Source organism: Parvibaculum indicum (genome assembly GCF_011762095.1).
GTDB classification, from domain to species: Bacteria; Pseudomonadota; Alphaproteobacteria; order Parvibaculales; family Parvibaculaceae; genus Parvibaculum; species Parvibaculum indicum.
Genome location: NZ_JAASQO010000008.1, coordinates 115344 through 209215, shown reverse-complemented (window position 1 = coordinate 209215; position 93872 = coordinate 115344). Strand labels below are relative to the sequence as shown.

81 protein-coding genes, 1 tRNA gene and 1 pseudogene (1 of these 83 only partly in view) are annotated in these 93872 nt (G+C 61.9%); 32 read left to right on the top strand and 51 right to left on the bottom strand.

Annotated elements, in window-relative coordinates:
• Positions 1-233 precede the first annotated feature (233 nt).
• From FHS78_RS11740 to FHS78_RS11730, 3 genes are all read left to right on the top strand, one after another.
• Positions 234-782, top strand: coding sequence for a Tad domain-containing protein (locus FHS78_RS11740; protein ID WP_167094439.1), 549 nt, complete (start codon positions 234-236; stop codon positions 780-782).
• Between the two features lie 74 nt (positions 783-856).
• On the top strand, positions 857-1291 hold the full coding sequence (locus tag FHS78_RS11735) for a response regulator (protein WP_167094437.1): 435 nt from the start codon (positions 857-859) through the stop codon (positions 1289-1291).
• Positions 1292-1457: 166 nt separating this feature from the next.
• On the top strand, positions 1458-1832 hold the full coding sequence (locus FHS78_RS11730) for a response regulator (protein WP_167094435.1): 375 nt from the start codon (positions 1458-1460) through the stop codon (positions 1830-1832).
• 45 nt (positions 1833-1877) lie between these two features.
• Here the strand turns inward: FHS78_RS11730 and FHS78_RS11725 are convergent, their stop codons facing one another.
• The gene (locus tag FHS78_RS11725) at positions 1878-2384 is read right to left on the bottom strand and encodes a transposase (protein WP_167094433.1); all 507 of its coding nucleotides are present in this window, start codon (positions 2382-2384) and stop codon (positions 1878-1880) included.
• Positions 2385-2867: 483 nt separating this feature from the next.
• On the opposite strand from FHS78_RS11725, the gene FHS78_RS11720 reads away from it, so the two are divergent.
• From FHS78_RS11720 to FHS78_RS11710, 3 genes are all read left to right on the top strand, one after another.
• Positions 2868-3647 (top strand): potassium channel family protein, encoded by a 780-nt coding sequence (locus FHS78_RS11720; protein WP_167094431.1) that lies wholly within the window; start codon positions 2868-2870, stop codon positions 3645-3647.
• Between the two features lie 38 nt (positions 3648-3685).
• Positions 3686-5548, top strand: a complete 1863-nt coding sequence (locus FHS78_RS11715) for a cation:proton antiporter (protein WP_167094429.1) — start codon at positions 3686-3688, stop codon at positions 5546-5548.
• 166 nt (positions 5549-5714) lie between these two features.
• On the top strand, positions 5715-7067 hold the full coding sequence (locus FHS78_RS11710; protein WP_167094427.1) for a DUF6600 domain-containing protein: 1353 nt from the start codon (positions 5715-5717) through the stop codon (positions 7065-7067).
• Between the two features lie 15 nt (positions 7068-7082).
• On the opposite strand, the gene FHS78_RS11705 is transcribed toward FHS78_RS11710, so the two are convergent.
• The 4 genes from FHS78_RS11705 to FHS78_RS11690 form a co-directional block, all read right to left on the bottom strand.
• Complete coding sequence (locus tag FHS78_RS11705; RefSeq protein WP_167094425.1) at positions 7083-8678, bottom strand: MBL fold metallo-hydrolase; 1596 nt, start codon at positions 8676-8678, stop codon at positions 7083-7085.
• An 18-nt stretch (positions 8679-8696) separates the two neighbouring features.
• Positions 8697-9587 (bottom strand): ribose-phosphate diphosphokinase, encoded by an 891-nt coding sequence (locus tag FHS78_RS11700; RefSeq protein WP_167094423.1) that lies wholly within the window; start codon positions 9585-9587, stop codon positions 8697-8699.
• Complete coding sequence (locus FHS78_RS11695; protein ID WP_167094421.1) at positions 9584-11104, bottom strand: thymidine phosphorylase family protein; 1521 nt, start codon at positions 11102-11104, stop codon at positions 9584-9586. The genes FHS78_RS11700 and FHS78_RS11695 overlap by 4 nt, the downstream gene beginning before the upstream one ends.
• A gap of 89 nt (positions 11105-11193) precedes the next feature.
• Positions 11194-12279, bottom strand: coding sequence for an enoyl-CoA hydratase/isomerase family protein (locus FHS78_RS11690; RefSeq protein WP_343041966.1), 1086 nt, complete (start codon positions 12277-12279; stop codon positions 11194-11196).
• A 150-nt stretch (positions 12280-12429) separates the two neighbouring features.
• On the opposite strand from FHS78_RS11690, the gene FHS78_RS11685 reads away from it, so the two are divergent.
• The 3 genes from FHS78_RS11685 to FHS78_RS11675 all read left to right on the top strand — a co-directional run bounded on the left by FHS78_RS11685 (position 12430) and on the right by FHS78_RS11675 (position 16337).
• Positions 12430-13671 (top strand): Glu/Leu/Phe/Val family dehydrogenase, encoded by a 1242-nt coding sequence (locus tag FHS78_RS11685; protein WP_167094419.1) that lies wholly within the window; start codon positions 12430-12432, stop codon positions 13669-13671.
• Between the two features lie 93 nt (positions 13672-13764).
• The gene (locus tag FHS78_RS11680) at positions 13765-14568 is read left to right on the top strand and encodes an undecaprenyl-diphosphate phosphatase (protein WP_167094417.1); all 804 of its coding nucleotides are present in this window, start codon (positions 13765-13767) and stop codon (positions 14566-14568) included.
• 260 nt (positions 14569-14828) lie between these two features.
• Entirely contained in the window at positions 14829-16337 is a 1509-nt protein-coding gene (locus FHS78_RS11675) for a sensor histidine kinase (protein ID WP_167094415.1), read from the top strand.
• Here FHS78_RS11675 and FHS78_RS11670 read toward each other — a convergent pair.
• The 6 genes from FHS78_RS11670 to FHS78_RS11645 all read right to left on the bottom strand — a co-directional run bounded on the left by FHS78_RS11670 (position 16311) and on the right by FHS78_RS11645 (position 25091).
• A complete protein-coding gene (locus tag FHS78_RS11670) occupies positions 16311-17795 on the bottom strand; it encodes a class I SAM-dependent methyltransferase (RefSeq protein ID WP_167094413.1) in 1485 nt (494 codons plus the stop codon). The two genes, FHS78_RS11675 and FHS78_RS11670, sit on opposite strands and share 27 nt — an antisense overlap.
• Before the next feature lie 196 nt (positions 17796-17991).
• Positions 17992-20328, bottom strand: a complete 2337-nt coding sequence (locus tag FHS78_RS11665; protein WP_167094412.1) for an MMPL family transporter — start codon at positions 20326-20328, stop codon at positions 17992-17994.
• A 70-nt stretch (positions 20329-20398) separates the two neighbouring features.
• Positions 20399-21253, bottom strand: a complete 855-nt coding sequence (locus tag FHS78_RS11660; RefSeq protein ID WP_246220459.1) for a CDP-alcohol phosphatidyltransferase family protein — start codon at positions 21251-21253, stop codon at positions 20399-20401.
• A gap of 18 nt (positions 21254-21271) precedes the next feature.
• The gene (locus tag FHS78_RS11655) at positions 21272-21952 is read right to left on the bottom strand and encodes a phosphatidylserine decarboxylase (RefSeq protein ID WP_167094410.1); all 681 of its coding nucleotides are present in this window, start codon (positions 21950-21952) and stop codon (positions 21272-21274) included.
• Positions 21953-22007: 55 nt separating this feature from the next.
• Positions 22008-23948, bottom strand: a complete 1941-nt coding sequence (locus FHS78_RS11650; protein WP_167094408.1) for an ABCB family ABC transporter ATP-binding protein/permease — start codon at positions 23946-23948, stop codon at positions 22008-22010.
• 138 nt (positions 23949-24086) lie between these two features.
• Positions 24087-25091, bottom strand: coding sequence for an Ig-like domain-containing protein (locus tag FHS78_RS11645; RefSeq protein ID WP_167094406.1), 1005 nt, complete (start codon positions 25089-25091; stop codon positions 24087-24089).
• A gap of 230 nt (positions 25092-25321) precedes the next feature.
• Here FHS78_RS11645 and FHS78_RS11640 point away from each other — a divergent pair, with 230 nt between their 5' ends.
• Genes FHS78_RS11640 through FHS78_RS11630 form a run of 3 tightly spaced genes read left to right on the top strand, consistent with a single transcriptional unit; the run spans position 25322 to position 27731 of the window.
• Positions 25322-25870 (top strand): LOG family protein, encoded by a 549-nt coding sequence (locus FHS78_RS11640; protein WP_167094404.1) that lies wholly within the window; start codon positions 25322-25324, stop codon positions 25868-25870.
• The gene (locus tag FHS78_RS11635; RefSeq protein ID WP_167094402.1) at positions 25870-26757 is read left to right on the top strand and encodes an alpha-1,2-fucosyltransferase; all 888 of its coding nucleotides are present in this window, start codon (positions 25870-25872) and stop codon (positions 26755-26757) included. The genes FHS78_RS11640 and FHS78_RS11635 overlap by 1 nt, the downstream gene beginning before the upstream one ends.
• Positions 26721-27731, top strand: a complete 1011-nt coding sequence (locus FHS78_RS11630; protein WP_167094400.1) for a hypothetical protein — start codon at positions 26721-26723, stop codon at positions 27729-27731. The genes FHS78_RS11635 and FHS78_RS11630 overlap by 37 nt, the downstream gene beginning before the upstream one ends.
• Positions 27732-27738: 7 nt before the next feature.
• Here FHS78_RS11630 and cimA read toward each other — a convergent pair whose 3' ends face one another.
• The 3 genes from cimA to FHS78_RS11615 form a co-directional block, all read right to left on the bottom strand.
• Positions 27739-29385 (bottom strand): citramalate synthase, encoded by a 1647-nt coding sequence (gene cimA, locus FHS78_RS11625; protein WP_167094398.1) that lies wholly within the window; start codon positions 29383-29385, stop codon positions 27739-27741.
• Between the two features lie 212 nt (positions 29386-29597).
• The gene (gene gltX, locus FHS78_RS11620) at positions 29598-30956 is read right to left on the bottom strand and encodes a glutamate--tRNA ligase (RefSeq protein WP_167094396.1); all 1359 of its coding nucleotides are present in this window, start codon (positions 30954-30956) and stop codon (positions 29598-29600) included.
• Positions 30946-32607: an NAD+ synthase gene (locus FHS78_RS11615; RefSeq protein ID WP_167094394.1), complete on the bottom strand. Its 1662-nt coding sequence runs from the start codon at positions 32605-32607 to the stop codon at positions 30946-30948. The genes gltX and FHS78_RS11615 overlap by 11 nt, the downstream gene beginning before the upstream one ends.
• 192 nt (positions 32608-32799) lie before the next feature.
• On the opposite strand from FHS78_RS11615, the gene FHS78_RS11610 reads away from it, so the two are divergent.
• From FHS78_RS11610 to FHS78_RS11585, 6 genes are all read left to right on the top strand, one after another.
• Positions 32800-33810 (top strand): NADP-dependent oxidoreductase, encoded by a 1011-nt coding sequence (locus FHS78_RS11610; RefSeq protein ID WP_167094392.1) that lies wholly within the window; start codon positions 32800-32802, stop codon positions 33808-33810.
• A gap of 229 nt (positions 33811-34039) precedes the next feature.
• Entirely contained in the window at positions 34040-35149 is a 1110-nt protein-coding gene (locus tag FHS78_RS11605; protein ID WP_205305292.1) for an efflux RND transporter periplasmic adaptor subunit, read from the top strand.
• A gap of 12 nt (positions 35150-35161) precedes the next feature.
• On the top strand, positions 35162-37111 hold the full coding sequence (locus FHS78_RS11600; RefSeq protein WP_167094388.1) for a MacB family efflux pump subunit: 1950 nt from the start codon (positions 35162-35164) through the stop codon (positions 37109-37111).
• 11 nt (positions 37112-37122) lie between these two features.
• Positions 37123-38487 (top strand): efflux transporter outer membrane subunit, encoded by a 1365-nt coding sequence (locus FHS78_RS11595; RefSeq protein WP_167094386.1) that lies wholly within the window; start codon positions 37123-37125, stop codon positions 38485-38487.
• A gap of 85 nt (positions 38488-38572) precedes the next feature.
• Positions 38573-39598: an NADP-dependent oxidoreductase gene (locus FHS78_RS11590; RefSeq protein ID WP_167094383.1), complete on the top strand. Its 1026-nt coding sequence runs from the start codon at positions 38573-38575 to the stop codon at positions 39596-39598.
• A 63-nt stretch (positions 39599-39661) separates the two neighbouring features.
• Positions 39662-40669 carry an NADP-dependent oxidoreductase gene (locus FHS78_RS11585; RefSeq protein WP_167094381.1) on the top strand — a complete coding sequence of 336 codons (1008 nt, stop codon included), beginning with the start codon at positions 39662-39664 and terminating at the stop codon, positions 40667-40669.
• 51 nt (positions 40670-40720) lie between these two features.
• On the opposite strand, the gene FHS78_RS11580 is transcribed toward FHS78_RS11585, so the two are convergent.
• The 5 genes from FHS78_RS11580 to FHS78_RS11560 all read right to left on the bottom strand — a co-directional run bounded on the left by FHS78_RS11580 (position 40721) and on the right by FHS78_RS11560 (position 46362).
• A complete protein-coding gene (locus FHS78_RS11580; protein ID WP_167094379.1) occupies positions 40721-42112 on the bottom strand; it encodes a class II 3-deoxy-7-phosphoheptulonate synthase in 1392 nt (463 codons plus the stop codon).
• A 150-nt stretch (positions 42113-42262) separates the two neighbouring features.
• Positions 42263-42703, bottom strand: coding sequence for a hypothetical protein (locus FHS78_RS11575; RefSeq protein ID WP_167094377.1), 441 nt, complete (start codon positions 42701-42703; stop codon positions 42263-42265).
• Positions 42704-42720: 17 nt separating this feature from the next.
• Complete coding sequence (gene gor, locus FHS78_RS11570) at positions 42721-44103, bottom strand: glutathione-disulfide reductase (protein ID WP_167094375.1); 1383 nt, start codon at positions 44101-44103, stop codon at positions 42721-42723.
• 87 nt (positions 44104-44190) lie between these two features.
• A complete protein-coding gene (rpiA, locus tag FHS78_RS11565; protein WP_167094373.1) occupies positions 44191-44886 on the bottom strand; it encodes a ribose-5-phosphate isomerase RpiA in 696 nt (231 codons plus the stop codon).
• 3 nt (positions 44887-44889) lie between these two features.
• The gene (locus tag FHS78_RS11560) at positions 44890-46362 is read right to left on the bottom strand and encodes an NAD-dependent succinate-semialdehyde dehydrogenase (protein ID WP_167094371.1); all 1473 of its coding nucleotides are present in this window, start codon (positions 46360-46362) and stop codon (positions 44890-44892) included.
• Positions 46363-46524: 162 nt separating this feature from the next.
• Between FHS78_RS11560 and FHS78_RS11555 the strand changes: the two genes are divergently transcribed.
• Complete coding sequence (locus FHS78_RS11555; RefSeq protein ID WP_167094369.1) at positions 46525-47676, top strand: DUF2817 domain-containing protein; 1152 nt, start codon at positions 46525-46527, stop codon at positions 47674-47676.
• A 6-nt stretch (positions 47677-47682) separates the two neighbouring features.
• On the opposite strand, the gene FHS78_RS11550 is transcribed toward FHS78_RS11555, so the two are convergent.
• Entirely contained in the window at positions 47683-48174 is a 492-nt protein-coding gene (locus tag FHS78_RS11550; RefSeq protein ID WP_167094367.1) for a GNAT family N-acetyltransferase, read from the bottom strand.
• A gap of 120 nt (positions 48175-48294) precedes the next feature.
• Here FHS78_RS11550 and gph point away from each other — a divergent pair, with 120 nt between their 5' ends.
• Entirely contained in the window at positions 48295-48981 is a 687-nt protein-coding gene (gph, locus tag FHS78_RS11545) for a phosphoglycolate phosphatase (protein WP_167094365.1), read from the top strand.
• A gap of 10 nt (positions 48982-48991) precedes the next feature.
• On the opposite strand, the gene FHS78_RS11540 is transcribed toward gph, so the two are convergent.
• Entirely contained in the window at positions 48992-50215 is a 1224-nt protein-coding gene (locus FHS78_RS11540; RefSeq protein ID WP_167094363.1) for a DUF3047 domain-containing protein, read from the bottom strand.
• A 153-nt stretch (positions 50216-50368) separates the two neighbouring features.
• On the opposite strand from FHS78_RS11540, the gene FHS78_RS11535 reads away from it, so the two are divergent.
• A tRNA-Val gene (locus FHS78_RS11535) sits at positions 50369-50444 on the top strand.
• A gap of 8 nt (positions 50445-50452) precedes the next feature.
• Here FHS78_RS11535 and FHS78_RS11530 read toward each other — a convergent pair.
• The 3 genes from FHS78_RS11530 to FHS78_RS11520 all read right to left on the bottom strand — a co-directional run bounded on the left by FHS78_RS11530 (position 50453) and on the right by FHS78_RS11520 (position 54114).
• Positions 50453-51166 (bottom strand): FkbM family methyltransferase, encoded by a 714-nt coding sequence (locus FHS78_RS11530; protein WP_167094360.1) that lies wholly within the window; start codon positions 51164-51166, stop codon positions 50453-50455.
• Positions 51167-51351: 185 nt separating this feature from the next.
• Positions 51352-53169: an arylsulfatase gene (locus FHS78_RS11525; RefSeq protein WP_205305291.1), complete on the bottom strand. Its 1818-nt coding sequence runs from the start codon at positions 53167-53169 to the stop codon at positions 51352-51354.
• 150 nt (positions 53170-53319) lie between these two features.
• Complete coding sequence (locus tag FHS78_RS11520; RefSeq protein WP_167094358.1) at positions 53320-54114, bottom strand: sulfite exporter TauE/SafE family protein; 795 nt, start codon at positions 54112-54114, stop codon at positions 53320-53322.
• A gap of 161 nt (positions 54115-54275) precedes the next feature.
• On the opposite strand from FHS78_RS11520, the gene FHS78_RS11515 reads away from it, so the two are divergent.
• Positions 54276-56765 (top strand): patatin-like protein, encoded by a 2490-nt coding sequence (locus FHS78_RS11515; protein ID WP_167094356.1) that lies wholly within the window; start codon positions 54276-54278, stop codon positions 56763-56765.
• Here the strand turns inward: FHS78_RS11515 and FHS78_RS11510 are convergent, their stop codons facing one another.
• From FHS78_RS11510 to FHS78_RS11470, 9 genes are all read right to left on the bottom strand, one after another.
• Complete coding sequence (locus FHS78_RS11510) at positions 56766-57266, bottom strand: Hsp20/alpha crystallin family protein (RefSeq protein ID WP_167094354.1); 501 nt, start codon at positions 57264-57266, stop codon at positions 56766-56768.
• Positions 57267-57361: 95 nt separating this feature from the next.
• On the bottom strand, positions 57362-58360 hold the full coding sequence (locus tag FHS78_RS11505) for an alpha/beta hydrolase (RefSeq protein ID WP_246220458.1): 999 nt from the start codon (positions 58358-58360) through the stop codon (positions 57362-57364).
• Between the two features lie 39 nt (positions 58361-58399).
• Entirely contained in the window at positions 58400-60511 is a 2112-nt protein-coding gene (locus FHS78_RS11500; protein ID WP_167094352.1) for a TonB-dependent receptor domain-containing protein, read from the bottom strand.
• A gap of 42 nt (positions 60512-60553) precedes the next feature.
• Positions 60554-61003, bottom strand: a complete 450-nt coding sequence (locus FHS78_RS11495) for a hypothetical protein (protein ID WP_167094350.1) — start codon at positions 61001-61003, stop codon at positions 60554-60556.
• 83 nt (positions 61004-61086) lie between these two features.
• Positions 61087-61683: a uracil-DNA glycosylase family protein gene (locus FHS78_RS11490; protein ID WP_167094348.1), complete on the bottom strand. Its 597-nt coding sequence runs from the start codon at positions 61681-61683 to the stop codon at positions 61087-61089.
• A gap of 12 nt (positions 61684-61695) precedes the next feature.
• On the bottom strand, positions 61696-62841 hold the full coding sequence (locus FHS78_RS11485; protein ID WP_167094346.1) for a hypothetical protein: 1146 nt from the start codon (positions 62839-62841) through the stop codon (positions 61696-61698).
• Between the two features lie 7 nt (positions 62842-62848).
• Complete coding sequence (locus FHS78_RS11480) at positions 62849-64000, bottom strand: acyl-CoA dehydrogenase family protein (RefSeq protein WP_167094344.1); 1152 nt, start codon at positions 63998-64000, stop codon at positions 62849-62851.
• A 117-nt stretch (positions 64001-64117) separates the two neighbouring features.
• Positions 64118-64675 carry a PAS domain-containing protein gene (locus FHS78_RS11475; RefSeq protein WP_167094342.1) on the bottom strand — a complete coding sequence of 186 codons (558 nt, stop codon included), beginning with the start codon at positions 64673-64675 and terminating at the stop codon, positions 64118-64120.
• Positions 64676-64779: 104 nt separating this feature from the next.
• Complete coding sequence (locus FHS78_RS11470) at positions 64780-65316, bottom strand: PAS domain-containing protein (RefSeq protein WP_167094340.1); 537 nt, start codon at positions 65314-65316, stop codon at positions 64780-64782.
• Positions 65317-65425: 109 nt separating this feature from the next.
• Here FHS78_RS11470 and FHS78_RS11465 point away from each other — a divergent pair, with 109 nt between their 5' ends.
• Positions 65426-65872: a PaaI family thioesterase gene (locus FHS78_RS11465; RefSeq protein WP_167094338.1), complete on the top strand. Its 447-nt coding sequence runs from the start codon at positions 65426-65428 to the stop codon at positions 65870-65872.
• Positions 65873-65900: 28 nt separating this feature from the next.
• Positions 65901-66941 (top strand): LLM class flavin-dependent oxidoreductase, encoded by a 1041-nt coding sequence (locus tag FHS78_RS11460; RefSeq protein ID WP_167094336.1) that lies wholly within the window; start codon positions 65901-65903, stop codon positions 66939-66941.
• Here FHS78_RS11460 and FHS78_RS11455 read toward each other — a convergent pair.
• The gene (locus FHS78_RS11455; RefSeq protein WP_167094334.1) at positions 66938-68332 is read right to left on the bottom strand and encodes an MFS transporter; all 1395 of its coding nucleotides are present in this window, start codon (positions 68330-68332) and stop codon (positions 66938-66940) included. The genes FHS78_RS11460 and FHS78_RS11455 overlap by 4 nt on opposite strands.
• Positions 68333-68606: 274 nt before the next feature.
• Positions 68607-69866, bottom strand: a complete 1260-nt coding sequence (locus FHS78_RS11450; RefSeq protein ID WP_425500300.1) for a NupC/NupG family nucleoside CNT transporter — start codon at positions 69864-69866, stop codon at positions 68607-68609.
• A 174-nt stretch (positions 69867-70040) separates the two neighbouring features.
• Between FHS78_RS11450 and FHS78_RS11445 the strand changes: the two genes are divergently transcribed.
• On the top strand, positions 70041-70943 hold the full coding sequence (locus FHS78_RS11445; RefSeq protein WP_167094332.1) for an SDR family oxidoreductase: 903 nt from the start codon (positions 70041-70043) through the stop codon (positions 70941-70943).
• A 56-nt stretch (positions 70944-70999) separates the two neighbouring features.
• On the opposite strand, the gene FHS78_RS11440 is transcribed toward FHS78_RS11445, so the two are convergent.
• Complete coding sequence (locus tag FHS78_RS11440; protein ID WP_167094330.1) at positions 71000-72229, bottom strand: MFS transporter; 1230 nt, start codon at positions 72227-72229, stop codon at positions 71000-71002.
• Between the two features lie 139 nt (positions 72230-72368).
• Between FHS78_RS11440 and FHS78_RS19670 the strand changes: the two are divergent.
• Positions 72369-73427 (top strand): annotated as a pseudogene (locus FHS78_RS19670) (ABC transporter substrate-binding protein); the annotation flags it as partial.
• Between the two features lie 144 nt (positions 73428-73571).
• On the top strand, positions 73572-74375 hold the full coding sequence (locus tag FHS78_RS19665; protein WP_205305296.1) for an ABC transporter permease subunit: 804 nt from the start codon (positions 73572-73574) through the stop codon (positions 74373-74375).
• Here the strand turns inward: FHS78_RS19665 and FHS78_RS11430 are convergent, their stop codons facing one another.
• The 4 genes from FHS78_RS11430 to FHS78_RS11415 all read right to left on the bottom strand — a co-directional run bounded on the left by FHS78_RS11430 (position 74376) and on the right by FHS78_RS11415 (position 77389).
• Positions 74376-74852: a GNAT family N-acetyltransferase gene (locus tag FHS78_RS11430; RefSeq protein WP_167094326.1), complete on the bottom strand. Its 477-nt coding sequence runs from the start codon at positions 74850-74852 to the stop codon at positions 74376-74378.
• Between the two features lie 3 nt (positions 74853-74855).
• Positions 74856-76064 carry an acyl-CoA dehydrogenase family protein gene (locus FHS78_RS11425; protein WP_167094324.1) on the bottom strand — a complete coding sequence of 403 codons (1209 nt, stop codon included), beginning with the start codon at positions 76062-76064 and terminating at the stop codon, positions 74856-74858.
• An 82-nt stretch (positions 76065-76146) separates the two neighbouring features.
• Positions 76147-76443 (bottom strand): putative quinol monooxygenase, encoded by a 297-nt coding sequence (locus FHS78_RS11420; protein WP_167094322.1) that lies wholly within the window; start codon positions 76441-76443, stop codon positions 76147-76149.
• Positions 76444-76588: 145 nt separating this feature from the next.
• Positions 76589-77389, bottom strand: a complete 801-nt coding sequence (locus FHS78_RS11415) for a crotonase/enoyl-CoA hydratase family protein (protein ID WP_167094320.1) — start codon at positions 77387-77389, stop codon at positions 76589-76591.
• A 191-nt stretch (positions 77390-77580) separates the two neighbouring features.
• On the opposite strand from FHS78_RS11415, the gene FHS78_RS11410 reads away from it, so the two are divergent.
• Entirely contained in the window at positions 77581-79095 is a 1515-nt protein-coding gene (locus FHS78_RS11410) for a sensor histidine kinase (protein ID WP_167094318.1), read from the top strand.
• Between the two features lie 9 nt (positions 79096-79104).
• Here the strand turns inward: FHS78_RS11410 and FHS78_RS11405 are convergent, their stop codons facing one another.
• The 6 genes from FHS78_RS11405 to FHS78_RS11380 all read right to left on the bottom strand — a co-directional run bounded on the left by FHS78_RS11405 (position 79105) and on the right by FHS78_RS11380 (position 86324).
• A complete protein-coding gene (locus tag FHS78_RS11405) occupies positions 79105-79659 on the bottom strand; it encodes an inner membrane-spanning protein YciB (protein WP_167094316.1) in 555 nt (184 codons plus the stop codon).
• Between the two features lie 206 nt (positions 79660-79865).
• Entirely contained in the window at positions 79866-80993 is a 1128-nt protein-coding gene (locus tag FHS78_RS11400; RefSeq protein ID WP_167094314.1) for an acyl-CoA dehydrogenase family protein, read from the bottom strand.
• Positions 80994-81046: 53 nt separating this feature from the next.
• A complete protein-coding gene (locus FHS78_RS11395; protein ID WP_167094310.1) occupies positions 81047-82234 on the bottom strand; it encodes an acyl-CoA dehydrogenase family protein in 1188 nt (395 codons plus the stop codon).
• 231 nt (positions 82235-82465) lie between these two features.
• On the bottom strand, positions 82466-83899 hold the full coding sequence (locus FHS78_RS11390; protein ID WP_205305290.1) for a di-heme oxidoreductase family protein: 1434 nt from the start codon (positions 83897-83899) through the stop codon (positions 82466-82468).
• 58 nt (positions 83900-83957) lie between these two features.
• Positions 83958-85190, bottom strand: coding sequence for an imelysin family protein (locus tag FHS78_RS11385; RefSeq protein ID WP_167094308.1), 1233 nt, complete (start codon positions 85188-85190; stop codon positions 83958-83960).
• A 123-nt stretch (positions 85191-85313) separates the two neighbouring features.
• Entirely contained in the window at positions 85314-86324 is a 1011-nt protein-coding gene (locus FHS78_RS11380) for a nicotinate-nucleotide--dimethylbenzimidazole phosphoribosyltransferase (protein ID WP_167094305.1), read from the bottom strand.
• A 105-nt stretch (positions 86325-86429) separates the two neighbouring features.
• Between FHS78_RS11380 and FHS78_RS11375 the strand changes: the two genes are divergently transcribed.
• Positions 86430-86672: a DUF1289 domain-containing protein gene (locus tag FHS78_RS11375; RefSeq protein ID WP_167094303.1), complete on the top strand. Its 243-nt coding sequence runs from the start codon at positions 86430-86432 to the stop codon at positions 86670-86672.
• Here the strand turns inward: FHS78_RS11375 and cobA are convergent.
• Positions 86669-87541, bottom strand: a complete 873-nt coding sequence (gene cobA / locus FHS78_RS11370; RefSeq protein ID WP_425500301.1) for a uroporphyrinogen-III C-methyltransferase — start codon at positions 87539-87541, stop codon at positions 86669-86671. The two genes, FHS78_RS11375 and cobA, sit on opposite strands and share 4 nt — an antisense overlap.
• Positions 87542-87736: 195 nt before the next feature.
• Between cobA and FHS78_RS11365 the strand changes: the two genes are divergently transcribed.
• The 3 genes from FHS78_RS11365 (at position 87737) to FHS78_RS11355 (ending at position 90480) form a co-directional block, all read left to right on the top strand.
• Positions 87737-88435 carry a retropepsin-like aspartic protease family protein gene (locus FHS78_RS11365; RefSeq protein ID WP_167094299.1) on the top strand — a complete coding sequence of 233 codons (699 nt, stop codon included), beginning with the start codon at positions 87737-87739 and terminating at the stop codon, positions 88433-88435.
• A gap of 103 nt (positions 88436-88538) precedes the next feature.
• The gene (locus FHS78_RS11360) at positions 88539-90038 is read left to right on the top strand and encodes a phosphomannomutase/phosphoglucomutase (RefSeq protein WP_167094297.1); all 1500 of its coding nucleotides are present in this window, start codon (positions 88539-88541) and stop codon (positions 90036-90038) included.
• A gap of 25 nt (positions 90039-90063) precedes the next feature.
• Positions 90064-90480 (top strand): PaaI family thioesterase, encoded by a 417-nt coding sequence (locus FHS78_RS11355; RefSeq protein WP_167094295.1) that lies wholly within the window; start codon positions 90064-90066, stop codon positions 90478-90480.
• A gap of 8 nt (positions 90481-90488) precedes the next feature.
• Here the strand turns inward: FHS78_RS11355 and FHS78_RS11350 are convergent, their stop codons facing one another.
• The 4 genes from FHS78_RS11350 to FHS78_RS11335 all read right to left on the bottom strand — a co-directional run.
• Complete coding sequence (locus FHS78_RS11350) at positions 90489-91139, bottom strand: hypothetical protein (protein WP_167094293.1); 651 nt, start codon at positions 91137-91139, stop codon at positions 90489-90491.
• Between the two features lie 81 nt (positions 91140-91220).
• Positions 91221-92066, bottom strand: coding sequence for a sulfite exporter TauE/SafE family protein (locus tag FHS78_RS11345; RefSeq protein ID WP_167094291.1), 846 nt, complete (start codon positions 92064-92066; stop codon positions 91221-91223).
• 3 nt (positions 92067-92069) lie between these two features.
• Positions 92070-93080 carry a tRNA dihydrouridine(20/20a) synthase DusA gene (gene dusA / locus FHS78_RS11340; protein WP_167094289.1) on the bottom strand — a complete coding sequence of 337 codons (1011 nt, stop codon included), beginning with the start codon at positions 93078-93080 and terminating at the stop codon, positions 92070-92072.
• 262 nt (positions 93081-93342) lie between these two features.
• Positions 93343-93872 carry the final stretch of a PQQ-dependent sugar dehydrogenase gene (locus tag FHS78_RS11335; protein ID WP_167094287.1) on the bottom strand. Its footprint extends 817 nt past the window's final position, so 530 of the gene's 1347 nt are visible here — the last part of the coding sequence; the start codon falls outside the window, past its right edge — the gene reads right to left on this strand; the stop codon is at positions 93343-93345.

The window sequence follows — 93872 nt, the reverse complement described above, 5'->3', positions numbered from 1 at the left end:
ATCGCATCCGCAATCCAAGCCTTCACCCCCACCGAGTGTAAAAACTATTTCGCTGCCGCAGGATATGATCAGGAATAATTTGAATCCGCTCTAGTAGTCCGCTCGGGCTCCTTATAAATCCGTTGAGCCTTATCGGGTCGCTAGCCACGGTAAATGTCTCTTTGCCAATCTATGTCGATCTCGCAGAAGGAACAGCAACCATAGATGCAATTCCCTGCAATAGGAGTGGCACTATGGTTCGCCTCAACGGGGTTCCAAATACTGCTCTAGTAGGGATCGGACGTTTCAGCGACACGGCGTTGGCGAGTTCCGTTTCAACAACGGACGCCCCAACCCCCGATGAAACGGCGCCTCCGCTTGCGACCATCAGCACATCGGTACTAGGTCCCGTTGCAGAAGTGACAGCCAGTTCCACACCTGTTAGTACCGGCGCAGGCTCTGGTCTCAGGGACTTTACCCAGATCGATATCGATAATGGAACGAAGAAGCGCGTGGTAGCGGGACTTCACACAAGTAGTCTCGTCTCTACCCTTTTGGCGCAAACCTCTCTCAGCACGTCCATTCTGCCGGGGCTACCGCTGATATCGCTCGTGACGAATAGTATCCTGACGCCACTCGTCGACACGGTGGTTGCCGGCACGCTAACCCCTCTCCTCTCCCAAATATTTTCTGCACTAGACCCCGCAATCAACCAGCTCCTCGCAGCACTCGGCATACAAGTCGGCACACTCGATATGGGCGTGAACGGGGTGAGTTGCGGCGTTCCCAAGCTGGTTGGCTGACAGCGTAGTTTCATACTCACTCACACGCGGACATCTGCGACACCAACGATCTCGGATATGGCGGAGCCAGGCCCATGGGCGACAAGACGGAAAAGACGAATATGCAGGACGAAGTCGCCCTGAAACGCATCATGATCTGCGACGACGACCTCGATTTCGCCGAGGAATGCTCCGATGCCCTTCGCGCGCGGGGCTATGACGTCGTTCTTCGGACGCCGAAATCGGATTTCGAGGAGATCGTGAAGGCCTACAGGCCGCAGATCCTGCTTCTGGACCTCTACATGCCCGGGCTCGACGGGTATGAAATCCTCAGGATGATTGCCGACCGCCCCTCTCTTCACGATATGAGCATCATCGTGACATCCGGCGCGGAAGAACCTCTTGTGCGCGGCATCGAAGCGCAATGCCAGGCCTACGGATTGCGGCTTCTCGGCGTCTGTCCCAAACCGGTCGACCTGTCCCTGCTCGACGATATTCTGGCGCGCGACGACGCGCATGTCCGCAGTTAGCGCAGTCGCGCCCGTCGCCGCCATGTCCCATATGTGTCAATTCCGAGCGACCTGATTCAGGCCCTTTTAACGACCCGTATGTCTAAATGGAGAGAAGCAGCTCCAGACAAGTACGATAAACGGTTTCGTACGGCACGGCGCTTCAACCAGAACGGCATGGCGAATAATGCAGTCTCCCATTCTCATCGCGGATGACGATCCTGAACAGCTTCAGGAAATCAGCGAATTCCTCGCCCGGCGCGGTTTCGATATCGTCACCGCGGGCGATGGTCATGAGGCTGTGGAGATGATCGTTCAGAAGCAGCCGCGCGTGCTGATCCTCGATGTAAACATGCCGGGATGGGATGGTGTGCGCGTAGCGCAGGCGGCGCGCGGGCTAGACCACCGGATCATCGTGATCCTGATGACCGGGGACAATGACGCGCATTTCCGTGCGAGCCTGGCGGATTGCGGGGCGGTGGAAGTGTTCCACAAACCCGTGCAGATCCAGCATCTCGTGAAATTCCTGGAAGACTCACTGGGTCAGCGCGCCTGCGCTTAGCCACGCAGACGCGCCCTATTTCTATCGACCGGCAGAAACGACGGTTCAGCTTTCGGCGCCGCGGCGAATAACCGAATAGAGCTGATCGTAAAGACGACGAGCCATATCGGGCTGCTCTCTTTCCATCGCGTCGAGACGCTCCAGCATGCTGCGCGCCGTGAGATAAGCGACGGAGAGCTTGCGGCTGACCTGCGAATTGCTCAGCTGCTGACCGCGAATACGAGTCAGATAGTAGAGCCTGACCCAGGCCGACACCGGCAAACGCGAGCGATGAAGCTGCGTTCCCGACGTCACGCTGTACTGACTGGCCCGGCAAGCCTTGCATGTCCAAAGGCCCGGCCGGGTGGTCAGGCGGGAGGCCGCCTGCTCCGCTCCGCAATTCGGGCAAACCGGCCCGCCAGGCCAACGGGCCGCTTCAAGGATCGCGCGGCAATCCTCTTCCGACTCGAGAATGTCGCCGATCGTGCGTTGGCGTTCCGTGTACCCGTGACCCGTCGTCACTGTGGTGTTCGACTGAGGGGGCACCTGAAAAGGCATGTAGTCACTCTGCATTCGTCATCCGTCCCGGTTTGGCGAATTCAGGTCCCGGGACCGTCATGCAACGGGTGAGAGATCGCTGCAATGACGGGCCCCGGGCACAAGCTGTCTCAAATTCCTTGACCGGGGACCTATCCCGCTTGCCGGATGCATCCGACGAACCGCGCTTGGTGAGTGGGGGGCTCTACTGGTTCGTCTCACCGGCCGGCAGCAGGTTGTCCTGATCCGGCTCTCATGTGACAGCTTGTTCGAATTCCTTTCGACCCAAAGGTTCTCTATCCGAGAATGAGTGTGTTCACGGACCCGGTGGAGGTCATTGGGAATTCCGTCGAGTTATGTGACCCGCATAGAGGCGGCCGACACACACGAATTCATACAGTCTGCCCGAAAATCGCCTTATAGGTTTCCGCCGAAACGGCCGGGAAGCGCCTATCTACGCCCTGCGTGAGTTGTTGTAGGATGCGATTCCGAAGGATCAGGACGAGGTCGCCCTGCGACATGCTCAAAACAAGTCACACACTCAAGGCGCAGCTCAGAACGCTCTATCTCGGGAACAGCCGGCGCGCCGCCGCTTTTCGGTACGCCCTGCTTGCGTTCGACGTGGTGACAATCGGCTTTTTCGTCGTCTCGTCCTTTATGGACGACGGCTCATGGATGATCGCAGCGGACCTCCTGATCGGCGCGGTGCTGGCCGTCGATTTCGCCGCGCGTCTCATTATCGCGCGCAACAAATGGCAGTATCTTGTCGAGCTCGAAACGCTGGCCGACATCATCGTGATCTTCAGCCTTCTCAGCGTCGCCATCGCCGGAAATTTCGCGTTTCTCCGTGTGCTTCGTTCGTTGAGGCTTCTGCGCTCTTATCATGTATTGCGAGAAGTGCGGCAGCGCTATGCCGTGTTCGTCCGGCACGAAGCCGTTATCCAGGCCATCGTCAATCTGCTGGTCTTCATCTTCGTCGTGACGGCTGTGGTTTATGTCATCCAGCAACCCATCAACCCCGGCATCGGCAACTATATCGACGCGCTCTATTTCACCGTGACGACGCTGACCACCACGGGGTTTGGCGATATCACCCTGACGGGAACATCGGGACGCCTTCTCGCCGTTATCATCATGGTTTTCGGCGTGGCGCTTTTCCTGCGACTTGCGCAGACCATCTTCCGGCCCCAGAAAGTGAAATATACCTGCCCGGATTGCGGGCTGAACCGCCACGACCCTGACGCCGTTCATTGCAAACATTGCGGCCGCGTCATAATGATCGAGACCGAAGGCGAGTAATCGCCGCCGCCCCTCTCCGACACTGCCAGAAAGCTTTCATGCCCGACAATCCAGACACCGGTCTTGTCATTGCCCTCATCGTCACCATCGGCATTGCCGCCCAGTGGTTTTCCTGGTGGGTGAAACAACCGGCCATCCTCGTACTCCTTCTGGCCGGTTTGCTGGCAGGGCCGGTCCTCGGCCTTTTCGATCCCGATGCCCTTTTCGGCGACCTCCTTTTCCCCGCCGTCTCGCTGGGCGTTGCCGTCATCCTTTTCGAAGGAAGCCTGACGCTCAAATTCAGCGAAATCCGGGGGCACGGTCAGGTCGTCACGCGACTCGTCACGATAGGCGCCCTTGTTTCCATGCTGCTGATTGCGCTGGCCGCCTGGGCTCTCGACATCTTTTCCTGGGAAGTCGCGCTTCTCTTCGGCGCGCTCGCTTCCGTTACCGGGCCGACCGTCATCGTGCCCATTCTCCGGACCGTTCGGCCCACCCGGTCGCTTGCCAATATTCTGCGTTGGGAAGGCATCCTGATCGACCCGCTCGGCGCGCTTGCCGCCGTGGTCATCTTCCAGCTCGTCGCCATGGGGACAAGGCAGGTGGAGGACCTTTTTCTTGCCGCCGAGATTTTCGGCGCGGGCATCGGGCTGGGCGTCGCCGCCGCCTTCGGCCTTTCCTTCATCATGCGGCGTCATATCCTGCCGGACTATCTGCACAATGTGACGACGCTGGCCATCGTGCTGTTGACCTTCTCGCTCGCCAATGCGCTGGCGCATGAGTCCGGGCTGCTCGCCGTCACCGTGATGGGCGTTATCCTCGCCAACACGAAGGATGTGAATACGGACAATATTCTGGACTTCAAGGAAAGCCTGACCGTCCTGCTTACATCCGTCCTCTTCATCGTACTCGCAGCGCGCGTCCCCGCCTCAGCCTTCGAGATGGACTGGTCTACCACCGGTGCCCTGCTCGGCTTCATCATTTTCGTGGCGCGGCCGGTGGCCGTGATGATTTCGACGATCGGAAGCGAACTGCCCTGGCGGGAACGGATCGTACTGTCATGGATCGCGCCGCGCGGCATCGTGGCTGCCGCGGTTTCCGCCCTCTTTGCCATCGAACTGGAAAGAGCCGGCGTCGAAGGCGCCGACATCCTTGTTCCCGTCACCTTCGCGGTGATCGTCGTCACCGTTTTTGTCCAGGGTTTGACCGCCCGGCCCTTCGCCCGCTTGATGAAAGTGGCGGATCCGGAAGCCCGCGGCGTGCTGATCCTCGGCGGCAATCCCCTCGCCCAGGCTGTCGCTCTCAGTCTGAAGAAGCTCGATATCGACGTCATCCTTGCCGACACCTCCTGGGATCAGATCAGGAAGGCGCGCATGGCCGGCCTTCGCACTTTTTTCGGCACCGTCGTATCCGACGATGCCGACCGGCGTCTCGATCTCGTCGGTATTGGCGAATTGCTCGCTCTGTCCCACCGGGCACCGCTCAACGCTCTTGCCTGCATGCGCTATGCGGGCGAATTCGGCTCCGGCAATGTGTTCAATATCCGTCTCGCCGACCAGGCTGAGAGCGCCACCACGCCCGCGGGGCGAATTCTCTTCAAAGACGAAACGACGCTCGAAAAACTGGAAGGGCTGATCGTTAAGGAGGGCTTCGAGATACGGCATACGAAGCTGACGGAAGAGTTCGGTTTTCAGCAAATGCTTGACTCTCAATCCGAAGACAATGTGCTTCTTTATGGCGTCTCGAATGAGGGGATCGTCTATCCCTTCGCGGAGGATCGGACCTTCCGGGCCACCGCCGGATGGCGCATCGCCTATCTCGGACATCCCGACCATTCAACCCGGGAGGACACGGAAAAGACCGCGGCGGAGCGGGCGCGAGCTCATCTCGGCGAGGATATTCCCAAGCCTCTTCCCGACTGAGCGCGAAAGGCCGGCAACGCCGCACCGCGCTCTTATGGTTAATCGAGGGTTAATTTTTCCATTTTGTCACCCTGCTTTCGGAGGTATAAGGACCGCAGGGGTACGTCATTCGACGCGAAAGCGGCGGTTCGCCGGCTATGACCGGTAGAACGAATCGAGGCGTGAGATGACGAGACTCCCGTTCCTGTTTTTTGCAGCCCTTCTTTCGGGCGTAATCATGGTCGCCACGCCTTCCAAGGCGCGGCCCGCCTATCCGGATTCCTACGCGGACGCCGCATATTTCCATGACGAACTTTCCCCCTATGGCCGCTGGCATGAGCTGGGCGCCTATGGCCGCGTCTGGCAACCCCGCAACATGCGTGGCGGGTGGCGGCCCTATACGCGCGGACGATGGGTCTGGGACGATGACTACGGATGGACCTGGGCGTCGGACTTCAACTGGGGCTGGGCCGCTTTCCACTATGGTCGATGGATATACGATTCCTACTATGGCTGGCTCTGGGTACCGGGCCGGGTATGGTCTCCGGCATGGGTTACCTGGCGGTTCAGCGACGGCTATATCGGCTGGTCGCCCATCGGCATCTTCGTCAACTGGTCGAGCTGGGACCCCGGCTGGAACTATCCCGGCTGGAATTATGTCTATCGGAACGATTTCGTCCGGAACAATGTTTATGTCCATGTGATCGTGCGGAAGAATTATCGCACCTACTATCGCAAAACGCATTGGCACCGGCACAATCTCCGGCGGGACCGCATCGTCAATCGTCCTTTCGACCGCCAATGGTACGCGTCGCGCAGTCGCCGCGATCCGGTTCGCGTCCGTGTTCAGCGCGACGCCAATTTGCGGCACCGCAGCCATCAATTCGACGGCGACCGCCTGCGGATAAGAGACATTCGCGCAGACCGCCGGCCTTCCGCTCAGAGGCCGCAGTGGGACGAACGCAATCGTATAAGCCCGCAGGAGCGAGACCGACAACGCCAGCTTGAACGCCAACGGCAACGGCAACGCGACGAACAATCGCAGAGGCAACGCCGACAACAGCAGCAGCGTGATCGTCAAAGGCAACTGGACCGGCAGCGGCAGCTTCAGGAACAACAGCGCAACAGGCAATTGCAGCAGCAAAGACAACGCAGGCAGGACGCCGACCGCGAGCGGACCCGCCAGCAGCAGCTCGACCGGCAACAACAAATACAGCGGCAGCAGCAAAGAGAGCGTAGACAGGACGCCGACCGGGAACGGATCCGTCAACAACAGCTCGATAGGCAACGCCAATTGCAGCGGCAGCAGCAACAGCGGGATTCAGACCGCATGCGCATGCGCCAGCAGGAGATGGACAGGCAGAGCCGGCAGCGCATCCAGCAACAACGCCAACGGGATGCCGAGCAACGGCGACGGCAAATGGAACGACAGCGACAAATGCGTGAGCAGAGGGAACGTCAGGGCGCGGCACACCAGCGTTCCCGCGACACGCGCGACCATGACAGACGTGACGAACGCCGGCGTCCCACCAACAGGTAAAATCGCGCCTGGAAGCTAGTCGTTCTTCAACGCTCTTCGCAGCCGGCGGATAATTACCTTGCGCGCCCGATTGTCCGCCGCCTGCTCCATCTCTTCGGCGACATCCAGCCAGAGTTCCGACATTTCATTGTGCCAGTCGGGCTTGCCGACATCTTCCGGCTCCAGTCGTCGCGCCACCGGACGCGCCCTTGGGCCAGGCGCCTCCGTCGTCAGGTCGAACATATCGTCGAGCATCGGCTCGACGATACGCTCGCCATCCAGTCCCATTTCGGAGAGGCGCTCATGCAGGCCTTCAATGGATTCTTCCTCGCCATGCGTCAGGAAGAGGCCTCGCTTGATCGGCGCTCTGTCCTCCACCCAACGCGCGAGCGAAGAGCCGTCGGCATGACCGGAATAGACGTCGAGCTGCCGGATACGCGCGCGGACCTTCACCTCTTCGCCCTGGATGCGCACAGCCTTCGCTCCATCGAGCAGAAACTGCCCCAGCGTGCCGCGTGCCTGGTAACCGATGATGAGAACCGTCGAGTTCCGCCGCCATAGATGGTTTTTCAAGTGGTGACGAATGCGTCCCGCGTCACACATACCGCTTGCGGCCACCACAATATGACTGCCCTTGAAGCGTTCGATCCCCATGCTCTCCTGCACCGTCTCTGTCGTGCGCAGGATCTGGGAATTCATGTATTTCCTGAAGGCATGCCCGTCTTCAAGTTCGTCGGCATGGTCGACGAAGACCTTCGTCGCCCGGATGGCGAGCGGCGAGTCGAGAAAGATCGGAACATGAGGCACCTTCCCGCTGCCTATCAGCTCGAACAGGTCGGCCAGGAATTCCTGCGTCCGTTCCACGGCAAAGGCCGGCACCACCAGAACACCGTCATCCGACAATGCCTCATTGACTTCTCTCGCCAGCATTTCGCGCCGGTCGTGCAGCGTGACATCCGGCCGCTCCCGATTGCCGTAGGTCGACTCGCAAATGAGGAAATCGAGATTCTTCGGCGATTCAGGTTCCGTATAGAAACTTTTCACCTCCGGCCCGATATCGCCTGAAAACAGCATGCGCAGCTGGCGCAGTTCTTCATTACCGGTCGCTATTTCCACCTCGATGGAGGCGGAACCCAGAATATGCCCTGCATTCCAGAAGCGGGCACGAATGCCCGCATGCGGACTAACCCAGTCATCGTAGGAAACCGGGCTGAAGCTCTTCATCGCTTCCTCGGCATCGTCCACCGTGTATATCGGCGTGACGGGTGGTCGCCCTCGATGGGCATTGCGCCGGTTGAGCTGCTCGACCTCGAACTCCTGAATATGGCCGGAGTCCGGCAACATGCATGACAGAAGATCGATCGTGCCGCGCGTCGCATAGATGGGGCCGGAAAAGCCGTGCTTGACCAGTTTCGGGATGAGTCCGGAATGATCGATATGCGCATGGGTAAGCAAAACGAAGTCGATGCTTTCCGGATCGAACGGAAATGCTTCGTAGTTCAGTTGTTTGACGGTTTTCGCGCCCTGGAACATGCCGCAATCGACGAGAAAGCGGGCCTCCCCGGTATCGACCAGATAACACGACCCTGTCACGGTATGCGCCGCGCCATGCACACTCATCGTTATGGTCATGTCTGCCTCTCTCCGTTCCTATTCACACTCACTCCACAGACCGGTTGCCAGAAGCGGCGCGAGCGCGATGCAACTCGCTTCGTGCCGCACGCTGTCGGTGGCCCAGATTTCATCGACGCCGGCCTCGCGCAGAGCGCGGCCGATATCCCCTGTGAAGAGCGCATGGGTCACTGCCAGCGTAATATGCCCGGCCCCCTTCGATTTCAGTTTCCGCGCTGCCCTGATGACAGTTCCGCCGCTGGAAACGATATCGTCGACCAGAAGAATCTTCCGCCCCGAAAGGCCTCCCACCGGAAATTCGATTTCCACCCGACGGTCGGAAAAACGTGTCTTCTCGCCGACCAGGCTGTCACAGCCAAGTCGGTCCGCCACACGCGCGACCCATTGACGCGACTCCCTGTCGGGACCGACCGCCAGAGCCTCGCCGCCGAACCCTTTCGTGGCCGCGTAGTCGGCGATGGTTTCGGCTGCGATGAAATTTTCCGCTTCCGCGCCGGGAAACACATCCGATATGTTCGGCGTGCGATGCAAATGCGCATCAACCGTCAGTATACGGTTGAACAAGGCTGAAAGGAATTTTCCAATCGCCTGCTGGCTTATCGCCTGCCCCGGCTCGAACGCCTTATCTTGCCGCATATAGCTCATATAGGGCGAGACAAGAACGATGCGGTCCGCGCCCGCGCGACGCAGCATATCCACGGCAAGCATCAACGCGACCAGCTTCTCGTTCGGCTCGAACAGAGAACAATAGAGAATGACGGTCCGCGCAACCTTTTCCGGACCCCTCACCAGAATTTCGCCATCCGGAAACCGGTGCAGCGCGAAAGTCCGGTGCTCAAGATCCAGTTCGCTCGCCAGCCGTTGTGGCGCATCACCATCCCAGCAAAATGACAGAAGCACAGGTTTCATGATGTCGAGCGCGCTTCCCGGTCGAAAGGATGGGACCCCACAGCGAACCCGTTGTCCTCCTCCGCGGCGGCCACGGCGAGGTCGAAATGGGCGCTACCCGCCGAATAAATCCGGAACAGCGGATCGCCTTTTCGAACTTCATCGCCGACGCGCTTCAGCATTTCGAGCCCCGCCCCCCGGTCGAGCGGCGCACCGGAGATGCGCGCAAGCTGTGCAATTCTCAGACAATCGATCGAAGCGACGAAACCATCCGCTTCCGCGCAAACATCCACCTGCCTCGGCCCGGGTTCCGGCGGATTGTCGTTGGGGCCTTGCGTCGCGATGATTTCCTCCATGACTTTCAATGCGGCGCCGCTCTCCAGCAATTCCCGTGCACGCTCCTCTCCCGTACCACCGCGAAGATCTGGATCGAAATCGAGAATACGGCCCGACAGCATGACCGATTTCTCCCGAAGGTCCGCGGGTGCGTCCGCATCGTTCCGCAATACCTTCATCACGTCGCGCGCCTCCAGAACGGGGCCTACGCCGCGACCGACGGGCTGACTTCCATCGGTAATCACGACATCGATGACCAGACCGACCTGATCGCCGACATATTCGAAGAGCTTGCGCAGCCTCATCGCTTCGTTGGTATCGCGCACCTTGGCGCTGGGACCGATAGGAATATCGATCACGAGATGGGTGGACCCCGCTGCGATCTTCTTGGAGAGGATGGAAGCGACCATCTGTTCGCGCGTATCGAGGTTGAGAGGTCGCTCGACGCTAATGAGAATGTCGTCCGCGGGCGACAGATTCACATGGCCGCCCCAGACGAGGCAGCCCTTTGTTTTCTCGACAACCTTGCGCATCTCCGACATGGACAGATCGACCGCGGCGAGAATCTCCATCGTATCGGCCGTTCCCGCCGGCGAGGTGATGGCGCGGGACGAGGTCTTGGGGATCGTCAGTCCATGGGCCGCCACGATAGGCACGACAATCATCGATGTCCGATTGCCGGGAATGCCACCTATGCAATGCTTGTCCACGACCATGGGGGACGGCCAGTCGAGCGTCGTGCCAGCACCGGCCATGGCGCGTGTCATATCGAGCAATTCCTGCGTGCTCATGAAGCCCGCGCAGCCAACGAGGAACGCCGCGATTTCCATATCGGAGTAGCGGTACCCCACGATGTCGTGGATCACTTCCTCTATCTGATGCTGCGTCAGGGTTCGCCCGTCGATTTTTTCACGCACATAGTTCAGGGAATGCGGGCTCGGCGCCGGCGCAATGTTCACCACCGTGCCTTCCGGCAAGCCAAGACGGCTGAAAGCGGGCTCTGCCAACCCCAGCTCATCGGCCTTGACCATATCGCCGTCATGGCAAACATCCAGCGTCGCGATGATGGACCGGTTTCCGTCGATCACCTGCAGGCGCTTGAACGCCTGAAAGGCCTCGGGGCGAAGCGCCACGCAGTCATGGGCAAGAACAGCCACGTTCTCGCGCAGCGTATCGAGGGGAACCTTGCGGATCTTGAGCATGTCTTTGGTCTTCGTTCTTTTCGCTCCGCAAGAGAGGCTATCAGAAAACCGGGCGCTGCGCGGCGCGCCCTTTTGCCTCCCCGCTACCGCTAGCGGCCGGTAAATCTGGGACTGCGCTTTTCGAGGAAGGCCGACACGGCCTCTCGGTGGTCCTCGCTGGTCGAAGCAAGGGCGAACTGGTCGGCGTCCATGAATGTGGTTGCCGCATTCAGCGCGGTGGCGGCCGCCGTGATGCCACGCTTTGCCATACGTACCGCCACCGGCGGCAGCGCGGCCGCCTTCTCCGCCCATTGCCGCGCGAGGGCAAAGGCATCGCCATCATCGACCAAGTCATCGACCAGGCCCCAGTTCAACGCCTGTTCGGAGGCGACCTTTTCGCCGAATATGGTGAGCTGCTTTGCACGCGAAGGCCCGATCAGATTGACCAGCCGCGGCTGGGTATGCCAGCTCATATTCATCCCGAGCGGTATTTCCGGAAGCCGGAAATGGGCGCCCCGTCCCGCAATACGGAAATCGCAGGCTGCCGCCAGCGCAACACCCCCGCCAATACAGAACCCTTCAATGGCGGCGACCGTCACCTGATCGACCGCTTCCCAGGCGTCGCACATATCGGGGCCGGCGCGCAGCATTTCCCGCCGTTCCAACAGGCTCGCTTCCTGGCGCTCGCGGATCGCCGGATCCGCCAGGTCGGCACCCGCTGTGAAGACCTTCGGTCCATACAGTACCACGGCGCTGGTCACGGTATCTTGCCGGAGTTCCCGGGCCGCCGCCGTAAGTTCATGCAGAAGCTGGACGGAGAGAGCATTGATGCGATCGCCCCTGTCAAAAGTGACAATGGCGATCCTGTCCTCTCGCTCGATAGCGACAAATTCTCCTATCCGCTGCGTTTTGCTCATCCCCTCGCCCTTCTTGCCCGTTCTTCTTGATTCACGAAGGATGATGACGTCTGGGCGCGCATTCGCCAAGGCCTGGCGGCGGGGTGAAGCGACGGAACGGGCGGCGAACCGGACACTCGATCCGCCGCCCGCCCCTTGCTGAATCTCCGGACTCAGCCTGAAGTCAAATTTGTCCGGCATCCGGCAGTCGCAGCAGAGGCGCGGGGGTTTTCCCCTGCCGCCAAGCCAGACTGCCGCTTTACCGCTGAACAGGGGTGGAAAGACATATTCACACTCCATTCAGGCATCGGCGCCTTCGCGCAACGCCCTGCCACGGCTTTTCCGCTGTTGCCCTGCCCGCCAATTTCCATTCCAATCCGCCCGACAGAAAACGAAGAGCGGTACCGGCTCTATTGACTGGACAAGCCGCGCAGTGGGAACGGACCAAAAATGCCCAGCAAGACCAATACCCTAAGCACCTTCACCAATGCTCTGAGTACCGCATGCGAACGGCTTGGCTACAGCGACAGCATCCACAAGCTGCTGGCCCTGTCCGCCAGGGAGATCAAGGTCGAGATTCCCATCGTGCGCGACAATGGCGAGCTAGCGGTTTTTTCGGGCTATCGCGTGCAACACCATAATGCGCGTGGCCCCTACAAGGGTGGGCTGCGGTACCATCCGAAGGTGGACCTTGAAGAGGTGCGCGACCTTGCATCCCTCATGACCCTCAAGACGGCACTGATGGATATTCCGCTGGGCGGCGCCAAGGGCGGCATTGACTGCGACCCGCACAGCCTGACAAGTCGCGAACTCGAAATGCTGACACGTAAATTCGTGAAGCGGATGCACAGGCATATCGGCCCCGAAATGGACATCATGGCCCCCGATGTCGGCACGGATGCCAGCATCATGGGCTGGATCCATTCCGAATACTCCGCCATCTATGGCCATTCCCCCGCCGTGGTGACCGGCAAGCCCATCAATCTCGGCGGCTCGCAAGGAAGGGAAAAGGCGACCGGATACGGCGTTGCCATCGTGATAGACGCCGTCGCGCGTACGCGGGGCGGCCCCCTCTCGGGCGCCACCGCCGTCATTCAGGGATTCGGCAATGTGGGCATGCATGCCGCCTTCTGTCTGCGCGATCTCGGCGTCAAGGTCATCGCGGTTTCGGATTCCCGTACCGCCGTCTATGGGAAAGACGGCCTCGACCTCGATGGATTGGTCAAACACAAGCAGGAGCGCGGCACCCTCGAGGATGTCGACGGGCACCGGAACATTTCGCACGAAGAATTGCTGGCGCTCGAATGCGACTACCTCATTCCCGCCGCCCTTGGCGGTGCGATCACGCGTAAGAATGTCGATACGCTCAATTGCCGCCATCTGGTGGAAGCCGCCAACGCGCCGGTGACGCCGGATGCCGAAGACGCCCTTCTGAAACGGAATGTCGAAATCGTTCCGGATATTCTCGCCAATGCCGGCGGCGTCATCGTCAGCTATTTCGAATGGGTTCAGAATCTCCAGCGCCGGGCCTGGCCGCTTTTCAAGGTGGACAGGGAGCTGAATCGCATCCTTCATGGCGCGGCGCATGACGTCATGTCCCGTTCGCATGACGAAGGGATTACGCTGCGCGCCGCGGCCTATGAAATCGCGGCCATGCGGGTCAAGGATGCGCTGGATGCCACCGGATTCTAACCGAAACGACCGGCTTTCCGTTCCACCCGACACTCCATATTGCTAAGCTCTTTCCACCGCGCTCCGGGCAGCCCTCCATTCGAGTAACCCTTCATGTTCGACCATACTTTCTGGCAAGCCATCATCCTTGGAATCGTGGAAGGGGTGACGGAGTTTTTGCCCATCTCATCGACAGGCCATCTGATCGTCGCCGGCGAACTCCTCGGCTTCGACGGGTCTCTCTCGAAGGTGTTCGAAGTCGTTATCCAGCTCGGCGCGATCCTTGCGATCTGCGTTCTCTATTTTCGTCGGCTGTTGAACGTCCTTCTGGGGCTGACGGGCGATCCTGCCGCCCAGCGTTTCGCCATGGCGGTGATCGTCGCCTTTCTTCCCGCTGCCTTTATCGGACTCGCGCTTCACGACTTCATCAAGCAGGTGCTGTTTTCGCCCTATGTCGTCTGCACATCCCTGATACTGGGTGGCGTCGCGATCATTCTGATCGAACGCTACGACTATGACGGGCACATCAAATCGGTCGAAGAGCTGACCTTCAAAAAATCCCTCCAGATCGGATTTTTCCAGTGCCTGGCCATGATCCCGGGGGTGTCGCGCTCGGGCGCGACCATTCTCGGCGCGCTGCTGATCGGGGTAGACCGCAAGACGGCTGCCGAGTTTTCCTTTTTTCTGGCCATCCCCACCATGCTCGGTGCCGCGACGGTGGACCTTTGGAAGGTACGCGACAGCCTGAGCGCCGATCAGGCATCCATCATTGCGGTCGGTTTCGTCGCGGCCTTCATTTCCGCGATCTTCGTGGTGAAGTGGCTTGTCTCCTTCATCAGCCGTCACGACTTCACCGTGTTCGGTTGGTACCGGATCGTTTTCGGCAGTCTGCTGCTGATCTATTTCCTGACCGTCTGACCCTCTGCCCAGGCTGCCCCTCTCTCCACAACAGTCGAACGCATGAAGTCGGGTCGCTCCGCCATGTGCCCCCACGACGTGTGGCAGGTGACGGCAGCGACACAACGCGCAAGGCACGCCACACCGCATCGTCGACGGAGCCGCAACCGAATTCGCCACATTGAAAAAAGACAAGCAAAAATGGTCACTTAACCAAGTGTTATCAGTTTGAAACTATGGTGGCTGCTTATTCTGTCGGGTGTCGTCTAACGATCGGGAACATGGCAAAAGCTCACCACCAAGCCGATTCAGGGAGCTTTCTTGACGGAGCGGGCGACGCCACTACGCGTTCCGGCTCGGAGGATGAGTCTGGCCTACCCTCTCGCGACCGCGACTTTTCGCTCGACCTTTTGTCGCTTCATTTCCGCGATCCGGAGATGGAGCACAAATACAGCGCCGCGAATTTCGCCGACCAGATCGGTCTCATTCGCCTCTCCATCGTAATGGGCGCGGTGATTTTCGCTCTTTATGCCCTGCTCGACCCCTTTGTCATTCCCGACATCACCTATGAGGCGTGGACCATTCGTTTCGCCATCGCCTGCCCGCTGCTTCTGGGCCTGGTGGCGATCTCCTATATTCCGGGCTTCAACTATCGCCACCAGATCGTCCTGGCGCTGGCGATGGTCATTCCAGGTCTTGCCGTTGTCGGCATGATCGCTCTCGCAGCCCCGCCGGGGTCTTTCTTCTACTACGCGGGTGTGCTGATCATTCTGAGCTACGTCAACTCTCTCTGGCGAATGCACTACTATTATTCAGCGCTCATGACCGGCCTTACCTTTGTCGCCTATGAGTTCGTGGTGCTTTTCATCAACCCGATGCCGACGACGGTCTTCATCAACAACAATGCCTTCCTGATGTTCGGGATCGGCACCAGCATCTTCGTGAACTATGTGCAGGAGCATCACCTTCGGCGCAACTTCGTGGAACACGAACTTCTGCGCATCGAGCAGACGCGCTCGGAAGTCCTGCTGGAACGCTCCGAATCCGCCAACCGAGCGAAGAACGACTTTCTCGCCATCATGAGCCACGAGCTCAGAACGCCGCTTAACGCGATCATCGGCTTTTCGGAGATCATCACGAACCAGATGTTCGGTCCGGTCGGCCAACAGAAATATGCGGATTATGCCGCCGACATCCGCAGCAGCGGTACGCATCTGCTGAGCATCATCAACGACATTCTGGATATCTCGAAAGCAGAGTCCGGCAAGCTGGAACTGGCCGAAGAACCGATCGACCCGGTGGAAACGCTCAACCGGACCATGCGCATGTTCCGCCATCGTGCGAGCGAAATCGGCGTCAATCTCAGCTTCCGGGTGCGCGATGAAATTCCCTGGCTGATCGCCGACCCGCGGCTGTTCAAGCAAGTGGTGATCAACCTCACCTCGAATGCTCTCAAATTCACGCCGGAAAGCGGAACCGTGAAGGTCGAACTCGGGATCGACGCCGTTGGCGATCTCTCCCTGACGGTGGCCGATACGGGGATCGGCATCAGCGCGTCGGATATCCGCCGCGTGTTCGAGCCTTTCGTTCAGGTGGAAGGCGCCATGTCGCGCAGCCATCAGGGCACGGGCCTGGGCCTGCCGCTTGTCCGCAAGATCATGGCGCTGCATGGCGGCAGCGTCGACCTGGTCAGCACGGTCGGGGAAGGCACCGTGGTGACGGCAACCTTCCCCAGAAGCCGGTTCGTCGAACCCGGATCCAGCTCAGAGATGCGCTGGCGCGCCGGCTAGCTCCTTATCGTCCACGGACGCGGCACTGTCGGCGGGCTTGTCCACGACCAGCAGATAGACGCACATGGTTTCGTCGATGGAAATCGACACATCGGCGACATCCAGGCCCTCGATGAGGCCCATCATGTCTTCCTCCGTGCGGTAGATCAGGCTCCAGTCGGTCACGAACTCCAACGGCCATTCGCAGGATTCGCGTCCCTTCCGGACATTGGCCAGGATCAGACGGCCGCCCGGGGCGAGCTGCTCGTAGAGGTCCCGGGTAAGCGCTTTCGCACGGCGCTGGGACAGGTAATCGTACAGGCCGAGGCTATAGATCATGTCCTGCGGCTGGAGCGTCTTGAAGAGCGCGCCGGCTTTCAGAAGCTGCGCGAACGACGCGTTGAGGCACTGAACCTTCGCACGGCCGCGATGGCGCACGACCTCGGGATAGGCATTCTCATAGGCATGGCTCAACGCCTTGTCGTCCTGGTCGATCAGGGTGACATTGACCGGGCGCGGCAGGTGCTCGATCGAGAGATAGTCATACATCTCATAGGCAGATCCGCAGCCCAGATTGGCGATATGCATGGGTTTGTCGCCCGCCGTCTTCGCGGTCTCCGCGACGCGTTCGCCGATAAGTTTCTGCGTCATGCTGAGGCGCGTCCCCACACAGCCGCCCGTCTCCACGCCGATGCGGTGAAGCAGCATTTCGTAAAGCGTATCGCCCGCGCGCTTTCCTTTCCGCTGCCACTCATAAACGTAGTTCATGATGATGAAATCGCCGGGATATCCGAACGGCTTTTCGTAGCACCGCCGCATCACCGGGCCGGGCATGAAGTCCGGCGTGAGAACGCGTTCCGCGAACCGCTTGTGCCGCGCCAGAACGCGGGGGTCCGACCAGACGGGTTCGAGAATATCGCTGCCGCGATACCAAAGCTCTTTCCACTGAGGAACGATCCGCTCTTCGCATTCGGCAAGAGCTTTCAGCATACGCTCTTCACGCTCGCGGCCGGTCGCCGTGAGATGTTCCTCGAACTCCTCGAGAAGCTCCTTGTAGGAACGGAAGAGGTTGACGATCTCCGTCGAAAGTTGCTGAAACTCCGGCAGGATGCCGTCGGCCGTGCCGAAAGCCGGATCCGCCAGTTTTTGCGTGAGAAGCAAATCGTCATGCTCGGTGACGATCTTCTGGATATCGAGATATCCGGTCTTGAATTCCAGGGCGACGGTCGTCCGGCTGCCCTCGGGTTCGACGCGGCGAATGGTGCCGTTGCCCTCATAGAGGCAATCATCGCCCACGCGCAGCTCGAAAGCGGCTTCCGAGCCGATCCGGCCCTGCCAGCTATCCGTCGTCGGAGATTGCACGGCAATCCCCGTCATGCTGAGATTTTTCAGATATGTCTTTTCACGCTCAAGAAAGACCTGGGGGATAACCCCGTGAAAAAGCTGATCGGGACGGAAACGCTCCGCCCGATAAAACATTTTCCGCCCCTCTGCGCCCGTTAGCTGTTCATAGGTCCGCATCACTAAACCGCCCCACTGTCAGAACCAGGAAACTGACCCAATAAGGGAATCATAACCTAGGGGCAATTACAAATATTAACCTATGGTTAACCCTGTTTTTCTTCCATTCCATAATTCTGCAGCCTGCGGAAGAAATTAACCTTTATCGCCTCGTCTATGTCGTTGATTTGTTTCGTCTGTCGTCCAGCAAGCGCATCAGCGGCGGCAGCATTAACCAATCAATGAAAAGGTTGGAGAGGATGACGATGGCGGTCATCCCGCCCAACGGTCGATTGATCTCGAAGCCCGAGAAGACCAGCGTTCCGAATCCAAGCGCGAGCGAAGCGGTGATGACGAGCATCGCCACGCCAACGGTAGCGAACACATCGTTGATCGCCTCCTCCGCATTCAAGCCCCTCTTTCGCGCAGCCTGATACATGAGCAGGAAGTAGATCGTATCGTCCACGACGAGACCGATGGTCATTGCGGTGACTACCGACGCGGCGAGCCCGATCGTCCCGACCAGCAATCCCCAGATACCGAAGCCGACAAGCGACGGCAGGATATTCAGAAAGATGCTCAAAACGCCGTAGCGGGGGCTGCGCAGCGCAAACCCCACGACGAAAGCAATGATCACGATGGAAATGATCGTGCTGCCGATCATCGAACGGATATTGACGCCCGACAGATTGGCAAACAGCACGTTGAGGCTAACGCCTCTAGTGTGCATTTCAGGCGGCGTATTCGTATCCAGCCAGTTTTCCGCCGCTGAATTCAATCCGCGGATTTCGCTGGAGGTCGCCTTTCTCAACAGGACGGTCACCCGGCTCGCATCGCGGCCGATCGGAATGAAATCGTTGAGCGACGTCCCATATGGCAATGACAGCTCGTAGAGCAGGAAATACTGCGCAATCAGATCCGGATTGTCAGGGATCGTCTCAAAATTTCCAGGGCGCCCCGCATTCATCGCCTTGTTGATGCGTGTCGTCAGATCGGAGACGGCGAAGACGCTCACCACTTTGGGTTGCGCGCGCAGCCATTCGGCAAACGCCGCGACATGGCGTTGATAGGCCGGGTCGTAGACGCCGCCCTCTCCCGAGGCCGCTTTCGGCGCGGCCAGATCGAACTCGATGATGTTAAGGCCCGTCAGATGGTCTTCGGCAAAATCGGACGCCCGTCGATAGTCGAAGCGACTGTCGAAATTTCTTACGAAATCGTCGTCGAGGCGGATATCGGCAACCCAGGTACCGCAGGCAACGACGACAATGCCGCAGAAGACGAATAGCGGCTTGTAATGAGCGTTCACGAAATGACCCAGCTTGATCATCATTTTTTCGGAACGCTGCACGGCGGGTTTGAGCGGCAACAGCGAGAGCGTCGCCGGCAACCATGTGAAGGTGAACACATAGGCGATCAAGATGCCGAGCGAGACGAGATTGCCCTCCTGACGCAATGTCGGCGCATCGGCGAAATTCATGGCGAGAAAGCCGACCAGCGTCGTGGAGTTGGTCAGCGAGACCGCCCTGAAGTTGAGCCTCACCGCTTCCCGAATTGCCTCTATCCTGGTATCGCCCTTGCCCAACCGGCCCAAAGCCGTCGTCACGATGCGCACGGCGGCCGCCATGTTGACGGTCATGATAATGATCGGCACGGCAACGGTAGCGGTGTTCACGACATGCCCCGCCCATCCGGCAAGGCCCATCGTCGCCATGCTGCTGAGCCCGAGCAGCGAGAGGATGACCAGGCTCGGCACAATCGCTCTTACGAACAGCATCATGACGACGGCCGTAACGAAAAGGCTGATCGGTATGAGGAACCTGGCATCCGACATCGCCGCTTCGGAGAACGTCCCCATCAGCATGATGTTGCCGGTCAGCTGGACGGTCATCCCCGGATGCGTCTTCTCGAAATCCGCGGCGAGCTTGCGGCTCGCAGCGATGATTTCCCTGACTTCCTTCGACGCCTTTTTCGGCAGGTTGAAACTCACCACAAGGCCGGCCGCCTTGCCCTCGGGCCCGATCAGGCGATTGCGGATCAACGGATCGTCAAGCGCGACCTTCCCTATCTCCCTTGCTTCCTCCGGTGTGACATGGGCGGGATCCGGAACCAGGTCGCGCACGGCGATGCTGTCCTGGTCGGAAACGATCCGGGCGAAATTGGTGAGGGATTCGACACGCGTCGAATGAGGAAGCTGCCAGGCACGATCCGTCAGATCCCCGATACCGGCCAGCACGTCCGGATCGGTAACCTGGCGCCCATCCGCCCATACGACCATCAGAACGGTATTGTTCTGACCGTATTTGGCCTCAAACGCCTCAAGCTTGTGAATAGGTGCGCCGTCGGGGTTGAAGTGCACCCGCGTGTCGGAGGAGACCGACAAGCGCAGGACGCCCGCCCCCGCAAAGATGAAAAACGCTACGCACACAAGCATAACGAGCTTGGGCGCCCTCAACACCACCTTGTCGAGCAGCCACATAACGGTCCCGCCGTCCCATTTCCCCTGGCCCGCCACGACTCACTCTCCACCCGAGCGGCAGGCAGCGACACTCTAATGCGCTATACGCAAAAGAAAAGTCGGTCTTTCACAATATAGGCGTGTCGAATTCGCCATCGCGTATCTGGGCAGTACGGCGCTTGTGATGACGGTAGCGGGCCGCGGCGACCGGGACGGAGGCAAGGTAAATGAAGCAAAGTCCCGCGAAGGAGTACCACGGGTAGCTGAGAATGACCGCCGCCGACAGGCCGATAGCCAGCAGCATTGGCAGCACCATGTCGCGGCGAATGCGCAACCCCATCCGCTTGCCTGAGAATGTCGGGATCGGGCTCACCATGAGAAAGGCAACCCCCAGCACATAGAGGGCGATAAGGGGCGAAAGGCCGGACACACCGGGGATACCGATGAAATGGAGATAGAGCGGCAGCATGGCGAGCCCCGCCCCCGCGGGCGCCGGAACGCCCGTGAAATAATTCCCCGTCCAGACCGGCTTGTCCGGGTCCTCCAGCGCGACATTGAAGCGGGCGAGCCGCAGAGCGCAGCAGACGGCATAGCCGAGCACCGCAATCCAGCCGAGCCCACCAATATCCTGCAGCGACCAGAGGTAAAGCAGAACGACCGGCGCCACGCCGAAATTCACGAAGTCGGTCAGCGAGTCCAGTTCCGCCCCGAATTTGCTGGTGCCCTGCAGCATGCGCGCGATGCGCCCGTCCAGCGCATCGAAGACGGAGGCAATGATGACCGCGGCGACCGCCGCCTCGAACTTGCCCTCAAGGCCGAAGCGGACCGAGGTGAGCCCTGCACAGAGCGCCAGAATGGTGAGCGCATTCGGGATCAGCGTGCGCACGGGCAAAGGGCCGAACCGCCTGAGGCGGCGGCGCTTCTGGCCGGCCCGGGTGCCGGCGCCGGGTTCCGGCTCGAAGGGAGGCATGGAGTTGGGCATTGCCGTCAGGCGCCTTTCCTAAAGATGATGCGGCTCGGCCAGAAGCTGATCGGCCAGGACCGTTTCCCCCGCGATTGCCGTTTGCCCCACGGCGACCAGCGGCGCGGCGCCGTCCGGCAGATATACATCCAGCCGGCTGCCGAAGCGGATGATGCCATAGCGCTCGCCCGCCGCCAGCATATCGCCTTCACGCGTATCGCAGACGATACGCCGCGCGACAAGCCCGGCGATCTGTACCACCACGACCTTCTCCCCGTCCTCGCGTTCGATCACCATGGAGTTTCGTTCATTCGCCTCGCTGGCCTTGTCGAGGCTCGCATCCACGAATTTCCCGGGCCGATAGGCCACACGCTCGACACGACCGGGCACGGGGGCACGGTTCACATGGCAGTTAAAGACGTTCATGAAAATGGACACGCGGGTACGTGTCATGTCGCCCAGCCCCAGTTCCTCGGGCGGCGAGGCTTCCGTGATCATGTTCACCACGCCGTCCGCCGGACTGATGACAAGGCCTTGCCGGGTCGGCGTCACGCGGTCGGGGTCGCGGAAGAAATAGAGGCACCATAACGTCAGGATCACCCCCAGCCAGCCCAGCGGCTCCCAAAGCAGGAACAAAACCACTGTTACCGCAGCGAAGATGATCGTGAATTTATGCCCCTCGCGATGGATCGGGACAAAAACAGAGGTGATGCTGGACATGCTTTCCTTTCGGCCTGCTCTTCAAACACCATACTAGACCGTTAGAGGCAGGGGGTTAAGCGTGGCTATATTCTTCCCGGCCCTCTTCGTCGGCCTCATCCGCCGGGATATCCCCTTCCGGCTGGTCGGCCGCCATTTCCACGAGCTGTTCGCGCGCTACCGCCTCCACCGCCTGCCGGTTCCACATGGCCGCATAAATGCCGCCCTGCGCCAGCAGGTCGTCATGGCTCCCTCTTTCGGCGATTTCGCCGCGTTCCAGCACGATAATCTCGTCGGCATCGACAACGGTGGAAAGCCGATGGGCAATGATGACGCTTGTCCGGTCCTGCGAAACGGCCCTGAGCGCGGACTGAATCTCCCGTTCGGTATGCGTGTCCAGCGCAGAGGTCGCTTCATCGAGGATAAGGATCGGCGGATTTTTCAGGATGGTTCGCGCGATCGCGACACGCTGCTTCTCCCCGCCCGAGAGCTTCAGCCCGCGCTCGCCCACCATAGTGTCGTACCCCTTGGGCAGCGCCGCGATGAAATCCGCGATCTGCGCATGGGCCGCAGCGGCCTCGACCTCTTCCGCTGCCGCGTCGGGGCGCCCATATCTGATGTTGTAGCGAATGGTATCGTTGAACAGCACCGTATCCTGGGGCACCATTCCGATGGCCGCGCGCAGCGAATCCTGACGCACCTCTCTGATATCCTGACCATCGATCAGTACACGGCCTTTCTGAATATCGTAGAAGCGGTAGAGAATGCGCGAAATGGTGGACTTGCCCGCACCGGAGTGACCGACAATGGCCAATGTGCCGCCGGCGGGAACGCGGAAGGAGACGCCACGTAAAATCTCGCGATCGCGATCATAGGCGAAGTGAACGTCGTCGAAGACGATCTCGCCGCCGCCGACATGAAGGTCCGGTGCATTCTCGACGTCGGAGATTTCGGGCGACACATCCATCAGGTCGAACATGGTTTCCATGTCGATCAGGGCCTGTCTGATTTCGCGATAGACCATGCCCATCATGTTGAGCGGCTGGTACAACTGGATGAGATAGGCATTCACCATGACAAAGTCGCCCACCGTCATGGAGCCATTCGCAATGCCCTTCCCGGCCATCAGCATAAGCGCAGTGAGGCCGGTGGAAAAAACGAGCGCTTGCCCCGCATTCAATACCGAGAGCGAGGTCGTGTTCTTTATCGCCGCGCGTTCATAACCGGCCATCGCCTTGTCGAAGCGGCTGGCCTCATGTTCTTCATTGCCGAAATATTTGACGGTCTCGAAATTGAGAAGGCTGTCCACCGCCTTGGTGTTCGCTTCCGTATCGAGATCGTTCATCTGGCGGCGGAAGCGGGTTCGCCATTCGGTCACTGCGAATGTAAAGACGATATACACCGCGACGGTGATGGCGGTCACGATCGCGAACCAGATGTCGAACGCCCAGGCGAGAATGCCGCAAACCAGCGCAAGTTCGACGATGGTCGGCACGATGTTGAAGAGCGTGAAGCGCAGCAGGAAATCGATGCCCTTGGTCCCGCGCTCGATAACACGCGAAAGGCCGCCCGTGCGCCGTTCCAGATGGAAACGCAATGAGAGCGCATGGAGATGGCGGAAAGTCTCCACCGCCAACTCGCGCACGGCATTCTGTCCCACCCGCGCGAAAATACCGTCGCGAAGCTGGGCCAGCGCCACCATCATGATCCGGCCCACGCCATAGGCCACGATCAGCATGACGGGCACCGCCACGGCAACGGCGGCCGTGCCTTCAGGCGAGAGCGTGTCCACGGCCATCTTGTAGAGCACCGGCACATAGACGGTGATGGCCTTGGCGGCGAAGAGGGCCAGCAGGGCTAAAACGATGCGCAGGCGGAAGTCCGGGCGATGTTTCGGCCAGAGACGCGGCAGCAAGGAGAGCAGTGTCTGCAGGGGGCGCCGCTCATGGCCCCCGGGCTTCCCCGTCACCGGGTTCGCTTCGGCGCCATCGGCAACTCTGGAAGGGTTTGGCGACATGGCGTGACAATCCTTGCTTTCCGCCTCGCACGCAAGCCTGAAGCGCGGATTCGCCGAAAGCGCCCGACAAATCTGCCCCGCCCGGCCGCCTGTATAACGGGGCCGTTCGGGGCTTATTCGTTCCCTGGATAAGGGGGATCAGGGCGTAGCCAAGCCTGCGCTGGAAGGCGCTGCGCCCGGCGTATCGAAAATCTGGCCGGGATATATCAGGTTGGGATCCCTGATCTGCCCTTTGTTAGCCTTGTAGATCACCGTGTAGCGGAAGCCCGAGCCATAGAGCTTGCGGGCGATACTCCACAGATTGTTGCCGGGCTGGATGACGACCTGGCCTGCCTTGAGGGCGGCGACCACATCTTCCGGGCGGCTACGCTGGAAAGGCACCTCCACGCGGGCCGATACGTTGCCATCGGCGCCGATCTGGTCCACACGCAAGGCGTATTTGCCCGGAGAGACCTCCACCGAGGGGCGTAATTCCCAGCGTCCATCGTCGCCGGATACCGCCTCCCCCAGCGCGTTTGCCCCCGCATAGATGCGCACGGTGGCACCGGGTTTTGCGCGACCGGAAATGATGAGATTGCCGTTCTCGTCATAGTCCACGGTCTCGAGCACGAGTTCGCCGGAAGCCGATGCCACGCCGGGTCCCTGCAGCACCTTGCTCGCCTTGCCGGGTTCGCTCATGACGACCAGCGCCCGCTCGCCGCCCGCGTCAGGCACCGAAACGGAGACCACCTGAATGGAGTTCTTTTCACTGCCATCCGGATTGCGCGCGGTCAGTGAAATCTCGATATCACCGGGTTTCAGCGGCTGCTCGAGAATGGCGACCCATTCGCCGTTGTCATCCGCCTTGGCCATAGCGACTATTTCACCATTGGCCTTCACCTGTACGTCCGCCCCCGGCAGAGCACGCCCCGCCGCGACCGTTGAGCCGTCCTTATCGACGCGCACGACCGAGAAGGTGGGCACGGAAGGGTCTTGCGCCTCCTCCGCGGATGGGGGCGCCTCCGGCTCGGCCGTGGCCGGTTCCGTCACCGCCGTCGCCTCGCCCGGCTTCTCCGGCGCGCCTTCGTAGACAAAGAAATAGTATCCGCCTGCCAGAAGCAGCACGACGAGGATCACGCCGCCCGCTATTACCCCCAAACGCATGAGACACCCTCTTTTCGATTCGATACCCAGCCGTCCCCCGGCGGGCCTCCATGGAGGCCGGTAGGAACCCTAGCCGATTGGAGGCGCGCCCGCTATTCCGCGCCCACGACGCGGACATATTTCGTTAGCTTGCAATTACGGCACCAATATGAATTCTGCATTGCAGCGCCCTGCTTGAGCGTGCACAGATTCATTTGGTTAACGCCTGCTTTTCTGTCCCGAGGACTGTCATGAGCCTGTCCAATGTCTGCGTCTATTGCGGCTCTTCCATTGGCAATGAGCCGGCCTTTGAAGAAGCCGCAGACCGGTTCGGCCAGATCCTCGCCCGCTCCGGCGTGGGACTGGTATATGGTGGAGGCGGTATCGGGCTTATGGGGGTTATCGCGCGCGCAGTCTTGCGCGAAGGTGGGCATGTCACGGGCATCATCCCCGAATTCCTCCAGCAGCGCGAAATCCGGTTCGACGATGTCAGCGAATTGGTCGTCACTGCGACCATGCATGAACGAAAGCAAAGAATGTTCGAAAAGTCGGACGCTTTTGTCGCTCTGCCGGGAGGCATCGGCACGCTGGAGGAAACGGTGGAAATGATGACCTGGGCACAGCTTGAGCGGCACAGCCATCCGATCGTTCTGGCCAATCTGCAGGGGTTCTGGGATCCGCTGGTGCAACTGTTCGATCACTTCATCGAGCGAAAGTTTACGCACGACCATCTCCGCTCGCTCTATTCGGTCGTGGACAATGTGGAAGATATCCTCCCGCGCATTGAGGCTAAGCTGTGATGCGAGGCGGACGGACCGCATTCTTCACCGGAGACGGCCGGCTCGGGAACCAGATGTTCCAGGCCGCCTTTCTCGATCATGTGCTTTCCGACGGCGATACCGTCATTTGCCGGGGGATGGAGGATTTTCTCGAAGGCTTCGACTGGCCGCGCTTTCGCGTCAGCAACACACCCGACCGCGAAGAAACCCGTCTCGCCAAGCGCTTGCTCAGATCGCTCGGACAGACGCTTGTCTCATTGAGGCTCGTCGACGGCTATGAGCACCGGCGCCAGGTCTTCACCGTCGAAACCGGCTCGTTCCGGCTGAGAGGGCCGGAAATCACGCTCAGCCACGGGTTGCTCGACAAATACATGTATGTCGGCAAGGGCTATTTCCAGTCGGCGCAACTGGCCGCCGATGCGAGCTTTCGGCTCAAGCCGAAACATCGAAAACCCGCGTCCGACTTCCTCGCCCGCCTACCGGAGGGCCCCAAAGCGTTCATCCATGTGCGCCGCGGAGACTATCGGCATTGGAGGATCTTCGACCGGTCGCCGCTGCTGCACCTCGATTATTTCCGGCAAGGGAAACGAAAAATCGAAAGCACCGCCCCCGGCACGCAATTCATCGTGCTAAGCGATGAGCCGGAAGCCGTGACGGATATGCTTTCCGAACCCGATACGCACCTCTTCACCGGACAAAACGTCTATGAAGACTTCGGACTGATGACACTGTGCGATGGAGGCGTGGTCTCCAACAGTACGCTCAGTTGGTGGGGCGGCTTCTTCTCCAACCGCAGCCTTCCGGTGATCGCGCCGCAAGGGTGGCTCGGCTTCACGGTCGGCATTGAATACCCTGTCGGGATCGTGGCCCCGTGGATGACCCCCATCGAAGCGCACGCGCAGCCATGATCGTTCTTTCTCCTTCGGTTCTTCTGGCATGGGCACGTACCCGCATCGGCGGCGCGCCGCAGTCGCTCGCTTTCGCCCGCCTCGTAAAGCATGACGTCGCCACTTCGCCCAGGGGCATCACCTGCCGGGGCAAAGACGATGGCGGCGGGGCGCAGGTTCATGCCGTCATTTCCGCTCTGGCGCTCGCGCATGCCACGGGGCTCACCTATTACCACTCCCCGTTTACTTCCATTGCTCATGCAGAGGGGGACGCAGCCGACTGGACGGAAAAATGGGAGAGCTTTTTCAATCTCGGTCATGGAGAAAAACGGCTAAGGGCGGAGCAAGAAGCGGAATGCGTGCCTATCAAACGCTTGCTGAAATCGCCGTTGCTCTGGCGCGGTCACGAGTTGATCGCGGAAGCGGAACATTTCACGGGCTTCACGGATGCCGATGTGGAGGCCATTGCCGCGGTGCTTCCCGATGTCCGGCGAAAATATGCCCTGTCGGATAAATCGGCGCTCACGCTTTATAACGTCCCCGGCACACTCACCATGAATGTCCATGTCCGACGCGGCGACGTTTCCGCCGATCATCCGTATCACAGCAACCGTTTTACCGGCGACGACGCCATTCTGGAGACCATTCGCAGCGCGCGCGAGGCCGCGCAGGCGCAAGGCCTTGCCGTTTCGGTGAATGTCTGGTCGCAAGGTGACCGCGCCGACTTCCTGGCATATGAGGAAGCCGGATGCCGTCTTTTTCTGGATACGGACATTTTCGAGACCGTCCACAATCTCGCACAATCCGACATCCTTCTGATGGCAAAAAGTTCGCTCAGCTTTGTCGCCGCGCTGCTGAATGACGGGATTTGCCTCTATGAAGATTTCTGGCATCCGCCATTGCCGCACTGGATAAAACTCCAGAACCCGGCAGCCAGCAGCGCAGCATTGCGCGACGCGCTTGCCGTCCGCTCCCGGGGCACACCAGCAGGCTAAGCTAAGCTCAGCTCCGCACTTTCTCCTTGCGGTTGTGCTGGGTCGGCAAAGGCGCACCGTCGCGAAGCAGCTTGTAGGTGATGCTGTCGCTGAGCGCCTGGAACGACGCATCGACGATATTGGGCGAGACGCCGACCGTGAACCAGCGGCGGCCTTCCCCATCCACGCTTTCGATCATGACGCGGGTAACCGCTTCCGTGCCGCTCGTCAGGATACGGACCTTGAAGTCGACCAGCCGGAGATCTTCGATATAGGGCTGGTACTTGCCCAGATCCTTGCGCAGCGCCTGATCGAGCGCATTGACCGGGCCATTCCCCTCACCCGCTGAGAAGAGCACATCACCATCCACATGCATCTTCACCGTGGCTTCCGAGACGGTCACGAGATCGCCCACCGCGTTGTAACGGCGCTCCACCATCACGCGGAAGGACTCCACATTGAAGAACTCCGGTACCTGACCGAGGATGCGACGCGCCAGCAGCTCGAAAGAGGCTTCCGCGCCGTCATAGGAGTAGCCGAGAAACTCGCGTTCCTTCACCTCGTCCAGCAGACGCTGGATCTTGGTGTCCTTGGGATCGACCTCGATGCCCGCCTCTTCCAGACGCGCCAGGATGTTCGACCGGCCGGCCTGATCGGAAACGGCGATCTTGCGCTTGTTGCCAACGGATTCCGGCGGCACATGTTCATAGGTGCGCGGGTCCTTCAGCAGCGCGGACACATGGATGCCGGCCTTGGAGGCGAAGGCACTTTCGCCGACATAGGGCGCATAACGGTCCGGCGCGCGGTTCAGGATTTCGTCCAGCGTGCGGGAGACATGGGTGATCTGTTTCAGCTGGTCGAGCGTTACGCCGATTTCGAAACGGTCGGCGAATTCAGGCTTCAGAAGAAGCGTCGGGATGAGCGACACCATATTCGCATTGCCGCAGCGCTCGCCCAAGCCGTTCAGCGTGCCTTGTATCTGGCGCGCGCCCGCGCGGACGGCGGCCAGCGAATTGGCCACCGCGTTTTCCGTATCGTTATGCGTGTGGATACCGAGGCGATCCCCCGGCACACCAGCCTCGACAAGCGCGGTCACGATGGCTTCGACCTCGGACGGCAGCGTACCGCCATTGGTATCGCACAGCACCGCCCAACGCGCACCGGCATCCAGCGCCGTCTTCACGCAGGCCGTCGCATAGTCGGGATTGGCCTTGTAGCCGTCGAAGAAATGCTCGCAATCGATCATCGGCTCGCGATCGCGGGCGGCGATCGCTTCGACGCTCTCACGGATACTATCGAGGTTTTCCTCATTCGAGATGCCAAGCGCCACTTCCACATGGAAGTCCCAGGTCTTGGCGACGAGGCAGACCGCATCGGCGCTGGAGTCGAGGATGGCGGCAAGTCCGGGATCGTTGGAGGCGCTGCGCCCTGCCCGCTTGGTCATGCCGAACGCGGTGAAGATGGCACGCTTCAACCCCGGCTTCTCGCCGAAAAAGGCCGTATCGGTGGGGTTGGCGCCCGGATAGCCGCCTTCCACATAATCGACCCCAAGTTCGTCCAGCAGGGTCGCAATCAGCCGCTTGTCCTCGACCGAGAAATCCACGCCCGTGGTCTGCGCGCCGTCGCGCAGCGTGGTGTCGAAGAGGTAGAGCCGTTCTTTCGTCGTCGCATTCATCTTTTTCGCTTCCGCTCGCGGCACCTCCCGGAAGGAGGCGCAAAGAAAATACCGATGCCACCGCCGCGGCCGGACCATTTACAGCAAAGGAAGATTAAGACGTGCTTGTACGGCGGCGGCAGAGCTATGTCAGCCGCTAATAATGAGACCCTGAATAATGTGGAACTCGGCCATGGCCGGTCCTCTCATCTGCCGTTACACCCGGCCTGAAATCAGGCCTTTTTGCCGCGCAGCCGGGCCTCGGCCCGCTCGCGCCCGATCAGAGGTAGCAGGTTTTTCAGCTCCGGTCCATGGTCGATGCCGGTAAGTGCCTGACGAAGCGGCATGAACAGCGCCTTGCCCTTGGCTCCGGTTTCCCCTTTCACCACATCCGTCCAGGCCTTCCAGGTGGTTTCGTCCCACTCCCCCTCCGGCAAGAGATCCGCCGCCCGGGAAGCGAAAACGGGATCGTCTATCACGGGCGTCACGGGGCCTTCGGCGATACGGACCCAGTCCTTCACCTCGGCGAAGCGGGTCAGGTTGGGCCGGACGGCGGCCCAGAAATCGGGACCGAGGTCGCAGTCCAGCGCCTGAAGGCGCTCCTTCACCTCGTCATACTCCAGCATGTGGAGCGTTCCGGCATTCACCTTGTCCAGTTCGGTCAGATCGAAACGGATGTCAGAGCGCCCCAGCCGGGCCACGTCGAAGCCGTCGGCCAGACGATCCAGCGAGAGCGTCGCCTCCACAGGGTCGGGCGTACCGAGACGCGCCAGCAGCGCATTGAGCGCCATGGGTTCGACGCCATGCTCGCGCAGGGCCATCAGCGAAAAGTCCGCCGCGTCATCGCGCTTGGACAGCGGTTTGCCTTCCGGGCCCTGAAGCATGGAGTGATGCGCAAAAACCGGCACCCTGCCGCCCAGCACCCGGAAGAGCTGTACCTGAACCCCGGTATTCGTCACATGGTCCGCGCCGCGAATGATGTGGGTGATGCCGAAATCGATGTCGTCCACGATGGACGGCAGCGTGTAGAGATAGCGCCCGTCGCCGCGGATCAGCACCGGATCGGACACCGACGCGCAATCGACCTTCGTCTCGCCGAAAATGAGGTCAGTAAAGGTGGTGATTTCCTGCGCCAGCTTGAAGCGCCAATGCGGCTGCCGGCCCTCGGCTTCCAACTTCGCCCTATCCTCGTCGGTGAGCGAAAGCGCCGCCCGGTCATAGACGGGTGGCAGGCCGCGCCGGGCCTGCGTCTTGCGCTTCATCTCCAGCTCTTCAGGCGTTTCATAACAGGGATAGAGCAACCCTTCCGCCTTCAGTTTTTCCGCCGCCTTGTCATATTCGGCCATGCGGTTCGACTGGCGGTCGAGGATGTCATGGACGAGGCCGAGCCAGCCGAGGTCCTCGACGATGCCATGGGCATATTCCTCGGTGGAGCGCTCGTCGTCGGTATCATCCAAGCGGAGCATGAATTTGCCGCCGGCTTTCCTGGCGAAGAGCCAGTTGAAAAGCGCCGTGCGAGCATTGCCCACATGGAGGCGGCCCGTGGGGCTCGGCGCGAAGCGGACGATAACCTCGGGAGCCTCAGTCGACATCGCGGAACCCGTTGGTGATGGGATAGCGGCGGTCGCGCCCGAAATTGCGCGAGGAGAGTTTTACCCCGGGCGCCGCCTGGCGGCGCTTGTATTCGGAGACGAAGAGCAGGTTTTCCACCCGGTGTACCAGCGCGCGGTCATGGCCTCGGTCGACAATATCCCGCACGGGCATTTCATGCTCGACCAGACATTCGAGAATATCGTCCAGCACCTCATAAGGCGGCAGGCTGTCCTCATCCTTCTGGTCGGGACGGAGTTCGGCGCTTGGCGGCTTGGTGATGATGCGCTCGGGGATCACCTCGCCTTCGGGCCCTAGCACACCTTTGGGCATGTGCGCGTTGCGCCAAGCGGCGAGTTTGAAGACGCGGCTCTTGTAGAGATCCTTGATCGGATTAAAGCCGCCATTCATGTCGCCATAAAGCGTGGCATAGCCCGCGGAGACTTCGGATTTATTGCCGGTGGTCAGCAGCATGGAGCCGAATTTGTTCGAAATCGCCATCAGGATGAGGCCGCGCGAGCGCGACTGGATGTTTTCTTCCGTCGTGTCCGACTGTGTGTTCTCGAACATCTTTTCCAGCGCATTGGTGAACCCGACCACCGGTTCTTCTATGGGCACGATGTCATAGCGTACGCCCAGCGCCTTGGCGCAGGCTTCCGCGTCTTCGAGGCTTTCCGACGAGGTATAGCGATATGGCAGCATCACGCAGTGGACGTTTTCCGCGCCCAGCGCATCGACGGCCAGTGCGGCGACGAGCGCGCTGTCGATACCGCCGGACAGCCCCAGCACCACGCCGGGGAAATGGTTCTTCTTCACATAGTCGCGAAGGCCGCGCACGGTGGCGAGATAAATGGCCTCGTCGCCTTCCGGCACCTCGGCGCACTCGCCCTTTGCACAGACCCAGCCATGCGGCTCCCGCACCCAGTCGGTGACGAGGATTTCCTGCTCCCATGTACGCATCTGGACGGCGAGAGAGAGATCCGCGTTCAGCACGAAAGAACCGCCGTCGAAAACCAGCTCGTCCTGCCCGCCGATCTGGTTCAGATAGGCCAGCGGCAAGCCGCTTTCCTGAATGCGCCGGATGGCAAGCTGCATGCGGGAATCGAATTTGTCGAAGTCGTAAGGCGAGCCGTTCGGCACGAGCAGCAGCTCCGCGCCGGTCTCCTCCAGACACTCCACAACATCGGGGTACCAGATGTCTTCGCAGATCGGCACGCCTATGCGCACACCGCGAATATCGATCGGTCCGGGCAGCGGGCCCTCGTCGAAGACGCGAGGTTCGTCGAAGACGCCGTAATTGGGCAGACGCACCTTGTAGCGATGGGCCTGCACCTCTCCCTTATCCAGATAGAGGACGGCATTGTAGAGCTTGTCCTCTTCTTTCCAGGGCGCACCGATCAGGACGGCCGGGCCTCCATCAGCGGTCTGCTCGGCAAGCTGGACGACCGCCTCCCTCGCCCGACGCTGGAAGGCGGGGCGTAGCACCAAATCCTCGGGCGGATAGCCGGCAATGAAGAGCTCCGGAAAGACGATCAGATCCGCGCCCGCCAGTTCGGCCTCGCGGCGGGCCTCGATTGCCTTTTCCAGATTGCCCTTTATGTCGCCCACCGTGGGGTTGAGCTGGGCCAGCGCAATACGCAACCGGTCGGTCATGGAGTTATTTTCCGGGAGATATGTTCCATTTGAGCATTAGTGCTGTTCTAGCGCCGGACGCGCCTGCGGACAATAGGGCCCTTGCCCCGATTCTGACATTCGAATGTGCAGGCTTTTTCAGCCTCACGCATGGGCCGGGGCCTTCTTCTTGTCTAAGCTCCGGCATCGAAAATCTTCAGGGAGGAAAAGCCCATGCCCAATACACCCCAAGCCAACCGACAGATCCTGCTGGCCGAAACGCCGGAGGGAAAGCTTGCGGAGAGCAATTTCCAGCTTCGCGAAGGCAGCGTGCCCGAACCCGGCGACGGAGAGCTTCTGCTGAAAACGCGGATCGTCTCGCTCGATGCCGCCAACCGGGCCTGGATGCAGGGCGCGACCTACCGCTCGGCGGTCGAGTCCGGCACGGTGATGGCAGGCGGCGCCATCGCGGAAGTCGTGCAGTCGGGCACGGTGGACTTCAAACCCGGCGATCTCGTTTTCGCCGACACCGGCTGGCAGGAATATTCGGCCGTACCTGCCAAGACGGCCCAGAAGCTCGAACCGCGGGATCCCCTTTCCTATCTCCTAAGCGTCTACGGTATTGCAGGGCTCACCGCCTATTTCGGCCTTTTGAAGATCGGCGACCCGAAGCCCGGCGAGACGGTGGCCGTTTCGGCCGCCGCCGGGTCGGTCGGCTCCATCGTCGGTCAGATCGCCAAGATCAAGGGCTGCAAGGTCGTCGGCATCGCCGGCGGCGCGGCGAAGTGCAAGCTGCTGACCGACGAACTCGGCTTCGATGCCGCTGTGGACTACAAGGCCGAGCCCGTTCACAAGGCGCTGAAGGCCGTGGCGCCGGACGGGATCGATGTTTATTTCGACAATGTCGGCGGCGACATTCTGGAAGCGGCCCTTTTCCGCATGAACACCTATGGCCGCATCGCCTGCTGCGGGGCCGTTTCCCAGTATGACGGCACCCCGCCTGCCCACGGGCCGCGTGGCGTGCCCGGTCTCATCGTCACCAAGCGGCTGAAAGTTCAGGGGTTCATCGTCTCCGACTTCTATGCCGAGCGCGAAAAGGCGCTGAAGGACCTGGAAGGCTGGGTCCAGGACGGATCGCTCAAGGTGAAGGAGGACATTCTGGACGGCCTCGAATCCCTGCCAGGAGCCCTGGTCGGCCTGCTGGCGGGCGAAAATGTGGGCAAACGCATGGTCCGTGTCGCCTGAGATTACAAAATCTTTATCCGGCCACAGGTCGCGACGGATAATTGTGAGCTATCCGTACTATATGGACACGGGGTACTCGCGATTTTGGTACGGTTAGGCAGATATGGGCTATGAAAGCGACGGCGGCAGGCCGTCCTCATCCGGGGAAACGAGCGATCGCTCGTTCCCCGGCCGCATTTTCTCAACGCTTCCGTCATGGTTGAAAGCCGGTTGGGTTAAGGTTGCATCCTTGGCGGCCGTCGTCCTTCTGGCCCTCTGGTTCGGCTATCAGAGCCTTTACGGCGGAAGCGACACGGCGAGCTATCAGACCGCCACCGTTACCCGCGGCGACATGGAACAGACCGTCACGGCGCTGGGTTCGATCCAGCCCAAGGACTATGTGGATGTCGGCGCGCAGGTGTCCGGCCAGTTGCAGCATGTTTATGTCGAGATCGGCGACACGGTGAAGAAGGACCAGCTTCTCGCCGAGATCGACCCTTCCGTCTATGAATCCGAAGTGGAGGCGGCGCAGGCCCGGCTCGACAATCTGAAAGCCCAACTTGCCGGCGAGCAGGCGACCTACAAGCTGAAGCAGATCCAGTACCGGCGCTATGTGAACCTCAGAAAACAGGACGCCGTCTCGCAGGATACGCTGGACCAGGCACGCGCCGAAATGGAGCTGAGCGCGGCGCAGATCAAGGCCTATACCGCCCAGATCGCGGAGCAAAGATCGACGCTGAAGGGCGACGAGGCCAATCTCGGTTACACGAAAATCTATGCCCCGATGAGCGGTACGGTGGTCTCCCAGACCACGCTGGAGGGCCAGACCGTCGTGTCGTCGCAATCCGCGACGGAAATCATGCGGGTCGCCAATCTCGATACGATGACCGTCGAAGCGGAGGTCGCCGAGGCGGATGTGAACAAGCTCAGCGTCGACATGCCGGTCTATTTCACCACGCTCGGCATGACCGGCACGAGGTGGCGTTCAACCGTGCGCCAGATCAAGCCGACACCGACCACGGAAAACGATGTGGTGCTCTATACGGTGCTCATCGACATACCGAACCCCGACCGCAAACTGATGATCGACATGACCGCGCAGGTCTTCTTCCTGCTGGGCGAAGCGAAAGACACGCTCATGGTCCCGGTCGCCGCCGTGAAAACCGATGCGGACGGCGCGCCCTATGCGATGGTCATGCGGAACGGAAGGCCGGTAAGGCAGACGGTCGAAACCGGCCTCAAGAACCGCGTCAGCTACCAGATCGAAAGCGGCCTCTCGGAAGGCGACAAGGTCGTGACCGGATCGCTCAACGCGGCATCGAACAATGGTTCGGGCCGGCGTCGGCCGGGCTTCCTATAAGGAGGGCGGCTCATGACCGATCAAGCCCCCAGGCCCCTCATCGAACTGGACGACGTCTCCAAGGTCTATCAGACCGGCGGCGCGGAAGTGCGCGCCCTGGACGGCATCTCGCTCACCATCCATGAAGGCGAATATGTCGCCATCATGGGCCAGTCCGGCTCCGGCAAGTCGACGCTGATGAATATTCTCGGCTGCCTCGACCGGCCGAGCGACGGCGTTTATCGCGTGCGCGGCACGAATATCGCCGAGCTTACATCCGACGAGCTTGCCAATCTTCGCCGGAACGAGTTCGGCTTCGTCTTCCAGCGCTACAATCTGCTCGCCACGATGACCGCGGCGGAGAATGTGGAACTGCCCGCAATCTATGCCGGGCTCTCGCAGGACGACCGCCGCCACCGTTCATTGGAGCTCCTGGACCGACTGGGCATGGGCAATCGCGCAAGGCACCGCCCGACCGAGCTTTCCGGCGGCCAGCAGCAGCGTGTCTCCATCGCACGGGCGCTGATGAACGATGCCAATGTGGTGCTCGCCGACGAACCGACGGGCGCGCTCGACACGAAAAGCGGCGCGGAGGTGCTCGAGGTTCTCGACCAGCTCAATCGCGACGGCCGCACGGTGATCCTCATCACCCATGAAGCGGAAGTCGCCGCGCATGCCCACCGCCAGATTGTCATCAGCGACGGTCGAATTACCTCCGACAGCGGTACCGCGGATCGCACGGGGCCGGAACAGGCCGGGGTCGTCCGCGAACACGGGCACCTGGCCCTCGGGGCGGAAGTCAGCGAAGCGGTCAAGATGGCGATCCGCTCGCTGCGCGCCAATATCTTCCGCACCGCGCTTACGCTTCTCGGCGTGGTGATCGGCGTCGCGGCGGTCGTCACCATGCTTGCCATCGGCGACGGCAGCAAAGCCAATATCCTGCAGAGCATGCAGTCCATGGGCACCAATCTCCTGCTGGTCCGGCCCGGCGCACCGGGGATGCGGCCCTCGGGCGAGATCGCCACGCTGGTGCCCGCGGACGCGGAAGCCATAGAGCAACGCATCTCGAACGTGGTCGCCGTGGCGCCGGAGCGCAGCGGCAGCCAGACCGTTCGCTTCGGCAATGTGGACTATCGCACGCAGATTCTCGGCACCTGGCCCTCCTACACCCAGGTGCGCGACTGGACAGCCGCGCATGGGGCCTATTTCAGCGAAGCCGACCTCAACAGCTATGCGCCCGTCGCCGTTCTCGGGCAGACGGTCGTCGATAGTCTTTTCCCCCATGGCCAGGACCCGGTGGGAGAATATGTGCTGATCGGCAATATCCCCTTCGAGGTGATCGGCGTGATGGAGGCCAAGGGCGCCTCTTCCTTCGGACGCGACCAGGACGACGTCGTTTTCGTGCCGATTACCACGGGCTTCATGCGCCTCTTCGGCCAGCAATACGCAAACTCGATAAATGTGAAAGTGACCGACTCCGCCCTGGTCGATCAGACGGAAGAGAACATCAAGCAGCTTCTTCTGGCGCGCCACCAGACCGAGGATTTCCAGATCCGCAACACCGCTTCCATGCTGGAAACGATGGAGAGCATGACGACAACGCTGACGATCCTTCTGGGATCGGTAGCCGGCATCTCGCTACTCGTGGGCGGCATCGGGGTGATGAACATCATGCTGGTCAACGTGACCGAGCGGACGCGCGAAATCGGCCTGCGCATGGCGACCGGCGCGCGGATGAGCAATATCCTGCTGCAATTCAACACCGAAGCGCTGGTGGTGTGCGGCGTGGGCGGGTTGATCGGCGTGATGCTCGGCATCGGGACAGGGCTCGCGCTGGGCTCCCTCGGCATGAACATCGCGATCAATCCCACGCCCTCCTTCCTCGCCTTCAGCTGTGCCTTCATGACCGGGCTCATCTTCGGCTACCTGCCCGCGCGCAAGGCCGCATTGCTCGACCCCGTCGTCGCGCTTTCGTCGGAATAGGAGCGACAAACATGAAAACCGGAAAACGCATCCTGACGCTCACTGCCGCCGCCGCATTGCTGGCCGGCTGCTCCATGGTGCCGGACTATGAACGACCGGCCACCGCCCTTCCGGCCGGCTGGGATGGCGCGGCGCAGACGAACGCCCGGGCCGTTGCCGAATACGGGCAATGGTGGGCGCGCTTTTCGAGCCCCGAGCTTGACGCGCTGATGGCCGAGGCGCTTGCCAGCAATCAGGACGTGGCCGCGGCGCTCGCCACCATCGAACAGGCGCGCGGCACATTGCGCTCCACCAATTCGACGCTCTATCCGCAGCTCGACGGAAGCGGCAGCGCAAGCCAGACGCAAAGCGACCCCGGCAGCCTGTCGCGCAGCGCCAGCGGCAGGCTTTCCATCAGCTACGCTCTCGACCTGTGGGGCGAATACCGGGCACGGAGCCAGAGCGCGGAGGAAAGTTTCAATGCCACCGTTTTCGACACCGAGGCAACACGGCTTCTCGTCCAGTCGGATGTGGCCACAACCTATTTCACGGTGCTGAGCCTGAAAGACCGCATTGCCTATGCCAGGGAAACGCTGAAGCTCGCGCGCGAAACGCTGAAGCTCGTCGAACTGCGGAACAAGGAAGGGCTCGATTCCGGCATCACGCTTGCGCAGCAGCGCAACAACGTCGCCACGGTGGAAGCAAGCCTGCCCAATCTCGAACAAAGCCTTGTCGCGGCCCGGACCTCGCTCGCCATTCTGCTGGGCCGCGCGCCGGAAGGCTTCGACGTGGCTGCAAAGGGGCTTGAGGACGTGGCCCTGCCGGAAATCGCGCCCGCCCAGCCCTCGACCCTTCTGGAGCGTCGTCCCGACATTCGCAGGGCCGAAGCGAATTTGAAGGCGGCCAATGCCGATATCGGCGCGGCGCGGGCTGCCTTCTTCCCGAGCCTCGATCTGTCCGCCTCACTGAGCCGCACGGCCACCTATGGCCTGACGCCGGTGGATGCGGGATCTATTGCCGGATCGCTGCTGGCGCCGATTTTCTCGGCGGGCGATCTGGAAGGAAGCCTCCAGACCGCCAAAGCCCGGAAAGTCCAGCTCGTCGCCACCTATCGGGGCACGGTGCTGTCCTCGCTGAAGGAGGTTGAAGACGCCCTGTCGCAAACCGACACCAGCGCAAGGCGCGAGACGGCCCTTTCGACGGCGGCGTCGGAGGCCCTGCGGGCCTATGAACTGTCGGAGGCGAGCTACAGGGCGGGCGGTGCCAGCTTTATCGACGTGCTGGATGCGCAGCGTTCCCTGCTTTCCAGCCGGGACAATGTGGTCCAGGCCCAGCTCGACCGCTACACTGCGGCGGTGGACCTGTTCGTTGCCATGGGAGGCGGTTGGCAAAGCTGAACAAGGCAAATCCGGCCCCCTCCTTCCTAAGCCCCCCTTCGGCAGCTAGTCTCCCTTCACCAAGAAACATGAAAGGGAGACAGAAATGTCCAATCACAGCTCCAAGGAAATCCGCCTCAAGGCCCGCCCCGTGGGCATGCCGAAGGACAGCGACTTCGAACTGGCCACCGCCGAGGTGCCCGGGCCGAAAGACGGTGAGGTGCTGGTCCGCAATATCTGGATGTCGGTCGACCCCTATATGCGCGGCCGCATGATGGACCGGGAAAGCTATGTGCCGCCCTTCCAGATCGGCAGCCCGCTCGAAGGCGGCGCCATCGGCCAGGTGGTCGAGTCCAACAGCGACAAGCTGAAAGTCGGCGATTTCGTGAACCATATGCTGGGCTGGCGCGAATTCGCGGTCGGCGACGCCGCGGGTTTCACCAAGGTAGATCCCTCGGTCGGTCCCATCGAAGCCTATCTCGGCGTACTCGGCATGCCGGGCATGACGGCCTATGCCGGGCTGATGCGCATTGGCGAGTTGAAGGATGGCGAGACCGTCTTCGTCTCCGCCGCCTCGGGCGCGGTCGGCTCCGTCGTCTGCCAGCTTGCCAAGGCGCATGGCTGCTATGTGGTCGGCAGCGCGGGCTCCGACGAGAAGTGCAAATGGCTGGAAGACGTCGCCGGCATCGACAAGGCGATCAACTACAAGACCTGCGGCGACCTGACCAAAGCCGTCGGCGAAGCCTTTCCGAAGGGGATCGACGTCTATTTCGAAAATGTCGGCGGCAAGCATCTGGAAGCCGCGATCGAAAACATGCGGCCTTTCGGGCGCCTCGCGCTGTGCGGCATGATCGAGCAGTACAATGCCACCGAGCCGACGCCCGGCCCGTCCAACATCATCATGGCGGTCGGCAAGAGCCTGAAGCTGCAGGGCTTCATCGTTTCCAACCATTTCGACCTGCTGCCGAAATTCATGGAGGAGATGGGCCCGCTCATCAAATCCGGTAAAATGAAATGGGAAGAGACGGTGGAAGAAGGCATCGAGAATGCGCCCAAGGCCTTCCTCAAGCTCTTCAGCGGCGGCAATTTCGGCAAGATGCTGGTGAAGATCGGACCGGACAGCGCGGTCTGACCAATTACGCGACCCTCATGGCCCGGCAGTACCGGGCCATGAGCCCATGAGGGAGGAGAAAACATGCCGACATCCGCGCGGCGGTGGGTGCTTGCATCGCGTCCGGAGGGAAAGCCCGTCCGGGACAATTTCCGGCTGGAGGAGATCGACCTCCCCGATCCCGGCGAAAACGAGATCCTGATCCGGACCGAATATCATTCCGTCGATCCGGGCATGCGCTCTCGCCTTTCGGGCGACAGCTATGCCGCCGCGCTCCCGCTCGGCGCAACCATCGACAGCGCCATGGTCGGCGTGGTGGAGAAATCCAACAATGAGAAGTTCGCGCCCGGCAATCTGGTGACGGGCGGTTTCGGCTGGGTGAGCCATGCGCTTTCCAACGGGCGCGGCGTTCAGAAGCTCGATCCGTCGCTCTTTCACGGGCCTCTGCGCCCGACCGCCGCCATCGGCGCACTCGGCATTCCCGGGCTCACCTCCTATTTCGGCCTGCTGGATCTGGGCAAGCCCAAAGAAGGCCAGACGGTGCTGATTTCCTCGGCCGCCGGACCGGTCGGCGCAACGGCGGGTCAGATCGCGAAGATGAAGGGGTGCCGCGTGGTCGGTATCGCCGGCTCCGAACGCAAATGCGATTATGTACGCGGGCTCGGCTTCGACGGTGCGTTCGACTATCACGACGCAAACCTCGCCGAGGCGATCAAGACGCATTGCCCGGATGGCGTGGACATTTATTTCGACAATGTGGGCGCCGGGATGCTGGATGCCGCCCTTCTCAACATGAAGGAGCATGGCCGCATCGTCGTCTCCGGTCAGGTCGCGGAATACAATGCGGCCCAGCCCATCGGTATCCGCCATGTGACGCGCTTCATCACGCACCGGCTGCGCATGGAAGGGCTCGTCGTCTTCGACTATTTCAAGCAGTTCCCCACAGCGCAGGCCAAAATGGCGCGCTGGATCCATGAAGGCGCGCTTCAATACACCGAGGATATTTCCGAAGGGCTGGAAGGCAGTGCCGACGCCTTCATCGGGCTTTTCGAGGGTGAAAATCTCGGTCGGCGCCTCGTGAAGGTCTCCTAAGAAAAAAGCCCGGCGTTTCCGCCGGGCTTTTCAATTCGTATCGCGCTTCGGTCAGAAGGCGGCGGTCATCGCCACATTGCTCATCGTGCCCGTCGAGCGCTCCTTCTTCAGCCCTTCGGCGATGAGGAAGGCAAGCTCCAGGGCCTGATTTGCGTTCAGGCGCGGATCGCAATGGGTGTGGTAGCGGTCGCCGAGTTCCGTCTCGGTGATCGCCTGCGCCCCGCCCAGGCATTCCGTCACGTTCTGGCCGGTCATCTCGAAATGGACGCCGCCCGCATGGGTGCCCTGATCGCGATGCACGGCCATGAAGGCCTGCACCTCGGCGAGCACACGGTCCACCGGACGCGTCTTGTAGCCGGTCGAGCTCTTGATCGTGTTGCCATGCATGGGATCGCAGGACCACACCACCTTCTTGCCCTCGCGCTTGATCGCCTCGATCAGCGCCGGCAGGTGCTTTTCGACATTCTCCGCGCCGAAACGACAGATGAGCGTCAGGCGGCCCGGTTCGTTGTCCGGGTTCAGAATATCGGTGAGCTTCACCAGCTCTTCCGGGTCGAGCGAAGGACCGCATTTCATGGCGATCGGGTTCTTCACGCCGCTCAGGAATTCCACATGCGCATGGTCCGGCTGGCGGGTGCGGTCGCCGATCCAGAGCATATGGGCCGAGGTGTCGTAGAACTCGCCCGAGGTGCTGTCCACGCGCGTCATCGCTTCCTCATAGCCCAGAAGCAGCGCTTCATGGCTGGTGAAGAAATCGGTCTGGTGGAGCTGCGGCGCGGTTTCGCCATTGATGCCGCAGGCCTTCATGAAGTCCAGCGTCTCGGTGATGCGGTTCGCCAGTTCCTCGTAGCGCGCGCTCTCCGGGCTGTCGGCCACGAAGCCGAGGTTCCAGCGATGCACGAAATCGAGATCGGCGTAACCGCCCGTCGCAAAGGCGCGCAGCAGGTTCAGCGTCGAGGCCGACTGGCTGTAGGCGCGCAGCAGGCGATCGGGGTCGGGGATCCGCGAGGCTTCGTTGAAGTCGATCCCGTTGATGTTGTCGCCCAGATAGCTCGGCAGCGTCACATCGCCCTGCGTCTCTGTGGGCGAGGAACGGGGCTTGGCGAACTGACCCGCGATACGGCCCACCTTCACCACCGGCGAGGCGGCGGCATAGGTCAGCACCACCGCCATCTGCAGCAGCACACGGAAGGTGTCGCGAATATTGTCGGCTGAAAACTCGGCAAAGCTCTCCGCGCAGTCGCCGCCCTGCAGCAGAAAAGCACGTCCCTCGCACACCTCGGCCAGCTCAGCCTTCAGCTTGCGCGCCTCACCTGCAAACACGAGCGGCGGATAGGAGCGCAGACGCTGCTCCACGGCATTGAGTTCCATTTTATCCGGATAGTCCGGAATATGCTTCGCCGGCTTCGCGCGCCAGCTATGCGGTGTCCAATGATCCGCCATCGTTCCAATCTCCAAAACGCGAAAATGCGCGGCTTCCCGCCGTTTTATCCGGAAAGCGCCCCGTTTTCATATGGAAGGCGGATATATAGTCCACAAGGGCTCTAAAAGGAACCCCAAGCCCTTGATCGGCATGATGAACCGGAAAGGCGGTTAATTCCCCTCACTCCCCGGTCCCGCCGCGGTTTCCTCATCTGTGAGCTCGTCAAGGTCCTTATCGGAAATCCAGAATTTCCTGCCAGCTTCGGTGACAGGCATAAACCACCATGAACGGAAACGAGGATTGTCAAAAACAGAGATACTGCACCCGGTTTCAAAGACAAGTTTCAGCTCGGAGCGAGACACGATTTCGACGCCTGAAATTGCAGTCCGCAAAATCGCGGCGACATCCAAGAACTGCCGCTCGCCATAAATTTCATAGGTGTAGCAGGAGCTTCCATCGGCCGAGCGGTACGAAAAGCTGTCGGCAATATTGAGAAGGTCGTGATTGTTGTTGAAGAAAAACATGACGTGGTACTTGTCGATGGTGACCTCAGACAGCTCCCAGCCAATAAGCCGCTGAAAATCCATCTCAGGTTGAAAACCGAGCACCATGTTTCAGCTCCGGCGCTTCAATCCGCAGCCTGGGCCGGCGGGACCCATTTCTGCTTCATGGTCACGAGTTCTTCCGCTGCCGTGGGATGGACCGCGATGGTCGCATCGAACTGGGCCTTGGTCGCGCCCATGGAGACGGCGATGCCGAGCGCCTGGATCATCTCGCCGGAGGCCGGGCCGACGATGTGGACGCCCAGCACCTTGTCGGTTTCCGGGTGGACGATGAGCTTCATGAAGGTCTTTTCCTCGCTGCCCGACAGCGTGCCCTTCATGGGGCGGAAACTCGTCTTGTAGATATCGACCTCGCCATGGGCGGCGCGCGCCTCGGCCTCGGTCAGCCCCACAGTGCCGAGTTCGGGCTGCGAAAAGACCGCGGTCGGGATCAGCGAATGATCCACCGCGGTCGGGGTGTCGTTGTAGACGGTTTCGGCAAAGGCCTGCCCCTCGCGAATGGCGACGGGGGTGAGCGCTGCACGGTCGGTCACGTCGCCCACCGCATAGATGCTCTCGATATTGGTCTGCGAATACTCGTCGACCGGGATCTCGCCATTCTCGCCGAATTTCACGCCCGCCCGCTCAAGGCCGAGGCCGTCGGTCTTCGGCACACGGCCGGTGGCATACATCACCGCGTCGGTGTGGATCGTGTCGCCATTGGAGAGCTTCAGGTGAAGTTCGCCATTGTCCTGCTTCTCGATCGCCGTGATGTCGCAATCCATGCGCAGGTCGACGCCTTTCTTGCGCATTTCCTCGGCCAGCGTGTCGCGTAGGTCGTCGTCGAAGCCCCGCATGAAGAGGCGGCCGCGATAAAGCTGCATCACGTCGACGCCGAGCCCGTTGAAGATGCCGGCGAATTCGACAGCGATATAGCCGCCGCCGACGACGACAATGCGCTCGGGCAGCTCTTCCAGATAGAAGGCTTCGTTGGAGCTGATCGCGAATTCGATACCGGGAATGTCCGGCATGAAGGGTGTCGCGCCCACGGCGACCAGAATGCGCTCCGCCGTCACATCGCGGTCCTCGGCAGCCAGATAAACGGTATGCGCATCCTTCAACACGGCGCGGCTTTCGATGATTTCCACGCCCGCATTGTTCAGATTGCGGATGTAGATGCCGTTCAGCCGGTCGATCTCGCGATCCTTATTGGCCAGCAGCGTCTTCCAGTCGAAACGGGGCTCGCCGACCTGCCAGCCGAAGCCCGCGGCCTCCTTGAATTCCTCGGCGAAGTGGCTTGCATAAACGAAAAGCTTTTTCGGCACGCAGCCGCGAATGACGCAGGTGCCGCCGACGCGGTATTCCTCCGCCACGGCCACTTTCGCGCCATGGCCCGCAGCGATACGGCTGGCGCGCACGCCGCCGGAACCGGCTCCGATCACAAAGAGGTCATAGTCATACTGCGTCATCAGCCGCTCCCGGTCGCCTAATTGTTCCTGAGTCGGCAGCGTACATCCGACGCCGCCCATGTGAGAGACCCTGCCTCGCCGGGCGGGTTACTGCCCGATTATGTCGGTACCCTTGTCCGTTCCGACAATGGCGAAGGAACAAATTCCGATAAACAATCCGTTATCGACCACGCCCGCGATCCTGTTCAGCGCGGCCGCCAGCCCGTCCGGATCGGGAATGCTGCCGAAATGGCAGTCGAAAATGAAATTCTCGGAATCGGTGAAGAAAGGCTCGCCGAACTCGTCGGCGCGCAGGCGGATTTCGCCTTCGCAGCCATGTTCCTTCGCCACATCGGCCATCTTTTGCACCGTCGCCGTCGAGCCGAAGGGGATAACTTCCACCGGCAGCGGAAAGGCGCCCAGCGTCCCGACCACTTTCGAGACGTCCGCGATCACGATCATGCGATCCGAAGCCGTCGCCACGATCTTCTCGCGCAGCAGCGCGCCACCGCCGCCCTTGATGAGACGCAGCTTGCTGTCGAGCTCGTCCGCCCCGTCGACGGTGATATCGAGATGCGGGGTCTCGTCGAGATTGGTGAGCGGGATGCCCCGCGTCTCCGCCATGGCGCGGGTGCGCTCCGAAGTCGGTACGCCGACGATATCGAGCCCTTCGGCCACGCGCGCGCCCAGCGCCTGGACGAAATATTCCGCCGTGGACCCCGTGCCGAGACCGAGCTTCATGCCGTTCTCGATAAAGCCCGCCGCCTTCAGCGCCGCATTCTTCTTCTGTTCATTCGAACTCATCGGTCAAAGCCCCGCCATTGCGACATATTTCGTTTCCAGAAATTCCTCGATACCCCAGGGGCCGCCTTCGCGGCCGAGCCCGGACTCCTTGTAGCCTCCGAACGGCGCCACCTCGGTTGAAATGAGCCCCGCATTGACGCCCACAAGACCGTATTCCAGCGCCTCCGCCACACGCCAGCACCGCGCGACATCGCGGCTGTAGAAATAGGACGCAAGGCCGAAGGGCGTATCGTTCGCCATCCTGATCGCCTCTTCTTCCGTCCTGAAACGGAAGACCGGCGCGAGCGGACCGAAAGTCTCTTCCTGTGCCACCAGCATCTCCGGCGTCGCATCGGCGATCACGGTCGGTTGGAAGAAGGTGCCGCCCAGTTCATGCCGCTTGCCGCCGGTGACGATACGCGCGCCCTTCCCGGTGGCGTCGGCCAGATGCTCTTCGACCTTCTCCACACCCGCCTCGTCGATCAGCGGGCCTTGCGCCACGCCGTCCTCGAAGCCGTCGCCGACCTTCAGCTCTTCCACCTTCTTCGCGAGCTTTTCGACGAAGCCGTCATAGACCTTGTCATGCACCAGGAAGCGGTTGGTGCAGATACAGGTCTGGCCGGTATTGCGGTATTTGGAGGCAACCGCCCCTTCCACCGCCGCATCGACATCCGCGTCGTCGAACACAATGAAAGGCGCATTGCCGCCCAGCTCCAGCGCGACCTTTTTCACCGTGGAGGCGGACTGTTCCATCAGCTTCTTGCCGATTTCGGTGGAGCCGGTGAAGGTGACCTTGCGGATTTTTTCGTTGGTGGTCATTTCCGTGCCGAGTTCGCCGGCCTTGCCGGTGATGACGGAGAGCAGGCCCCTGGGCAGTCCGGCTCGATCGGCAAGTTCCGCCAACGCGAAAGCGGAAAGCGGCGTGGCGCTCGCGGGCTTCACCACCATGGCGCAACCCGCCGCGAGCGCGGGGCCCGCCTTTCGTGTGATCATCGCCGCCGGAAAATTCCAGGGCGTGATGGCCGCGCACACGCCGATGGGCTGTTTCAGCACCACGATGCGGCGGTCGCTCGTGGGTGCCGGCACGACAGAGCCGTAAACGCGCTTGGCCTCTTCAGCGTAATACTCGATGAAGGATGCCGCATAGGCGACCTCGCCCTTCGCTTCCGTCAGCGGCTTGCCCTGCTCGGCGGTCATGATGGCGCCCAGATCGTCCTGATTGGCCATGATGAGGTCGAACCATTTGCGCAGGATCGCGGCGCGCTCCTTGGCCGGGCGCACGGCCCAGTCCTTCTGCGCCTCCTCCGCAGCATCGACCGCCCGGCGGACCTCGCTCACGCCGAGCGAGGGAACCTTCGCGATCAGCTCTCCGGTCGCCGGGTTCGTCACGTCGATCGTCGCGCCATCCGCGCCAACCCACTCGCCGTCGATGTAGCAACGGTCCTTCAGCAACGCCTTGTCTTTCAGACAATCGGGAAGGGAGTTGGAGGCAGTCATGGGGAGTTCTCCAATTGGCGGGCCCGACCGGGCCACTTTCTATCGTTTCCGCCGTCAGGCGCGTCGGATAAGATTAAAACTCGTTCGAAACCTGCGCCGCGGCCATGCAGACAGAGCATTGTTAACACTCCCGCGACGAAAGCGGAAAGGGGCGACATCGAGGTGAGGATTACTCCCGAAAGCTGTTTTTCCGAAACCTATCCTCAGGCCAGGCGCCGTTTTCTCGCCGCGGCGGAGGAAGCGGGCGCGCGGATTGCCAGCTATGAGAATCCACTGGCCCGCGGTCCGTTGGGCCATGCGCTTCATCTGGACAGCGCCTGGTTCGGCCCGGCCGATGCCTCGACGGTGCTTCTCAACACGAGCGGGACACATGGCGCGGAGGGGTTCGGCGGCTCGGCGGCCCAGATCGCCTGGATCCGCGAAGAGGGCGCCGCCTCTTTGCCGCCCGGTGTCGCCATGCTCATGCTGCATGCGGTGAACCCGTTCGGCTTCGCCTGGGGACTTCGCTGCACCGAGAACAATGTTGATCTGAACCGCAATTTTCTCGACCACAATCAGCCCCATCCGGAAAATCCGCTCTACGCGGAACTGCATCCATCGCTTTGTCCGAAACGGATCGACGAGGAGGCGATCCACAAAATGCTCATGGCGGGTGCGCGCTTCATCGACCGGCATGGGCAGTGGGCGCTCGAAGATGCGCTGAGCCGGGGGCAGTACACCCATCCCGACGGCTATCATTTCGGCGGCACCGCGCCCGAATGGTCCAATCTCGCCATCCGGCAGATCGTCGCCCGCGAACTTGCCCATGCGCCGCGCATCGGGTTCATCGACTGGCATTCCGGCCCGGCGGGGGATGGCGACCTTATCCATCTGTGCTTTTCGCGGCCCGGCAGCGCCGCGCTCGACCGCGCCAAATGCTGGTGGGGCCCTAACTCGCTCGATCCGAAAACGATCGAGCGCATGTGGGGCTCGAAGCGCCCGACCAGGCGGGGCATTCTTTTCTGGGGCCTCGAAGAGATGGTGGCCCCGCATGCCAGCGTTACAGGCGCGGTCATCGAATTCCGTTCCGCACGCCTCAAGAACGATCCGGCAAAGGCGATGCGCGTCTCCATGCTGGAGCGATGGCTGCGTTTCGAGGGCGGTTTCGATGCGCCCGAGGCCGAAGGCTATTTCGAGGAGATTCGCGACGACTATGCGCCGCGCCGCCGAAGCTGGCAGGAAAACGTACTGACCAATGCACTCGCCTGCTACGAGCAGACGCTGCGCGGCCTTGGCGAGTGGACGCAGGAAGGCCTCAACAAGGCCGCCGATTAGCTTTTATCAGCCAATATCGAAATTGTAGCGGACTTCCATGATGTCGGGATGGTTCGCGAAGCCGACCGAGCGGCGTGCGTCCGCCGTGCCGCCCATGCGCGCATAGAAGCGGCGCGCCCTGTGATTCTCGGCCAGCACCCAGAGATGTGCCTTGCGATGGCCGAGGCAGGCGATCTCCTCGAAGAGATGCAGCAGCAATTCGCAGCCGAGGCCATGGCCCTGATCGCTCGACAACACGTAAAGCATTGTCACTTCATCGCCGCGCATATGGCCGAAACCGACAGGCGCCCCGCCCTGCTCCGCGATCCAGGCGATGCCATGCTGCAATGAATGCAGCCATGTCGCGCGGGTGCGCTCAAGGCTCATGCCTTTCAGAATTTCGGCGGGGAGAAGCTGGGCGTAGGATTCCTGCCAGCACGCGATCTTCAGACGGGCGAGAATGTCCTCGTCCCGCCCCGGCTCGGCCATACGGGCCTGATATCGCGAGGCGATCAACATGGGTAAAGTGTCGCCGCCCGGCGCGCCCAAGGGAAGGAAAAAATGCACCTTCCTTCCCGGGCAGCTTGCCCGAAGGGCCTTCCCGTGCGACAGAGCGGCACGCAAAATTCGAGAGACAAGATGCCCGAACGCCCTGCCCTGCTTTTCGATCTTGACGGTACGCTGGCCGATACCGCCGCCGACTTATGCGAAACAATGAATGTGGTACTGGCGCGCCATGGCCGCGAGCGGATACCCGATACGCGGGTGCGCCATCTGGTGGGCGGCGGCGCAAGGCTCCTTATGGATCGCGGCTTTCGCGAGACCGGCGAGCCGGCCTCCGATGCCCTGCTGGACCAGCTTTTCGAGGAATTTCTCGACTATTACGCGGACCATATCGCCGACCACACGCAGCTCTGGCCCGGTGTGCGGGAGCTGCTGGAAGAACTCCATGCGCAGGGCGCCGGCCTTGCCGTCTGCACCAACAAGGTTGAGCATCTGTCGCGCGAGTTGCTGCGGGTGCTCGACATCGACCGCTTCTTTCCCGTCGTGATCGGCGGCGACACGCTGCCAGTGAAAAAGCCCGACCCCGAGCATCTGTTCGTGGCGCTGAAACAGCTGGAAATCGAGCCAATTCACGCCGTCATGGTGGGAGACAGCGAAACGGACACGGCGGCGGCGAGGAATGCAGAAATTCCATGCATCTGTGTAGATTTCGGCTATCGCCGCGTATCGCTCGATGAACTGGGCGCCGACTATCTCATCAGCCATTTCGACGAATTCCCCAAGGCGCTGGAGGCATTGCTGCCGCGCCATTTCTCGCGCTAGGGGCTCCCGCCTACAGGATTTTCAGCGTGTTTTCGCCGTCCGTCAGTTCGATGTCGGCAAACTCGCACCGCCCGGTGCCGTGCTGGAAGAGGCTCACGGCGATGAGCCAGACCCGCACGATGCGCGCGGGCGGCTCGCCGACCGCCTTTGCGTAGTCGGGACGCAGGCTTTGCTCTTCCTCCAGCCATTGACCGAGCTTGGACTTGTCGGAGCGGACGACCCAATGCGTCTCCCGCTTGTCCCACCAGGGAAGCGGGCAGCGGAAAATGGTTCCTTCGGGCAGACGGCTCGACCACATATAGGTCAGGTCCTGCCCGTTCTCGAACTCCACCGCAATCGACAGGTAGTCATGGGTCGGCTGCACATCCTCGGCGAGATCGCTGGGCAAGGCATCCGCTTTCCAGCGCCATTTGAGGCGCGTCTTGTCGGTCAGCGGAAAATCGGCCGGGAATTGAAGGATGCCGACATCCTCATGCGTATCGCAGCAGATGCGCTTTACCTCTCCCTCGCGGCTTTCGCGATAGATCTCGCCGTCGCCCAGACGCCATAGATAGTGCCAGCCCTCGGGCGCGACGGCGGGCGCCTGCTGCTGGTCGCGGGCCTTGCGCACAAGGACCGGCGCTTCGCCCTCGCGCGTGCCGGCTTCCTCCGCCAGCGCTTCGAGGCCGCGCGCCGCGCCGTCGGTCCAGTTCATCACGCAAAGGCGGAATGCACCCTTGACGACGTTTCGGGGATATTCCGGGTCGAAGCGGCCCTGCTCGTCGGCCCATTCGCCGGGAGGTTTGGCAGCCAGCATGAGGGGCCCCGAGGCCGGAGCCCGAACGGTGGAGGCTTCGGACGGCGCCTTGAAGACGCGGCCGTCCTCGCCGATACGCATCCAGACGCCCACGCGCGGGCCGAAGCGCAGGTCGAGCAGTTTCGACGCCCAAATCGCACCGGCGCCGATGATGGTGATCTCCTCGCCTTCCTCGACCTCGAAGCCGGACGACACCCATTCCGCGTCCCCGCCAACGTCGATGAAACGGGCGTCCTTCAATCCCGCTGAATCCCCAACGCTTGCAAGAAGGGCCTTCATACCCGTTTCGAAATGGCCGGCATCGACGGGGAACGAGGCATCCGGGTTCATGGCCCTTGCGATGTGCCGGCCGACAAGCCGTATCAGCAAGCCGATGGTCTTCAGGGGCGAACCACCGTCAAACTCGCCCACTTTCCGGGCCGCCGTTTCTTCCGCCATGCTTTCTCCTCCCTTTTTCGCAGAAGGATAGGACGTCGGGCGGGCGGGAGAAAGGGTCCGCACCCCGCAAAGCGGGCCATGACGGCTTGACTTCGGGACTCGCAAGGCCTTATAGACGGGCTCCCGGCGCGGGGGAGCCCCCGCGACCCGCGTGGGCGGTTAGCTCAGTTGGTAGAGCACAGTGTTCACATCGCTGGGGTCACTGGTTCGAATCCAGTACCGCCCACCATTTTTCTCTCATACCCTGATGAAATAGGCGTCGAACTCGACCATTTCGCGCGTCTGCGCGTCCCGGGTGCCGTTGGCGAGGCCGTAAAGCCTCAGGCCTCTCGAGAGCGCATACTCCAGCATCTCGTCCATCAGCGGCGAGCCTTCGTAAAGCTCCACTGTCTGAAGCTCCATCTGGAGGCCGACGATGCTGTCCCAGATACCGGTCGCGCCTTCCAGCACCTTCTTCTCATATCCTTGCGTGTCGGACTTCAGGTAAATCCGCTCTCCGGGCCGCACATAGTCGCCGGCGACATTGTCCAGCCGGTGCACGGCGACCTTTTCCGTGCCGGTGCTGCGCACCATGGGAAAGGCGGAAAGATTGCGGCCGGTATTGGCCATGATCGACGAAGACTGGGAGAACTCGGAAATATTGATCTCCGCCTCGCCCTCTTCCGCGCCGATCGCCATACGCGGGGCAACCGCCCAGTGCGGATAGGCTTTTGCCTTTTCCGCCAGCTCCGCATGCGCCTGCGAAAGCGGCTCGAAGGACACCAGACGGGCGTCCCGCCGGAGCTTTAGCGTGGCTTGCCCGAATTGCCCGGTATTGGCCCCGACATCGAGAATCACGTCCGGCCGGCAATCCCGGATCAGGCGTTCGGTCAGGGCCGCATGGGTATTGCCCTTGCGGATACGGCGCAGCTCATAGCCCAGCGCCCAGGCAAGCTTCTTGTGTAACGACATACAGATTCCCCAATTTCGGGGACAGACTGCCCGCTTCCGCCGCGCCTGACAACGCTTCGGCGAATGATCTTGCGGCTCCGTCCCGGCCCCCGATCTCCTTGAAGACGGGGAGCGAGGAATGACCGGAAGGGATTCGAGTTAATCGAGCTTGCCCGTGAAACGGGAAACCTTGAGGCCGCCCTCCTTCATCGGGCCGCCTTCCCCCCGCGGCGGCGCCAAACGACGATCCGTATACCCCACAAGATTCCGGCAAGAACCAACAGGATCACAAGAATGCGCAGAACGGGAATCCACGGATATTGCGCAAAGATTTTCTTGCGGGTGTTGATGTTGAGCTGCTCCGTCGAACTATAGCCTTCCGGCATCTCCAGAATGCCCATCTCTTCAGCATAGGCTTCATAGGCCATCAGCAGCTTCTGCTTTATCCCGGGCTGTGCGGCCGAGAGATCCGTCGTCTCGCCGGGATCGGCCTCGATATCGTAGAGACGCCATTTGCCGTCGCCCATGGGCGGCAGGTTGCGGGTGATCTTGTAGCCGTCGAGATAGAAGCCCGTATTGCCGGAGACTTCGATCCCCGCCGGATCGTCCGGCCCGTAGGTGTGCGGCGCATCGCCTTTGAGCACCGGCACGAGGCTGCGTCCCGTCATGGGCCGTCTTCCCGTCGCATCCGGCGCTATGCCTACGAGTTCCAGAAGGGTCGGCGCGACATCAGTCACCATCGCGAAGGACTGCACACGCTCATGCGGAATACCGGGCCCCGCCATCACGAAGGGTACGCGCACGCCGCCACTGGCCGCGTAGAATTTGAACAGATCGCTCGGCGACGCCGCAGCATTGGCCCATTCCGGCCCGATAAAGCCCCAGCTTCCCTTCTCACCGATATTCTTCATGCCGGTGTGATAACCGTTGAACTTCATCCAGAGCGCAAGCTGCCAGTTGTCGTCGCCACGGCTGGGTTCGGGGCCATTGTCCGAGGTCACGACGAAGATCGTGTTCTCGTAGAGCCCCTTCATCTCCAGATGTTCGATCAGGCGACCGACATGGAAGTCCATCGCCTCAAGCATGCCGGCATTGACCTGCATGCGCGCGGCATAGAGTTTCTGCTCGTCCTCGTTCAGTGCGCTCCAGGCGCGCGAACCTTTCGGCATGGGCGCGAGCTTCGCATCCTTCGGCACGAGACCTTCCGCGACGGCCTTTTCGTGACGCGCTTCGCGCAGGGCTTCCCAGCCCTCGTCATAGACGCCGTCGTAATTGTCGGTGAAGTCCGCCGGGGCCTGAACGGGGATGTGGATCGCCTGAAAGGCGACATAGGCAAAGAAAGGCGCGTCGCTGTCGCCCTCGTCGATATACACGATCGCCTTGTCGACGATGAATTCCGAAGAATAGAAATCCTCGGGGAGAGCCGCGGGCTGGCCGTCTTCATACCAGGGCGCTTCCGCATAGAAAGGCATGTAGGATTTGTCTTCCCAATTGTCCGCCCCCGAGGCATCCAGCGCGAAGGAACGGTCGAAGCCGTGCGATACCGGCAGGTCGCCCTCGGCGCTGCCCAGATGCCATTTGCCTGTCATATAGGTCCGATAGCCGGCTTCCTTCAGATAGTCCGCCAGCGTCGCCACGCCCGGTTCCAGCGAGAGCGTGTAACCCGGCTTCCCCTCCTGCTCGGGCGGAATGACCTCGGGAATGGTCGCGACGCCGTTGCGGTGATTGTCCATGCCGGTGAGCAGCATGGCGCGCGAGGGCGCGCAAAGGGGCGACGAGCGGTATTGGGTGAACAAGGCCCCGCGACCGGCCAGCGCATCGATATTCGGCGTGCGCGCTTCGCCGCCATAGACGCCGAAATCCATCAGCGCGGCATCGTCGACCAGCAGAACGACGATATTGGGCTTGCCCGGACCGGTGTCGGCGGATGCCGGTAGGCCATGAACGAACCCGGCCAGAAAAAGCGCGAGCGCAAGACGATGCATATGCGCCGTCAAAGTCGGCCACGACTTAATGTTAACCATTAACTCCTCCCCGATGCAGCTCTCCGGCGCCGGTATTGCCAACATAAGTGTCAGCGCCGTAAGTCAGAGTCAATGGAAGTCATTAATTTCAGGCCGCGCCGCGCGGTTGGTATACGGGGAAGGCGGCATTTCAGCGCCTTTCCCGCTGTATCAGAGAAGGGTCGCCACCCCCTGCGCAATGACATAGAGGCCGACCGCGATCACGAAGACGGCGAAGATCTTCGACAGAAGCTGTTTCTCGCCGGAGAGCCGCGCGGCGAGGCGCTGGCCCAGAAAAGCGCCCACCGCCCCGCCGCCGATGAGGAAGGCGGCAATGCGCCAATCGACGAGACCGGAGAGCGCATAGCTGGTGGAGGTGGTGAGACCGAACACCGTCACCGAGACGAGCGAGGAGCCCACCGCATTCAGGATCGGCATGGCCGTGACCGTGATAAGGCCCGGCACGATGAGAAAGCCGCCGCCAATGCCGAAAAAGCCGGAAAGCGCACCCACGCCCAGTCCCGCGCCCGCGAGTGGCGGCAGGAGTTGAGGGGCCGAACCGCGATCGAGATGCACATCGGGATTTCCGCCGTCGGATTTACGCAGGAACATCGACGCGCCGATGCCGGTCATCAACAGGCCGAACAAGGCGAGCAGCATGTCGCCATCGACCATCTTGCCCGCCCAGGCGCCCAGCGCCGCGCCTGCGATGCCCGCCCCGGCGAAAACGCTCGCGCAAGGCCATTTGACGGTGTGCGCCCGCGCATGCATGGCCAAACCGAAGGCGGCATTGACCGCGACGGCGAAAGCGCTGGTGCCGATGGCCAGATGGGTGGAGCCGATACCGACCACATAGACAAGAAGCGGCACGGCAAGAATGGACCCGCCCCCGCCGATCAACCCCAGCGTGAGGCCGATCAGGGCACCGGAAAAGACGGCCAGTATGTCCGGGGTGAGAAGTTCCATCGCCAAGTGCCTGCCCGAGAGTAATTCACCCCTACATATTAGTATATTCTAATGTTTATTCAAGGCAGGTGCCCCCCTCGCCTCAGCTCAGCTTTTGGTTCTCGGGCCGGTGACGATTAGAGTGGGCCGCAAATCGGCGCGAAAAGGGGCGACTCGGAGCCATGAAGGAAAAAGAACTCAGGCTGGCGCTGGTCTGTTATGGCGGCGTATCGCTGGCGGTCTACATGCACGGCGTCACGAAGGAGGTGCAGAAGCTGCTGCGCGCCTCTGCGATGTTCCACAGCGAGCCGGATCACGCCAGACGCCAGGCTGTGAGCTATGAAGACCTCAACACCGACAAGACGCGCGAGACCGATACCGAACCGCTCTATTTCGAATTGCTGCAGGCCATCGGCCAGTCGCTCGACCTGCGCGTCTTCGTCGACACGATCGCAGGGGCGTCGGCGGGCGGCATCAACGGCGTCCTGCTGGCGCGTGCCATCGCGCATGACCTGCCAATGGACAGCCATCGCAAGATGTGGCTGGAGATGGCCGACATCACCGCGCTGATGGACGAAGAGCATATGGCGGGGCCCTGGAGCAAGCTCTTCATGAAGCCCTTCTTCTGGCGCTTCACGGATAAATGGCTGACCCGGTACGCCCCCGAGTTCGAGATGCGGGAGAAGCTGCAGCTCTTCACCCGCTCGCGCTGGTTCGAGCCGCCTTTCTCCGGAAAGCTGCTCACCGGCATGCTGCTGGATGCCTGTGAGGCGATGGGAGAGCCGTCGTCGCCGGAGGCCTCGCTTATCCCCACCGGTCACCGGCTCGATCTCATCGTTTCCGTTACCGACTTTCATGGCTACAGCCAATACATCCCGCTGCACGACCCGGTGTCGATCAAGGAGCGGGAACATCGCCACGCGCTCAAATATTCCTATATCCACTACCCGACCGGCGGCATCCGCAGCGATTTCGACATGGCCCATGTGCCCGGCCTGATTTTCGGCGCGCGGGCGACCTCGTGCTTCCCCGGCGCTTTCCCGCCGGCGCGCATCGTCGAAATCGACGAGCTGATGGTCGAGCGCGAGCAGCAATGGCCCGCCCGCGACGCATTTATCCAGAGCAATTTCCGGCCGCTGGTCGCAGCGGGCGTCGATCCGGTAAGCGCTTCCTTCATCGATGGCAGCGTTCTCAACAACAAACCCTTCGCGGAGGCAATCTCGTCGGTGCGCGGTCGGCCCGCCTATCGCGAGGTGGACCGGCGCATGGTCTATATCGACCCCGATCCCAAAGGCGGCAATGTGGAACGCGCCGGGGCGCCGCCCGGCTTCTTCCAGTCGATCATCGGCGCGGCATCGGATATTCCGCGCAACCAGCCCGTGCGCGACGAACTGGCCTCGCTGCACGAACTCTCCGAACGGGTACGCCGCTACCGCCAGATCGTTGCCGCCGCGCGGCCCCATGTGACCCGCCGCGTCAAAGCGCTTTTCGGCGGCGCGACCGACGCGGAAGGGCTGACCAAGGATCAACTGGTAGAGATGCGCGAACGCGCGAATGTCGCCGCGGCGGTGGAGGCCGGATATTCCTATGACGGCTATATCCAGTTGAAAGTGGCGTCCGTTCTCGACCAGATCACCGATGCCGTGGCGGAGATGAGCGGCGCGGTGCACCACCCCAATGAAAGACTGGCGCTGGCGCGCACGGTGGAGCAATGGGCCGGCAACGAGGAAATCTTCCCCGTCGAGTGGACGGCCATTCCCGGCGAGAACAGCGCCCCCTCCAAACGCGATGCCTGGGTACGCTTCCTGCGCGATTTCGACATCAATTTCCGCATTCGCCGCTTGCGCTTCGTGATCCGCCGGCTGAACGAACTTTACGAGAGGCACAGCGAGAGCGACGGAGCAGGCATCGAAGCCCTCGACGAGTTCAAGACGGCGCTTTATGGCTGCCTGGAAGAATACCAATCCATCGCCGCCTCCCGCATGCGGATGCCGGAGCTGCAACGCATCTGCCGCGCGATCTACGATGACGGCATCGCCGAGACGCATGAAATCGAAACGCTGATGACAAGGCTCGGTCCGGCGCTCAAGCTGATCGAGATCGATACCGATGCGGATGCGGTCTTTGCAGAGAATGCGGCACGTCTGGACCCTGCCTGCCGCCACGAACTCATCGAAGCCTATGTGGGCTTCGCCTTTTTCGACGTCCTGACCCTGCCCCTCAACAAATGGCAGAATCTCGACGATGTGGACACGATCCTGGTGGACCGCATCAGCCCGGAGGACGCGACCGCGCTTCGGCAGGGCGGCGCGCAGGCCACGCTGATGGGACGGGAGCTTGGATATTTCGCCGCCTTTTTCAGCCGTAAAGCGCGTGAGAACGACTATCTGTGGGGACGGCTTCACTCCGTCGAGAGGCTGGTCGACATCGTGGCAAGTGCCGCGCCCAATGCGGTGAAAGAGGCCGGGCTCGACCTGACGCAGCTGAAGGCGCGTCTGTTGCGGGCCGTGCTGGAAGCCGAAAAGCCGCATCTGCCCCATGTCGAAGGGCTGATCTTCGAGTTGAAGCGCGACCTCAATATGCGCTACCGAGACGATGAGGCCCCGCCCGCCGGAACGCAGGAAAACCCGTTCCGGCGAACGGCGCGAAAAGATGAAGATACGCCGGAGTGATCAGCCCTTGCCGATCTCGACGCGGCGGCCGCTGGGCTTGCCGTCCTTGCCTTTCGGCATCTTCACTTTCAGCACACCCTTCTCGAAATTCGCGCTGACCTTTTCCTCGTCCACGGAAGACGGCAGCGTAAAGCTGCGCTGGAAGCTGCCATAGCGCCGCTCCACGACGCGGGCATTATCCTCTTCGCTTTCCTTTTCGTATTTCTTCTCGCCCTTCAGGGTCATCATCCCGTTATCGATGAGGAGTTCGACATCCTTCTCGTCCATGCCCGGCAGTTCCGCGGTCAGGGTGAACTCCTTGTCGGTCTCGTGGATGTCGATCTGGGGCGTAATCCGGCCGGCGCCGAAATGCCCGAGCGACGGCGTGTCGAAAAGACTGAGAGGCCGGCCGAAAGCGCGGTCCAGCATCGAATTCATCTCTTCGCGGAAAGCCGAAAACGGATCGCTGGGGAACTGAGAAGCAGGTGCCTTGTTCGACTTTTCAGTGACTTCCTTGGCCATTTTTCTTTCTCCTGTCATTCGCCTCGAATGCAAGAAAACAGCAGCCGAAATGTCGCAGCGGCTGCGCATTCCAGAGATAATCTTCGTCTTCAACGCTACAAGAGGCCACAGCTCTTGCGCATCGCTTCATTTGAGGAGGCGGCGCGGCCGGGCGCCTTGATCCAGCTCAAGATGTCTTTCCACACGGCCTCGCGTTCCTTGTCGCGCAGAAGCATGTGCCAGCCGCGTTCGACACAGCGAAGGGCCAAGGCGGCGCCGTTCGCCGCGAGCGCCCTCACCGCATGGGCCGTGGGTGGGCGCGGTACAAGCTCGTCATTCGCGCCATAGAGATAGAGAACCGGCACGGATATTTTCGGGGCGAGCCGATAGGCATCGTCCATCAGCCCCACAAGGCCGTAGACCGTCGCAATGCGCGTTTCCTTGATGACCAGCGGATCCCGCCCCAGCCCGCGCAGCATCTCGATATTGTCGGACGGCATGATACCGAGCCCCTGCCCCGACAGGCGCCGGTCCGGTGCGACATGCGCCGCCGTCCAGAGCGCCGAGCGATAGAGAAGGTTCATGGAACGCCAGCCCCATACCGCGGGCGCGGCGAGGATGAGACCGTCGATCTCCGGCGCATCGGGGCGCGCGGCAAGGTTCATCGCCACCGCGCCTCCCATGGAGGCTCCCATCACATAAACCGGCAGGCCGGGATGGCGGGTCCGCAAGAGCCGAACCATGGTCGTCGCGTCGCGAACCATCGCCTTCCCGCCTGCCCAGTAGCCATGCCCCGGCGCGCGCCCGAAGCCCCGCTGGTCATAAGCGTAAAGCGCGATGCCCTGCGCGGCGAACCAGGGGCCGGGGCCGGGCGCGGCGAAGGCGTTCGAATAATCGTTGAAGCCATGCAGCGCGAGAATGACGGCGCGGGGATTGTCGGCCTTGAAGACGCGTACCGGCAGCCAGGCGCCGTCTTCCATGCGCGCGGCGAGCCCCGCACCCGTTTGCGTCAGCACGGGGGCCATCGCCGCGGGGCCGACCGTCATGCGGGTCGGCGCGCAGGCCGCGAGAACGGCACAGGCGATGAGGCAAAGAAACGGTCGGAGGCAGCGCATATCCGCACTCTACCCCCGACCGCCATTCCGTTTAAGCACTCAGAACGTCAGGGCCGCCTGAATGTAGAAACTCCGCCCCGGCTCGTTCACCTGCACCACCGTCGGGTCGAACCCGTTGGAGCGGCTCAGATAGCTCGCATAGGTCTGGTCCAACAGGTTGGACACGCCGCCCTTGAGTTCCAGACCGGTTACGGGCTGCCAGCTCGCAAAGAGATCCAGCACCGCATGACCGGGGGTCTCCTGCGCGTCGAGACCGGCACCCGTAAGCGGGTCGGTATCGGCCCTTGTCTGGTTTGCCGCCCAGCCAAGCCGCGTGCCCACCTGCCAGACCGGCTGCTCATAGACCACTTCCACAGAGCCGCTGAGCGGGGCGATCTGATAGAGCGGGCGATCGTCGGTCAGGTTGGCGCCATAGGTGTAGGACGCGGTCGCATTCGCCTTCCAGCTTTCGGAAAAGCGATAGCTGCCGGACAGGTCGACACCGGCCAGCTCCGCATCCACATTGCGATAGATGCTGGCGCCGTCAGAGCGGAGGACGCCGGACTGGCCGCGCGCAAGATCGCGGCTGATGAAATCCTCCACCCGGTCGTACCAGATGCCGCCGGTAAGCCCCCAGGGGCCCTCGCCCGCCGTCAGACCGGTATCGAGCTGATAGTGCTTTTCCGGCTTGATGGCGGGATTGCCTACCCAGTTATTGGCGGGCGCCATGGCGGAATAACGCACGATACCGCGCTCGGTCGCATCCGCCGTGCGGACGGCGCGTGCCGCCCCGATCCAGCCCGAAGCTTTCCCGAAATCACGGGTGAGCCGCGCAAAGCCGCTCACATTGGTTTCCTGCCTGTCGGTGTCCGTGACGCCATAATAGGCGGCATAAAGCTGGCGCGCGGTGAGAGCGCCCATGCCGCCGGGCAGCCAGTCCGCCCGCTTCGCCTCCACGGAGACGAGGTCGGCGCGTATCCCAAGCTTCAGGGCGGTGACTTCGTCCATCGGGGCCCCATACTCACCGAAGAAGCCGGTGTCGCGGATGAACATATCGGGCCATGTGTAGTTGGAGATCATGGTGGGCGCCCCGCCCATCATGTTCATGCGGCTTTCGGCATTCCGGTTGTTGGTGCGGTGATCCACCCCCACCGTCAGCATCCCGCCCATCGCATCGAAACCGGCGGCGACGCGCCCGCCATAGGTGTCCGAATTGGCATCGGTTCTCATGGTCATCATGCCCGGCGTGCGCAGGGAATAATTGTCCATCAGATGTTCGACGAAACTGCCGTAAGCGGAGATTTCCAGCTTCGCGAGGAGGCTGCCTTGGTCGAAATTATGGTCGAGGGAGGCCTTCACGGTGCGTGCCGCCGTCCAGGGACTGTCCATGCCCGCGCCCGCAAAAAGCGCATCCTCCACGATGTCCACGTCGCTCGACAGCGAGAGGACGGAACGGTTGCCGTAGCGCCAGCCCGCTTCGAGGCCACCGCCATACTGATCGAAGGCGGACCGCACCTCGCGTCCGTCGCCGTCCTCATAGTTTTCGGCGCGTTTGGCATTGGCGAAACCGCGCGCATAGGCGCCGCCGAGACCGTACCGGGCCTGCGCCGACACAAAGCGCGTGGCGCCATTGCTTTCGATACCGCCCTCGATACCGCCGCCGGGGCCTTCCGCGATGTCATAAGGGTCGGCCCGGTCGATGCTCACCGTGCCGCCCGGCGCGGGCGGACCGTCCGTCACGCTCTGATAGCCACGCGCCACCGTGACGACATCGTCGGGCAGCAATGCGGAAAGCGATGAGGGCGGATCCATGCGGTTGGGGCAGCCGCCGAACACATAGGCACCGTCGGAGATGACGGCGATATTGTCCTGCGTCAGGCCGCGCAAGGAGATTTCATTGCCGTGGCCGCCGAAACGGCCCGAGGTTACGCCTTGAAGGCGGGAGAGAAACTCACCGGCATCGCGCGGCGCCGGGCCGGTCGTGTCGGCGGGCGTCATCCTTTCCAGCGGACCGGGAAGCGCCCGGTCGCCCTCGATAAGGATGGGCGTGCTTGTCGGCTCTTCGGCGCGTGCATGGGTGACGGGAACGGCGAAGGCGATGGCCAGCGCCGCGGGCGCAGCGGCGGCGCGCAACGCAGCGCGGCGCCCTGCACGGAAATGTGCAAGAGACATGATCTTTTTCCTGATGTGACTGAAGCGATCGGGGAAACAGCTTCAGCCGGCAGGAGGTCCCCTGGGCGGCAGCGGCGGTGAGGCGGCCTGCTCATGCAGGATGGCGACTTCGTCGCGGAGGTCGAGCGGCTCTCCTCCGCCGAATATCGCCTCCGCCACAGGCAGGGACGGCGACAGGAACAGCGAGGCCGTGACCATCGGCGCACAGACCGGCGAGAGATGGTCTTCCGTGTCCGACTGATCGTCGAGCGGCTTTCCCGTCGCCGGGTCGAGCTTGATGATCTTGAGGCCCGCGCCCGTGCAGAGCACGATCCGGTCCTTGTAGAAGCCGGGGGCGAGGATTTCCGCATCGTCGCCGGAGGCGTGGATGGCGGCAAAGCTCGGCAGAATGAAGGTGACGAGAAGGAGAGCGAGCAGGATGCGCTGGGCAAGGCGGCCGTGGCCTCCCTTTCCTCCTGCATGCACGCTCGTTTTGCCAGCGGATAAACGCATTCCGTCCCCCATCGGATTATCTACTAGGCAAAGGCGAGGGATTTGTCAAAACCGTCACGGGCGGCGCGTCGCCGCACCCGCCCTCAAAGCCGGGCGCGAACCTCGCGCTTCAGCACGGGCAGCAATTCACGCTCGAACCACGGGTTTTTCCGGATCCAGGCATTGTTCCGCCAGGACGGATGAGGCAGCGGGATAGCTCCCGGTCCGTATTCGCGCCAGTTCATGACGGTTTCGGTCAGGCTTTTCCGCTTCGCCGCGCCCAGATGCCAGCTTTGCGCATATTGACCGACCAGCAGAAAGAGGTCGATCTGCGGGAGATGCTCGAAAAGCCGTGTCCGCCATTGCACCGCGCATTCTGGCCGGGGCGGCAGGTCGCCGCCTTTCGCATCCTGCCCCGGGAAGCAGAACCCCATGGGCACGATGGCGACGCGCGACGTGTCGTAGAATTCCTCTTCGCCGACGCCCATCCAGTCCCTCAGCCGATCGCCGCTGGGATCGGTAAAGGGGACGCCCGAGGCATGAACCCGCGTGCCCGGCGCCTGTCCGGCAATGCAGATGCGGGCGGAGGCCGATACCCGAAGAACGGGACGCGGCTCATGCGGCAGTGGGCTCTTGCGCGGATTGTCCACACAGACGCGGCAGGCCCCGATTTCTTTCGTCAGCCGATCGAGCTTGCTCATGCAGGAAACACCCTACTCAGGCCACCCATTATAAAGATCGAGCAGTTCGTAAACGGGCTTCCCTTCCTCCCGAACAAAACGGCCATCGCCGACACTCGTCATCTTACATTCTAAAGGCGTATCCCCCAATGCCACCGACGCCCACGGATTAAGGATTAGATTTAGGTCTCTCTGACCAATTTCCCAAAATCCAAGATTCCGAGCCGCGAGCACACCGCTCACTTGAGCATTGCCTGGCTTATCGAGCGTGCCGAACATCCCATCAGGCAATCGAGTCGAGTACGCTTTTTTCTTCCCATCTGGAGTCAAAATCAGCTGCGCTGCCTTACCCCCAAAGAGAGCGTCTTCAAAATCATCGTAACCCGCCCCCAAACTGAGAGCATTAATCGCGACAACAAATGGCTCTTCTAGATCGCCATACCTCTTTCGTTTTCGTTCAAAAGCCGTTCGGACATGCTCTTTTGTAGATGACCATCCTCCTTCTGTCCTCGCAGCAATCGCGCCGCCGGTATCCTTACCCCTATCTTGCTGCTTACGAGGAAGGGGGATGACTTCAATTTCACAATCGGCTTCCCGCAACAAAAGATGCTCTCCACCATCTCCTGCCAAGATTGCTTCGTAGCTGAGCCCTGCAAGCCACTGTTCTACCTTCTGCTTTACCGCTTTCGCTGACACTTGCTGCGTCGGTACACCTTCCACTTCCACCCAAAGGTCGAAGTCTTCGCTATCTACGCCGTCAATAGCATCAAACAGATCGTCGGTCCTTCGCCCATCTCCAACCTTCTTGAGATTGAGGCCCGCAATTGTAGCTTCTAACCAAAACGCTTCTCCAGACGCAGTCCTCACCAAAAAATCCGGTTGTTTTTCAATAGCTGAGCCGATGGGCGGCAATTCCACTTCGTGCCCTGCTCTGATCAACAGTTCATGGAGCAGCAGCTCAAATTCCGCTCCTTTATATGCAATCGGGTTTGCAGATTTTAGGCGACCTACCAATTCTGATCGCTGGGGATCAGGATATTTCTCTAAGCAAGTTTCGACGAAAGTTCGAACGCGCTCAGCTTCGGGCCGGTTGGAGAGGTTTGTGTACTCGTACACAGACATCCCCGTTTTTCGAGAATCCTCTAAAGTCCTTTCGAATTCGTCGAACAGGATTCCCATCTGCCTGCTAGCTCGCGTCTTTAATGAGGTTTCGGCCGATGATGACCTGTTGCACCTGGCTGGTGCCCTCATAGATGCGGAAGATACGCACGTCGCGGTAGAAGCGCTCGATGCCGTAATCGGCGACATAGCCCGCACCGCCGAACACCTGCACGGCGCGGTCGGCCACGCGGCCCACCATCTCCGAGCAGAAGAGCTTGCAGCAGGACGCCAATGTGCCGACATCCTCGCCCGCGTCGCGGCGGCGGGCGGCGTCCATCACCATGCAACGGCCCGCATAGGATTCCGTCTTGCTGTCGGCCAGCAGCGCCTGAACGAGCTGAAGATTGCCGATGGGTGCGCCGAACTGCTTGCGCTCGGCGGCGTAGGCGACCGATTCCTCGACCAGCCGGTCGGAGACGCCGACGCAAACGGCGGAGATGTGCAGGCGGCCGCGCTCCAGCACCTGCATGGCGGTGACGAAGCCCTTGCCTTCCTCATCGCCCAGCAGGCACTCGGCAGGGATACGCGCATCGTCGAACACCACGTCGCAGATATGCGCGCCCTGCTGGCCCATCTTCTTTTCCGGCTTGCCGATATGGATGCCGGGACAGTCGGACGGCACGATAAAGGCCGACACGCCCTTGGCGCCCGGCCTGGAAGGATCGGTGCGCGCCATCAGCGTGAAAAGCCCGGCCTTGTTCGCATTGGTGATGTAGCGCTTGGTGCCGTTGACGATGTAGTGGTCGCCGTCGCGAATGGCCGTCGTCTTGAGCGAGGCGGCGTCGGAGCCCGCTTCGGGCTCGGTCAGCGCGAAGGATGCGATCACCTCGCCGCTGGCGATTTTGGGCAACCAGTATTCCTTCTGCTCCTGGCGGCCATGCATGACGATGCCCTGACTGCCGATGCCGACATTGGTGCCGATGACCGACCGGAAGGCGGGAGAGGTCCGGCCCAGCTCGAACATGAGCAGGCACTCTTCCTCCATGGTAAGGCCGAGGCCGCCATATTCGGTGGGGACGGAAATGCCGAAAAGGCCCAGTTCCGCCATCTCCGCGACGATCTCCGCCGGCACCTCGTCGTTTTCGGACACTTGAGCCTCGATCGGGCGCAAGCGCTCTTCCACAAAGCGGCGGACGGATGAAATGAGCTGTTCGCGGGTTTCGGCGTCGAGGGCCATGGCGTTCCTGCTTCCCTGAAATCTGTTGTCTGGCGGGTCGGGCAGGAATTTAGGTCAAGGCCTCGGCAGGGTCAAAGCGAGGAATAGCGGAGGTGCAGGAGGCCTGCCGTTTCCGGCTCAGGGAGACAGCGGATCGTCGTCCAGAAAGCCGGGCCGGGTATCGTCATATTTCATCGAACAGCCCAATATGCGATCCGTCCGCTCGCCGTCATAGGACAGAGGCATATAGACGCCCTCGGTCCTCATGATCCTGTCGCCGGCCCCCAACATGGTGCCAGCCGCGGCAAACGGGCGGCGCTCCGAAGCTATGTAGCTATAGAAGCGGAACAATTCCCGGGAGAGTGTCGGGTTGTCGGGATACGCATCGAGCACACGCCTGCCGCCGCTGTTGACGCCGAAGCTGATGGCAACCTGTTCGCCGAAGAGACGGTAAGTGAGATCGAAGGGATCGTGATCGACCTGCAACAACAGCAGGTAAGGCATGATGCGGGCAAATTCGGCAGGCTTCAGATCGTCGGGGCTCGGCATGTGCCGGTCGCCGCGCTTTGCTTTCCAGTAGGAGAGCATCTCCAGGCAAACCGGTTCATTCAGCTCACGGAGCCGAATGAAGGAGACGCCGTGAACCCGCTCAAGTTCGCTCTGTCCGGTTTCGTGCCGTTCAAGTGCCGCTGCCATATCCATAGCCCGCTCGACCCGATGCATCTCGACCGAAATGCCTGACGGAAATTCTTCACCCAATGCGCTAAGAAAGTATTGAGACAGGCGCGCTAAAGCCCGATTCAGTGGCCGGAAAACAGGCTTCGCTCTGTCAGATCGTAGGATGAGCAGCAGAATATGCGGTCCGTCCTCGTATCATCGTAGGACAGCGGCATGTAAAGCCCCTCGAAAGGGACCTTTTCGCCCGATCGGCCGTTCAGCACGCCGCCCGCCGCATAGGGACGTTTGTGTTCCGCCACGGCGCGAAAAAGCTCGAACATCATCGAGCCCAGGCCCGGATTCGTTTCGTTCAGCGCGCGCACCTTCATTCCGCGAAACGGCCCGCCATGCACCTCCGCGATATCCTCTCCCAGAATGCGGTAGGTAAGATCGAACTCCGGTTCCCAGTGAACCTCGACGATCTGGAGATGCGGCAGGTAACGCGCGAACTCCGACGGGCGCAAATCGTCGGGACTCGGCATGTGCCTGTCGCCTCGCTTTTCCTTCCAGTAGTCGAAGACCGCAAGCACCACCGGATCCTTCAACGATTTGAGGCCGATCAGGCCCGCGCCCTCCTGCCCTGCCTCTTTCGTGAATTTGTACGGATCGTAATCAGCCATGTCAGAGTTACCCACATACCGCCTTCCACCCCGGGGACTTCTGGAAGGCTATCGTTCCTGCTAAAAGCCCATTCATCGATATCACAAATACCGGGCAGCAGTTTATCGCATGAGTGTAAATACGAACCGGCTCGCCGGATACCGGACCTGGGACGGACACGATCCGTTCGAGGATCACGCAGGCCCCTTCTACTTTCGCAAGACCGAGGACGGCGACGTCGCCTGCGCCTTCGAGGCAACGGAAAAGCACTGCAATGGCGGCGGCTTCCTTCATGGCGGCCTGCTGATGACGTTTGCCGACTTCTCGCTTTTCGCCATCGGGGAAGCCGCGCTGAACGGTCCCGCCGTTACCGTTTCCTTCAACGCGGAATTCACCGCCGCCGCTACGGCAGGCGACTTCATCGAGGCGCGGGGCGACATCGTGCAAAATACCGGCAGCATGGTGTTTCTGCGGGGGCAGGTTTTCACGCGCAAGGAAATCGACGGCGATGTGCGGGAACTTCCCTTGCTGAATTTCAGCGGGATCGTGAAAAAGCTCAGAAAAAAACCTATATGAGGGGTGGTCACGACCCGGTGGAGGAAACATGGTCAGTCTGAGCGTTCTCGATCAATCCCCGATCCGCAAGGGCGGCGACGCGGCGGAAGCGCTCGCCAATACGATCGAGCTGGCGAAACACGCCGATCGACTCGGCTATGCCCGCTACTGGATGGCCGAACACCACAATACGAAATCCTTCGCGGGCTCCGCGCCGGAAGTGCTGATCGCGCGCATCGCGGCCGAAACCTCCCGCATTCGCGTCGGGTCCGCCGGCGTGATGCTGCCGCATTACAGCCCGCTGAAAGTGGCGGAATGTTTCCGCCTGCTGGAAACGCTTTATCCGGGGCGCATCGATCTCGGCATGGGGCGCGCACCGGGCGGGGACATGCGCACCACGCGCGCCCTGCAGCCGGGCCCGCAGGCCTATGACATCAGCGTCTTTCCGCAGCAGGTGGAGCTGCTGATCCAGTTTCTGGAAGATTCCAACGGGCTGGCCGGCGAGAATGGCGGCTTTCCCTCCGAGCATCCCTATCTCGGCATTCATGCCTCCCCGCGCGGTCCCGGCATGCCGAAACTCTGGATGCTCGGCTCCGGCGGCGACGGCGCAGCCATCGCCGCCCAGTTCGGCATGGCCTACAGTTTCGCCCATTTCATCAATCAGGATGCGGGCACGGGACCGATCGACCTATACCGCAAAGCGTTCCGCCCCTCCCGTCACCTTTCGTCTCCGGAAGCCTCCATCGGCGTCTCCGTCACCGTAGCCGATACGGAGGAAGAGGCCCGGCGCATCGCCTCTTCGCGCAACCTCTGGGTGATGCATCTGCTGCAGAACCGGGCGGGCACCTTTCCCTCCGTCGAGGAAGCGCTTTCCTATCCGTATACGGAAGACGACAAGCTGATGCTGGAAGGCATCAAGCAGCGCGGGATTACCGGCTCGCCGGAACAGGTCCGCGCGAAGCTTCTGCAGATGGGCGAGGAATATGGTGTGGACGATTTCGTGATCCTCACCATCACCTACGACCAGAAGGACCGGCTGCGGTCCTATGAACTGCTGTCGGAAGCCTTTGCGCTGCAGGACGCGGTCTAGCCTTTCGCGGCCTGCCTTTTCAGTTTCCTGTCGAGCGCGCGGCGCAGCCTTGCCTGTCTCTCCCGCGTGATCGGGTAGCGCGAGATCACGAGGATCGACGCCAGCCAGAGCACAAGCGGCACGAGACAATACATGGCCAGCAGCGCGAAGAGCGCCGTCGGCGCGTTCTGGTCGGATTGCGGATTGAAGCCCATCCATGCAATCACCGGCAAGGCGATACCGGCGCCCATCGCCTCGAACACTTTCCGCACCATCGACATGAAAGCGAAGAGAAAGGCCGTGCGTTGCTCGCCATTGCGCAGCGTATCGAGGTCCACCACATCCGCCATGATCGACTGCCCCAGAATAGGCGCCGCGCCGATGGTCAGCCCCTGCAGGAGCGTGATGACCAGAAGGCACCAGAAAACCAGTTCCGGCGCATTCGGCTTCACCCAGTAGATGACGACGGGCACACAGGCGAAGGCCGCCATGGAAATCGATCCGGCCGCGACGATGGCCATGTGCTTGCCGATCTTTCCGCCCAGCGCCACCCAGAAAGGCGAGCCGACGACGCCCGCGGCAAACAGCGCGAGGATCAGCAAAAGGCCCGCCCGCCCGATATCGGCCAGATGCGCATAGAACAGGATTGCGACGCTCGCATTGATGGAGCCGGCCAACGCGCCGAGGCTTGAGGTGATCAGGATCAGGCGGAAGGGACCGTTTTTCAGCGCCTTGCGCACCCCGTCGATGAAAGGCACATGGCGAAGTTCGTGCGGGCGCGGCTCCGGCACATGGCGGAAAAGCACGAAGGTGCAGACCGGCAGGAGCAGCACGGTAAACCAGGCGAGCGGCGCCATCGCCGCCCGGGAGGACGAACTTCCCTCCTCCCCGGCCAGGTAGGCCCCCGCAATGGGCAGCATGACGGCGATCAGCAGCCCCGCCAGCAGGAAGATTTCGCGGCTTCCCGTGATCCGGTTGCGTGCGTGATACTCCGTCGCCAGTTCCGCGCCCCATGCGCCATAGGGGATGGTGATGAGGGTAAAGCCCAGATAGATCGCACAGATCCACAGAAGCAGATAGCCGGCCGACACCGCGCCGGGCGGCGCAAACAGCATGACCGCCGAGACCATCATGACCGGCACCCCGGCGAGGATCCATGGACGGCGGCGCCCCCAGCGTGTGCGCGTCCTGTCCGAGAGACGGCCGATCAGCGGGTCGGTCACCACGTCGCTCAACCGCGCCAGCATGAGAATGAAGCCCACCGTGGCGAGATCGACGCCCAGCGTCTCCGAGTAGAAAGGCGGAATGTAGATCGCGACCGGCAGGCCGATCACGGCCAGCGGAATGACGATCTGCCCATAGGCGATCAGCCGGCCCCTGCTCGGCCCGGCACCCTCCTCTTCCGGCGTCATCTCTCCTCCCTCTCCCTCCCGCTCTCCCAAGCGGATTAGTAAAAAATTATTACTAATCTGGCGGCGGGCTGCAACCGCGAAAGCTGAACGCCGGCTCTCCATCCGGTTCAGCTTGCGTTCAGGTGGCGAATCCTAAGGTGTCTACATCCAACGGGCCACAGCCCCCCAGCAGTGGCCCAGGGTCAGGGTTCCAGCCGGAAAGCGCTCGCAACCGGCAGGAGCACTCAGGGCGGCGTCCATTCCGTACCCCGTGGGCGCCGTCCTTTGTGCCCCCTCAGATGACGAGGCCGATAATGGCTCCCGTCATGGAAGTGGCGAGCGTTCCCGAGACAAGGGCCCTCAGGGCCAGCGAAACGATCTCCGCGCGCCGTTCCGGCGCCATAGCAGTCATGCCGCCGATCATGATTCCCACCGACCCGAAATTGGCGAAGCCGCACATGGCATAGACCATGATGAGGCTGGAGCGTTCGGACAAGGTGCCGGGCGCCAGATTGCCCAGATGCACATAGGCGATGAATTCGTTCAGGATCGTCTTCTCGCCCATGAGCTGCCCCGCCATCTGCATCTCGCTCGCCGGCACGCCCATCAACCAGACGAGCGGCGAAAATATCCAGCCCATGATGCGCTGCGCCGTGAGCGGCGTGCCCGCCATATCGGGCAGCAGACCCAGCAGGATGTTCGCCAGCGCCACCAACGCCACCATGACGACCAGCATGGCCATGATGTTGAGGAACAGCTTCAACCCTTCCATCGTGCCCTGGGTTACGGCGTCCATGCTGCTCTCATATTCAAGATAAGGCACATCGTCGCCGACGGCGGTCGGCACCTCGCCATGCTCCTCGGGTAGCATGACCCGGGCGATCAGGATGGCGGCGGGCAATGAGACGAGCGAGGCGACCAGAATATGCCCCAGCGCACCGGGCACGGTGTTCTGCAGGAAGCTCGCATAGAGTACGAGAACGGTGCCCGCGACGGTGGAGAGCCCTACCGTCATCACCATGAAGAGTTCCGCACGGGAGAGTTTCTGCAGATAGGGCCGGATGAGAAGCGGCGCTTCCACCATGCCGAGAAAGGTGTTGGCGGCGGTGGCCAGCCCCACCGCGCCGCCGAGGCGCATGGATTTCTGCAGCAGGATGGAGAACCCTTTCGTCACCCAGTCCAGCACTCGCCAGTACCAGAGGAGCGCCGAGATGGCCGAAATGACCAGCACCAGCGGCAGGGCCTGAAAGGCCAGCGAATAGGCATTGGCCGGGTCGGTTACCTCAAAGGGCGGTTTTCCGCCGCCCACATAGCCGAAAACGAAGCTCGTGCCCGCAGTCGTGGCATCCGTAAGGGCCGTCACCACGCCATTGAGCGCCAATATGCCCTGCCGGGCCAGCGGCACCTTGAGAAGCAGCAGTGCCAGCCCGAGCTGGATCGCAATGCCGATCAGCACGGTCCCCAGCGGGAAGGCCCGCCTGTTCTCGCTGACCAGCCAGGCAAACCCAACGATTGCGCCCAGACCCAGGACGCTCTGCAAAATCCCCAACGACATCCGGCCCCTCTTTCACACGAATCGGCGGGATCGCTCCCCGGTCCGCCCTTGCCTTCGGCCCTCGCTTGACCGTCTTTGCCGCATTGTGCACAAAAGCGGTCAAATTCGGGAGCGGTGAGCCCAAAAAGCCGCTTTCAATCACCTCACAGGGACCTTCACAGGGAGACTCAACCGATGAGCATTCGTTTTGATGGCAAGGTTGCCATTGTCACCGGCGCCGGCGGCGGCCTGGGCCGTTCTCACGCGCTGGAACTTGCCCGTCGCGGGGCCAAGGTTGTCGTGAACGATCTGGGCGGCGACCGCACGGGCGCCGGCGGCTCGTCGGACGCGGCCAACAAGGTCGTCGAGGAAATCAAGGCGGCCGGCGGCGAAGCCATCGCCAACGGGTCCTCCGTGACGGACGATGAAGGCGTCGCCAACATGGTCAAGCAGACCGTCGACGCATTCGGCCGCATCGACATCCTGGTCAACAATGCCGGCATCCTGCGCGACAAGAGCTTCACCAAGATGGAAATCGGCGACTTCCAGCTCGTGGTCGACGTGCACCTGATGGGCACCGTGAAGCCGACCAAGGCCGTCTGGCCGATCATGAAGGAACAGGGTTATGGCCGTATCATGGTCACGACCTCCACTTCCGGCCTTTACGGCAATTTCGGCCAGACCAATTACGGCGCGGCCAAGCTCGGCGTCGTCGGCTTCATCAATACGCTGAAGCTGGAAGGCCAGAAGGACAACATCCGCTGCAACGCGCTGGCGCCGGTCGCCTTCACGCGCATGACCTCCGACCTCTTCCCGCCGGAAGCCGAGGAGATGTTCACGCCGGACAGCGTGTCGCCGGGCGTGATGGTGCTGGTGTCGGAAGATGCGCCGACGGGCACGATCCTGCTGGCGGGCGCCGGTGTCTTCTCCGCCGCGCAGATCATGGAATCGGAAGGTGTGTTCCTGGGCCGCGAAGGCCTCACCGCCGAGAAGGTTCTCGAGAACTGGGAAAAGATCACCGACATGAAGGGCGCCCAGCCGTACTTCATGGGCGGCGAGCAGACCGGCAAGGTGCTGAAGCTCGCCACCGAAGGCTGATTTCTCTTTCGGTCGCAAGACAGACCCCCGGCCTTCGCGGCCGGGGGTTTCTCGTTTCAGTCCACGCCAACGGCCAGACCGGCCCGCGCGCCCCGCCTTATGGCAAGCGAGGCCAGCGCGCCTGTCGCGCAAAATCCGAGCGCGGCCGCGATCGCTTCCATGCCATAGGCGAGATAGAAGTGTTTGCAGCCCTCCACCAGCGCGATGCCGACAAACATGAAGACCGTGTTGATGAAGGCGGCGACCGCGCCCTTGTTCGATCCCGGCATGGCAAAAAGCGTGCGGCGCATGAGCCCGCCGAAACCAATCCCCATGCCGAAGGAACTCAGCGTGACGCCGGGGATAAGCCAGCGAAAATCCTCGTTCCCCCAGGTCAGCCCCACGGCCAACGCCGCGCCCGCGGCGATGCAAGAGATGGACACCGCGATCAGCCGCTCGATCTCGACGCGATAGACAATCTGGGAGAGCAGCAGATTGCCGCCGACCAGACCCGCGAAAACGGGTAGCTGCCACAGCGCATAGACAAGCGGCGTCAGGCCCTGCCGTTCGATCAGACCGATGGGGCTCAGCGCGATCCAGATCATCAACATGGCGAAGATGAAACCGAGGGCAAACGAGCCGGACAGCAATTCCCGGTTCATCAGGCATCGCCGGTAGCCGCGCAGTGTACGGACGATATGGAAGCGGAAGCTCAATGTGCGCTGCCGCGATTTCGGCATGCTCTTCCAGAGCCCTATAAAGGCGACGAGCGTTACCAGGGCGATGAGGAGAAAGATGACCCGCCAGGAAAAGACCGTGACGACGAGCGCGCCCGCCACCGGACCGACAATGGGTGCAAGAAGCGACACATTCGCCATCAGCGAGATGGTGCGCACGGCGCGCTTTTCCTCGAAGGCTTCCTGGATGGCGGGATAGCCGACCGCCATGATGAAGGCGCCGCCTGCGCCCTGCACCGCGCGCAACAGAATGAATTGCCACATGCTCTGGACGGCCATGCCTGCGATACAGGAGAATAGGAAGATCGCCACGCCGGCGAGAAGCACGGGACGACGCCCCAATGCATCCGACAGCGGGCCCAACAGCCATTGCGTGCCGATATTGCCCATCAGCGCCGCCGACAGGGCGAGCGAGATCACGCCTACGGATTGCGCACCGAGGTCGTGTGCCACGGCGGGCATGCCGGGCATGATCATGTCGTTCGATATGAAGGTCGCGAACTCGAAGAGCACGACCGACAGAGGAAACAGGACGCCGATGACCGGCGCCGGACGGGATTGAGCAGTCATTTTATGAGAATCACTTGTTCCGCGACATGCGGAGGGAGCAACATCCACCGAACAGGCGGACCGCGACACCCCGAAACACGAACCGAATCGTGACCGGAGCGCTCTTATCGAGCGGCTGGACGGATTATCCGAATGCTGGATGCACTACGCATCGGTCATACTCCCGAAAGGACGGCACACCTTAAAGCGGCGATACGTCTCGTGGCAAGCACCGGTTTGCCAATCAGCCACCCCTCCCTATAGTGCAGCCATGTCTTTTCGACACATTCGACTGCTCGCGATCCTGCTGATCGCCACCGCAGCTCTTTTCGCAGGCCCCTCGCATGCTGCGGCCTGCGAGCTCAAACGGCCTGTGATGTTCGGCGGGCTCGACTGGGATTCCAACGCCTTCCATACCGAAGTGGCGCGCATCGTTCTGGAGCGCGGATATGGCTGCAAGACGGATGTGCTGCCGGGCTCGTCGCTGCCGCTTGTGACCGGACTTGCCAATGGCGATATCGACGTGCTGATGGAAGTCTGGCGCGACAACGTCACCAAGCCCTGGGACGACGCGCACGAGGCGGGAAAAGTCGTATCGCTCGGCGTTAATTTCCCCGACGCCGTACAGGGCTGGTACGTGCCGCGCTATGTGATCGAGGGGGATCCGAAACGCGGCATCGAGCCCATGGCGCCGGACCTGCGCTCCGTTTCCGATCTCAAACGATATACTAGGCTCTTCCGCGATCCGGAGGAGCCGGGCAAGGGCCGCTTCTATAATTGCATTCTGGGCTGGACCTGCGAAGTGGTGAACACCAGGAAGCTCAGAGGCTACGGGCTCACCCGCTACTACACGAATTTCCGGCCCGGCACCGGCGCAGCTCTGGCTGCGGCCATCGCATCGGCCTATGAACGCGGCAAACCGATCCTCGCCTATTACTGGGGACCGACCTGGATCCTCGGCAAATACGATCTCGTCAAGCTGGAAGAACCGCCCTACAGCAAGGCGGCGTGGGATGCCTTCAACGACGATCCTTCGAACAACCCGCCCGTCGCCTACCCTGTCGTGAAGGTTTATGTCGGCGCCAATACGAAATTCGCGCAGGAGGCACCGCAGATCGTTTCCTTCCTGCGCGAATACCAGACGAACAACCGGATGGTCAGCGAGGCGCTGGCCTATATGCGGACGCATAAGGACGCGGGTGCGAAGGGCGCCGCGGAGCACTTCATCAAGACGCATCCGGATATCTGGCAGACATGGGTGCCCCCCGATATCGCGGCGCGCATCACTGGCGAGCGGGTCGTCCGGACAAAGGTCTTTCCGGTCACCTTCCAGCGCCCGATCGAGGATTGGGTCAACGAGGCGATGAAGCATTTCGTCGCCGAATATGGCGACGCATTCCAGGCGGCCAGCAACGTCATGCTGTCTCTGATCGTAGCGCTGGAGGGATTGTTCCGGCTCCTGCCCTGGTGGCTTTTCATCCTGCTGGTCGCAGGCGCGGCCTGGCATGCCTCGCGCGGGATCGTCCTGCCCGTGGCGCTTTCCGCGACGCTCCTGCTGATCGGGTTTCTGGGGCTGTGGGATCTCGCCATCCAGACACTCGCCCTCATCGTCATATCCGTCGGCATTTCCGTGCTGATCGGCGTGCCGGTCGGCATCGGTCTCGCGCAGAACGATATGGCACGGCGCATCGTGCGGCCGGTGCTCGACGCGATGCAGACCATGCCGAGTTTCGTCTATCTCATCCCGGCGTTGATGCTGTTCGGGCTCGGCAAGGTGCCCGCCGTCTTTGCGACCGTCATCTATGCCATGCCGCCATTGATCCGGCTGGTCGATCTCGGTCTGCGCAGCGTCGACGAAAGGCTTGTGGAGGCCGCCGCCGATCTTGGCGCGGATGAGAAACGACGTCTCTTCGACATCAAGCTGCCGCTGGCGCTCCCCAACATCATGGCGGGCGTCAACCAGACCACCATGATGGCGCTCTCCATGGTGGTGATCGCCTCCATGATCGGTGCGCGCGGGCTCGGCGAGGAAGTGCTGCTCGGCATTCAGCGGCTCGATATCGGGCGCGGCCTTGTCGCAGGCGTCGCCATCGTGGCGCTTGCCATTGTCTTCGACCGCATCACGCAGGCCTATGGCGGGCCCCGCGACGCGGCGCCGCCGCGCTAGTCAGCCGAGATCCTTCTCCATCCGCCACATCGCGTCTTCGCGATAGCCTATGATGGAGCCTTCCGGCGACGGTGCAAGCTGCGCAAAGTGCCAGCCCCGTTTCTCGTAGAATGCCCGCGCGCGGTCGTTCCCGACACGGCAAAGCAGGAAGAGCCGGCTGTGCCCCGCCTCGTGCATGGCCCGTTCCGACCGGGCCATGAGGTCCGCCGCGAGCCCCGTTCCGTGAGCCGCTGATAATGTGAAGAGCTGATAAAGCTCGTTCTCCCGCCAGCTCACAAGGCCGATGGCTTCGCCCTTCCTGCGCGCGATCAGGCAATCCGGCAGCAGTTTCGCAGCGCGGGTTTCGAAATAGGCCTGGTCGGGCTCTTTGCCGAAGCTCAGCGCGGCATGGCTTTCGTACCAGCTATCTTTCCAAACAGAAGCGAGCGCCGGAATGTCTCCGGCGCCCGCCCGTTCGATATCGAATGTCGCGCTCACGGCTCAGAGGCCGAGCACGGCCTTCGCCATGATGTTGCGCTGGACTTCATTGGAGCCGGCATAGATCGACGCCTTGCGCAGCGAGAAGTAGTAGGGCGCGGCGGTGAAGGCACCCTTGGGGCCCACTTCCGGCTCGTTGGTATCGAGCAGTCCGTTTGCCACGGTGGGCGCCGCGTAATCGCCCAGCACTTCCACCATGAGGTGCGAAATCGCCTGCTGCAGCTCGGTACCGCGGCATTTCAGCAGCGAGCTTTCCGGGCCGACATTGCCGCCGATGGACAGCGCGGAGAAGATACGCAGCTCCGTATATTCCATCGCCGTGATCTGGCTTTCGATGTCCGCGCATTTGGCGCGGAAGGTTTCATCCTCGGCGAGCGGCGTACCGTCCACCTCGATGTCCTTCGCCATCTCGCGCACTTCTTCCAGCGCGCTGTAGAGGCCCGGCGAATAGGGATTGCCGCGCTCGAATTCGAGCAGGTATTTGGCGTAGGTCCAGCCCTTGTTCACTTCGCCGATCAGGTTTTCCTTCGGAACCTTCACATCCTCGAAGAAGACCTGGTTCACTTCCTGGTTCGGCGCGGGCGTGCCGTCGAGGCAGACGATGGGATCGACGGTGATGCCCGGCGTCTTCATGTCGATGAGCAGGAAGGAGATGCCCTGCTGCGGCTTGCCTTCATTCGACGTGCGTACGAGGCAGAAGATCCAGTCGGCCCATTGCGCGACCGAGGTCCAGATCTTCGAGCCGTTGACGAGGAAGTGATCGCCCTTGTCCTCGGCCTTGGTCTTGAGCGAGGCAAGGTCCGAGCCTGCCCCCGGCTCCGAATAGCCCTGGCACCAGAGTACATTCGTTTCCAGGATGTCGGGGAGGAAGCGCTTCTTCTGCTCATCCGTGCCGAACTTCATGATGACGGGCGCCACCATGGTCGGGCCGAAGGGGATGGTGTGCGGCACGCCTGCGCTGCCCATCTCCACATTGAAGATGTATTTCTGCGACTGGGTGAAGCCCGGCCCGCCATATTCCTGCGGCCAGTTCGGCGCCAGCCAGCCCTTCTTGGCGAGCGACTTCTGCCACTGCACATGGGCTTCCTTGGTGATGTAGCCATGCTTGGAGCGCGCATGAAGTTCGCGCATCTCGGGTGTGTAGTGCTCTTCAATGAACTGGCGGACTTCCTGCCGGAAAGTCTCGTCCTTTTCGCTGAATGCGAGATCCATGAGTTACTCCCTTCGGGTATCGAAGGGGCGCCGCCACCCGCGCGGCCCGCGCCCCTGCAAAGCTGTTAGCCCAAATAGGGCCTTACTCGACCTTGTCGAGGAACTGGAGATCGGGCTTGCCGGCGAGCGTCGCCCCCAGTGCCGGGAAGGCGGCCTGGAAATATTCCGACTTGCCGTGCGCTTCCAGATCGGCCTGAGAAGCATACTGCTCGTAGATATAGAACGTCGTGGGCTCCGACTTGGACCTGAACAAATCGTACTGAAGGCAGCCCTTCTCATTGGCCTTCACCTTCTTGGCGAGGTCGCTGAACACGCTTTCGAATTCGCTTTCCTTGCCGGGCTGGACCTTCATCGTGGCCAGAATGCCGATCACACTCATTTTCTCGCTCCCATCTTGTTTATCTGTTTGTTGTTGCGGGGACTTTAGGCTCTCCAACGTCCCGCTTCAATGTATCGGCCTGCCCAAAGACGGACATTTCAGGCCTCATCCGTGAACAAGCCCCTCATTCCGGCCTGCGCCTGCCTCATTCGCCCCGGTAGCTGGGGTCTCGCTTCTCGAAAAAGGCATCCAGCGCCTCCTTGTGGTCGGCGGTGTGGTGGGCCAGCGCCTGCATGGAGGCGGAAAGCTCCATGATGTTGTCGAAGCTCACCATCATGCCCTGACGGAGAAGCTGCTTGGTCATACGCAGCACGTCCGGCGCCTGACGGGCCATTTTGGCCGCCACTTCCCGCGCCCGATCCATCAGTTCCTCGCCGGGCACGACCTCGGAGACGAGGCCCCATTCCTTCGCGGTCGCCGCATCGATGGTGTCGCCGGTGTAGAGCAGCTCGGATGCGCGGGCCATGCCGACGATCCGCGGCAGGAGCCAGGCCCCGCCATCGCCGGGAACAAGGCCGATCTTCAGGAAGGTCGCGCCGAAGACCGCCTTGTCGGACGCGATCCGCGTATCGCAGAGACAGGCCACATCGTTGCCAAGGCCGATGGCCGGGCCGTTCACCGCCGCGATGACCGGCACCTCGATGCCCCAGACGGATTTGACGATGCGGTGGATGCCGTTGCGATAGCGCTCGCGAATATGAACGCCCGGGCCGCCGAAGCCGTCACCGCCCTCGCGCATGGCCTTCACATTGCCGCCCGCCGAAAAGGCCTTGCCGGCGCCTGTCAGGATCACGCAGCGCACGTCCCTGTCGGCGTTTATCCTCGCCACGGCGTCGGTGAAATTTCCGGCATCCTCCGGCGCGCCCAGCGGATTGCGGGCCTCGGGCCGGTTGATGGTGAGTGTGACGACCGGGCCTTCCTTTTCGAACAGCAGCGCTTCGCTCATAACGGCCTTTCCTCCTTTTGGTGTTCGTTTCTGTTTTCGATGGTTCATTTCGGTGCGGAGACTGTGCCGCAAATAGAGCCGTTAACCAACTCGCAGAAAGCCTTGTTAACAGATTTCCGTCACTGTCCATGTGATTCAGTAAATGGGGGCCTCGTCCAGGCAACGGGACGCGGCCGAATAACGAGGTGGGCATGTCGGAGATTTCGGGACAGCGCCCGGACCAGGCGCATACGCCCGGCCCGAGAACAGTGCCGTTTTTCGGCCTGTTCGCGCAATTGTCCAGTTTCTTTCTCTCCCACCGGATCGCCGGTACGCCGGGCACGCCCGAGATCGAGTTCGCCCAGATGCGTATCGTGGCGGAATCGCAGGACATACCGTTCCCTTATGCGTTTCCCGTTCTTACCGCTCTCTACGCAGCCAGCCTTATGGGGGAAATTCACTGGCCCTGGCTCGTCGCGCCGATCGCCCTCCACTTTCTGTGCAACTGGTACTGCCTCCAGACGAACCACCGGTTCCTCGCGGCCTCGCCCGCCCCTTCCGACATCGACTACTGGCGACGCCAGTTCCTCTTTATCGGGTTCTGCTATTCCTCCGTCGTTGCGAGCTTCGCCTGGTTTTTCTGGGTGCCGGACAATCAGGTGCTTCAGACCTATCTTCTCTGCGTGATGGCGCTCGCGCTCATTCCGATGGTGCTGATCAACTCTTCCTACAGGCCCTTGATGCTGGTCGTCATGCCGCCCATGGTGTTCGCCTTGGCCGCCCGGCTTCTCCTCTATGGCGACGTGACGCATTCCGTCTTCGCCGTGATGCTGTTGATGTTCTCCGTGCTGGTCGTTCGCATTGCGACACAGACCAACAGCTCGGTGGTCGAGGCGATCCGGCTGAAGGAAGACAAGGACGCCCTGATCGACGAACTCTACCGCGCCAAACGCGACTCCGACATGGCGCGCGCCAAGGCCGAAGACGCCAACCGGGCCAAGTCGCAGTTCCTCGCCAATATGAGCCATGAATTGCGGACGCCGCTCAATGCGATCATCGGCTTTTCGGAAGTGATGAGCACCGAACTGCTCGGCAAGCACACCGTGGCGAACTACCGCGACTATGCCGAGGACATCCATCGGTCCGGCCAGCACCTGCTCGGCCTGATCAACGATGTGCTGGACCTGTCGCGTATCGAGGCCGGGCGCGTTGCGATCTCCGAGGAAACCGTCACCATCCAGGGACTGGCCGAAGACAGCCGCCGTATCCTGGATATTCGCGCTCAGGCCCAGAAGATCGAGATCACGGAAGATATTCCCCCGCACCTTCCCCCCGTCCTGGCGGACGGACGCACCTTGCGGCAGATCTGGATCAACATTCTGACCAATGCGATCAAGTTCTCGCCCACCCATTCCACGGTGCATCTCTATGCCCATATCGACGAGGCAGGAGATCTCCATTTCGGGGTGCAGGACGAGGGGCCGGGGATTCCCGAAGGCGAAATCGACAAGGTGCTCGAGGCCTTCACGCAAGGAGCCTCCGGTATCGCCCAGCCCGGCACGGGATCGGGGCTCGGCCTTGCCATCGTCCGCGGCTTGATGGAAGCGCATGGCGGCCGGTTCGACCTCATCAGCCGGCCCGGCGAGGGAACCCGCGCCAATTGCGTATTGCCCGCCTGGCGCCTCGGCGCGGTCGACCCCGGAGACCGTCGCCGCCACAGCGCCTGATACGCCCGCCTAGTCCGCGGATGCGGGCGCGGCTTGCCTCAGATTGCGGATAACGGTCGAGCGCATCGCCGTGTATTGCAGCGCGAACATGGCAAGCTTCGCGCCGATTGCGCCGAAGGAAATGAAATAGCCCCATATTTCCGGGCTGAACCCGAGAGCGATGACGAGGTTGAGCCCGCCGAGGCCGAACATCAGCGCCGCCCAGCCATAGCCCCACCCGTCGATCATTTCGCGCGACAGGTTTTCCCGCGCTACGGGAGGCAGGTAGCGCTCCATCCAGCCGCGCTTCAGCATCACTGCGCCGATGGCCCAGTGGATGATCGAAGGTTTCACCATGATGAAGCGGGGATCGTGCAGGAAGAGCGTCGCCGTCCCGAAAACGACGACGAGACAGAGGCTCATCCACTGCATCGCCTGGATTCGCCGGTTCTTCAGCTTGAAAAAGGCGATCTGCCCGATACCGGCAAGGATCGCCACGCCCGTCGCGATATAGATATCGCCGGTCGAAAAGAAGATGACGACGAAAACGAGCGTCGAAAACAGATCGCTTGCAAATTCCTTCATCCCGTCCCTCTTTCATCCCGTTTCCGGCGCGATCCGGGACCCGGCTCGACAGATAGTCGTTCGACCTCGACGGGAAGGGTCAGGATACGAAACCCGTCCGTCAAGGCGGACGTCGCCGCCGACCGATCCGTGAGCCGAGATTCAGGACAAAAAGAAAGGCCGCAACGGATGTTACGGCCTTTCGATAATGCGTTCGGCGAGGTTGCTTACGCCGCCTGGGAGTAGCGCTTGAGCTGATAATCGACATTGCCGAACTGGGTGTCGATCATGGTCAGGCGCTTGAAGTAGTGGCCGACGCTCAGCTCGTCGGTCATGCCCATGCCGCCGTGAAGCTGCACGGCCTGCTGGCCCACATAGCGACCGGCCTTGCCGATCTGGACCTTGGCCCCGGCAGCGGCCTTGGTGCGCTCCTCGTCGCCTTCGGCGAGCTTTAGGTTCACCATATAGGTCATGGAGACGGACTGCTCATGCGCCATGAACATGTCCACCATGCGGTGCTGCAGAACCTGGAACTTGCCGATCGGCACACCGAACTGCTTGCGCTGCTTGCAGTACTCGACGGTCGCGGTGTTCAGCTCCTTCATGCAGCCGATGGCTTCGGCGGAGAGCGCGGCGATCGCCTCGTCGGTGATCTTCTCGATCAGCGGCAGGGCCTTGCCTTCCTCGCCGATCAGCGCGTCGGCGCCGACCTTCACATTCTCGAAGGTGATTTCGGACGCCCGGCGGCCATCGACCGTCGGATAGTCGCGGGTGGAAACGCCCGCGGCGGACTTGTCCACGATGAAGAGCGACACGCCGTCGGCATCGCGCTGCTCGCCGGCGGTACGCGCGGAAACGATCAGCTTGTCGGCCCAGGGAGCCGCCACGACGACGCATTTGTAACCGTTGATCGTGTAACCGTCGCCGTCCTTCTTCGCCGTCGTCTTGAGGTCGGCGAGGTTGTAGCGGCCCTGGGGCTCGGCATAGGCGAAGGTCCAGACGGTTTCACCGCCGATAATCCCCGGAATATGCTCTTCCTTCTGCGCGGCGGAGCCTCCCTCGCGCAGAAAACCGCCGGCCAGCACGACCGTTTCCACATAGGGCTCGACCACGAGGTGACGGCCGAATTCTTCCATCACGATCATGGATTCGATCGCGCCGCCGAAGCCGCCCAGCTCTTCCGGGAAGGGCGCTGCCAGCAGGCCGAGCTCGGCGAATTGCTGCCAGTTTTCGCGGCGCCAGCCTTCCGGCGTGGCCACGATCTTGCGGCGGGTGTCAAAGTCGTATTTGTCCTGAAGGAAGCCCTGCACCGAATTGCGCAGCAGCGTCTGTTCCTCGCTAAACGAAAAGTCCATCGGTCCTTCTTCCCCTGCTTTTTCTCTTTGTTGATTGTTCCGCTGCCAGCGCTCTAGAGCCCGAGCACCGCCTTGGCAATGATTTCATGCTGGATTTCATTCGACCCGCCGTAAATGGAGGTCTTGCGCATGTTGAAATATTCCTGCGAACGGCCGGAAGCATATTCCGGACCGGGCACATATTCGTTCCCGGTCGCCTCGGCGCGAGGCGCATAGACCATCGCATAATTGCCCACCGCTTCCATGGTGAGTTCGGTGATGCGCTGCTGCACTTCCGTGCCCTTGATCTTGAGGATCGAGGCTTCCGGCCCGGGGCCCTGCCCCTTGCTCTCGGCGGCCAGCGTGCGCAACTCGGTCACTTCGAGGGCCGACAGGTCGATCTCCAGTTCGGAGATCTTGCCGCGGAAGTCCTCGGTATCGAGAAGCGGACGACCATCCACCAGTTCCGAACGGGCGATCTCGCGCAGGCGCTCGATGGCCTTCTTGGACCGCGCGACACCGGCGATGCCGGAGCGCTCGTTCCCGAGCAGGAACTTGGCGTAGGTCCAGCCCTTGTTCTCTTCGCCGATGAGGTTTTCGGCCGGCACCTTCACGTCTTCCAGGAAGACCTCGTTCACCTCATGGGCGCCGTCCATGGTGATGATCGGACGCACGGTGATGCCGGGGGTGTTCATGTCGATCAACAGGAAGGAAATGCCCTCCTGCTTCTTCGCATCCGGATCCGTGCGCACCAGGCAGAACATCCAGTCGGCATACTGGGCGAGCGTCGTCCAGGTCTTGGACCCGTTGACGATGTAGTGGTCGCCCTCGCGCACGGCGCGGGTGCGCAAGCTCGCCAGGTCCGAGCCGGAGCCGGGCTCGGAATAGCCCTGGCACCACCAGTCATCGCCGGAAAGGATGCGCGGCAGGAAGCGCTGCTTCTGCTCTTCATTGCCGAAGGTGTAGATCACGGGGCCCACCATGGAGAGGCCGAAGGGAAGCAGCGGCTGCGTTTCGGCGCGCGCATTCTCTTCGTTCCAGATGTAGCGCTGGGTGATGCCCCACCCCGTACCGCCATATTCCACCGGCCAGTGCGGCGCGACCCAGCCCTTCTTGTGGAGGATGCGATGCCAGGTGAGAATTTCTTCCTTGGTCATCTCGCCGCGCGTCTTCTTGCGAAGCTCCGCCGGATAGTTGTTGGCGATGAATTCGCGCACTTCGTCGCGAAATGCGAGTTCGTCAGGGGAAAAACTCATATCCATAGGACTAACCTCCGCAAGGTCGGTTCGCCTCCCGCCATCCGGCAGGAGGTCCCGGCCTCTTTCTGTCATGCTAAAGAGAGCCGCGATTCCGCCAATTCGCGATCACCGAAGGCCTCTCGTTTTTGGCGAGGATAATAGAGCCAACGCCTCCCGTTGCAATAGCGGTGAATGACGCCCCGCCGCCCAAAGATGAACAAGTCCCGAACAGAGATGGACAGTGCGGGCGATACGCTAGATCGATTTCAGAAACGCGATCAGCGCCTCGCGATCCGATTCAGGCAGACGCCGAAACCGTTCCTTCGCCGCTTCCGCCTCTCCGCCGTGCCAGAGGATCGCCTCGGCAAAGCCGTCGGCCCGGCCGTCATGGAGAAGCCTGAGATGTCCGTTCACCACCGGCAGAAGGCCCAGGCCCCAGAGCGGCGGGGTCCGCCATTCGCTTCCCGTCGCCTTCACATCGGGCCGGTTATCGGCCAGGTCCGGCCCCATATCGTGCAGCAGCAGGTCGGTATAGGCATGGAAGGTCTGGTCGTCGAGGACGTCGAGCGCCGTGCGTTTGCCGGTGGTCATGGACGGGCGATGACAGGCGGCACAGCCGATTTCGGCAAAAATCCTGCTGCCCTTCACCACTTCGGGCGCCTTGGGGTTGCGCCGTACCGGCACGGCGAGGACGCGCGTATAGTGCGTCAGCTTCTCGAGAAACTCTTCGGACAGGTCGAGTTCGTCGCCTTTCGGCGCGGCGGCGCAGGCCTTTTGCGCCGGCGGACAGTTCTCCTCCGGGTGCACGGGGCTGGTGATACCGATATCGCCCGCCGCCGCTCCCGAGTTCTGGGCGCGCAGGGTGGGCTGGTTCGCCTTCCAGCCGAAACGGCCGATCAGCGTTTCGCCGGTTTCGGGGTCGGGCTGGTAGTTCGCCCGGCCAGATATACCGTCGCCGTCCTCGTCGCCGGGGTCGGCCCAGGAGAGAATTTCCTTTTCCGGCACGGCTTCGAGAAGGCCGACGCCGTACACTTCGGAAGCGACGCGAGGCGAGATGCGGACATCGTCGCCCAGCGGGCCGAAATTCAGATCGACCAGCTTGAAGACAGGCTTCTTCAGGCTGTAGGGCGTCCCGTCGGCATATTCGCCTTTTCGCGTTTCCCAGTGAAACGCGACGCGGCCTTCCGCGGGGATGCCGTGATTGGCGCGGTCGTTGAACTGGTCGCCATACTGGGGCAGCGGATTGCCCTGCCCGTCCGAAATGCGGATCAGCATGGAATCGAGCTGCTTTTCGTCATTGAGCGGCGGACGCCCGCGCCCGTCCCGCGTGTGACAACCGGAGCAGGACACACGGTTGAAGGTCGGGCCCAAGCCGTCGAACTTCATCACGGAGCCCGGCGCCACGGCCCAGTTGGTGTTGAAGAGCCGGTTCCCGAAGAAGAAATCCCGGCGCTGCTGGAATGTGAGCCCCGGCGCGCTTTGCGCAAACGCATTGCTGTTGGTAAGCCGCGTGGACAGAGCCGCGCCCGGCAGCGCATCCGGCGACGGCATCTCCACCGGCTTTACGGGCAGATCCACTACACTGGTTCGATCGAGCCCGTGGCCGGAGACGGAGATGGCGAGCGCAGCGCCGGCGAGGATAAGCATGGCGGCCATCGCGCCGCCGATCAGTGCAAATCTTCGTTCCAACGTCACTCTCACAACATGATTTCCCGTATCGCCTCCACTTCCCGACGGAGGCGTTCGACTATTCGGTCGCGACGGCGATCTTCACGCCCAGCGCCTTGCCGACTTCGACAAGCATTTTGCCCTGGTCTACCAGGTCGGTGACCGCCTGTTCCATTTTCTGCCGGGCCGGGCTGCCCTGGGGGCTTGCCAGCGCCTGGTCGATGGGATCGGGCAAGGCGGCGATGGCGGCCGATGTCTTCTCGACCTGCGCCGTCACTTTCTTTTCCAGTTCGGGGTCGACCCGGGCCACGAGATCCTGAATGCCGGCGAACTCCTCGTCGCCCATCTCGCCGAACCAGATATTGGCGATGCCCTTCTGGTCATAGACGAAATCGTTATGCGTATTGTCGGAGAAGCAGGAATGCTCGTCTTCCTGATCGCCGGAATCCAGCGCGACGGCCAGACGCTCCGAAGCCATCTCGAATCCGGAAAGCGTCGCCATGCCGGTCAGGATGCGGCCCAGCGCCTCCTTTTGCGGCAGCTTCAGAAAGTCCGTCGCATAGGCGTTGGGATTGTCCATGTTCCAGCTCATGGCGAGCCATGAAAGATCCTTCACCAGCATCTGGGTCACGGTCTTGAGGTAGAGACGGCGGCGGTCGTTAAATTCGTCGCCGGGCTCGTAGTCGCTCGCCGGGCGCGCGCCGGGACCGTCATCGTTGAAGTCCTGACCCCAGAGCAGGAACTCGATGGCGTGCCAGCCTGTGGTCACATCGGCTTCGTCCTGGGTCTGGTCATGACCGAGGATCGTCTTGTCGGTAATCTCGATCGAGGTGTCGTGGATGATGCCCGCATCCGCGTCGCCCTTCACATAATCGATATAGGCCTCATTGAGCGGCCAGGCATTGATATGCGGCTCCGGGCCCTCTTCGCCCGTTTCCTCGTCCGCGAAGTCGATGGGGCCCTGATAGAAGCGGAAGGCTTCGGTCACGAGATAGGCGGGACGTGCATCGATCCAGGCATTGCGGGCCCGGGCGAGGTTTTCTTCCGTCGGCTCGTCGAGAAACTCGTTGATGACGCCGCGCATCTCCTTCGCGTCCGCATAGGCCCGCTGATAGGAGGAGCCGACGAGGCGGGTATAGCCGAGAATTTCGAGGGTCGCGCCATAGGAACTGCCACCATCCATCGCGAATTGGGCCGGGAGAGCGCCGGCACCGGAGGCCAGAGCAGGTTGGGCCGGGAGGGCCAATGCACCGCTTGCCAGCAGGAGCGAGAGAGCGGCGACGCCGCGACGGCTTCGGATGACGGTAGACATGAAGGTGACCCTTCCCTTGGCTTGGAGCTCATTAAGGATACGGCTATCGGCACCGTCCTTGTTGCGAGCGATTATTAGACGCATCAGTCATGGGTCAAGGGAAAATGCAGGCACTGCCTCAGGTCAAATCGCCGCGATTCCGGCCTGTTCGGCCTCGACCATGCCGTTGAGGATCGCCGCGGCGGACCGCAAGAGCCCGATTCCCGATGCCGCCGCCGTGCCGTCGTCCAGCGTGATGCCGGTGCGGGAAAGCGGCTCCTTGCCCAGTTCCGCAAGGAGGCGGTCATGAGCGGGCGTGCCGCTTGCGGAGGCGGCAAGACAGTGATCGGTCATTCCCGGCGCGAGGCGCTCCAGCACCAGCGCGGCCACGCCGGAAACGAACCCGTCCAGCAAGACCGGGATGCGCTGGTACCGCGAGGCGATGATCGCGCCTGCAATGGCGGCCAGTTCGCGCCCGCCCATGCGCCGTAACACCTCCAGCGGATCGGAGGGGATGACGGCGTGATGCGCCAGCACGGCGTCCACCAGCGCGATCCGGCGCGCGGCAAGCGCCCCCTCCCCGTCGATCCAGTCGCGGCCATTGCCGCCAAGGAGCTTCGCGGCGACAGCGGCGGCAGGTACGCGCCCGCCCATCCCCAGCGCGCCGACGCAGAGAAGATCCGTTCCCCCCGCGATGGACTCCATGCCGAAAGCCATGGTGGCGGCGCAGGCATCTTCTTCCAGCGCATCGGCTTGCGTGATGTCGGGGGTCGGCAGGTCGAGCGCGAGATCGAATACTTTGAGGCCCGCGTCATATTGCTGGGCGATCTGGTTCACCGCCGCGCCGCCGCCCGCCACGACTTCCATCATGGTCTGGGTCGCGCCCGGGGCGAAGTCGCTCGCGCCTCTGGCCGCCACGCCGTGAGAGCCCGCGAAAATCGCGATCAGCGGACGGCCAAGCTGCGGCTCTTCCGCCGCCTGCCAGCCGGCAAGCCAGACGGCGAGTTCTCCGAGGCGGCCCGGACCGCCCTCGCCCAGCGCCAGCTTCGCCAGGCGCCGGCGCGCGAGATCCACGGCCTCGGCCTCCATGGGAGGCGGATTGCCGAGCAGGTTGCGGATGTCGTCGAAGGGCAAGCCGGATGCGGCGGGATTCATCGATGGGCCTCGTCGAGTGGAGTTTGCGCGAGCGGGGATGCTGTGTCCTATACTCCGCCGCGCGCCGCGACACAAAACAGCTATTCAGCGAATGGGCCACCCCGAATGAGTTTTTCAAGCCCTGTCAGGACACCCTGCATTTCGGTCTGCGCCGTGGACGGCCGCAGCGGGCTTTGCACGGGCTGCGCCCGGTCGCTGGGGGAAATTGCCGGTTGGGGCGGCATGAGCGATGCCGAGCGCGAGGCGGTGCTGCGGCAATTGCCGGCCCGTCTCGAGGCGCTGGGCGAAAAGGCCGCCGAGCCGGACGCGGCCCTCAGGCAAATCGACAGGGCGCTTCGGCCGCGCTAGCCCGCGTCCTGCTGCCGGCGATGGCCCAGCGGATCGGGATTGAGGATGCGGCCCTCAAGCGCGCCCAGCCAGTCCAGCCCTTCGCGCAGGCGCACCACATCGCCGATGACGATGATGGCGGGGGCGGTGAAGCCTTCGCGCTCGACATCCTCCGCTGCCGTGGCAAGCGTGGTTTCGAGCACGGTCTGGTCCTTCAGCGAGGCATTGCGCACCAGCGCAACGGGCTCCGCCCCCTCGCGCCCGTTGGCGATGAGCATTTCGGTGATCGCGGGCAGATGCTTCAGCGCCATATAAAGGACGATGACCGGCGAGCCTTTGGCGATGGCCGCCCAGTCGAGGTTTTCCGGCACGTCGCCGCCCGCCATATGGCCGGTCACGAAGGTGACGGCGTGGTTGACGTCGCGATGGGTGACGGGAATGCCCGCATAGCCCAGACCGCCGATCCCCGCGGTAACGCCGGGCACGATGCGGAAGGGAATGCCCGCCTCGACGAGAGCCAGCGCCTCTTCCCCGCCCCGGCCGAAAACGAAGGGATCGCCGCCCTTCAGGCGCAGGACGCGCTTGCCCGCACGGGCCAGTTCCACCAGACGGGAGGAAATGTCCCGCTGTTTCGGGCTCGGCTTGCCGCCGCGCTTGCCGGCATATTCCAGCGTGGCGCGGGGATTGGCGAATTCGAGAACGGTTTCGTCGACCAGCGCGTCATAGACCACGTGGTCGGCCTGGCGGAGCGCATTCAGGGCATGGAGCGTGAGAAGGCCCGGATCGCCCGGCCCTGCGCCCACCAGCCAGACCCAACCGGCTTCCAGCTCGGGCAAGGCAAGACGCGACGCGGCATTGGCGGCGATGCCGTCCTCCTGCGACCCTCTCAGCGGTACGATCTTGCGCTCGGTCATTTCACATCACATTCTTGTGCTAATGAATTCAACTCGACTATAGCATGTAAATATAAACTTGTCCTCCCGTCTTCAAGCGCCCCCATATTGAAACGTGTTGAATGCGGGTCTGTCGAATTTCGGGCGGCGCGGTTACGACATGGTCACAATCGAGCGGATAGGATGGCGCTCATGAAACGCAACAGATGGGCATATGCGGGACTGGCGCTCCTGGGACTGGTGGCGCTGGTGCTGTTCCTCGACAACCGCTTTCCGGGCGCCCTGTCGAGCCAGAACGCACAGATCCGCCTCACCTATGGCATGGTCCTGATCGTCGCCATCCTCGGCAGCGCGATCCTGGGATTTCGCGGCAATCCGGGCCTTGCCGTCAAGCAGGCCCTGACCTGGGTCGCGATTACGCTGATGCTGGTGGTGAGCTACAGCTATCGCTACGAGCTGGGGGCCCTCGTGCAGCGCACGCAGAGCGCGCTCATTCCCTCCGCGCCTGTGCAGACCGAACCGGGGGTCGCCTATCTCAGCCGCGGGATCAACGGCCATTTCAACGCCGATGCGACGGTCAACGGGACCCATGTTCATTTTCTGGTGGATACCGGCGCGACGGATGTCGCCCTGACGCGGGAAGATGCGCGGCGCGCGGGCATCGACCTCAACCGTTTGAGCTATACCACCGCCTATGACACGGCGAATGGCCGGATCATGGCCGCCCGGATGCGACTGGACGAGGTCGCCATCGGGGATATCGTGCTGCGCAACGTAAACGCCTCGGTAATGCGGACCGACACCCTGCCCGGCTCGCTGCTGGGAATGAGCTTCCTCGGGCGGCTCAGCAGCGTCGAAGTCAGCGGAGACCGGCTGATCCTTCGGGAATGAACCCATCTTGCCGCATTATCACCAAACTAGCATTGCATTGGGACATGATCGGGCGATGATCCCGTTCGTCCGACCTGCGATTCAATTGCCGAGGTAACTGCGCATGCTGCCCATTCCCCGCGACGATCTGAAACCCAACACGCCGGAATTCGAAAACCTTCCGCTGGTCGCTCCCGCCGGGTTTCGCGAATATGACGCCAGGTGGCTCTTTCCCGAGCAGATCAACCTGATGGGCGTTCAGGCGCTGGGTTTCGGCCTCGGCACCGTGCTGCACGAAATGAGCGTCAAACCCGCCATAGCGGTCGGACACGATTTCCGCTCCTATTCCGCCTCCATCAAGCAGGCGTTGATCGTGGGGTTGATGGGCGCGGGATGCGAGGTGCACGATATCGGGCTGGCGCTGTCGCCGGTGGCCTATTTCTCGCAATTCGATCTCGACGTGCCCGCCGTCGCCATGGTGACGGCGAGCCACAATGAAAATGGCTGGACGGGCGTGAAGATGGGTGCGCAACGCCCGCTCACTTTCGGGCCGGACGAGATGGCGCATCTGAAGCGCATCGTGCTGGAGGGCCAGGGCAAGGCACGCGATGGCGGGCGCTATATCCATGTGCCGGATATGGCGGAGCGCTATATCAAGGACCTCACCAATCGCGACAAGCTGAAGAGGCCGCTCAAGGTGGTGGCGGCCTGCGGCAACGGTACGGCGGGCGCCTTTGCGCCGCAGGTGCTTGAAGGGATCGGCGCGGAGGTGATCCCGCTCGATTGCGAACTCGATTTTACGTTCCCCAATTACAACCCGAACCCGGAAGACATGGAGATGCTCCATGCGCTGCGCGACAAGGTGCTGGAAACCGGCGCGGATGTCGGGCTCGCCTTCGATGGCGACGGCGACCGCTGCGGCGTCGTGGACAATACGGGTGAGGAAATCTTCGCCGACAAGGTGGGCGTGATGCTGGCGCGGGACCTTTCGGCGCAGTTCGAGAATGCGAAATTCGTGGTCGATGTGAAATCGACCGGGCTTTTCCTCACCGATCCGATCCTGCAGGCCAATGGCGCCAAGACGGACTACTGGAAGACGGGGCATTCCTACATCAAGCGCCGCGCCAACGAGATCAATGCGCTGGTAGGCTTCGAGAAGTCGGGCCACTATTTCTTCAACGCACCGATCGGCCGCGGCTATGACGACGGGCTGGTTTCCGCCATCGCGATTTGCGACATGCTGGACCGCAATCCCGACAAGACCATGTCGGACCTGCGCGAGGCGCTGCCCATGACATGGGGCTCGCCCACCATGTCGCCCCATTGCCCCGACGAGGTGAAATATCAGGTCGTGGACCGCATGGTGAAAGCCTTTGCCGGCATGCGCGAGAATGGCGAGAAGCTGATCGGTCAGCATATCCGCGATCTCGTGACGGTGAACGGCGTGCGCGTGACAGTCGATGACGGCACATGGGGGCTGGTGCGCGCTTCGTCCAACAAGCCGGGCCTCGTCGTCGTGGTCGAAAGCCCGACCTCGGAGAAAAACATGCGCGACATGTTCCACGAGATCGACAAGCGGCTTTCCGCCCAGCCTGAAGTGGGCGAGTACGACCAGAAGATCTAGAAAGAAAATTCGGGGGAGACGAAGCATGAGCGAGGCACCTGACGGGTTTCGTCTCATCGATGCGTCGATGGCGGAAGGGTTCGAGGGGCTGGTCGGGCCGCTCTGGCAGCGCGACGACACGGACGAGATGCATGCCGTGTGGGGTTTTCGCGCCGAGACCAAGCACTGCAACCCCTACGGGATGCTTCATGGCGGCATGGCGACGACGCTGGCCGACACGATGATGGGCAGCCTCGTCTTTCACGCCATCGGCGGCGCGCCCTGCGCCACCATTTCGCTCACCACGGAATTCATGTCATCGGCCAAGGACGGTCAATGGATAGAGGGGCGCGCCGAAATGGTGAAGAAAGGCCGCGCAGTCTGTTTCCTGCGTTCGGAAATTTTCGCGGACGATAAACGCATCATGACCGCCCATGGCAACTGGGCGATCATCGGCGCTTGAGCCGGCAATTATTCAACCGGTTCGAGAGCGATATCGAGCTCGCCGATCGGGAGCCCTTTTGCAGAAGTCTGCATATTCCCCATCGGGATCATCATCGGGAGGGGGCCGGCGATAAACAAGTCCGGCGCCGGCTGCACATGCGTGTCCCCTGCGTCCACGAACTGCTTCGTTGTGTGCACAACGAGATAATGTGCATGGTCTTCGGGCTTGATCACGAGTGCAATTTCACGCCGGTAGCTGCCGCCTAGCTTGAATATCGCTGGTTCGGGACGCACGATCGGAACCGGCTTCCTGGTCTCATCGAGCAACTTCACCGTCTGATAGAAATATGCGCTTCCGCAAAAAAGACATTGGACCGCGTATTGATAGCTTTTGATGAGGACTCGGTACGTGCTGTCGGTAGTTGGCAGCTCGAAGGCTTTGTAATGACTGACCCCATCCTGCGGCCCAAAATCGAAGACGGGGCTTGCGGATGTGATCTCAAAATTTTTATCCCCGGAGAGAGAAATAGGCTCGAAGCTCATTTCCTCATAAGAGGAAACGGTCGGCTGCAGAGATTTATATTCAGCCCTCTTCTCGTCCACATCCACCCGAGGAATGCATCCGGAGATGGCCATGCAAACGGCCATCGCGGCTATGCAACTTATGATTTTCATCATCCCGCCCCCTCTGCGCGTCTCGCAGTGCCAGCTTCCGGTGCACCTCATTCTCGTTGAATGCCGTTCCCGCGCAAGCCCTACTCAGCCATAGAGCCGGTAGAACATCTGGCAGGATGTAATCACCAGGAAGAGTGCGAAGGCGCGCAGCAGGGCCTTGTGGCTGATCCTGTGGGCAAGGTTTGCACCCCAGGGCGCAGCCAGCACGGTGAGCGGCACGATGAGCGCCATGCCGACAAGGTTGACGAAGCCGAGGCTGAACGGCGGCAGGAGCGGCTCGCCCCAGCCGGAAATGACGAAACCGATCACACCGGGGACCGAGATAAGCAAACCGAGGCCCGACGAGGTCGCCACGGCCTGCCGCGCATCGCGGCCGAACAGCGTCATATAGGTGACGCCGAACGTACCGCCGCCAATACCCATCATGGCGGAGAGCCCGCCGATGATCGACGCGATGCCGTATTGCCAGGGTTTCGACGGCAGATCGCTGCCGAGACGCCAACTCTCCTTGCCGAAAGCGAGGTTGAAGGCGACCAGCAGGGCGACGGAGGCGAAGACCGTCGTCAGCACATCGCCATTGACGCTGGCGGCAAAAGTCGTGCCGACGGCAACGCCTATCAGCACCGGCAGCGCCCAGCGCCTCAACAATGCGAAATCGACCGCTCCCTTCTTCGCATGTGCGCGGACCGACCTGAGCGAGGTCAGGATGATGGTGCCGAGCGAGGTGCCGACCGCCAGATGCATGCGGATGGCCGGGTCGATGTCGAGCACCGTGAATATCTGATAGAGCACCGGCACGATGACGATACCGCCGCCCACACCGAGAAGGCCGGCAATGATGCCCGCCAGCAATCCGGTGGCCACAAGACCGAGGGCGAGCGCGATCAGTTCGGAGACGGGGTACGCCCCCAGAGAGCCGGTGAGTTCCATATATCAGGCGTCCAGAGTTTCGAGAGATGAAGAAGGGGCGGAAGCCGCGCCGCGTTCGACACGGGCGAGCGCCTCGCGCAGCACCTCGATCCCCGCATCGGGGCGCGGGGCGTTTTCCGAGATGTGACGACGGAAGGCACGCGCACCGGGCCGGCCCTGATAGAGGCCGAGAATATGGCGCGTCATGGCGTGGAGATGCGTGCCCGCGGCAAGCTCGCGCTCCACATAGGGGATGAAGCGTTCGAGTATCTCGGCGCGGGTGGGAATTCCGGCGGCAGGATCGTAGAATCGCCGATCCGCCTCGGCCAGCACATAAGGCGTCTGATAGGCGGCGCGGCCCAGCATGACGCCATCGACATGGGCGAGATGCTCGGCACTGGCATCGAGATCGGGGATGCCACCATTGATGACGATTTCCATGTCGGGCATGTCGCGCTTCAGGCGATAGACCAGCGGATAGTCGAGCGGCGGCACGTCGCGGTTTTCTTTCGGAGAGAGGCCCTTGAGCCAGGCCTTCCTCGCATGGACGATGAGCGTCTTGCAGCCGGCTTCCCGCACGGATTTGGCCATGGCCGGCAGCGCGGCCTCCGGGTCCTGGTCGTCGACGCCGATACGGCATTTCACCGTGACGGGCACGGTCACCGCCTTCCCCATCGCTTCCACGCAGGCCGCGACGAGATCGGGTTCCTGCATCAGACAGGCGCCGAACCGGCCCGACTGCACGCGGTCGGACGGGCAGCCCACATTGAGATTGATCTCGTCATAGCCGAAGCCTTCGGCAATGCGGGCCGCCTCGGCCAGTTCGCTCGGCTCCGACCCGCCGAGCTGAACGGCCACGGGATGTTCCGCCTCGTCATATCCAAGCAGGCGCCGGCGGTCGCCGTGAATGACGGCGCCGGTCGTGACCATCTCCGTATAGAGCAGCGCATGGCGCGTGACGAGACGCAGGAAGAACCGGTCGTGCCGGTCCGTCCAGTCCATCATCGGTGCCACGCTGATCAGCCGTTCGGCCATTCGCTCGTCCGTGAATTCAAAAGCTCGCTCAACAGCTTGCCCTAGGTAGCCCCTGACCGGACCGGACGCAAGGTAAGGCTACGCACCGTTTCCAGGACGCAAACGCCCCGAAACCCTCTTTTCGGCGGGAAAAGGGGCCCCAAAACCTGACTGAAGGTCATCGCGATCGGGGGTATCTGAACCGGCAAGGCAATATCGCCTGGAGGAGGTCCAGCGCCATGACACGTGACGAAAACCGCGCCTGATGCGGAAGGGCTGACGATCAGGAATTCGGGCCGCTGCTGCTGACACGCCAGACGATGTTACCGACATCGTCCGTCACGAGCAGGTCGCCCGCCCCGTCGACGAGAACATCGACAGGGCGCCCTTGCGCTTCGTCGTCCTCGTTCAGGAAGCCCGTCAGCACGTCTTTGGGGTCGCCGGACGGCATGCCGTTTTCAAAGGGCACATAGATGACCTTGTAGCCGCTCTTCGGACGGCGGTTCCAGGAGCCGTGCTGGCCGACAAAGAGGCCGTGGGTCCAGCTCTCGGGCAGCTTTGCGTCGTAGGAAAAGGCGATGCCGAGCGAGGCGGTATGCGGGCCCAGCGCATAGTCCGGGACAATCGCTTCCGCCACGAGATCCGGCTTTTGCGGTTTCACACGCTCATCGACGTGTTGGCCGTAATAGCTGTAGGGCCAGCCGTAGAAGCCGCCATCCTTTACCGAGGTAATGTAGTCGGGCACGAGATCGCTGCCGATTTCGTCTCGCTCGTTCACCGCGGTCCAGAGCTTGCCCGTCTCGGGCTCGAAGG

Coding starts and splice junctions, on each gene's coding strand:
- FHS78_RS11635 (WP_167094402.1), top strand. CDS start 25,870: ATGCGAGGCGGACGGACCGCATTCTTCACCGGAGACGGCCGGCTCGGG.
- FHS78_RS11690 (WP_343041966.1), bottom strand. CDS start 12,279: ATGGAGTGTGAATATGTCTTTCCACCCCTGTTCAGCGGTAAAGCGGCA.
- FHS78_RS11350 (WP_167094293.1), bottom strand. CDS start 91,139: ATGATGAAAATCATAAGTTGCATAGCCGCGATGGCCGTTTGCATGGCC.
- FHS78_RS11710 (WP_167094427.1), top strand. CDS start 5,715: ATGACGAGACTCCCGTTCCTGTTTTTTGCAGCCCTTCTTTCGGGCGTA.
- FHS78_RS11500 (WP_167094352.1), bottom strand. CDS start 60,511: ATGTCTCTTGCACATTTCCGTGCAGGGCGCCGCGCTGCGTTGCGCGCC.
- FHS78_RS11515 (WP_167094356.1), top strand. CDS start 54,276: ATGAAGGAAAAAGAACTCAGGCTGGCGCTGGTCTGTTATGGCGGCGTA.
- FHS78_RS11460 (WP_167094336.1), top strand. CDS start 65,901: ATGGTCAGTCTGAGCGTTCTCGATCAATCCCCGATCCGCAAGGGCGGC.
- FHS78_RS11680 (WP_167094417.1), top strand. CDS start 13,765: ATGTTCGACCATACTTTCTGGCAAGCCATCATCCTTGGAATCGTGGAA.
- FHS78_RS11700 (WP_167094423.1), bottom strand. CDS start 9,587: ATGAAACCTGTGCTTCTGTCATTTTGCTGGGATGGTGATGCGCCACAA.
- gor (WP_167094375.1), bottom strand. CDS start 44,103: ATGACGCAGTATGACTATGACCTCTTTGTGATCGGAGCCGGTTCCGGC.
- FHS78_RS11525 (WP_205305291.1), bottom strand. CDS start 53,169: ATGGTTAACATTAAGTCGTGGCCGACTTTGACGGCGCATATGCATCGT.
- FHS78_RS11720 (WP_167094431.1), top strand. CDS start 2,868: ATGCTCAAAACAAGTCACACACTCAAGGCGCAGCTCAGAACGCTCTAT.
- FHS78_RS11465 (WP_167094338.1), top strand. CDS start 65,426: ATGAGTGTAAATACGAACCGGCTCGCCGGATACCGGACCTGGGACGGA.
- FHS78_RS11415 (WP_167094320.1), bottom strand. CDS start 77,389: ATGAGCGAAGCGCTGCTGTTCGAAAAGGAAGGCCCGGTCGTCACACTC.
- FHS78_RS11550 (WP_167094367.1), bottom strand. CDS start 48,174: ATGTTGATCGCCTCGCGATATCAGGCCCGTATGGCCGAGCCGGGGCGG.
- FHS78_RS11600 (WP_167094388.1), top strand. CDS start 35,162: ATGACCGATCAAGCCCCCAGGCCCCTCATCGAACTGGACGACGTCTCC.
- rpiA (WP_167094373.1), bottom strand. CDS start 44,886: ATGAGTTCGAATGAACAGAAGAAGAATGCGGCGCTGAAGGCGGCGGGC.
- FHS78_RS11495 (WP_167094350.1), bottom strand. CDS start 61,003: ATGCGTTTATCCGCTGGCAAAACGAGCGTGCATGCAGGAGGAAAGGGA.
- FHS78_RS11450 (WP_425500300.1), bottom strand. CDS start 69,866: ATGTCGTTGGGGATTTTGCAGAGCGTCCTGGGTCTGGGCGCAATCGTT.
- FHS78_RS11480 (WP_167094344.1), bottom strand. CDS start 64,000: ATGGCCCTCGACGCCGAAACCCGCGAACAGCTCATTTCATCCGTCCGC.
- cimA (WP_167094398.1), bottom strand. CDS start 29,385: ATGAATGCGACGACGAAAGAACGGCTCTACCTCTTCGACACCACGCTG.
- FHS78_RS11400 (WP_167094314.1), bottom strand. CDS start 80,993: ATGGACTTTTCGTTTAGCGAGGAACAGACGCTGCTGCGCAATTCGGTG.
- FHS78_RS11455 (WP_167094334.1), bottom strand. CDS start 68,332: ATGACGCCGGAAGAGGAGGGTGCCGGGCCGAGCAGGGGCCGGCTGATC.
- FHS78_RS11405 (WP_167094316.1), bottom strand. CDS start 79,659: ATGAAGGAATTTGCAAGCGATCTGTTTTCGACGCTCGTTTTCGTCGTC.
- FHS78_RS11615 (WP_167094394.1), bottom strand. CDS start 32,607: ATGACCGACCGGTTGCGTATTGCGCTGGCCCAGCTCAACCCCACGGTG.
- FHS78_RS11360 (WP_167094297.1), top strand. CDS start 88,539: ATGCTGCCCATTCCCCGCGACGATCTGAAACCCAACACGCCGGAATTC.
- FHS78_RS11510 (WP_167094354.1), bottom strand. CDS start 57,266: ATGGCCAAGGAAGTCACTGAAAAGTCGAACAAGGCACCTGCTTCTCAG.
- FHS78_RS11640 (WP_167094404.1), top strand. CDS start 25,322: ATGAGCCTGTCCAATGTCTGCGTCTATTGCGGCTCTTCCATTGGCAAT.
- FHS78_RS11645 (WP_167094406.1), bottom strand. CDS start 25,091: ATGCGTTTGGGGGTAATAGCGGGCGGCGTGATCCTCGTCGTGCTGCTT.
- FHS78_RS11735 (WP_167094437.1), top strand. CDS start 857: ATGGGCGACAAGACGGAAAAGACGAATATGCAGGACGAAGTCGCCCTG.
- FHS78_RS11580 (WP_167094379.1), bottom strand. CDS start 42,112: ATGGCGGATCATTGGACACCGCATAGCTGGCGCGCGAAGCCGGCGAAG.
- FHS78_RS11705 (WP_167094425.1), bottom strand. CDS start 8,678: ATGACCATAACGATGAGTGTGCATGGCGCGGCGCATACCGTGACAGGG.
- FHS78_RS11395 (WP_167094310.1), bottom strand. CDS start 82,234: ATGGATATGAGTTTTTCCCCTGACGAACTCGCATTTCGCGACGAAGTG.
- FHS78_RS11725 (WP_167094433.1), bottom strand. CDS start 2,384: ATGCAGAGTGACTACATGCCTTTTCAGGTGCCCCCTCAGTCGAACACC.
- FHS78_RS11445 (WP_167094332.1), top strand. CDS start 70,041: ATGAGCATTCGTTTTGATGGCAAGGTTGCCATTGTCACCGGCGCCGGC.
- FHS78_RS11420 (WP_167094322.1), bottom strand. CDS start 76,443: ATGAGTGTGATCGGCATTCTGGCCACGATGAAGGTCCAGCCCGGCAAG.
- FHS78_RS11595 (WP_167094386.1), top strand. CDS start 37,123: ATGAAAACCGGAAAACGCATCCTGACGCTCACTGCCGCCGCCGCATTG.
- FHS78_RS11490 (WP_167094348.1), bottom strand. CDS start 61,683: ATGAGCAAGCTCGATCGGCTGACGAAAGAAATCGGGGCCTGCCGCGTC.
- FHS78_RS11520 (WP_167094358.1), bottom strand. CDS start 54,114: ATGGAACTTCTCACCCCGGACATACTGGCCGTCTTTTCCGGTGCCCTG.
- FHS78_RS11670 (WP_167094413.1), bottom strand. CDS start 17,795: ATGTTTTATCGGGCGGAGCGTTTCCGTCCCGATCAGCTTTTTCACGGG.
- FHS78_RS11650 (WP_167094408.1), bottom strand. CDS start 23,948: ATGTCGCCAAACCCTTCCAGAGTTGCCGATGGCGCCGAAGCGAACCCG.
- FHS78_RS11740 (WP_167094439.1), top strand. CDS start 234: ATGGTTCGCCTCAACGGGGTTCCAAATACTGCTCTAGTAGGGATCGGA.
- FHS78_RS11410 (WP_167094318.1), top strand. CDS start 77,581: ATGTCGGAGATTTCGGGACAGCGCCCGGACCAGGCGCATACGCCCGGC.
- FHS78_RS11345 (WP_167094291.1), bottom strand. CDS start 92,066: ATGGAACTCACCGGCTCTCTGGGGGCGTACCCCGTCTCCGAACTGATC.
- FHS78_RS11380 (WP_167094305.1), bottom strand. CDS start 86,324: ATGAATCCCGCCGCATCCGGCTTGCCCTTCGACGACATCCGCAACCTG.
- gph (WP_167094365.1), top strand. CDS start 48,295: ATGCCCGAACGCCCTGCCCTGCTTTTCGATCTTGACGGTACGCTGGCC.
- FHS78_RS11675 (WP_167094415.1), top strand. CDS start 14,829: ATGGCAAAAGCTCACCACCAAGCCGATTCAGGGAGCTTTCTTGACGGA.
- FHS78_RS11560 (WP_167094371.1), bottom strand. CDS start 46,362: ATGACTGCCTCCAACTCCCTTCCCGATTGTCTGAAAGACAAGGCGTTG.
- FHS78_RS11470 (WP_167094340.1), bottom strand. CDS start 65,316: ATGGCTGATTACGATCCGTACAAATTCACGAAAGAGGCAGGGCAGGAG.
- FHS78_RS11685 (WP_167094419.1), top strand. CDS start 12,430: ATGCCCAGCAAGACCAATACCCTAAGCACCTTCACCAATGCTCTGAGT.
- FHS78_RS11440 (WP_167094330.1), bottom strand. CDS start 72,229: ATGACTGCTCAATCCCGTCCGGCGCCGGTCATCGGCGTCCTGTTTCCT.
- FHS78_RS11575 (WP_167094377.1), bottom strand. CDS start 42,703: ATGGTGCTCGGTTTTCAACCTGAGATGGATTTTCAGCGGCTTATTGGC.
- FHS78_RS11375 (WP_167094303.1), top strand. CDS start 86,430: ATGAGTTTTTCAAGCCCTGTCAGGACACCCTGCATTTCGGTCTGCGCC.
- FHS78_RS11485 (WP_167094346.1), bottom strand. CDS start 62,841: ATGGGAATCCTGTTCGACGAATTCGAAAGGACTTTAGAGGATTCTCGA.
- FHS78_RS11610 (WP_167094392.1), top strand. CDS start 32,800: ATGCCCAATACACCCCAAGCCAACCGACAGATCCTGCTGGCCGAAACG.
- FHS78_RS11425 (WP_167094324.1), bottom strand. CDS start 76,064: ATGGATCTCGCATTCAGCGAAAAGGACGAGACTTTCCGGCAGGAAGTC.
- FHS78_RS11530 (WP_167094360.1), bottom strand. CDS start 51,166: ATGTCGTTACACAAGAAGCTTGCCTGGGCGCTGGGCTATGAGCTGCGC.
- FHS78_RS11715 (WP_167094429.1), top strand. CDS start 3,686: ATGCCCGACAATCCAGACACCGGTCTTGTCATTGCCCTCATCGTCACC.
- FHS78_RS11655 (WP_167094410.1), bottom strand. CDS start 21,952: ATGTCCAGCATCACCTCTGTTTTTGTCCCGATCCATCGCGAGGGGCAT.
- gltX (WP_167094396.1), bottom strand. CDS start 30,956: ATGTCGACTGAGGCTCCCGAGGTTATCGTCCGCTTCGCGCCGAGCCCC.
- FHS78_RS11505 (WP_246220458.1), bottom strand. CDS start 58,360: ATGCGCTGCCTCCGACCGTTTCTTTGCCTCATCGCCTGTGCCGTTCTC.
- FHS78_RS11355 (WP_167094295.1), top strand. CDS start 90,064: ATGAGCGAGGCACCTGACGGGTTTCGTCTCATCGATGCGTCGATGGCG.
- FHS78_RS11540 (WP_167094363.1), bottom strand. CDS start 50,215: ATGGCGGAAGAAACGGCGGCCCGGAAAGTGGGCGAGTTTGACGGTGGT.
- dusA (WP_167094289.1), bottom strand. CDS start 93,080: ATGGCCGAACGGCTGATCAGCGTGGCACCGATGATGGACTGGACGGAC.
- FHS78_RS11475 (WP_167094342.1), bottom strand. CDS start 64,675: ATGGCAGCGGCACTTGAACGGCACGAAACCGGACAGAGCGAACTTGAG.
- FHS78_RS11385 (WP_167094308.1), bottom strand. CDS start 85,190: ATGTCTACCGTCATCCGAAGCCGTCGCGGCGTCGCCGCTCTCTCGCTC.
- FHS78_RS11660 (WP_246220459.1), bottom strand. CDS start 21,253: ATGCCCAACTCCATGCCTCCCTTCGAGCCGGAACCCGGCGCCGGCACC.
- FHS78_RS11585 (WP_167094381.1), top strand. CDS start 39,662: ATGCCGACATCCGCGCGGCGGTGGGTGCTTGCATCGCGTCCGGAGGGA.
- FHS78_RS11590 (WP_167094383.1), top strand. CDS start 38,573: ATGTCCAATCACAGCTCCAAGGAAATCCGCCTCAAGGCCCGCCCCGTG.
- FHS78_RS11730 (WP_167094435.1), top strand. CDS start 1,458: ATGCAGTCTCCCATTCTCATCGCGGATGACGATCCTGAACAGCTTCAG.
- FHS78_RS11365 (WP_167094299.1), top strand. CDS start 87,737: ATGAAACGCAACAGATGGGCATATGCGGGACTGGCGCTCCTGGGACTG.
- FHS78_RS19665 (WP_205305296.1), top strand. CDS start 73,572: ATGAAGCATTTCGTCGCCGAATATGGCGACGCATTCCAGGCGGCCAGC.
- FHS78_RS11695 (WP_167094421.1), bottom strand. CDS start 11,104: ATGCTCAAGATCCGCAAGGTTCCCCTCGATACGCTGCGCGAGAACGTG.